This is a genomic window from Marinomonas sp. BSi20584 (genome assembly GCF_002792415.1).
Classification (GTDB): Bacteria; Pseudomonadota; Gammaproteobacteria; order Pseudomonadales; family Marinomonadaceae; genus Marinomonas; species Marinomonas polaris.
Window position 1 is genome coordinate 1 of the sequence record NZ_KZ454874.1, and the last position, 111,946, is coordinate 111,946.

The 111,946-nt window shown below is 43.2% G+C and carries 118 protein-coding genes and 2 tRNA genes (1 of these 120 cut by a window edge); 71 read left to right on the top strand and 49 right to left on the bottom strand.

The window, feature by feature from the left end; genetic code table 11:
- Nucleotides 1-113: 113 nt before the first annotated feature.
- A complete protein-coding gene (locus TY87_RS06945; protein WP_100186518.1) occupies nt 114-794 on the bottom strand; it encodes a DsbA family oxidoreductase in 681 nt (226 codons plus the stop codon).
- 289 nt (nt 795-1,083) lie between these two features.
- Here TY87_RS06945 and TY87_RS06950 point away from each other — a divergent pair, with 289 nt between their 5' ends.
- On the top strand, nt 1,084-2,025 hold the full coding sequence (locus tag TY87_RS06950; protein ID WP_100186519.1) for an AEC family transporter: 942 nt from the start codon (nt 1,084-1,086) through the stop codon (nt 2,023-2,025).
- Between the two features lie 77 nt (nt 2,026-2,102).
- Here TY87_RS06950 and TY87_RS06955 read toward each other — a convergent pair whose 3' ends face one another.
- Together TY87_RS06955 and TY87_RS22440 are read right to left on the bottom strand one after the other, a co-directional pair.
- The gene (locus tag TY87_RS06955; protein WP_100186520.1) at nt 2,103-2,948 is read right to left on the bottom strand and encodes a 2OG-Fe(II) oxygenase family protein; all 846 of its coding nucleotides are present in this window, start codon (nt 2,946-2,948) and stop codon (nt 2,103-2,105) included.
- Between the two features lie 89 nt (nt 2,949-3,037).
- Nucleotides 3,038-3,193, bottom strand: a complete 156-nt coding sequence (locus TY87_RS22440; protein WP_157789875.1) for a hypothetical protein — start codon at nt 3,191-3,193, stop codon at nt 3,038-3,040.
- Between the two features lie 298 nt (nt 3,194-3,491).
- Here TY87_RS22440 and TY87_RS06960 point away from each other — a divergent pair, with 298 nt between their 5' ends.
- The 12 genes from TY87_RS06960 to TY87_RS07015 all read left to right on the top strand — a co-directional run bounded on the left by TY87_RS06960 (nt 3,492) and on the right by TY87_RS07015 (nt 13,956).
- Entirely contained in the window at nt 3,492-4,064 is a 573-nt protein-coding gene (locus TY87_RS06960; RefSeq protein WP_072838822.1) for a YqgE/AlgH family protein, read from the top strand.
- Nucleotides 4,064-4,534 (top strand): Holliday junction resolvase RuvX, encoded by a 471-nt coding sequence (gene ruvX / locus TY87_RS06965; RefSeq protein WP_011978371.1) that lies wholly within the window; start codon nt 4,064-4,066, stop codon nt 4,532-4,534. Before TY87_RS06960 ends, ruvX begins: the two co-directional genes overlap by 1 nt.
- A gap of 57 nt (nt 4,535-4,591) precedes the next feature.
- On the top strand, nt 4,592-5,089 hold the full coding sequence (gene pyrR, locus TY87_RS06970; protein WP_072838823.1) for a bifunctional pyr operon transcriptional regulator/uracil phosphoribosyltransferase PyrR: 498 nt from the start codon (nt 4,592-4,594) through the stop codon (nt 5,087-5,089).
- Nucleotides 5,090-5,327: 238 nt separating this feature from the next.
- Nucleotides 5,328-6,332: an aspartate carbamoyltransferase catalytic subunit gene (locus TY87_RS06975; RefSeq protein ID WP_072838824.1), complete on the top strand. Its 1,005-nt coding sequence runs from the start codon at nt 5,328-5,330 to the stop codon at nt 6,330-6,332.
- A gap of 1 nt (nt 6,333) precedes the next feature.
- A complete protein-coding gene (locus TY87_RS06980; RefSeq protein ID WP_100186521.1) occupies nt 6,334-7,611 on the top strand; it encodes a dihydroorotase in 1,278 nt (425 codons plus the stop codon).
- Nucleotides 7,612-7,728: 117 nt separating this feature from the next.
- A complete protein-coding gene (locus TY87_RS06985; RefSeq protein WP_232617086.1) occupies nt 7,729-8,835 on the top strand; it encodes a diguanylate cyclase domain-containing protein in 1,107 nt (368 codons plus the stop codon).
- A gap of 182 nt (nt 8,836-9,017) precedes the next feature.
- The gene (locus TY87_RS06990) at nt 9,018-9,746 is read left to right on the top strand and encodes a YggS family pyridoxal phosphate-dependent enzyme (protein ID WP_072838996.1); all 729 of its coding nucleotides are present in this window, start codon (nt 9,018-9,020) and stop codon (nt 9,744-9,746) included.
- A 96-nt stretch (nt 9,747-9,842) separates the two neighbouring features.
- On the top strand, nt 9,843-10,670 hold the full coding sequence (proC, locus tag TY87_RS06995) for a pyrroline-5-carboxylate reductase (protein WP_100186522.1): 828 nt from the start codon (nt 9,843-9,845) through the stop codon (nt 10,668-10,670).
- 16 nt (nt 10,671-10,686) lie between these two features.
- On the top strand, nt 10,687-11,229 hold the full coding sequence (locus tag TY87_RS07000) for a YggT family protein (protein WP_100186523.1): 543 nt from the start codon (nt 10,687-10,689) through the stop codon (nt 11,227-11,229).
- A gap of 167 nt (nt 11,230-11,396) precedes the next feature.
- Nucleotides 11,397-11,882: a pantetheine-phosphate adenylyltransferase gene (coaD, locus tag TY87_RS07005; RefSeq protein WP_048813883.1), complete on the top strand. Its 486-nt coding sequence runs from the start codon at nt 11,397-11,399 to the stop codon at nt 11,880-11,882.
- 66 nt (nt 11,883-11,948) lie between these two features.
- A complete protein-coding gene (locus TY87_RS07010; RefSeq protein ID WP_011978380.1) occupies nt 11,949-12,200 on the top strand; it encodes a YfhL family 4Fe-4S dicluster ferredoxin in 252 nt (83 codons plus the stop codon).
- 19 nt (nt 12,201-12,219) lie between these two features.
- Nucleotides 12,220-13,956 (top strand): potassium/proton antiporter, encoded by a 1,737-nt coding sequence (locus TY87_RS07015; protein WP_100186524.1) that lies wholly within the window; start codon nt 12,220-12,222, stop codon nt 13,954-13,956.
- A gap of 68 nt (nt 13,957-14,024) precedes the next feature.
- Here the strand turns inward: TY87_RS07015 and TY87_RS07020 are convergent, their stop codons facing one another.
- Nucleotides 14,025-15,128 (bottom strand): potassium channel family protein, encoded by a 1,104-nt coding sequence (locus TY87_RS07020; RefSeq protein WP_100186525.1) that lies wholly within the window; start codon nt 15,126-15,128, stop codon nt 14,025-14,027.
- A 14-nt stretch (nt 15,129-15,142) separates the two neighbouring features.
- Nucleotides 15,143-15,616, bottom strand: coding sequence for a tRNA (uridine(34)/cytosine(34)/5-carboxymethylaminomethyluridine(34)-2'-O)-methyltransferase TrmL (gene trmL, locus TY87_RS07025; protein ID WP_072838830.1), 474 nt, complete (start codon nt 15,614-15,616; stop codon nt 15,143-15,145).
- A gap of 119 nt (nt 15,617-15,735) precedes the next feature.
- Here trmL and TY87_RS07030 point away from each other — a divergent pair.
- The 3 genes from TY87_RS07030 (at nt 15,736) to TY87_RS07040 (ending at nt 16,848) form a co-directional block, all read left to right on the top strand.
- Nucleotides 15,736-15,811 (top strand) — tRNA-Phe (locus TY87_RS07030).
- Between the two features lie 84 nt (nt 15,812-15,895).
- A tRNA-Phe gene (locus tag TY87_RS07035) sits at nt 15,896-15,971 on the top strand.
- 190 nt (nt 15,972-16,161) lie between these two features.
- The gene (locus tag TY87_RS07040; RefSeq protein WP_100186526.1) at nt 16,162-16,848 is read left to right on the top strand and encodes an ion transporter; all 687 of its coding nucleotides are present in this window, start codon (nt 16,162-16,164) and stop codon (nt 16,846-16,848) included.
- Between the two features lie 33 nt (nt 16,849-16,881).
- On the opposite strand, the gene TY87_RS07045 is transcribed toward TY87_RS07040, so the two are convergent.
- Together TY87_RS07045 and TY87_RS07050 are read right to left on the bottom strand one after the other, a co-directional pair.
- A complete protein-coding gene (locus TY87_RS07045; RefSeq protein WP_198432052.1) occupies nt 16,882-17,649 on the bottom strand; it encodes an HNH endonuclease in 768 nt (255 codons plus the stop codon).
- Nucleotides 17,650-17,673: 24 nt separating this feature from the next.
- A complete protein-coding gene (locus TY87_RS07050; RefSeq protein WP_048813895.1) occupies nt 17,674-18,042 on the bottom strand; it encodes a hypothetical protein in 369 nt (122 codons plus the stop codon).
- A 246-nt stretch (nt 18,043-18,288) separates the two neighbouring features.
- On the opposite strand from TY87_RS07050, the gene TY87_RS07055 reads away from it, so the two are divergent.
- The 9 genes from TY87_RS07055 (at nt 18,289) to TY87_RS07095 (ending at nt 28,746) form a co-directional block, all read left to right on the top strand.
- On the top strand, nt 18,289-21,495 hold the full coding sequence (locus TY87_RS07055) for an ATP-binding protein (RefSeq protein ID WP_232617087.1): 3,207 nt from the start codon (nt 18,289-18,291) through the stop codon (nt 21,493-21,495).
- A 30-nt stretch (nt 21,496-21,525) separates the two neighbouring features.
- A complete protein-coding gene (locus TY87_RS07060) occupies nt 21,526-21,873 on the top strand; it encodes an Hpt domain-containing protein (RefSeq protein ID WP_100186528.1) in 348 nt (115 codons plus the stop codon).
- A gap of 229 nt (nt 21,874-22,102) precedes the next feature.
- Nucleotides 22,103-23,404, top strand: a complete 1,302-nt coding sequence (ugpB, locus tag TY87_RS07065) for a sn-glycerol-3-phosphate ABC transporter substrate-binding protein UgpB (RefSeq protein ID WP_072838833.1) — start codon at nt 22,103-22,105, stop codon at nt 23,402-23,404.
- Nucleotides 23,405-23,506: 102 nt separating this feature from the next.
- Complete coding sequence (ugpA, locus tag TY87_RS07070) at nt 23,507-24,385, top strand: sn-glycerol-3-phosphate ABC transporter permease UgpA (RefSeq protein ID WP_100186529.1); 879 nt, start codon at nt 23,507-23,509, stop codon at nt 24,383-24,385.
- On the top strand, nt 24,382-25,230 hold the full coding sequence (gene ugpE, locus TY87_RS07075) for a sn-glycerol-3-phosphate ABC transporter permease UgpE (protein ID WP_100186530.1): 849 nt from the start codon (nt 24,382-24,384) through the stop codon (nt 25,228-25,230). The genes ugpA and ugpE overlap by 4 nt, the downstream gene beginning before the upstream one ends.
- A 2-nt stretch (nt 25,231-25,232) precedes the next feature.
- On the top strand, nt 25,233-26,300 hold the full coding sequence (locus TY87_RS07080) for a sn-glycerol-3-phosphate import ATP-binding protein UgpC (RefSeq protein ID WP_100186531.1): 1,068 nt from the start codon (nt 25,233-25,235) through the stop codon (nt 26,298-26,300).
- Nucleotides 26,301-26,307: 7 nt separating this feature from the next.
- The gene (locus TY87_RS07085; RefSeq protein ID WP_100186532.1) at nt 26,308-27,081 is read left to right on the top strand and encodes a glycerophosphoryl diester phosphodiesterase; all 774 of its coding nucleotides are present in this window, start codon (nt 26,308-26,310) and stop codon (nt 27,079-27,081) included.
- Nucleotides 27,082-27,131: 50 nt separating this feature from the next.
- Complete coding sequence (locus tag TY87_RS07090; protein ID WP_100186533.1) at nt 27,132-27,890, top strand: DeoR/GlpR family DNA-binding transcription regulator; 759 nt, start codon at nt 27,132-27,134, stop codon at nt 27,888-27,890.
- A gap of 7 nt (nt 27,891-27,897) precedes the next feature.
- Nucleotides 27,898-28,746 (top strand): HAD family hydrolase, encoded by an 849-nt coding sequence (locus tag TY87_RS07095; protein WP_100186534.1) that lies wholly within the window; start codon nt 27,898-27,900, stop codon nt 28,744-28,746.
- A 23-nt stretch (nt 28,747-28,769) separates the two neighbouring features.
- On the opposite strand, the gene TY87_RS07100 is transcribed toward TY87_RS07095, so the two are convergent.
- The gene (locus TY87_RS07100) at nt 28,770-29,693 is read right to left on the bottom strand and encodes a DUF808 domain-containing protein (RefSeq protein ID WP_100186535.1); all 924 of its coding nucleotides are present in this window, start codon (nt 29,691-29,693) and stop codon (nt 28,770-28,772) included.
- A 37-nt stretch (nt 29,694-29,730) separates the two neighbouring features.
- A complete protein-coding gene (locus TY87_RS07105; protein ID WP_072838839.1) occupies nt 29,731-30,498 on the bottom strand; it encodes an IclR family transcriptional regulator in 768 nt (255 codons plus the stop codon).
- 173 nt (nt 30,499-30,671) lie between these two features.
- Between TY87_RS07105 and TY87_RS07110 the strand changes: the two genes are divergently transcribed.
- From TY87_RS07110 to TY87_RS07120, 3 genes are all read left to right on the top strand, one after another.
- On the top strand, nt 30,672-31,856 hold the full coding sequence (locus tag TY87_RS07110) for a GAK system CofD-like protein (RefSeq protein ID WP_100186536.1): 1,185 nt from the start codon (nt 30,672-30,674) through the stop codon (nt 31,854-31,856).
- A gap of 168 nt (nt 31,857-32,024) precedes the next feature.
- Nucleotides 32,025-33,044, top strand: a complete 1,020-nt coding sequence (locus TY87_RS07115; RefSeq protein WP_198432053.1) for a response regulator — start codon at nt 32,025-32,027, stop codon at nt 33,042-33,044.
- A gap of 4 nt (nt 33,045-33,048) precedes the next feature.
- Nucleotides 33,049-34,011: a GGDEF domain-containing protein gene (locus tag TY87_RS07120; protein WP_100186538.1), complete on the top strand. Its 963-nt coding sequence runs from the start codon at nt 33,049-33,051 to the stop codon at nt 34,009-34,011.
- 21 nt (nt 34,012-34,032) lie between these two features.
- Here the strand turns inward: TY87_RS07120 and TY87_RS07125 are convergent, their stop codons facing one another.
- Entirely contained in the window at nt 34,033-34,515 is a 483-nt protein-coding gene (locus TY87_RS07125; RefSeq protein ID WP_100186539.1) for an ATP-dependent zinc protease family protein, read from the bottom strand.
- 225 nt (nt 34,516-34,740) lie between these two features.
- On the opposite strand from TY87_RS07125, the gene TY87_RS07130 reads away from it, so the two are divergent.
- The gene (locus tag TY87_RS07130; protein WP_100186540.1) at nt 34,741-35,661 is read left to right on the top strand and encodes a D-hexose-6-phosphate mutarotase; all 921 of its coding nucleotides are present in this window, start codon (nt 34,741-34,743) and stop codon (nt 35,659-35,661) included.
- Between the two features lie 157 nt (nt 35,662-35,818).
- On the opposite strand, the gene TY87_RS07135 is transcribed toward TY87_RS07130, so the two are convergent.
- Nucleotides 35,819-36,595 carry an exodeoxyribonuclease III gene (locus TY87_RS07135; RefSeq protein ID WP_072838845.1) on the bottom strand — a complete coding sequence of 259 codons (777 nt, stop codon included), beginning with the start codon at nt 36,593-36,595 and terminating at the stop codon, nt 35,819-35,821.
- Between the two features lie 119 nt (nt 36,596-36,714).
- Here TY87_RS07135 and pyrE point away from each other — a divergent pair, with 119 nt between their 5' ends.
- Nucleotides 36,715-37,362, top strand: coding sequence for an orotate phosphoribosyltransferase (pyrE, locus tag TY87_RS07140; protein ID WP_011978448.1), 648 nt, complete (start codon nt 36,715-36,717; stop codon nt 37,360-37,362).
- Nucleotides 37,363-37,402: 40 nt separating this feature from the next.
- Here the strand turns inward: pyrE and slmA are convergent, their stop codons facing one another.
- From slmA to coaBC, 4 genes are all read right to left on the bottom strand, one after another.
- Nucleotides 37,403-37,996, bottom strand: a complete 594-nt coding sequence (gene slmA, locus TY87_RS07145; RefSeq protein WP_011978449.1) for a nucleoid occlusion factor SlmA — start codon at nt 37,994-37,996, stop codon at nt 37,403-37,405.
- A gap of 77 nt (nt 37,997-38,073) precedes the next feature.
- A complete protein-coding gene (gene argB / locus TY87_RS07150) occupies nt 38,074-38,982 on the bottom strand; it encodes an acetylglutamate kinase (protein WP_072838846.1) in 909 nt (302 codons plus the stop codon).
- 322 nt (nt 38,983-39,304) lie between these two features.
- Complete coding sequence (gene dut, locus TY87_RS07155) at nt 39,305-39,763, bottom strand: dUTP diphosphatase (RefSeq protein ID WP_011978451.1); 459 nt, start codon at nt 39,761-39,763, stop codon at nt 39,305-39,307.
- Nucleotides 39,764-39,800: 37 nt separating this feature from the next.
- Nucleotides 39,801-41,024, bottom strand: a complete 1,224-nt coding sequence (coaBC, locus tag TY87_RS07160) for a bifunctional phosphopantothenoylcysteine decarboxylase/phosphopantothenate--cysteine ligase CoaBC (RefSeq protein ID WP_100186541.1) — start codon at nt 41,022-41,024, stop codon at nt 39,801-39,803.
- Between the two features lie 136 nt (nt 41,025-41,160).
- On the opposite strand from coaBC, the gene radC reads away from it, so the two are divergent.
- The 11 genes from radC to cdd all read left to right on the top strand — a co-directional run bounded on the left by radC (nt 41,161) and on the right by cdd (nt 50,836).
- On the top strand, nt 41,161-41,835 hold the full coding sequence (gene radC / locus TY87_RS07165; protein ID WP_072838848.1) for a RadC family protein: 675 nt from the start codon (nt 41,161-41,163) through the stop codon (nt 41,833-41,835).
- 228 nt (nt 41,836-42,063) lie between these two features.
- Nucleotides 42,064-42,390 carry a helix-turn-helix transcriptional regulator gene (locus tag TY87_RS07170; RefSeq protein WP_100186542.1) on the top strand — a complete coding sequence of 109 codons (327 nt, stop codon included), beginning with the start codon at nt 42,064-42,066 and terminating at the stop codon, nt 42,388-42,390.
- A complete protein-coding gene (locus TY87_RS07175) occupies nt 42,384-43,700 on the top strand; it encodes a type II toxin-antitoxin system HipA family toxin (protein WP_100186543.1) in 1,317 nt (438 codons plus the stop codon). Before TY87_RS07170 ends, TY87_RS07175 begins: the two co-directional genes overlap by 7 nt.
- Before the next feature lie 349 nt (nt 43,701-44,049).
- Nucleotides 44,050-44,286 carry a 50S ribosomal protein L28 gene (rpmB, locus tag TY87_RS07180; RefSeq protein ID WP_072838851.1) on the top strand — a complete coding sequence of 79 codons (237 nt, stop codon included), beginning with the start codon at nt 44,050-44,052 and terminating at the stop codon, nt 44,284-44,286.
- 11 nt (nt 44,287-44,297) lie between these two features.
- Nucleotides 44,298-44,468, top strand: coding sequence for a 50S ribosomal protein L33 (gene rpmG, locus TY87_RS07185; RefSeq protein WP_011978459.1), 171 nt, complete (start codon nt 44,298-44,300; stop codon nt 44,466-44,468).
- 164 nt (nt 44,469-44,632) lie between these two features.
- On the top strand, nt 44,633-45,451 hold the full coding sequence (gene mutM / locus TY87_RS07190) for a bifunctional DNA-formamidopyrimidine glycosylase/DNA-(apurinic or apyrimidinic site) lyase (RefSeq protein ID WP_100186544.1): 819 nt from the start codon (nt 44,633-44,635) through the stop codon (nt 45,449-45,451).
- Nucleotides 45,452-45,670: 219 nt separating this feature from the next.
- Nucleotides 45,671-46,663 carry a BMP family lipoprotein gene (locus TY87_RS07195; protein WP_072838853.1) on the top strand — a complete coding sequence of 331 codons (993 nt, stop codon included), beginning with the start codon at nt 45,671-45,673 and terminating at the stop codon, nt 46,661-46,663.
- A 92-nt stretch (nt 46,664-46,755) separates the two neighbouring features.
- Nucleotides 46,756-48,327: an ABC transporter ATP-binding protein gene (locus TY87_RS07200; protein ID WP_100186545.1), complete on the top strand. Its 1,572-nt coding sequence runs from the start codon at nt 46,756-46,758 to the stop codon at nt 48,325-48,327.
- On the top strand, nt 48,324-49,421 hold the full coding sequence (locus tag TY87_RS07205) for an ABC transporter permease (RefSeq protein ID WP_100186546.1): 1,098 nt from the start codon (nt 48,324-48,326) through the stop codon (nt 49,419-49,421). The genes TY87_RS07200 and TY87_RS07205 overlap by 4 nt, the downstream gene beginning before the upstream one ends.
- Before the next feature lie 9 nt (nt 49,422-49,430).
- Complete coding sequence (locus TY87_RS07210) at nt 49,431-50,399, top strand: ABC transporter permease (RefSeq protein ID WP_100186547.1); 969 nt, start codon at nt 49,431-49,433, stop codon at nt 50,397-50,399.
- Between the two features lie 17 nt (nt 50,400-50,416).
- Nucleotides 50,417-50,836 carry a cytidine deaminase gene (gene cdd, locus TY87_RS07215; RefSeq protein WP_100186548.1) on the top strand — a complete coding sequence of 140 codons (420 nt, stop codon included), beginning with the start codon at nt 50,417-50,419 and terminating at the stop codon, nt 50,834-50,836.
- Between the two features lie 92 nt (nt 50,837-50,928).
- Here cdd and TY87_RS07220 read toward each other — a convergent pair whose 3' ends face one another.
- Complete coding sequence (locus TY87_RS07220) at nt 50,929-52,008, bottom strand: AbrB family transcriptional regulator (protein ID WP_100186650.1); 1,080 nt, start codon at nt 52,006-52,008, stop codon at nt 50,929-50,931.
- A 295-nt stretch (nt 52,009-52,303) separates the two neighbouring features.
- Between TY87_RS07220 and TY87_RS07225 the strand changes: the two genes are divergently transcribed.
- Entirely contained in the window at nt 52,304-52,687 is a 384-nt protein-coding gene (locus TY87_RS07225) for a septal ring lytic transglycosylase RlpA family protein (RefSeq protein WP_100186549.1), read from the top strand.
- Here the strand turns inward: TY87_RS07225 and TY87_RS07230 are convergent, their stop codons facing one another.
- Complete coding sequence (locus TY87_RS07230; RefSeq protein WP_100186550.1) at nt 52,688-55,117, bottom strand: bifunctional acetate--CoA ligase family protein/GNAT family N-acetyltransferase; 2,430 nt, start codon at nt 55,115-55,117, stop codon at nt 52,688-52,690. It abuts the gene before it with no gap.
- 309 nt (nt 55,118-55,426) lie between these two features.
- Here TY87_RS07230 and TY87_RS07235 point away from each other — a divergent pair, with 309 nt between their 5' ends.
- Complete coding sequence (locus TY87_RS07235; RefSeq protein ID WP_100186551.1) at nt 55,427-56,350, top strand: histone deacetylase family protein; 924 nt, start codon at nt 55,427-55,429, stop codon at nt 56,348-56,350.
- Between the two features lie 44 nt (nt 56,351-56,394).
- On the opposite strand, the gene hxpB is transcribed toward TY87_RS07235, so the two are convergent.
- From hxpB to TY87_RS07285, 10 genes are all read right to left on the bottom strand, one after another.
- Nucleotides 56,395-57,057, bottom strand: a complete 663-nt coding sequence (gene hxpB / locus TY87_RS07240; protein WP_100186552.1) for a hexitol phosphatase HxpB — start codon at nt 57,055-57,057, stop codon at nt 56,395-56,397.
- A gap of 53 nt (nt 57,058-57,110) precedes the next feature.
- The gene (locus tag TY87_RS07245) at nt 57,111-58,415 is read right to left on the bottom strand and encodes a TRAP transporter large permease (RefSeq protein ID WP_100186553.1); all 1,305 of its coding nucleotides are present in this window, start codon (nt 58,413-58,415) and stop codon (nt 57,111-57,113) included.
- A gap of 1 nt (nt 58,416) precedes the next feature.
- Complete coding sequence (locus tag TY87_RS07250; protein ID WP_100186554.1) at nt 58,417-58,929, bottom strand: TRAP transporter small permease; 513 nt, start codon at nt 58,927-58,929, stop codon at nt 58,417-58,419.
- Complete coding sequence (locus TY87_RS07255; protein WP_072838865.1) at nt 58,926-59,906, bottom strand: TRAP transporter substrate-binding protein; 981 nt, start codon at nt 59,904-59,906, stop codon at nt 58,926-58,928. Before TY87_RS07255 ends, TY87_RS07250 begins: the two co-directional genes overlap by 4 nt.
- A gap of 263 nt (nt 59,907-60,169) precedes the next feature.
- Nucleotides 60,170-61,231 carry a GlxA family transcriptional regulator gene (locus TY87_RS07260; RefSeq protein ID WP_100186555.1) on the bottom strand — a complete coding sequence of 354 codons (1,062 nt, stop codon included), beginning with the start codon at nt 61,229-61,231 and terminating at the stop codon, nt 60,170-60,172.
- 194 nt (nt 61,232-61,425) lie between these two features.
- Complete coding sequence (locus TY87_RS07265; protein ID WP_100186556.1) at nt 61,426-62,547, bottom strand: sulfate/molybdate ABC transporter ATP-binding protein; 1,122 nt, start codon at nt 62,545-62,547, stop codon at nt 61,426-61,428.
- Nucleotides 62,544-63,434 (bottom strand): sulfate ABC transporter permease subunit CysW, encoded by an 891-nt coding sequence (gene cysW, locus TY87_RS07270; RefSeq protein ID WP_072838868.1) that lies wholly within the window; start codon nt 63,432-63,434, stop codon nt 62,544-62,546. The genes TY87_RS07265 and cysW overlap by 4 nt, the downstream gene beginning before the upstream one ends.
- Nucleotides 63,435-63,443: 9 nt before the next feature.
- Nucleotides 63,444-64,304, bottom strand: coding sequence for a sulfate/thiosulfate ABC transporter permease CysT (gene cysT, locus TY87_RS07275; protein ID WP_072838869.1), 861 nt, complete (start codon nt 64,302-64,304; stop codon nt 63,444-63,446).
- Nucleotides 64,305-64,417: 113 nt separating this feature from the next.
- Nucleotides 64,418-65,431 (bottom strand): thiosulfate ABC transporter substrate-binding protein CysP, encoded by a 1,014-nt coding sequence (cysP, locus tag TY87_RS07280; protein WP_100186557.1) that lies wholly within the window; start codon nt 65,429-65,431, stop codon nt 64,418-64,420.
- Nucleotides 65,432-65,591: 160 nt separating this feature from the next.
- On the bottom strand, nt 65,592-66,485 hold the full coding sequence (locus tag TY87_RS07285; RefSeq protein ID WP_100186558.1) for a LysR family transcriptional regulator: 894 nt from the start codon (nt 66,483-66,485) through the stop codon (nt 65,592-65,594).
- A 125-nt stretch (nt 66,486-66,610) separates the two neighbouring features.
- Here TY87_RS07285 and TY87_RS07290 point away from each other — a divergent pair, with 125 nt between their 5' ends.
- The 4 genes from TY87_RS07290 (at nt 66,611) to feoB (ending at nt 70,328) form a co-directional block, all read left to right on the top strand.
- Nucleotides 66,611-67,366, top strand: coding sequence for an SDR family NAD(P)-dependent oxidoreductase (locus tag TY87_RS07290; protein ID WP_100186559.1), 756 nt, complete (start codon nt 66,611-66,613; stop codon nt 67,364-67,366).
- 131 nt (nt 67,367-67,497) lie between these two features.
- Nucleotides 67,498-67,794, top strand: coding sequence for a Dabb family protein (locus tag TY87_RS07295; protein WP_100186560.1), 297 nt, complete (start codon nt 67,498-67,500; stop codon nt 67,792-67,794).
- 196 nt (nt 67,795-67,990) lie between these two features.
- Nucleotides 67,991-68,215 carry a FeoA family protein gene (locus TY87_RS07300; protein ID WP_072838872.1) on the top strand — a complete coding sequence of 75 codons (225 nt, stop codon included), beginning with the start codon at nt 67,991-67,993 and terminating at the stop codon, nt 68,213-68,215.
- Between the two features lie 31 nt (nt 68,216-68,246).
- Nucleotides 68,247-70,328: a ferrous iron transport protein B gene (gene feoB, locus TY87_RS07305; RefSeq protein ID WP_100186561.1), complete on the top strand. Its 2,082-nt coding sequence runs from the start codon at nt 68,247-68,249 to the stop codon at nt 70,326-70,328.
- Between the two features lie 48 nt (nt 70,329-70,376).
- Here the strand turns inward: feoB and TY87_RS07310 are convergent, their stop codons facing one another.
- The 4 genes from TY87_RS07310 to TY87_RS07325 form a co-directional block, all read right to left on the bottom strand.
- Nucleotides 70,377-71,168 carry a GGDEF domain-containing protein gene (locus TY87_RS07310; protein ID WP_100186562.1) on the bottom strand — a complete coding sequence of 264 codons (792 nt, stop codon included), beginning with the start codon at nt 71,166-71,168 and terminating at the stop codon, nt 70,377-70,379.
- Between the two features lie 123 nt (nt 71,169-71,291).
- Nucleotides 71,292-71,603 carry a cupin domain-containing protein gene (locus TY87_RS07315; protein ID WP_100186563.1) on the bottom strand — a complete coding sequence of 104 codons (312 nt, stop codon included), beginning with the start codon at nt 71,601-71,603 and terminating at the stop codon, nt 71,292-71,294.
- A gap of 252 nt (nt 71,604-71,855) precedes the next feature.
- Nucleotides 71,856-72,143 carry a type II toxin-antitoxin system RelE/ParE family toxin gene (locus tag TY87_RS07320; protein ID WP_100186564.1) on the bottom strand — a complete coding sequence of 96 codons (288 nt, stop codon included), beginning with the start codon at nt 72,141-72,143 and terminating at the stop codon, nt 71,856-71,858.
- Nucleotides 72,140-72,421 carry a type II toxin-antitoxin system Phd/YefM family antitoxin gene (locus TY87_RS07325; protein ID WP_198432054.1) on the bottom strand — a complete coding sequence of 94 codons (282 nt, stop codon included), beginning with the start codon at nt 72,419-72,421 and terminating at the stop codon, nt 72,140-72,142. Before TY87_RS07325 ends, TY87_RS07320 begins: the two co-directional genes overlap by 4 nt.
- Before the next feature lie 177 nt (nt 72,422-72,598).
- On the opposite strand from TY87_RS07325, the gene TY87_RS07330 reads away from it, so the two are divergent.
- From TY87_RS07330 to dhiA, 5 genes are all read left to right on the top strand, one after another.
- Entirely contained in the window at nt 72,599-72,829 is a 231-nt protein-coding gene (locus TY87_RS07330) for a Trp family transcriptional regulator (protein ID WP_100186566.1), read from the top strand.
- The gene (locus TY87_RS07335; RefSeq protein ID WP_100186567.1) at nt 72,826-74,241 is read left to right on the top strand and encodes an anthranilate synthase component I family protein; all 1,416 of its coding nucleotides are present in this window, start codon (nt 72,826-72,828) and stop codon (nt 74,239-74,241) included. The genes TY87_RS07330 and TY87_RS07335 overlap by 4 nt, the downstream gene beginning before the upstream one ends.
- Before the next feature lie 7 nt (nt 74,242-74,248).
- Nucleotides 74,249-74,911, top strand: a complete 663-nt coding sequence (locus TY87_RS07340; RefSeq protein ID WP_100186568.1) for an anthranilate synthase component II — start codon at nt 74,249-74,251, stop codon at nt 74,909-74,911.
- A 139-nt stretch (nt 74,912-75,050) separates the two neighbouring features.
- On the top strand, nt 75,051-75,320 hold the full coding sequence (gene dhiT, locus TY87_RS07345; protein ID WP_100186569.1) for a type II toxin-antitoxin system toxin DhiT: 270 nt from the start codon (nt 75,051-75,053) through the stop codon (nt 75,318-75,320).
- Entirely contained in the window at nt 75,314-75,847 is a 534-nt protein-coding gene (gene dhiA, locus TY87_RS07350; protein ID WP_100186570.1) for a type II toxin-antitoxin system antitoxin DhiA, read from the top strand. Before dhiT ends, dhiA begins: the two co-directional genes overlap by 7 nt.
- Nucleotides 75,848-75,923: 76 nt before the next feature.
- Here the strand turns inward: dhiA and TY87_RS07355 are convergent, their stop codons facing one another.
- Nucleotides 75,924-76,118, bottom strand: coding sequence for a hypothetical protein (locus tag TY87_RS07355; RefSeq protein WP_100186571.1), 195 nt, complete (start codon nt 76,116-76,118; stop codon nt 75,924-75,926).
- Between the two features lie 218 nt (nt 76,119-76,336).
- Here TY87_RS07355 and TY87_RS22445 point away from each other — a divergent pair, with 218 nt between their 5' ends.
- Both TY87_RS22445 and TY87_RS07360 read left to right on the top strand, forming a co-directional pair.
- Nucleotides 76,337-76,495 carry a hypothetical protein gene (locus TY87_RS22445; RefSeq protein ID WP_157789876.1) on the top strand — a complete coding sequence of 53 codons (159 nt, stop codon included), beginning with the start codon at nt 76,337-76,339 and terminating at the stop codon, nt 76,493-76,495.
- A gap of 33 nt (nt 76,496-76,528) precedes the next feature.
- Nucleotides 76,529-76,849, top strand: a complete 321-nt coding sequence (locus TY87_RS07360; RefSeq protein WP_100186572.1) for a ferritin-like domain-containing protein — start codon at nt 76,529-76,531, stop codon at nt 76,847-76,849.
- On the opposite strand, the gene TY87_RS07365 is transcribed toward TY87_RS07360, so the two are convergent.
- Nucleotides 76,846-77,586: an ElyC/SanA/YdcF family protein gene (locus TY87_RS07365; protein ID WP_232617088.1), complete on the bottom strand. Its 741-nt coding sequence runs from the start codon at nt 77,584-77,586 to the stop codon at nt 76,846-76,848. The genes TY87_RS07360 and TY87_RS07365 overlap by 4 nt on opposite strands.
- 157 nt (nt 77,587-77,743) lie before the next feature.
- On the opposite strand from TY87_RS07365, the gene TY87_RS07370 reads away from it, so the two are divergent.
- From TY87_RS07370 to TY87_RS07420, 11 genes are all read left to right on the top strand, one after another.
- A complete protein-coding gene (locus tag TY87_RS07370) occupies nt 77,744-78,208 on the top strand; it encodes a GNAT family N-acetyltransferase (RefSeq protein ID WP_100186574.1) in 465 nt (154 codons plus the stop codon).
- Entirely contained in the window at nt 78,208-78,888 is a 681-nt protein-coding gene (locus TY87_RS07375) for a GDSL-type esterase/lipase family protein (protein WP_072838888.1), read from the top strand. Before TY87_RS07370 ends, TY87_RS07375 begins: the two co-directional genes overlap by 1 nt.
- A gap of 173 nt (nt 78,889-79,061) precedes the next feature.
- Nucleotides 79,062-80,147, top strand: coding sequence for a TRAP transporter substrate-binding protein (locus TY87_RS07380; RefSeq protein ID WP_100186651.1), 1,086 nt, complete (start codon nt 79,062-79,064; stop codon nt 80,145-80,147).
- A gap of 65 nt (nt 80,148-80,212) precedes the next feature.
- Nucleotides 80,213-80,752 carry a TRAP transporter small permease subunit gene (locus TY87_RS07385; protein ID WP_011978501.1) on the top strand — a complete coding sequence of 180 codons (540 nt, stop codon included), beginning with the start codon at nt 80,213-80,215 and terminating at the stop codon, nt 80,750-80,752.
- Nucleotides 80,753-80,785: 33 nt separating this feature from the next.
- Entirely contained in the window at nt 80,786-82,075 is a 1,290-nt protein-coding gene (locus TY87_RS07390; protein ID WP_072838891.1) for a TRAP transporter large permease, read from the top strand.
- A gap of 126 nt (nt 82,076-82,201) precedes the next feature.
- Nucleotides 82,202-83,557 carry a cache domain-containing protein gene (locus tag TY87_RS07395; RefSeq protein WP_100186575.1) on the top strand — a complete coding sequence of 452 codons (1,356 nt, stop codon included), beginning with the start codon at nt 82,202-82,204 and terminating at the stop codon, nt 83,555-83,557.
- A gap of 19 nt (nt 83,558-83,576) precedes the next feature.
- Nucleotides 83,577-84,209, top strand: coding sequence for a response regulator transcription factor (locus TY87_RS07400; RefSeq protein WP_100186576.1), 633 nt, complete (start codon nt 83,577-83,579; stop codon nt 84,207-84,209).
- 16 nt (nt 84,210-84,225) lie between these two features.
- Nucleotides 84,226-85,074: a diaminopimelate epimerase gene (dapF, locus tag TY87_RS07405; protein WP_100186577.1), complete on the top strand. Its 849-nt coding sequence runs from the start codon at nt 84,226-84,228 to the stop codon at nt 85,072-85,074.
- A gap of 109 nt (nt 85,075-85,183) precedes the next feature.
- Complete coding sequence (locus TY87_RS07410) at nt 85,184-85,990, top strand: endo alpha-1,4 polygalactosaminidase (RefSeq protein ID WP_100186578.1); 807 nt, start codon at nt 85,184-85,186, stop codon at nt 85,988-85,990.
- 26 nt (nt 85,991-86,016) lie between these two features.
- A complete protein-coding gene (locus TY87_RS07415; RefSeq protein ID WP_100186579.1) occupies nt 86,017-86,850 on the top strand; it encodes an AraC family transcriptional regulator in 834 nt (277 codons plus the stop codon).
- 36 nt (nt 86,851-86,886) lie between these two features.
- Nucleotides 86,887-87,291: a hypothetical protein gene (locus tag TY87_RS07420; RefSeq protein ID WP_100186580.1), complete on the top strand. Its 405-nt coding sequence runs from the start codon at nt 86,887-86,889 to the stop codon at nt 87,289-87,291.
- 28 nt (nt 87,292-87,319) lie between these two features.
- Here the strand turns inward: TY87_RS07420 and TY87_RS07425 are convergent, their stop codons facing one another.
- A complete protein-coding gene (locus TY87_RS07425; protein ID WP_100186581.1) occupies nt 87,320-87,910 on the bottom strand; it encodes a LysE family translocator in 591 nt (196 codons plus the stop codon).
- 165 nt (nt 87,911-88,075) lie between these two features.
- On the opposite strand from TY87_RS07425, the gene TY87_RS07430 reads away from it, so the two are divergent.
- Nucleotides 88,076-88,372, top strand: coding sequence for a Dabb family protein (locus TY87_RS07430; protein WP_100186582.1), 297 nt, complete (start codon nt 88,076-88,078; stop codon nt 88,370-88,372).
- Between the two features lie 101 nt (nt 88,373-88,473).
- Here TY87_RS07430 and TY87_RS07435 read toward each other — a convergent pair whose 3' ends face one another.
- Nucleotides 88,474-89,175, bottom strand: coding sequence for a type 1 glutamine amidotransferase domain-containing protein (locus TY87_RS07435; protein ID WP_232617089.1), 702 nt, complete (start codon nt 89,173-89,175; stop codon nt 88,474-88,476).
- A gap of 159 nt (nt 89,176-89,334) precedes the next feature.
- Between TY87_RS07435 and TY87_RS07440 the strand changes: the two genes are divergently transcribed.
- Nucleotides 89,335-90,228 (top strand): LysR family transcriptional regulator, encoded by an 894-nt coding sequence (locus TY87_RS07440; protein ID WP_100186583.1) that lies wholly within the window; start codon nt 89,335-89,337, stop codon nt 90,226-90,228.
- 173 nt (nt 90,229-90,401) lie between these two features.
- Nucleotides 90,402-92,264 carry a methyl-accepting chemotaxis protein gene (locus TY87_RS07445; protein ID WP_100186584.1) on the top strand — a complete coding sequence of 621 codons (1,863 nt, stop codon included), beginning with the start codon at nt 90,402-90,404 and terminating at the stop codon, nt 92,262-92,264.
- Between the two features lie 136 nt (nt 92,265-92,400).
- Here the strand turns inward: TY87_RS07445 and TY87_RS07450 are convergent, their stop codons facing one another.
- Nucleotides 92,401-94,056 carry a methyl-accepting chemotaxis protein gene (locus TY87_RS07450; RefSeq protein WP_072838901.1) on the bottom strand — a complete coding sequence of 552 codons (1,656 nt, stop codon included), beginning with the start codon at nt 94,054-94,056 and terminating at the stop codon, nt 92,401-92,403.
- Nucleotides 94,057-94,291: 235 nt separating this feature from the next.
- Between TY87_RS07450 and TY87_RS07455 the strand changes: the two genes are divergently transcribed.
- Together TY87_RS07455 and TY87_RS07460 are read left to right on the top strand one after the other, a co-directional pair.
- Nucleotides 94,292-94,651: a hypothetical protein gene (locus tag TY87_RS07455; protein ID WP_100186585.1), complete on the top strand. Its 360-nt coding sequence runs from the start codon at nt 94,292-94,294 to the stop codon at nt 94,649-94,651.
- A 30-nt stretch (nt 94,652-94,681) separates the two neighbouring features.
- Nucleotides 94,682-95,236, top strand: a complete 555-nt coding sequence (locus TY87_RS07460) for a cysteine hydrolase family protein (protein ID WP_100186586.1) — start codon at nt 94,682-94,684, stop codon at nt 95,234-95,236.
- 119 nt (nt 95,237-95,355) lie between these two features.
- Here TY87_RS07460 and TY87_RS07465 read toward each other — a convergent pair whose 3' ends face one another.
- From TY87_RS07465 to TY87_RS07525, 13 genes are all read right to left on the bottom strand, one after another.
- Nucleotides 95,356-96,690, bottom strand: a complete 1,335-nt coding sequence (locus TY87_RS07465) for a pyridoxal phosphate-dependent aminotransferase (protein ID WP_100186587.1) — start codon at nt 96,688-96,690, stop codon at nt 95,356-95,358.
- Nucleotides 96,691-96,904: 214 nt separating this feature from the next.
- The gene (locus tag TY87_RS07470; RefSeq protein WP_100186588.1) at nt 96,905-99,400 is read right to left on the bottom strand and encodes a TonB-dependent receptor; all 2,496 of its coding nucleotides are present in this window, start codon (nt 99,398-99,400) and stop codon (nt 96,905-96,907) included.
- Nucleotides 99,401-99,539: 139 nt separating this feature from the next.
- The gene (locus TY87_RS07475; protein ID WP_100186589.1) at nt 99,540-100,511 is read right to left on the bottom strand and encodes a FecR domain-containing protein; all 972 of its coding nucleotides are present in this window, start codon (nt 100,509-100,511) and stop codon (nt 99,540-99,542) included.
- Entirely contained in the window at nt 100,504-101,031 is a 528-nt protein-coding gene (locus tag TY87_RS07480) for a sigma-70 family RNA polymerase sigma factor (protein ID WP_072838907.1), read from the bottom strand. Before TY87_RS07480 ends, TY87_RS07475 begins: the two co-directional genes overlap by 8 nt.
- Nucleotides 101,032-101,138: 107 nt before the next feature.
- Nucleotides 101,139-101,906, bottom strand: coding sequence for a Fe(3+) dicitrate ABC transporter ATP-binding protein FecE (gene fecE / locus TY87_RS07485; RefSeq protein ID WP_072838908.1), 768 nt, complete (start codon nt 101,904-101,906; stop codon nt 101,139-101,141).
- A 3-nt stretch (nt 101,907-101,909) separates the two neighbouring features.
- A complete protein-coding gene (fecD, locus tag TY87_RS07490) occupies nt 101,910-102,866 on the bottom strand; it encodes a Fe(3+) dicitrate ABC transporter permease subunit FecD (protein ID WP_100186590.1) in 957 nt (318 codons plus the stop codon).
- Nucleotides 102,866-103,867, bottom strand: coding sequence for an iron chelate uptake ABC transporter family permease subunit (locus tag TY87_RS07495; RefSeq protein WP_100186591.1), 1,002 nt, complete (start codon nt 103,865-103,867; stop codon nt 102,866-102,868). Before TY87_RS07495 ends, fecD begins: the two co-directional genes overlap by 1 nt.
- A complete protein-coding gene (locus TY87_RS07500) occupies nt 103,864-104,784 on the bottom strand; it encodes a Fe(3+) dicitrate ABC transporter substrate-binding protein (protein ID WP_100186592.1) in 921 nt (306 codons plus the stop codon). Before TY87_RS07500 ends, TY87_RS07495 begins: the two co-directional genes overlap by 4 nt.
- Before the next feature lie 120 nt (nt 104,785-104,904).
- Nucleotides 104,905-105,915 (bottom strand): gluconate operon transcriptional repressor GntR, encoded by a 1,011-nt coding sequence (gene gntR / locus TY87_RS07505; protein ID WP_232617090.1) that lies wholly within the window; start codon nt 105,913-105,915, stop codon nt 104,905-104,907.
- Nucleotides 105,916-106,096: 181 nt separating this feature from the next.
- Nucleotides 106,097-106,588 (bottom strand): gluconokinase, encoded by a 492-nt coding sequence (locus TY87_RS07510; protein WP_011978524.1) that lies wholly within the window; start codon nt 106,586-106,588, stop codon nt 106,097-106,099.
- An 86-nt stretch (nt 106,589-106,674) separates the two neighbouring features.
- Nucleotides 106,675-107,991 carry a TRAP transporter large permease gene (locus tag TY87_RS07515; RefSeq protein ID WP_100186594.1) on the bottom strand — a complete coding sequence of 439 codons (1,317 nt, stop codon included), beginning with the start codon at nt 107,989-107,991 and terminating at the stop codon, nt 106,675-106,677.
- Entirely contained in the window at nt 107,984-108,541 is a 558-nt protein-coding gene (locus TY87_RS07520) for a TRAP transporter small permease subunit (protein WP_048813902.1), read from the bottom strand. Before TY87_RS07520 ends, TY87_RS07515 begins: the two co-directional genes overlap by 8 nt.
- A gap of 141 nt (nt 108,542-108,682) precedes the next feature.
- Nucleotides 108,683-109,699 (bottom strand): TRAP transporter substrate-binding protein, encoded by a 1,017-nt coding sequence (locus TY87_RS07525; RefSeq protein ID WP_100186595.1) that lies wholly within the window; start codon nt 109,697-109,699, stop codon nt 108,683-108,685.
- A 393-nt stretch (nt 109,700-110,092) separates the two neighbouring features.
- On the opposite strand from TY87_RS07525, the gene TY87_RS07530 reads away from it, so the two are divergent.
- Nucleotides 110,093-111,946, top strand: partial view of a DUF294 nucleotidyltransferase-like domain-containing protein gene (locus TY87_RS07530; RefSeq protein WP_100186596.1) — the 5' portion only. 24 nt of this gene lie beyond the right edge of the window; only the first 1,854 of its 1,878 coding nucleotides appear in the window; the start codon lies at nt 110,093-110,095; its stop codon lies off the right edge, out of view.

Here is a 111,946-nt window from a genome sequence, read left to right on the forward strand (position 1 = left end):
TGGAATGTCCAACTATTGGGGGTCAGTTCATCATTGGAAAACAACATGGGGCTTTTCGGTTTTTATAATCCGTTAAATGTTTGCGTGAATAGTTGGAGTGAAGTGACAGTGAATTAAACTAGTTGTTCCGCTTTTTGTTTTTCTGCTTTTTGTTTCTCTAGTACCTCTTCAATCGCACTTTTGAAGACTTCTGCTGGCTGTCCGCCTGAGATAGCGTATGCGTTGTTGATGATGACAGTAGGAACAGAAGTGATGCCATTTTGTTGCCAAATTTGTTCTTGCTGGCGGACTTCATCGGCAAAGTGGTTATTCTCCAAAATGCCTTTAGCTGCGGCTGGATCAAGATTAACGCTGGCAGCAAGATTGGCGAGCGTTTGGTAATCGCTTATATCTTGATTATGCGTGAAGTGAGCTTTAAATAGTGCCATTTTTAGCTCAGCTTGTTTGCCTTCTAACTGCGCCCAATGCAACAAGCGATGGGCATCGAACGAATTTCGCATACGGCTTTCTGGTGTGAAGTTGAAATCGAAATCGACTTCTTTTCCGCGAGCTTGAATCATGACTCTGTTTTGGTCTGATTGCTCTTTGTTGATGCCGTACTTTTCTGTGATGTGCTCGTTTAGGTTTTGGCCTTCTGCTGGCATTTTCGGATTAAGCTCAAACGGCTGAAACGTCAGCGTGGTGTCGACTGTATCGCTTAGTTGTTCAAGGGCTTTATTGAGATTGCCTAAACCGACCACGCACCAAGGGCACATAACATCGGAAATGAATTGAATGTCTAAGGAGTCTTTCATGATGTTTTCCATCTTTAATGTTAAAAAATTATATTAGGAAAGTAGATTGGGGCGTGGCAAAGGATTAAAAGAGCATTGTTTGAACAGTGATTATGGTTGCTCATAATTTACACAATACTGAAAGGTTTTCGCAGAGTAACAAATAGCTTTGTGTCTTTTGCCAAAATAAAAACCCCTTGAATATTCCTCAATTAGTGAATGGAGAATTGGTGTAAAGTAAGCTTTTTAATTTATTGATGGAGCATTCTATTAATCAAGGTGGTTTTTAGAGTGTTTTTTGAGGGAGTCTATGCTGTTAGAAACGCAAAGCGTGATTTTGGATGTAGCCGCGCCAGTGCTGTTGATGATTGCGATGGGGGCATTTTTGCGCCGTATCCAGCTAATAAATGATGGTTTTATTCTTATTAGTTCGCGATTTGTTTTTCAGGTTTCTATGCCTGCCATGTTCTTCTTCGGCATGCTGGGAAATAATCTAAATGGGCTTATTAGTGTTGATTTAGCTGCCTATTTTATTGTTTCCATTGTTCTAACCTTTCTATTGTCGTGGTTGTTGGCGGTAAAGCTTGATGTTCCTGAGCGGCAGCGAGGCGTCTTTGTTCAAATTGCTTTTCGTGGTAATTGTGGGATTTTTAGTGTCGCGTTAGTGGTTAACATGTTCGGCCAAGATGGGGTTGCGCTGGGTGGCGTGATGTCAGGCTTGAGTGTTTTATTGTTTAATATTCTCGCTGAAGTCATTTTAACCCGTTACAGCCACGGTAAATTACATCTGGTTCCCGTCTTAAAAAGTTTGCTGAAGAACCCGCTTATACTGGGCATTGTGTTTGGTGTGGTCGCGAACTTGATTGGTTTGAAGCTCCCCGCTTTTGTTGTGAAAACCGGTTCTTTAATTGGTGGATTGTCTTTGCCCTTGGCATTGGTTTGTATTGGTGGCTCGCTAGTGACCAGCGGATTTACTTTGCCTAAGCACTTTCCTATGGCGATTTTAAGTAAAGTCGCATTAAGCCCAATTGTGTTTACGGCTTTGGCTTATGTGTTTGGTTTTAGCCAAAAGGAATTGTTGTTCTTGTTTATTTTTCTTGCTGCGCCAACGGCTGCATCGGCTTATGTTACAGCGGTGGCAAAAGGTGATGATGGAAAGTCAACGGCAAATGCCATTGCCACAACGACGTTAGTGTCTTCTGTCGTGATTGTGGTGTGTATTCCGGTGATTATTTGGGCAAAAGGCGGTTAAATCTTACATCTAAGCAAAAAGCCGCTGTTCATCTCGATGTGAATAGCGGCTTTTTTTGTATTTTGCCTTTATCTGGATTAGGCCGGTATAACGCCTAATTCCACTAAACGCTCATGCAAGTAACTTTTTGCTGTATGACGTTCTGACAAGACTACTTCAGGTTTTGGATGAAGGAACAAAGGCAAAGAAATACGTGATTTGGTTTTGTCAGCGCCTTCTGGATTAATTACGCGATGAGAAGTCGACGGGAAATAGCCGCCAGATGCTTCCTGTAGCATGTCGCCAATGTTTACTATCAAAGTACCGAAATCACAAGGTACGTCCATCCAAGAGCCATCTTTGGCTTTCACCTGTAAGCCAGGTTCGTTGGCCGAAGGTAGTATCGTCAATAGATTAATGTCTTCGTGTGCGCCAGCACGAATAGCCCCCAGCTCTTCGTCACCTTTAAGTGGCGGGTAGTGTAAGACACGCAGCAATGTCTGATCGCTGTCTTCTACCATGCTGGAAAGGGATTGTGAATAATGCAGAGCTACTTCAGCTGGCGAGTGTTTTTCGACCCATGCCAGTAGTTCTAATGCAAGCGTGTTTGCTTCTTTATAATATTGTGCTAAAAGCGCTTTTTTATCTTCTGGGCATTGCCCCCATGGATAATAGTGAAAGTACTCTTTAATGTCTTTTTTAGTGTGCCCTTTGGCGGTTTCTGAAACATCAGGTGGGAAAAAACCGTCTTGTGTTCCGACATTGTAGCGATAGTCGTATTTAGACTTGCTATCAAAGAAGGTTTGCCATTCTTTATAAATAGCAGACACTAAATCTTTTTGAATAGGGTGGTTTTTAAGAACGCCAAATCCTGTTTCGCGAAGAGATTTTACAAAGTCTTCTGCGGCGGTTGGGCTGGTGTAATCGATCGCTTGTAGTTGCATGATAGTTTCCTGTATTCCCAATTATTTTATTGAAACGCGGCTTTCGTTGAATCGAAAGGTAGTTGGTTGGTTTGGGCAATATGGAAAGTCTAAGAAGACCAGCCGCTATGGAAAAAGTAGCGTAAATCGACGGTTTCTGCTTGGTAGTGCTGAATCCATGCTGCCAAACTCATCGCATGTAAACGATCAAACATCTCAGCATAAGCTGATTGTATTTGGACGTTTTGTGATGATAGTAAGGACATAACATGCCTCCAAAGCTCGAAAAGGTGTTCTTAACCTTGTACTAAGGATTAAGAGTGCTAGTTTACTGCTTGAAATGTGAGTTTTGAAGGGATTCGGTAATAATTTGTAGTTTGGGGGTAGGCAAACGCTCTGTTTGTCCTATACTGCAGGAGTCGGCTATTTTTATTTGCCGTCTTCTTTTGCTCTTCTCTATGTATATATCACGTCTTAATTGGCGAGTTTTGTCTTAAGTTCAGGTACTTCTTAGGTTTTAGTAAATAGCGCTATCCTTGCGCTGTCATCAATTAAAGAGGGCTCATGACTATGAATGCATTTTTCGATTCGTTTAAAAATCACTTTTTAATTTCTATGCCACACCTAGACGACCCACATTTTGAACATACAGTTATTTATCTTTGTGAACACACCAAAGCGGGCGCCATGGGGATTATTATTAATCGTCCCTCAAATGTTGATTTTACAGAATTGGCGGATCACCTTGGAATTCAAATTCACAACCCACGTTTAAGCTCTGAACCAATTTACACAGGTGGCCCAGTGGAAGCTGAGCGCGGATTTATTTTGCACACAACGGATAAAGTCTGGAGTAATACCTTGCGAGTGACTGATGAGGTCTCTCTGTCGGCTTCTTTGGAAGCATTGGAAGATATTGCACAAGGCAATGGACCTGATGCCTTTCGTATAACATTAGGTTGTGCTGGCTGGGATGCTGGACAGCTTGAAGCTGAAATCGCAAATAATGATTGGCTGGTATGTGAGGCGGATTTAGACGTATTATTCCACACACCAAGTGATATGCAATTTACCGCCGCAACGCGCGTGTTGGGAATTGATATGACAAGACTTTCACCGGATATAGGACATGGTTAATGACAGGGTCAATCTCTACGGGAACATCGTTAGATGATAACCAGAAGCCCAATACTGTTCGCTCAGTATTGGGCTTTGACTTTGGTACCACGCGTATTGGCGTTGCTATTGGTCAGAGCATTACTGGCACCGCTCAGCCGCTTGACCCACTAAAAGCCAAAGAAGGTATTCCTAATTGGGATGAAATCACGCGTATCGTTGAAGAATGGAAGCCAGACGCCTTTGTGGTTGGCTTGCCACTTGATATGGATGGTTCAGAAAATGAGATGTGTCAACGTGCACGTAAATTTGCCAAACGATTGCATGGACGTTTTAACCTTCCTTACCATATGATGGACGAACGGTTATCTTCTTATGAAGCCAAGGGTCAAGTTATTGCTCGCGGAGGCAATCGTAATTTTAAAGAGAATTCGGTAGATGGTTTGGCCGCTCAAATGATTTTAGAGACTTGGTTTGCAGAGTCTTACTAAGGAACTGCTTGTTGAACGGTGTTTTATTATGAATTTAAGAGCAAGGTTTGAAAGACAATGAAGTTAGATTTAGAGCATTCTCTGGCGTCGATGAAAACGCAATTGGCAGCGTATTGTGAAAAGAACAACATCGAGGATGCCATTGTCGTGGGGATTCATACGGGTGGTGTTTGGGTTGCTGAGCGCTTGATGGAAGCTGTGCCAACGACAGAACCTTTGGCGACGTTAGACATCACTTTTTATCGTGATGATTTTACCAAAGCTGGCTTGAACCCAAAGGTAAATCAAACTTTATTGCCAGCGATTGAAGATCGCCACGTGATCTTAGTGGATGATGTCTTGATGTCTGGCCGTACGATTCGAGCGGCAATGAATGAAATATTTGATTTCGGTCGACCTGCCAGTATCACCTTGGCAATCCTTTATGATTTAGGTCAGCACGAGCTACCGATAGCAGCAGATATCGTCGGTGAGCACTTGACGCTTAATCCTGATCAAAGGGTTAAGTTGGTTGGGCCGAGCCCATTGAGTGTTTCTGTGATTGATACCCATTAATATGCATAACAAAGCTTTATTTTTTGTCGAACACGTACGACAATTAACGCATGGATAAGATTGACGATACAGCGGTTAGAAGAATGAAATCTCACCAAAAAAATACGGTGGGACAACCGTTTAGTGTCATTAATGCCCGGTTGCAGTTTTTCTGTACCGGGCATTTTCCTATCTGAATATCCTATTTTAAATAGAGAAAGACGACACCATCGTCTTTGCAGTTTGAGGAAAGCAAACCATGATGCGATCCGAGCCTCGGGCATTACAGTTAAATGAACACGGGCAGCTTAAGCACTTTTTAACGCTGGATGGATTGGACAAAACTATTTTGACGGAGATTCTTGATCGAGCGGATTCTTTCCTATCAATGGGAGAGCAGTCGGTTAAGAAGGTACCTCTGTTACGCGGTAAAACCGTGGTGAATTTGTTTTTTGAAAATTCAACTCGAACTCGTACGACGTTCGAATTAGCCGCAAAGCGTTTGTCGGCAGATGTCATTAACCTCAACATTGAAACATCAGCGACCTCGAAAGGGGAATCCTTACTGGATACCTTAAAAAACTTGGAAGCGATGCAAAGCGATATGTTTATCGTCCGTCATTCTGACAGTGGCGCCGCTCACTTTATTGCCGAACACTGCACGCCTAACGTCGCTATTATCAATGCTGGTGATGGCCGTCACGCTCACCCAACTCAAGCAATGTTAGACATGCTGACGATTCGTCGTCACAAAGGCAGCTTCGATGGCCTTAAGATCGCTATTGTTGGCGATATTCTTCATTCTCGTGTGGCACGCTCACAGCTTCAAGCACTGACAACATTAGGCGTTAGTGATGTTCGCTTAGTTGGCCCGAAAACTTTAGTGCCGAGCTTCTTTGCGGAGATGGGTGCGACCATTTGCCATGATTTAGAAGCCGGATTAAAAGACGTTGACGTGATCGTGATGTTGCGTTTGCAAAAAGAACGCATGAAAGGCGCTTTGCTGCCTAGTGAAAGTGAATTCTACCGCTTGTATGGTTTGACGGAAGAAACCCTTGCTTGGGCGAAACCTGATGCGATAGTTATGCACCCAGGCCCAATTAACCGTGGTGTGGAAATATCCTCAGAAGTTGCAGATGGCAAACACTCAGTCATTTTGAACCAAGTCACTAATGGTATCGCAGTGCGAATGGCTGTCATGTCTATGGCAATGAGCGGTCAGTTGCAAAGTGATGAAACGCCAGCAGCGAAGGATGAAAAATAACATGAAATTACGTATTCAAAATGGCCGTTTAATCGATCCGAGTCAAGACATTGATGCCGTAACGGATCTGTTTGTTGATAATCAAAAAATCGTTGCGATTGGTGAAGCACCAGAAGGCTTTGAAGACGCTGAAGTGGTAGATGCATCTGGTCAATGGATATTGCCAGGCTTGGTGGATCTTGCGGTTTCTCTTCGTGAGCCAGGTCTGACGCAGAAAGGTAACATTGCCACCGAAGGTCGTGCTGCGGTGTCTGGTGGTGTAACCACTTTGGTTTGTCCTCCTGATACACGCCCGATTGTTGATACGGCTGCCGTAGCTGCGCTTATTCAAGATAAAGCCGATGATGCAGGTATGGCTAATGTATTTCCTCTAGGTGCATTGACGCAAGGCTTAGAAGGCGCTCAGCTTAGTAACATGGTTGCCTTAACCGATGCTGGCTGCATCGCCTTATCGAATCACCGTCACCCAATGGCGAGCACCAAGGTGCTGTCTCGCGCGCTTGAATATGCTGCGACACATGATTTGTTGGTGGTTTTTCATCCTGATGAGTCGAGCCTTTCCGAAGGCGGTTGTGCCCACGAAGGCTTGATGTCAACCATGCATGGTTTAGCCGGTATTCCTGAAGAAGCAGAAACCATTGCTCTGATGCGTGATTTGTTGTTGGTTGAAAAAACCGGTGTTCGCGCGCACTTTGCTCGATTGTCTTGTGCTAAGTCTGTTGAGATGATTGCTGATGCAAAAGCATCTGGATTGGATGTGACGGCCGATGTGGCAGTTCATAATTTATTGCTTAATGATCAGGTTCTGAGTCGTTTCGATGGCCATTATCATGTGCTGCCACCGCTACGCAGTGATGAAGATCGTTTGACCTTAATCGAAGGTATTAAGGCCGGTGTTATTTCTGCCATTTGCTCAGATCATCAGCCTCACGAAAAAATGGCGAAAATTGCGCCATTTGCGGCAACAGAGCCGGGTATGGCGAACGTCGAGATATTATTACCTTTGGCTATGCAACTGATGGATGAAGGCGATTTAGACTTTTCTACCGTTTTGACGTGTCTAACATCTGGTCCAGCAGCTTGCTTTGGTTTAGAGGCAGGCTCTTTGTCAGTTGGTAGTTTTGCAGACTTTATTTTGTTCGACAGTACCGCACGTTGGGTCTGGTCATATGAAGGTCGCAAGACAAAAGGGCATAACTCACCTTACTTCGGTGATGAATTTGTTGGGCGTGTGATGTCGACTTATATTTCTGGACAACGCGTCTATCAGGCTGTTTAAGCCAATTAGTAAGGCTGATTGAGAGTTTTTCTTTCACTTGGCCTTACTATTCCTTTACTTTTTATATCAGCCAGTTAATCTAGTTTGAATTACAGATTATTATGGTTTTAGTATTTTATGTCGATCGACTCTTCAAATTCATTGCTCAAGGAACAGCAGGTCTTGCGGTCTCGTGTTGCATATCTTGAAAAAGAGCGAGATTTTGTAAAGAACTTGTACTGTGATATGCCGCAGATGCTTCAGGTTATCTCCAAGGGATCCTTGTTAAGTACCTCGCTCAATCGTTTTAAAAATAAAATGCAAAGCCAGTTGCCCAATGCGTATTGTCTTTTTATTGTTTGTGATAAAGAGTGTTTGCAGTGGCGCTTGCAATATACTGATTCTATAAATGATCGTTTACTGAACTCTAACGGTCAATTGAGCGTTGTACCTCAAGCTTTAATTACCTTTGCGGCAAGCCCGTCTTGTCCGAAACGTCACGACATTGATATTCAGAGTGCATCAGGTTGGAAGCATTGGTTGCCGTTTTTAAAGGATCATACGTTTTCTGATGTTTCTATGGTCAGTGTGTCTGATTGTCAAGGTTCGATTTATCTTATGTTGGTGTTTCAGCGTGAAGAGGTTCGGCTTGAAGGTGAGCTGATGGCGCTTGCGCTAGACAGTTATGCCGCTTGGTTAAGTGCCGTATTTGAACGAGAACAAGCGGATTATTTATTGTTAGAAGATAGCCATCGAGATCCTACGACGGGCTTACTAAGGCGCTACAGTTTTGAAAACAGTTTTGGTATTGTTTTAAAGGATTCTCGTCGCCATTTTCAGCGCGCAGCATTATTTTCTCTTCGCTTGCTGTCTTCTTCAAAGGTTAATGATACAGACTTGAAGCTACTGGCTGAGGTAATGAGCGACACCGTGCGAGATAATGATCTTATCGCGCATTATGATGAACGTGAGTTAGTCATGGGAATTCGCATTCAGCATTTGGAAGACGCTGAAATAGTTGCCGCAAAATTATTGAAATCTCTTAATTCTCCCAAGTTTTCAGACAACCGTTTAATACGCGAAGGCTTGTCTATTGGTATTGCTTTTTATCCTGAGCATTCATCGTTGGAATCACTTCATCAAGCGGCTTTATTCGCTGCTAACTCTCTGAAAAACATATCCGGATATCGCCTTGAATTTCATGGTGAATGCTATGGTTCTAGCGCGGACTTTTATTCTTTGTAATAACGCCTTATAAGCATTCTTTTTAAGTCTTCCTTGTAAGCTTTTTTCTGCCTTTTAAAAAGATGCTATTATGCGTCCCCTGTGCTTTCCTGAGGTGCTATTCAGGTATTTATTATGGGGAATGCAACCACAGTCACAGGATTAACTCGTTACATCTTGATAAGAGCGGAGCGTGGCGCGAAATGGCAATTAAAGTCGAAAGCAACGAAGCACTAGAAATTAAAACAAATTTAACGCGGGTTTCTCAGCAAGTAGATCAGCTTGTGCAGCAGTATCAGAGAGAGACTGGTAGTGTACGTTTGTTAGCAGTCAGTAAGACCAAGCCGTTATCTGCGCTTGAAGCTGCTTATGCGGCAGGTCAGAGAGCCTTTGGTGAGAACTATGTGCAAGAAGCGGTGGATAAATTTCATGCTTTAGCACACTTAGCAGATATTGAATGGCACTTTATTGGACCAATTCAGTCGAACAAATCTCGTCTTATCGCAGAAACCATGCACTGGGTGCACTCTATTGACCGTGAGAAAATTGCTCGCCGTCTTAGTGAGCAGCGCCCTAAAGATTTGCCGCCGCTCAATGTTTGTATTCAAGTGAATATTAGCGGTGAAGAAAGTAAGGCTGGAGTGGCTTTGTCTGAGTTAAATGACATGGTTGCTTTAATTACAGAGCTACCTAATTTACGTCTTCGAGGTTTGATGGCGATTCCTGCCCCTCAGGAAAGTCATGAAGCACAATGTTTGGTTTATGAACCTTTGAGGCAAGCTTTTGTTGAATTATCCAAATCCGATAGCATGATAGATACCTTATCTATTGGCATGTCTGGAGATTTGCCAGCGGCGATTCAATCTGGCAGTACCATGGTGCGTGTTGGGACGGCGATTTTTGGTGAACGAGACTATTCCGCTAAAGCGTAATTCAGTTAAAGTATGAGCGATTTTGCATACCAGAGCATTTTTTGAATAAGTAGATGGATTATTATCTGCTTAAATAACGAAAGAGTAGGATATAAAATGACACCAAGTATTGCCTTTATCGGCGTGGGAAATATGGCAAGATCGATTTTTAGTGGCATGTTGGCGAGTGGCTATCCTGCTGAGAAAATTATCGGTACGTCTAGAACACCAGAAAAACGTGAGTACTATCACGAGCAATATGGTATCGCCATGTTGGCAGATAATGATTCGGCTGTAAGTCAGGCTGATGTCGTGGTGTTGTGTGTTAAACCAGCACAAATGCAAGCCGTGGTGGAAGACTTTTCATCTCATGTACGCGAAGACCAATTGTTTATTTCAGTGGCTGCGGGAATTGAGTTAGATTCGTTGGCTCATTGGTTAGGTAAACCGGTTGCTGTGGTTCGTAGTATGCCAAATACACCGTCACAAATTGGTGCTGGCATGACAGGCTTAATTGCCAATGAACACACAAATGGCGAGCAAAAGAACTGGGTGAGTGAACTATTTTCTAGCATTGGTAACTCTGTTTGGGTTGAAAATGAAGTTCACATGCACACGGTAACGAGTTTGTCTGGCAGTGCGCCTGCGTATTTCTTTCGTTTTATTGAAGCCATGGTTAAAAATGCAAAAGAACAAGGCTTAGATGAGGCAACAAGTCGTGTACTAGCCAGCAATGCTATGTTTGGCGCAGCACGAATGGTAATGGAACTAGACGAGCCTATTGCTCAACTGCGTAAGAATATTACTTCGCCAAAGGGAACAACAGAGCAAGCTTTGTTGTCTTTTGAGGCTGCTGATATTGATAAAATAGTCGCAGATGCAATGATGGCCTGCGTTAACCGATCAAAAGAAATGGCAGCTGACTTTGCTGCTAAGAAAGACTAATTAAGGACTATACACGATGTATTCAGATCCATTTGTTATGCTCGTAAAGGTTATCTGTAATCTTTACTTATTTATTGTATTACTACGTTTAGTGCTTCAATTGACGCGTGCGGATTTTTATAATCCAATTAGCCAAGGCATTGTGAAGGCGACAAGTCCTCTGGTTTTACCTTTGCGGAAAGTCATTCCAGCCATTGGTCGGTTGGATACCGCATCTCTTGTGTTGGCGCTTGCAGTTCAGTTATTGACAGTATTCTTTATTGTGATGATTAAAGGTGTGGCGATATCACCTATCAGCTATGCTATTTATACGTTTGCTGGCACCTTGTATCATTTGTTAGATCTGTATTTTTGGGCGATGCTTATTTCGGTTATTTTAAGTTGGGTGGCGCCCGGTGCAAATCACCCAGGAGCTATGTTAGTAGGGCAAATTACTGCTCCTTTATATCGTGCTTGCCAGCGAGTTATTCCAACTTTAGGTGGACTAGATTTATCACCAATTTTTATATTTCTTGCGATTTCTTTTTTGAAACAAGTACTAGCACCTTATAGTATTTAATATAATAAACATACTTAACCTTCGACGGGAGTATTCTCGTCGTGACTCGGTGAATTGAGAACAGAGGCGTATTCCTATATGATGCGACCCCTAAACGGGAACTAGAGCGGACAAAAAGTCGTCGCTGCCCGACTCCTTCTCCCTTATTAATTTGTTGGATGAAAGCTATGAGTACGATTGCGGTTTATCCGGGGACATTTGACCCTATTACTAACGGCCATACGGATTTGGTTGAACGCGCATCAAAGCTATTTGAAAAAGTTATCGTAGCCGTCGCTGCGAGCCCTAAAAAGCGCCCAGCACTGTCCCATGAGTTGCGTATATCATTGGCAAAAGAAGTACTGGGTCATTTGACGAATGTTGAAGTGGTTGGCTTTGATAACTTGCTAACTGAGTTTACACGCTCTGTCAGTGGCAAAGTGGTGATTCGTGGCTTGCGTGCTGTTTCTGATTTTGAGTACGAGTTCCAACTAGCCAATATGAACCGTGCGATTGCGCCAGATGTAGAAAGTATTTTTTTGACGCCTTCTGAGAAGCACTCTTATATTTCATCAACATTAGTACGTGAGATTGCGTCTTTGAATGGTGATTTTGGACAGTTTGTTAATCCAGAAGTGAAGCGTGTTCTGCAAGAACATTATCAAACGATTTAGTTTCTGTTTTTTAAGCCCCGTTACGTGATGATTTCATAGATTCTGTAGCGGTTTTAGGAGAGAAGAATGTCTCTTATTATTACCGATGAATGCATCAATTGTGATGTATGTGAACCTGAGTGCCCGAATGAGGCTATTTCTCAGGGTGATGAGATCTATATTATTGATCCATCAAAATGTACTGAATGTGTAGGGCATTTTGACGAACCTCAATGTCAGCAAGTGTGCCCTGTTGATTGCATCCCATTGGATCCAAATCGTAAAGAAACAGAAGAGCAGTTAATGGAAAAGTACTTAACGCTTACAGGTCAATTATAACGAATAGGTTGTTACCGCTATCGACACAAATAGTTTTATATTTTTAGCCGGAATACTGCTATTAGTCAGTATTCTAGCAAGCTCTTTTACCGTTCGTGTCGGCTTACCTTTATTGCTGGTTTTTCTCGGGATGGGGATGCTTGCTGGTGAAGAGGGATTAGGCCGACTGGACTTCGATAATCCAAGTCTTGCCTTTTTTGTTGGTAATCTTGCTTTAGCCGTCATTCTTTTGGATGGTGGTATGCAGACCAAGACCAGCACCTTCCGAGTTGCCCTTTGGCCGTCTTTATCGCTTGCTACTTTAGGTGTTGTGATTACGACCGCATCTGTTGGTGCTTTTGCCGCTTGGTTGTTAGACGTTAAGCTGATCTATGGCTTATTACTTGGCGCCATCGTCGGTTCGACTGATGCTGCAGCGGTCTTTAGCTTATTACGCAATAGCGGTGTTAAGCTGAATGAGCGAGTTGGCGGTACATTGGAAATAGAGTCTGGTGCCAACGACCCAATGGCTATTTTGTTAGTCGTCATGCTAACTGGGCTATTGCAAAGTACTGATCAGTTAAGTGTTTTGGCTTTCTTAGGGCAAATGATTCAACAGTTTGCCATAGGTGGCGTGTTAGGTTTACTCGGTGGCAAACTATTGTTAATGATTCTGCGCCGTGTTCCTTTGATCGAAGGTTTGTACGCACTTCTTATTATCTCATTTGGTTTGGCCATATTTTCTGGCGTCAATATGATTGGCGGCAGTGGTTTTCTTGCGGTTTATTTGGTTGGTTTGAGCGTTGGTAACGGGCGAATTAAGCAACAAGAAGCTATTTCACAAGTGATGGATGGCTTGGCTTGGTTAGCACAAGCTGGCATGTTCTTGTTATTGGGATTGTTGGTTACGCCATCGAGTCTTTTGACTCATGGTTGGCAAGCTGTTGCGATTGCCGCTTTTCTGATTTTCGTGGCTCGTCCTGTGGCGGTGATGATCTGTTTATTGCCGTTTGACTTCCGCTGGCCCGAGCGCATTTATATTAGTTGGGTTGGTTTGCGTGGTGCAGTGCCGATTGTCTTGGCGCTTTACCCTGTAATTGCTGGTCTTTCCAATTCTGAGTTGTTGTTCGAAATTACCTTTACTGTAGTGCTGATTTCTTTATTGCTACAGGGTTCGACTGTTCCACAAGTGGCGCGATGGTTAAAGATTGTCGTTCCTCCTGCACCTGCGCCAACGACGCGTTTCTCCTTGATCAACGATTCAGATTCGAATCATTCTCTAGAGTTATATGAGTTTTTGGTTCAGGCGGAAGGTGTTCGAATTCCAGCGGCTATCGTGCAAAATGTGCCGAGTGCAACGGTATCTACGCCTCAGCTGGTATCGCTTGTTCGCGATCAAAAGCCAATTGTGGTCAATGCCGACACCGAGCTGAAATCGGGCGATAGAATTTGGATGTTACTGCATCCTGGTGATGTAAATGATGTTGCGCAGATTTTCTCTCATAAAGCGTCTACGTCTTTCTTGTTGCAGAATTTCTTTGGTGAATTCGCTATTCGTGGTGATGCCTCTTTGATCGATTTAGCGAAAGTGTACGGTGTGCCGGTTGATGGTATTGATGAAGCTGACACTGCCGCTGAATTGTTGCAGCGTCAGCTTGGTAAACATCTAGTTGTCGGTGACCGAGTACGTTTTGGTAATATTCGCCTTACCATTAGGCAGATGGATGGCAACCAGGTAGAAATTATTGGGCTTAAATTGCAAGATAAGCAAGTCTGAGGCCTTTGCACGACTACTGTGCTCGTTACATCGTGAAAAGGTCTCTTGAACACCCATTTCTAAGTTTTCTATTCGTTAAAAAACAGACCAATTTCAGCTAATGACGGAATCTCTTGGTCGTCGTTGATGAGGACAATCAGTCCTTGTGCATCGATGAGTGAATAGGTTTGCGGATGGGTGATAATATCCCCGTCTTTATTGACATACCCGAGTGCAGTGCCAACATCCTTTTGGATTAAGGTCGTGACGATTTTTGCCCACGTCACGCCGGTTATTTCCACATCAAGGCGAATCGTATGATCTCCTTGGTGGCGAAATAAATCCTCCAGCACTTGCTCTGTTCCCGGAGCAATCAATGACCGTACCAGCATTTCAGGATAGGCTCTCACAGGGCGTATGACCGCGTTTGCGCCAGCTGCCTTGAATCGTGGTCGATTAGAGTCATTAATCGCCTCAGCCATCACGAAGGCCGATGTATTTAACGCTTGAACGCGATGCAAGGCATCAAAGGTTAAACTGTCTGAGTGGCTGTCCTGAGCGTCTTGGCAAAGTACAATAATGTATTTCGCTTTGTGAGTCCCAGCTGACTCCAACATACCATCTTCTAGTGCATCGCCAGTGTGATGAACTACGCCTTGTGATCTTAGATTAAGCGGTAAGCCTTCAGGAAACGCCTTCGTTAGGATTTGAATGGGAATATCTACTAACTCAGGTGTTTGGCTGATCTGATTAATCAGCAAGCCTAAATAACGTTCTGCGTCGTATTTTGGTGTATTGATGATAAGTATATGATTTTGCATGTCGTCCCACTTCATACGGCCTTTGATACGCATTTCTTTACGCATTAGCCTGATTTCAACATAGTCACTGGCGATTTGTGCTAGCAGGGTAATACCCATGCCATAAATTAATACGACAGTAGAAAACTGTCCCCAAAAGGTGGCTGCAGAGATATCGCCATAACCCGTGGTGCTGGCCGATGTCATGGTCAGCCAGAAGGCTTGCCACCAATTTAAATCTTCAAAGAACACCATCGCCAAACTGTGAATCGCAATCACACCCGCTAACAGCATCAGACGTTTATTCAAATCGTCCGTTTCATGCAGGTGTACTTTTTTCCGAAATTGGCGACGGCTATTTTTTTTCTTTAAGAGCAGTGAAAGAGAATTCATCGTACCTCGGTTGGTTATTCGCTATCAGCTGGCATGGCATAACCTAGCTGACGCCAAGATTCGTAAACCATCACAGCAACGGTATTGGATAGGTTCAAGCTGCGAGAATTAGCTTGCATCGGCAAACGTAAGCGCTGAGCGGGTGGCAAGGCCTCGATAAACTCCGCAGGCAATCCACGAGTCTCAGGGCCAAAAACCAACACATCATTTTCAGCAAAGCTTGCTTCACTGTGCGTATGGCTGCCCTTTGTTGTCAACGCGTAGATAGTGCCAATCTCATTTTGATCAACAAATGCCTGAAAGTCTGGATAGCGTTTTAGCCGCGTGAACTCATGATAATCTAACCCGGCTCGACGCAATTTTTTATCTTCAAGCTCAAAGCCAAGCGGCTCGATAAGATGAAGATGATAGCCAGTGTTAGCGCATAATCGAATAACATTGCCTGTATTAGGCGGAATCTCAGGTTGGTAAAGTACGATGTGAAGCATTGGTTTATCTCCTTGATATAGGAAGATAATACCAGACGAGCAGAAGAAACTAAGTTTTTAATTTTTTTTCAAAAAAACTATTGACCAAAAAAAAGGTTTCTCTATAATACGCCCCACTTGCCCAGATAGCTCAGTCGGTAGAGCAGAGGATTGAAAATCCTCGTGTCGGCGGTTCGATTCCGTCTCTGGGCACCATGATTAAGAAAAAAGCCTGCTATTTTTAGCAGGCTTTTTTTTGGTCGAAATGGCTAGCACATCTCCATAGTCATTTTTCTATATGCCCAGATAGCTCAGTCGGTAGAGCAGAGGATTGAAAATCCTCGTGTCGGCGGTTCGATTCCGTCTCTGGGCACCACTTTCTAATAGTCTCCAGACTTTCTTCAAAGCGCTTCAAATTCTAGTTTCATTTGAAAGCTATTTCTTAATTCCATTTTTAAAATTTGCCCAATCCACAAACTAGCAGGATAGGGAATATTAAAAAAAGACAAAAAGCAAAAAATCTAACATAATTAAGGCGCGCTTACTTATATGGAACAGATAACGACATGGAAGAGAAGAGTGTTTTAGATAAACCTGTATTCACTTGGTGCATCTCGTTACTTATTTTTTATTCTTTATTTTGTTTCTCCTTTGGCACACTTCCTGATCTAAGTCCTGATGAAAAGAAATTTCTCCGTTACTCTGAAGTAATTGTCACTATCATTTTTACGCTTGAGTATATTGCTCGAATAGTTTCTACAAAGAAGCGTCTCAAATTCATTTTCAGTTTCTATGGCTTGGTTGATTTGATTGCGATACTTCCTTTCTATCTTGCATTTGCTGTAGATCTAAGAACTCTTCGAATAATTAGGCTTCTTCGCTTAGCTCGTATACTTAAGCTAGTTCGATACAATGAAGCTTCTTTTAGGTTTGCTAAAGCTTTGTATTCAGTAAAAGAGGAGCTCGTAATATTTTTATTAACAAGCATGATGCTTATCTATATTGCAGGGCTGGGTATTTATTACTTTGAGCATGAAGCTCAGCCTGATGCGTTCCGATCGATTTTTGATTGTCTGTGGTGGGCAATAATTACACTGACAACAGTCGGATACGGAGATATTTACCCAATAACTGTTGGAGGGCGTATCTTTACTTTTGTTCTGCTTATAATAGGGCTGGGCTTGATTGCTATTCCTACAGGGATTATATCTTCAGCCTTGACCTCAATTAGAGGGCAAGACAACAATAAATGAAAAATATTGTCCGAAGGGAAGTTGTGCGAGAATTCATCCGAAGTGGAGTTCTCTGTGGCAATTCGGACAAAGTGCTTTAGTGTTTTCTAAAGTATCTGGACCATTATCTGCTAACCTTTGGATATGATGTACTTCTAAATAAGGTGATCCGTCTTTAGAGCGAATAAACGGTGCCCCTTTTCCGCAACGTTCACAAACCCCTGCAGCGCGTTCTAGGGTTTCAGCGATTACATCAGGGTTACGTTGGTAGACAGTGGCACTAACGGTTATTGTATTAGGAATTTTTGGGGCGTTATTAATACGTTCCAGCCTCTCTGGGCTCCCTCGTTTTAATGATGCTTCGACTTCTTGACTTAATTGATAGTAATACGACTCTGCTGTGTTGTTCTGTTCGATGAATGCCCTGTACTTGTTGGCAATTTTCTTCATTGATATTACTTTGGTTTTGTAGTGCTTTTCCCAATAATCAATGTGCATATCTAAAGCATTAATGGCGTTTTTTAAATGATTGGATGAAAAGTCCAAAGTGATACTTTTAAGAAAGTGTTCCATAGCGAGACAGCTCATTGCTCTATGGAAAACCTGCCCACCTAGCATGCATTTGAGGCAATTTATAAAGTCACCAGCACTTGATTTATTTACTTCATATTCAGATGAAAGCAAAGCAACTCCATCACTTCGCTTTAATTTATCCAAATAAACTTTTTTGCTTACATCGTATGCAGCGCTAATCTGCTCTTGTGTGACTTTACCCATTGGCTTCACTGTCTTGAATGTTGTTTGAAGTACATCGGTCATCATTAGTTGCTTATGAATATTCTATCTTTATTTGAACACCTTTAGGCTTAGACTCAAATGATTTTTGTGAAAGTATTCGACTTTTTCAATACCAAAAGTCTTATTTCGACAGGACCTTATGCCATTTTTTATGAATAATTTTGATAGTTCAGTTTTTGCATTTAAAAGAGGGTTTTTATCAAGAATAAAATATATTTCAGATGCAGAATCAATAAATTCATTAGAGTAAGTTGTTGCCCAACTCCCTGGCCCATGAGACGAATCCCGATACTCCCCTTGAGACTCCTTACATATGAGTAGAAGCTCATTTATTCTATCTCTAAAATTTTCTTCAAATTGCTGAGTAATGTTTTGAAATTTTTTCTGAAGTAATTCGATTTTTTCGCTTTGTGACATAGCATGATTACTCCCTTAAGCACGTATATTGCTTTAATTTTTGACTGCCTATCTTCTTCATCTTTAATCTCGCAACGAAGGTTGACCTGTTTTGTCAGACTAGCAAGCTCAAGTATTGCTTGTCAGTATTTAGTTGATAAACTTTGTATAAAAGCCATAAGTTCGTAGTCCACTTTCCCCCCACCAAGTTGCTTTTTATTACATAACGTAACCAATATTAAATCTTAAAAACTCGTTGTTTTAGCTATGCTTAAACCATCTTTGATGGAGCAAGTGGATATGATGAGAGTGATTACGGTAGTCGCTTTAACTGCGTTGGGGTATTTTATCCTTGGCGTTGTAGGGTTGGCTGTTGCTATTTCACCGGGATACTCAACGATTATTTGGCCAGCTTCTGGTTTTGCGGTTGTGGCTTCTATCTTTTTTTCTAAGCAAGCGCCGTTCGGTATTTTCCTAGGTTCTTTGTTACTAAACATTGGTGCGACTTGGGTTAATCATCATGTTTTTGCTTGGTCTCTTCCTGCTCTTATTGCTTTTGGCTCGACGTTGCAGTCTTTTGTTGGCGGCTATTTGGTTCGCCGCTTTGTAGGTATACCTTTTCAATTTCATCGTACTAGTTTAGTGGTTAGGTTTATCTTTTTAGCCGGTGTCTTATCCACCTTGATTAGTGCTAGTGTTGGTTCAACGTCGCTGCTTTCTTTTGGCATCATTGGTAAAGAGGAGTTTCTAACCAATTGGCTGGTTTGGTGGGGCGGTGACATGATCGGGGTACTGGTTATGGTGCCTTGGTTAGCCGTGTGTTTCCCCAAATATTTTGGTAATAAATTTGATCATCCGCTGCGATTAATCGGCGGTTTTTTAACTGTGTTGGTTATTACGATTGTTCTGTCTTGGGGAAGCAGTTACTCGGAATGGAACAAGCAATCGAGAGAGTTTCGTTCTAATGCTGAATTGTTAGAAGTGCTGCTTAATAATCGAATTAAAAACAGTGTGGATATGCTGCATAGCTTTGTTGGTTTGATAAACGGTAGTGAGCAGATTGAGGCGAATGAGTTTGAGCTTTTTGCTGACAGTGTAATGCGACGAGATGATTCTATTCTTGGGGTGTCATTAAACTTTGCTGTAGCCGGAAAGGATATTGCTAGCTTTGAACAGATGATTCAAAAAAGCTACCCAGACCATACCTTTCAAGTGAAAAAAAGAGACAGCGAGGGCAAACTTATACCTGTTGCGCCAAGAACTCGACATATTGTAGTGACCTTTATTAGTCCCTTAAAGGGTAATGACGCAGCGTTGGGCTACGATGTTTATTCGCAAGCCGATCGACGTTTTGCCCTAGATAATGCGATTTTTCTTCGTGAAGCTTATCCAACAGCGCCACTTAAGTTGGTTCAAAATTCAAATGGAATATTGCTCTTTCTGCCTTTTTTTGATCGAAAAACAGATGCTTTTTTAGGTGTTGCTACAGCGGTTATTGAATTGGATGTGTTAACCGAAACGATTGTTAAGCAAGGCCTTCTCCCCAATACTGAGCTCTACTTGGTCGATACTGACAATGGAACATCCAAGCCTATTATCGTGACAAAAAATACGGCAGCTCATTTGTCTGCAGAAGAATTGGTTGCTCGTTACTACGCCGGTGAATTTCATCATGCGGTTAATTTCGTTATTAATGTCGGTGGCAAAAACTGGCAGTTGTATCAAGTTAGTGACAACTATTTTTTCAAACAGCCTTGGATCGTAAAATTCGTTTTAGCTTGTGGTTTTTTATTCACTGGTTTATTTGGTTGGTTTTTATTGATTGTTAGTAGTCACACTGCGGAAGTTGAAAATCGAGTGAGACTAAGAACCCGCGATTTACAGTTAGTTAATGAGCATTTAAAAGCGTCTGAACTAGAGCAGAGTAAAGCCAAAGAAGAAGCGCAAGAAGCCAACCGCGCTAAGAGTGAGTTTTTGGCAAATATGAGCCATGAAATTCGTACGCCATTAAATGGCGTTATTGGTTGTTTGTCTTTGTTGATGAATACGAAACTGCAGCCTGACCAGTCGAATTTAGCAAAAATATCTCAGCAGAGTGCGGAATCCTTGCTGGATATTATTAATGATATTTTAGATTTGTCTAAGATTGAAATGGGAACTTTAGTGTTAGATAAACAGGATTTTGAGTTACGTGCGTTAATTGAAGAAGTGACCAATATTTTTGTTTTAAAAGCCGAAGAAAAGGGCATTGTATTAAATTCGCCAACGACACCTATTCCTAATGTTACGTTGTTTGGAGACAGATTACGCATCAAGCAAGTATTGGTTAATTTGATGGGTAATGCGGTTAAATTTACTCAAGAGGGTGAAGTGGCGTTGCGATTTGCGATTGAGCCGCTAGCAGATGATAGTGTTATTTTGCGTATTGTTATTGAAGACTCTGGAATTGGTATTTCTAAAGAGAATCAAGGCCATTTATTCCAGCGTTTTAAACAAGCCGATGGTTCGACAACACGCAAGTTTGGTGGCACTGGATTGGGTTTAGCAATCAGTAAAGAAATCATCCAAGCCATGGATGGTGAAATAGGTTTAAACTCGGTAGAAGGTCAAGGTTCATCTTTTTGGTTTCGTATACCACTCACGCTTGTGTCTGCTATGGAGCATACTTCTGTGGCCGGTTATGCTTCAGAATCGGCGGTTAGAGTGACGTTAATTTATCGTAATAAAACTGGTCGCGAGTATGTTGCTGCATTGCTCGATTCATTTGGTGTCATTTACAATGCTTACGACAGTGTTAACGGTGCGCTTGCTGATAGTGAATGGATAGGAAATTGTATATTACTGGACTCAGATGTCGTTTCGGCTGTTTCTGAAGTTTCTGAATTAGAAGTGTTCTGTAAGAAGAATGCGATTAAGCAAGTATTACTACAAGGACGTTCAAGTATGGATTTTGATAAAGAGAAGTACGATGCTTCTTTAACGAAACCCGTATTTCAGCAGCCGTTACTGGACGTTCTTGAAAATCTAAAACAGTTAGTTGAAGGAGAGCCTGTGATGGCGGCGAAAGACGTAGAAAAAACACCAGATGGACGGCCAATATTTACAGCCAAAGTTCTATTGGCGGAAGACAATTTAACTAACCAGATTGTTGCTCGTGGTTTATTAAATTTATATGGCGTAGAAGTTGTGGTGGCGGAAAACGGTCAGAAAGCTGTTGAGCAAGCCCAATCAACTCAATTTGATATGATCTTCATGGATTGCCAGATGCCGGTAATGGATGGTTATGAAGCGACTCGAACCATTCGCCAGTTTACCGATGCTCAAACGCCTTCTGATGTAGCGATTGTTGCTCTTAGTGCTAATGCCATGAAAGGCGATGAAGACGAATGTTTTGCAGCTGGCATGAATGATCATATTGCTAAACCGATTTCACAAGATAAATTGATCGCAATACTCACAAAATGGCTTCCTTAGGGAATAGTATTGAGATGGAGATTCTTTGTCATGTTTGAGCCTGAGGTATTTGATAATACAGATTACGAGAGTCGTCTGGCCTACAACCACGAATTAATGACATTGGTTGCTGTGGAGTTTGTTAAAGAAGCGACGACTTTGTTAGGAGTGCTGCAGGCTCATATGGCTGATGAGGATTGGGATAATTTTGCTCTTGTGGCGCATCGTTTAAAAGGTGCTGCGTTGGAAGTGTCTGGTTATCGTTTTTGTCGATTAATTGCGGAGATGGAAAAACTTTCAATAAAGCGTGAAAGTGGTCTGCTTCCGACTAGCTATGTGACTTTGAATGATGAGTTTAAGGCCTTAGTGCTTGCCCTTAATCAAGAAGTTTTGCGTTAAATTTTATCTAATAGATCTTTTAATAACCTTTCATAGTGCTTTCGTTTTTACTTATTTTTCTTTCATTTCTGCTGTTTTTGCCTATCTTTCTTCTGTTTATTCGTTAAAAAAGTTTCATTTGAATTACAATTGTATTTCAAATGAAACCTAACTATCATCAAAGTGAAACATTTTCTTTCTATAGTCGTTCTTTCTTTTCTAATAAAAACTCATTGTGAGGAACACGGAAATGCATAATTTGAAGTTAGCGTCAGTTGTTGTTGGTTTATCTATTGCGAGTTCAGGCTTTGCCGCCACTGAAATAGAATGGTGGCATGCAATGGGTGGTGCAAATGGCGAAAAAGTAAATGAAATCGCTAAAGCGTTTAATGATTCGCAAGACGCTTATGAAGTGAAGCCAGTTTATAAAGGCAATTATACCGAGACAATGACGTCAGCTATTGCCGCGTTTCGTGCGAAACAACAACCTGCTATCGTTCAAGTCTTTGAAGTGGGTACCGCCAGTATGATGGCGGCAAAAGGCGCTATCTATCCAGTATATAAACTGATGAAAGATTCAGGTCAGGCGTTTGATGAAAGTGCTTACTTGAGTGCAGTTACGGGTTATTACTCGAACAGCGATGGTCAAATGCTTTCTATGCCTTTCAACAGTTCAACTCCTGTACTTTATTACAACAAAGATTTGTTCAAAAAAGCGGGTATTAGCCAAGCGCCAAAAACATGGCAAGATGTAGAAAGTGTTTCTAATAAATTGCTGGCGTCTGGCGTGACTTGCGGTTTCACCACGGCTTGGCAGTCTTGGATTCAATTGGAAAACCTAAGTGCTCGTCACAATGTGCCATTTGCTTCTTTGGATAACGGCTTTGGTGGTTTGAAAACAGAATTGAAATTTAATGGGCCATTGCAAGTTGCTCACGTACAGAAAATGGGCGAGTGGCAGAAGAGCGGTATTTTTAGCTATTCTGGCCGTACCAACGACGGCGCAGCGAAATTCTACAGCCAAGAATGTGCCATGTTTACCGAGTCTTCTGCAGGTTACGCAGGCATAAAACGTAATGCGAAATTCGACTTTGGTGTGGCTGAGCTTCCTTATTGGGAAGGTAAGGTAAAACAGCCTTCTAACACTATTATCGGTGGTGCATCTTTATGGGTGTTGCAAGGCCATTCTAAAGAAGAGTACAAAGGCGTAGCTTCTTTCCTAAGTTACTTGTCGAAAGCTTCTGTACAAGCGGATTGGCACCAATTTTCTGGTTACTTGCCAATTACTAAAGCGGCATACGATTTGACAAAAGAGCAAGGTTTCTACAAGGCAAATCCTGGTACAGAAACGGGTGTTATTCAAATGACAACGGGCACACCAACGGCAAACACCAAAGGTTTGCGTTTGGGTAACTTTGTACAAATTCGTGGTGTGATCGACGAAGCATTAGAATCTGTATGGAGCGGCGATGTAGATGCTCAAACAGCACTGAATACAGCGGTTGAGCGTGGTAATGCGCAGCTTCGTAAATTCGAAAAAGCGAACGATTAAATAAAATCTACGCCCTTATGTTTTAACGCATAAGGGCGTTTTTTTACTTACATAAATTGTTTTTCTTTTTTATTTGTCGTTCTCTTTTGTTTGGATTGTCCGATGACGGTTACCTTCCCCCAAAAAGGCCTGCCTTGGCTGTTGTTATTACCACAGTTGTTGGTGACGGCGATTTTCTTTCTTTGGCCTGCTGAGCAAGCTTTAGAACAAGCGTTTTACCAAGAAGACGCATTCGGTTTGAGTCGTGAATTTATTGGCTTAGAAAACTTTGCAGCCTTATTTACTGATCCTTTGTATTACCAGTCAATGTTGACTACTTTGGTATTCAGTTTTTCTGTTGCCATTGTGGGTATGTCTTTGGCGCTGTTGTTGGCCGTGATGGCGGATCGAGTGATCCGCTGCAAACTGGCGTATCAGACATTATTAATCTGGCCGTATGCCGTTGCGCCTGCTTTAGCTGGTGTATTGTGGTGGATTTTATTTGATCCGAGCATGGGGCCGATTGCCCTATGGTTGAAGTCTGCTGGTGTCGATTGGAACCATTACCTTAATGGTAACCAAGCCATGATATTGGTGGTGATAGCTTCTACTTGGAAGCAAATTAGCTACAACTTTTTATTCTTCCTCGCTGGTTTACAAGCCGTGCCACGTTCGCTTATTGAAGCGGCGGCGATTGATGGTGCAAGTCCCTTCAAGCGCTTTTGGACAATTGTCTTTCCTTTATTGTCGCCAACAACGTTTTTCTTGTTAGTGGTGAATCTTGTGTATGCCTTCTTCGAAACCTTCGGGGTGATCGATGCGACCACCAAAGGTGGTCCTGGTCAAAGTACGACTACCTTGGTTTATAAAGTGTTTAATGACGGTTTTGTCGGCTTAGATCTTGGTGGATCTGCGGCGCAATCTGTTGTGCTAATGGCGATTGTCGGTTTGATGACGGTCATTCAGTTTCGTTTTATTGAGCGTAAGGTGCAGTACTCATGATCGAAAATCGACCTTGGTTAACCTTTGCTAGTCATGCAACGTTATTAACGGGTATTGCTTTAGTGGCGTTGCCTGTTTGGATGGCGCTGGTGGCATCGACTCATCCTGCATCAGCTTTTGGTGCTGGGCATATTCCTTTGTGGTTCGGCGATGCTGGTGCGGAAACTTGGGGCACTGTATTGTTTGAAAAAGCCGGTAACGGCGTGGATACGCCAGTCTGGTTTATGATGCTGAACTCTTTGATCATGGCGCTGGGGATTACCTTCGGCAAAATCGCCATTTCGTTGTTGTCGGCTTATGCGATTGTGTTCTTTCGCTTCCCGTTTCGTAACCTGTGTTTTTGGGTCATTTTCATGACCTTAATGCTGCCTGTTGAGGTACGAATTGTACCTACTTACGAGGTGGTGGCGAATCTGGATCTGCTTAACAGCTACACGGGGTTAACCTTGCCACTGATTGCCAGTGCGACGGCGACTTTCTTGTTTCGTCAGTGCTTTTTAAGTATTCCGGGCGAGCTGGTGGAAGCTGCTCGAATGGATGGTGCTGGGCCGTGGCGTTTCTTTTTTGACATTTTGTTGCCGCTGTCTAGAACCAATATCGCGGCCTTGTTTGTGATCTTGTTTATTTACGGTTGGAATCAATATCTATGGCCTTTGTTGATCACCACAGACGACGCTTATTACACCTTGGTAATGAGTATAAAGCGCATGTTGTCGGTGACCGATGGTGATATCGCATGGAACCAAATTATGGCAACCACCTTATTAGCGATGTTGCCACCGGTTGCGGTGGTGATTGGCATGCAGAAGCTGTTTGTTAAAGGCTTAGTGGATTCGGAGAAGTAGTAATGACGGACGTTATTTTAGAAAAAGTTGGTAAGACCTATCCTAATGGTTATCACGCGATTCCAAGCGTAGATTTATCGATTGAAGAAGGTGAGTTTATTGTTTTAGTTGGTCCATCAGGCTGTGGCAAATCTACCTTGTTACGCATGGTGGCGGGGTTAGAAAGCATTTCGACTGGCGAGCTACGCATTCGTGGCGAGCGCATGAATGAAAAAGAACCAGCTGAACGTGACATCGCCATGGTGTTTCAGAACTACGCCTTGTACCCGCATATGTCTGTGTACGACAACATGGCTTATGGCCTGAAAAACCGCGGTATGCCAAAGGACCAAATTGCAGAGAAAGTCAGTGATGTAGCAAAAATGCTGGGTTTAACCGAATTGCTACAGCGTAAGCCGCGTCAGTTGTCTGGCGGGCAGCGTCAGCGTGTTGCCATGGGGCGCGCTATGGTGCGTGATCCGAAAGTGTTTTTGTTTGATGAGCCTTTGTCTAACCTAGATGCTAAGTTGCGAGTGCAGATGCGTGTTGAGATTCGTCAGTTACAGCGCAAGTTAGGCACTACGACCTTGTATGTTACCCACGATCAGGTGGAAGCCATGACCTTGGCGGATCGCTTGGTGGTGTTAAACAAAGGGAAGGCAGAGCAAATTGGTACGCCAATGGATTTATACAATAAACCTGCAACACCTTTTGTCGCAGCGTTTATTGGCTCGCCGTCGATGAACTTGATCAATGCAAATCTTACAGAGCAAGGTATTAAAATCTCTGAAGCCTTAACGTTGCCGCTTTCTCATCAACATCGAGGGGGTATTGTTTGGGGGATTCGTCCCGAGCATTTAGAAGTGAGCGATGAGCATAACGCCGATTTCGCTTTGCGTATACTGGCAGTAGAATCCTTGGGAGCAGAGACTCTAATTCACGGCAAAATAGAGACTGAATTAGGTAATGGCGAGCCGATGGTGGTACGTTTATCAGGGCCACATTTACCGGAGGTGAATAGCCTTATGTGGTTAACGGCGCCAGTGTCGCATTGGCACTTATTTGACGCAAAAACTCAACAACGATTGTGAGGTCGATATGGAAAACGGCAGTGTTTCAACAGGTTATATTGTTAAAGATAAGGTACTAAATACCAAAGTAATGGGGCATCGTGGTGCTGCATTATTGGCGCCAGAAAATACCTTGGCGTCTATTCGAGCGGCAGCCGAAGTCGGCGCGACTTGGGTAGAAATTGATGTGTATTTAATTGCCGAAGGTGGTCTGGTTATTTTTCATGATGACACACTGGATCGCTGCACCAATGGGACTGGCTTAACTCGCGATGCTCGTCCTACTGAAGTGGCTGAATTGGATGCTGGTGCTTGGTTCTCAGAAAAATTCGCTGGAGAGAAAGTGCCAACTCTATTGGACGCACTGGAATGTATTCAATCGTTGGGCCTTGGTTTGAACCTTGAGATTAAACACGATAGCGCAGACGTGGAAAATATTGTGCCTGCGGTCATGGCGATGTTGCGTGATCACTGGGAAGACAACAATAAGTTGATGATTTCTAGTTTTAACTTAGCGGCGTTAGAGCTTTGTTATGAGATTGATGCCCAGCGACATCTTGCTCCTTTGTATGAATACATCCCAGATGACTGGCAAGAGCAGCTTGCATCTATTAAAGCCTATAGCTTGAATTGTGATTACTCACGATTGACCGAAACTCAGGCGCGAGCGGTAAAAGCGGCTGGATATAAATTGCTGTGTTATACCGCTAATGATCCTAAAAAAGTGGAAGCGCATTGGGAATGGGGAATGGATGCGGTAATTACCGATGACCCAACGAAGTTTGCTTTTTTATCGGCTTAGCCTTTTCTGTGGCTGAGTTGTTTTTTTAATAATTTCACTAGGGCTATTTTGTGGGTTTGAATGAGCGACAAAACCAGATCTTAAACTGGGTACAGCAAGAAGACGCATTATTGGTGGAAGACATGGTGGCACGTTTTAACGTGTCATCACAGACCATTCGTAAAGACATTAATCAGCTTGCTGAGCGTCATCTTGTTCGTCGTACTCATGGCGGTATTGCTCCGGTTTCTAGTACGGAAAATTTGCCTTTTGATCATCGTCAATTTTTGAACAGTGATGCGAAAGAAGTGATTGCTGCTCAGGTTGCACAGATTATTCCTGACGGCGCCTCGGTGTTTTTAGGTATCGGTACAACGGTCGAATACGTGGCGAAAGCTTTGGTGTCGCATAATAATTTGCAAGTCTTTACCAACAACTTAACCGTGGCGAGCATCTTGGGTGATTACCCTGATGTTCGAGTGCGTGTGCTGGCAGGAAAATTACGCCATCGTCATCATGATTTAGTTGGTGAAGAGACCTTATCTGGATTGCGCCAATACTATTTCGACTACGGCGTATTAGGCTGTGGAGGCATGGATGAAGATCAAGGGATATTGGATTTTGACCCTGAGGAAGCGGCGGTAAGTCGAGTGTTGGTTGAACAAAGTCGTCACAGTTTGTTGGTCGCCGATCAACATAAGTGGGGACGCAAAGCAATGGCGCGGGTACAGCCTTTTTCGGCGATAGATTGGCTTTTTAGTGATGTGCTAACCGAATCGCAAACCCATTTACTCACCTCTCATGGTGTTCAAATTCAACTCTGTTCTTAGGACGAATATGTCGATATCTGTTTCTTCTTCGTTAGGCTCTTCTGGTTTAGAGCTTTCTGCTTTAGAACTTTCCTCTATAGATAAAAGTGCATGTCAAGGTTTGCGTTTTATCTTAACCGACTTCGATGACACGCTGACATGGGAAGGTCAGTTGCCTGTTGAGACATTGCGGGCTCTGGCGCAACTGGAAGCGGATGGCATTAAGGTGATTCCAGTAACAGGCGGTTGTGCTGGTTGGTCTGATATGATTGCCAGAGCACTTCCTGTTGATGGGGTGATTACAGAAGGTGGCGCATGTTTTATTGGTAGAACTGCAGACCGTCATCTGACGTACTCTTTCTGGCGTGATGAGTCAGAAATGCGTGCAGAGCAAGCGCATATATTGACTCAAGTGAATCAGGTTCTAACCCAATTCCCGCGTTTACGTTTGGCAAGAGACCAAGCTTATCGACTCACTGACGTGGCAATTGATTACGCTCAAGACGTTAAACCCGCTGCAGTAGCCGACAAAGAGACTTGTTTGGCAGCTCTGATTGCTATGGGCTTAAACGCTAAGGCTAGTTCGATACACATTAATGTGTGTTCGCAAGGTTACGATAAGTTTTCCATGGCGCAGCGCGTGTTAGGTGATGTGTATGGATTAAGTGAAGTGCAGCAGCAAGAGCAAGTGCTTTACGTTGGTGATGCGCCTAACGATGAAAGTATGTTTGCTCGTTTTCCACTGAGTGTCGGTGTGGCAAATATCGCCGAGCACTTGTCGATTATGCGTCACCATCCTCGTTATCAGACGACGCAACCGGGCGGCTTGGGTTTTGCCGAACTAGCTGAGTTTATTCTTTCTGCACGACAAGCTTAAATTATTGCTTGTCGTGTGGTTTCTTAGGTTTTTTTCTTGTTATCTTTTATCTTATTGAGAAGTGAAGCAATGCCAACGGCAACGCCACCTAGAATTAAGCCAACTGAGAAGCTAATGCCTGTGTTTATTAAGCCTGTAACAAGTGGGATTTGGGCGATTTCACCAGACACTGCCATGTCAGCAAGATGGTGCAAAGTTGGCAAGCCATGAACAAAAATACCGCCGCCAACTAAGAACATAGCAATGGTGCCGACGATGGTCAAAAGGCGGATCAGCATTGGCGCGCCTTTCAATATGACTAAACCAAGTTGTTTGACGAATACTGTGTTTGATTGGTTTAGGTGTAAGCCAATATCATCAAGACGCACGATTAACCCAACCAAGAAATATACACCGACGGTGACAATAACGGCGATCAGGCTAACGACAATGGCTTGTGTTAATAAGCTTTGTCCCGCCACGGTGCCAAGGGCAATAACGATAATCTCGGCCGATAAAACGAAATCGGTACGAATAGCGCCTTTCACTTTGCTTTTTTCTAGGGCTAATAGCTCTTTCGCTGAGTTCGCTTGCTTGACGTTTTTTCTTAGTATTTCTTTTTCTTCATGGTTGTCTTTAAAAGTGTGAAGGACTTTTTCCACGCCTTCAAAACACAGATACAAGCCGCCGGCCATTAATAAAGGCTGAATCAGCCAAGGTATAAACGCGCTGATGGCTAGCGCTAACGGCACAAGAATTAGTTTGTTAAGAAAGGAGCCTTTGGCCACCGCCCAGACGACAGGCAATTCACGATCTGCTTTGACACCTGAAACTTGTTCGGCGTTTAACGCAAGATCATCACCTAGTACGCCGGCGGTTTTTTTGGCCGCGACTTTGGAGAAAACAGCAACATCGTCCAGCAATGTAGTGATGTCATCAAGAAGTGCTAGTAAGCCTGTCATTGCCATGATCGTTTTCCCTGTGAAAATAAAGTGTCTTTATTACTTATTCGCAGGCGCCTAATCGTTTTGAAATGGTATCTGCTGCTTGTTTGACTTGTACTTTCATTTCTTCATAAACGTCATCGTTGGTACGAAAAGCGGGAGCTGTCACACTAATGGCTGCCACGGCTTCATTGCGTGAATTGAAAATCGGTGCCGCTGCACACTTTATACCTATTTCATGTTCTTCTAAGTCGAGAGAAATACCCGTTGTTCGAATAAGTTCTAGATTGGCTTTTAGGGCTTCAGAAGAGGTCAATGTATGTTCTGTGTGGCGAAAAAATGCTTGAGTGTCGATGACTGCTTGTTGTTTATCGTCTGGTAAAAAAGCTAGCATGGCTTTACCAACACCTGTGCAATAGACAGGACCTTTTTTGCCAACTGCAGAGTACAGCCGCAGACTTTTTGGGCTTTCTAGCTTATCAATATAAATCACATCAGAGCCATCTAGGACAGCAAGGTGAATGGTTTCTTGTGTGCTTGACCATAAGTCTCGCATCGGCTCAGCGGCAATATCTCGAATATCTAAATTAGCCCAAGTGCGATGAGCAAGAGCAAGTAATCCATACCCTGGATAATAGGCTTGTTTGTGTTCGTCGAAGCGGACTAGACCATGTTCGAGTAAGGTGTTTAATTGCCGATGAGCGGTAGCTTTAGGGAGTTCTGAAAGATCAACTAATTCAGCAAAACGTAAGGGTACCGGAGACGTGCAAACATGGTTGAGCATGTTTAACGCTTTGCTAAGTGATGACCCCGAGGTTTTGGTTTCCATGACGTTTCCTGTTGGTAATACGTGCTATTGTTTATTTCTCATTAGACATTTTAGCACCCTGTAGGATGGGAAGATAATACTCACCCATTTAAATATATTGTCACAACGCTTTGTTTTTTGATTTGCTATTATAACGTTGTTTCTATTTTGGTTTTATATAGATGAGGATTTGTATGACAAGCTCTATGCGTATTTGGCGTCGTATGATTATGCCTGATCTCGTCCGTGTTCATCGTTATCAGAGCTTGCCTGAGCAAGGCCCAAAGGTATTGTTTTTTAGTGGTGGCTCGGCTTTGAATAAAATTAGTCGAGTGTTTAAAGAATACACTCATCATTCAGTACACTTAGTGACACCTTTTGATTCGGGTGGCAGTTCTGCACGATTGCGTGCTGAATTTGATATTCCTGCGGTCGGAGATTTGCGCAGTCGCTTAATGGCGTTAGCAGATGAAACCGTAATGGGTCAGCCAGAAGTATATGATTTATTTACGCATCGTCTTCCTCAGCAAGCGGAAGCGTTAGCATTAAGAGAGCAGTTGCAGTTGTTGGTGTTGGGTGAGCATCCGTTAATTGAGTGTATTCCTAACCCGATGAAAGCCTTGATTCAAACGCATTTAGCGGTGACTCAAGCACGTATTCATGCTGATTTTGATTTGCGCGGTGCCAGTATTGGTAATCTGATAATGGCTGGTGGATATTTAAATAATCAGCAGCAGTTGGATCCGATCGTTTTTTTGTTTTCGCGATTAGTTAAAGCTTTAGGCGAAGTGAAAACGACACTGGATGCTAGCTTGCATTTGGGTGTCGAACTTGATAGCGGCGAAATTGTCTTAGGGCAGCATAGGATTACGGGAAAAGAAACTGATGAACTGTCTAGCCCGATAAAGCGAATGTGGTTAAACAAAGGTTTACGTAATATTGTGCCGACGAATTGTCATATCGCGGATGATCGTAAAGACGCCATCGAAAGTGCTGACTTGATTTGTTATCCACCAGGTAGCTTTTATAGCAGTTTACTTGCCAATCTTTTGCCCGAGGGTGTTGGTAGATCGATTTGCCAAAACCCTAACCCTAAAGTGTATTTGCCCAATTTGGGTACTGACCCAGAGCAACATGGCTTGTCATTAATGGAGCGAGTAAAACGTTTAGTTTCTACGGTTATGGCCGATACAGAGGTTACTGGTTTGTACTCAGCATTGGATTATCTGTTACTTGATGATTCATATAATTATGGCGAGCTAGACAGCCAATTATTGAATGGTCTAAATGTTGTTGTTATAAGAACGCCATTGATTACTGAAAAGCAGCATAAGTACGATGAGCGTTTAGTTGCTAGAGCTTTGTTGTCTTTTGTTTAAATTCACAGACTTAAGTGACAAAAAAAGTTTGTGCTATCTTTAAATAAGATAATTAAATGCGGTTTGGATTAATTCTGGTTACGTGACGTAACATTTTTGTGTTTTTAAAAACAAGGTCTTAAGTGTCATAGTATGTAGTATATGGTACTGATCAAAAAGAGAGTGGTAATGAGTACACGAGTACTGATTTGTGACGATTCAAAAATTGCGCGTAAGCAATTAGCAAGAATATTACCGATAGACTGGGATGTCGAAGTCGAGTTTGCTGAAGACGGTCAAGAAGCACTGGATATATTATCGTCTTCTGCTTTTGATATTTTATTCTTAGATTTAAATATGCCGGTGAAAGACGGCTATGAAACCCTTGAAGTCTTGCGGTCTTTTAATCCGTCACCTGCTGTCATCGTTGTGTCTGGTGATGTTCAACCAAAGGCCATTCAGCGGGTAAAGGATATGGGAGCAATTGCCTTTCATAAAAAGCCAGCATCCGCAGAAGAACTACGTAGCTTACTAATTTCTTTGGGACTTTTTTCAACTGATAATGATGATAAGCAAAATAAGGTTGTTGTCGATCAGCCTACAGCTGCAGAGCAGTTTACGCTTAATGAATGCTTGCAAGAAATTTCGAATATTGCCATGGGGCGTGCTGCTAGTGTTTTAGCAGAGATGCTGAATGTATTTATTAAATTGCCGGTTCCGAGAGTTAATATTTTGGAGGTTGGCGAACTGCAAATGGCACTTGATTACAGTGTTAAAGATGACAGCTGTTCAGCGGTTTCACAAGGTTTTGTTGGTTCTGGTATTGCATTTGAAACACTGCTTATTTTCAGTGATTCTAGTTTTCCTGACATGGCAAAACTTCTTAATGTGACGGAAGCGATCGATAGTATTGTTGAAGTGGAACTTCTAATGGACGTATCGTCCGTATTGGTTGGACCATTTATTGATGCATTTGGTAAGCAGCTAAATATCGATTTTAGCCATAGTCACCCGGCCTTACTTGCGCAGCATGTCAAAGTATCCGATTTGGTTAACGCAAAAAGAGCCAAATGGAAGCGTACGTTATCCGTTGAAATTGTTTATGAAGTTGAAAACTACCAAATTAGTTGTGATTTGATGATGTTGTTTACAGAAGACTCTGTATCCGTATTAGAAAACTTACTGTCCTATTTGGTTGAGGAAGAGTAAATACATGAGCAGTAGCGCAGAAGACATGATGGAACTGCATTGGCTATTCGATATGCTGCAGCATATTGACGTAGGCCTAGTGGTATTGAACGACAAATACGAAATTAAACTGTGGAACAGCTTTATGGAAAACCACAGTGGTGTCAGTTCTTCTATCGCCAAAGAGCAATCTTTATTAAGAGTTTTTCCAGGCATTAATAGCAATTGGCTTGAGCAAAAATTAGATAATGTGATTGCCTTGCGGACTTCAATTTTTATTTCCTGGGAACAGCGTCCCCATCTTTTCCCATTTAAAAGTTATCGTCCTATTACTGGTATGGCTGACAAGATGTATCAGAACGTCGCCTTACGTCCCATTACTAACGCAGATGGCACGGTAAAGTTCGTTTGTATGGTTGTTTATGACGTGACAGATGTAGCGACTAATAAAGAGTCATTATCGAATGCTAACCAAAAATTGGACTTCCTCAGTAAGATGGATCCGCTGACTCATTTGTTTAACCGTGGCAGTGTGGATAAAAAGCTGAATAGTGTTTTTGATATGTTTTTGAGTGGTGCTGGGTCCCATTCTTTAGTCATGACGGACATTGATTTCTTTAAAAAAGTAAATGATCAATATGGTCATCCTGCTGGCGATTTAGTATTGCAAGCTGTATCTAAAGTGTTGGGCAGCAGTATTCGAAAAACAGATTTTGTTGGGCGCTATGGTGGTGAGGAGTTTGTGATTTTGTTGCCAAATACCGATGCTGCCGGGGCTCTATTTTTCTGTGAGTCGGTGCGAAAGAAAATCGCCGATCTGAAAATTAAAACTGCAAATCATGAAATATCTGTGACTATGAGTTTTGGTATTTCTGAAGCAAGTCGTTCAGATAAGGTTCCATGTGACTGGCTTGGTCGATCTGATGAGGCCTTGTATAAAGCGAAAGAAAACGGCCGCAATCAGTCTGTTGTGTATTCAAAAGAGTAATTACAGCCTTTTGTCGTTGCTTTATTTACTTGAAGGATAAAGCTCTTTTAAAGCTTCTTTTGTTCTATCACCCTTTAGGCATAGCCCTTCAGGGTCGATTAGAACGCGACCATTCATTGCTTCTCGTCCTAGTAGCATTCTATATCCCATGCTGTCTCGATTGGTTAGGGTGACTTCTGCTTCCCATGATATACCGCCAAGAGAAAGGGGTATGCGAATGACTGGGCGGCTTTCTTTGTCTCCGCTAGAGCTTTTAATGACTCTTTGATCAACAAGCTGGGCTTCACAATGTACGGTTACTTTACGATTTTTTTGTAGAGGATGAACTTCAAAGCTTACCCAGCTCTCACCATCACGAGAAAAACGTACGATATTGATTGCATGCATTGATGACGTTTTTGCGCCCGAATCTACTCGTGCTTTAATCGCTGGGATATTAAGGGAAGGAAATGCGCACCATTCGTCGCAGCCAATGACCATTTTGGGTTCGTTCTGTTGATTCATAAAAAATATGACACCTTTTAAAATGAAAGCAGCATACGTTAACGATAATGAAAACGTGCCCTAAGTTGCTGTGTTTTATAGCGTAAAAGTGCGATCAGGTTAAGTCTTTATTGATACACAACAAGGTTATCCGTTTTGTTATATTGTCAGTATAAGCTCAAACTATTGTAATCATGGCATCTAAAGTTAATATGGGCGTACGAAATTACTTTAATGGAGTTGTTGATGAATGGCCGACTGATGCAAGAGTTGGAAGAATTGGGTGGTGAAATACGCCCAGCAAGCTTAAGAAAGTGCGACGAGATCGTCATTGAGCAACCAGGCTTTAGTGCGGTCATTGCCTTATGGGGCGGGCATTTGGAGAGTTTTATTCCTGCGGGTCAAGAGGATCTGTTATTTCAATCGACAAATCCTGGTGGTGAAGGCCGTTTTGGGCGTCGTCACTTTGGTGTTCCTGTTTGTTGGCCTTGGTTTGGTGCTAATGAGACGCATGCGGATTTCCCTGCACACGGTCTTGCTCGTTATTTTCGCTGGGAATTCATTGAGGCAGGGCGTTTTAAAAATGGTGATGTGAAAATCGTCATTCGTTTGGCTTCAGAAGATCATCCTTTGATCGAAGAGATGTGGCCATTTGCCTTTGAGTTACGACAAGTCTTTCGTTTCTCTAATAAGGGTTTTCGAGTGAATTTCTCGGCGGCGAATCTATCCGATAAGCCGATGCTAATTAGCGAAGCTTTGCACACCTATTTTAATGTTTCAGATAACCAAACGGCTGAAGTGCATGGCTTAGATCAAGTAAGTTATGTCGATAAGTTTGATAATAGCAGTCAGAAGTTGCAACAAGGTGCAGTGACACCATGTGATCACATGGACAGGGTGTATACTTCTGCTCCAGAAAAATGTGAAATCCTAGATGCTGGGTTGCAAAGAAGATTGGTGATTAGCACAGAAGGTAGTAACAGTACTGTGTTGTGGAACCCAGGTGCAGAAATTGCTAAGCAGCGCACTGATATGGAAGATGATGACTATCGTCGTTTCGTCTGTGTCGAGGCTGGTAACGCGCTTAGCGATGCTTATAGCATTCCAGTCGGTGGAATTCATCAGCTTAAGTTAAAAGTGAAGAGCAAGTCACTGGTGGACGAATAACTTTCTACAAAGACTCCATAGACAGTTTAATACATAAAAAAAAGCCCGCTGGTGTTGACTGTTTAAATATTAAAAGTCACACCTAGCGGGCTTTTTAGTTTTTGATTTTCAATTCCAATGAAAAAACTGTGCTCTTTCATTGGAATTGATGCAGCGCTTAATCAATATTATATTCCATGATTAATGGCGCGTGATCTGAAAATCGTTGGCCTTTATAAATCGTGCCGCCTTGGATCAGATTTTTGATGCCTGGAGTGGTGATTTGGTAATCTAAACGACCACCTTCATCTAATTTCCATGCACGTTCATAATCTGGCCACCAAGTATATTGCTTGTCTTGCTTGTTTACTTGGCGGAAAGCGTCGATGTATTCCAGCTCATTGAAAATTTCATTTATCCACTTACGTTCTTCTGGTAAGAAGCCAGAGTTACGTTGATTGACGAACCAGCTGCTCACATCGATCGGTGAACGAGCAACATTGGCTGTACCGCAGAAAATAAATTCACGACGCTTGCGACGAGTTTTAATGAGATGGTTTTTAAAACCTTCCATAAAACGATACTTATGTTCTTGCAGCGTTTCCTCGTGGTTTGAACCGTGAGGTGTCAAGAAAGCTCCAATGCTGACTTTATCGAAATCCGCTTGAATAAAACGACCTTCAAAGTCGCATTCAGGGAATCCCATGCCAGTCATAATGGCTTTAGGCATGGTTTTGCAATAGATAGCCACACCTGCTTGCTCTGGATTTTCCATCGAGTCAAAGAAGTATGTGTTATACCCAGGTGGGAAAAACACACTGTCATTTAGTGTGCGTTCATCTGCCTGTATGTCTTGCAGACACACAACATCTGGGTCCTGACGAACCATCCATTCAAAAAAGCCGCGTTCTGCTGCTTGTCTTATACCGTTTACATTAAGGCTGATGACCTTCATTTCTGGTCCCTACAATTCCTAGCCGTGTGTTATATTAGCGCCTATCCAATGTTGGCATGGCTTCGCTCGTTCTTGGCGGCGCTTTGTTGTGTACTATTTATTATCTTTCTGGAGTTGGCATGAAACCTTACCAAAGAGACTTTATCGAATTCGCTATTGAACAAAACGTGCTGCGCTTTGGCGAATTTACGCTTAAATCAGGTCGCGTAAGTCCTTACTTTTTTAATGCAGGCCTATTTAGTTCTGGGCAAGCATTAGCTAAATTAGGGCGCTTTTACGCAACCTCATTAATGGAAGCAAATGTTCCATTTGATGTTCTATTTGGCCCTGCCTATAAAGGCATTCCATTGGCAACGACCACAGCTGTTGCTCTCTATGATCATCATAATGTAGACACACCATACGTTTTCAACCGTAAAGAAGCAAAAACTCACGGTGAAGGCGGTTCTCTAGTCGGTGCTCCGTTAGCTGGTAACGTCATGATTATCGATGACGTTATTACTGCAGGAACTGCCATTCGAGAAGTGATGGCTATTATTCAACAAGCCAATGCCCTTCCGGCTGGTGTTCTTATCGCCTTGGATCGTCAAGAACGAGGCCAAGGTGAATTGTCTGCTATCCAAGAAGTCGAACGTGACTTCGGTATGCCTGTTATTAGTATCGTATCTTTAAATGACATCATGACGTATTTGGCAGAACAGGATTCTCCTGAATTTGCTAAACATCTTGATGCCGTTAAAGCATATCGCCTTCAATACGGCATTTAATGCTAATACAAATACTAAGGTTTGAGGTTTTCCTCAAGCCTTAGCGATTTAGCATCAAGTTCTGTGCCAATACTGTCCATTGTTCGGGCCAAATTTCCATTGGCTTAACTTTGAACTCGCTACGAACGTAATGGCGTATTTTTCCTTCGATAATAGCTATCAGGAAATTTGCACAAGGCGCAACGCCCATCGCAGGTCGTAAACCCTGTTTCAAGTCTGCTTCACGAATAACTTGTTTTAGCTGGGTTTCAATGCGATCAAATACTTGGGTAATACGAACACGTAAACGCTCAGTTTCGCCTGCTAACGCATCGGCTGTTAGCAAACGACACATACCAGGGTTTTGTTCAGCAAATCCTAGTACTAGTGTGACTATCATCTCTATTCGAGCAATCACGTTACTTTCTTCTTGTACGATACGGTTGATGCGCGTGAAGAGACTTTCCTCAATAAACTCGATCAAACCTTCAAACATCTTAGCTTTACTGGGAAAATGACGATACAACGCCGCTTCTGACACACCAACTTGCTTTGCTAAAGCGGCCGTAGTGATACGTGCTCCTGGGCTGCTTTCTAGCATTTGAGCGAGCGCTTGCAATATCTGTGTGCGACGATCGTTTTTCTTGTTGCTCATTTTTCGTGTCCAGTTTCTAACCAGTGTTGTTAATTGCTAGTATCGTTAAGTGATAGTATCAACAAAAGCGAAAAATCTTATTCGCCAACTTTGGTGTTTGATATTAGTGTACCAACGCCAGTGTCGGTGAATATTTCCAATAAAGTCGCGTGTGGAACTCGTCCATCAATAATATGAGCACTTGTTACGCCAGCATTAACTGCTGATAGCGCGCAGCTGATCTTAGGTAACATGCCGCCATAAATCGTGCCGTCAGCAATCAAGGCATCGACTTGCGCTGTGCTCAATCCAGTTAACACATTACCTTGTTTGTCCTGTACGCCTGAAATATTGGTCAGTAGCATAAGCTTTTCTGCGCCAACCGCTTCGGCTACTTTACCGGCAACAAGATCCGCATTGATGTTATAAGAGTTACCCTCGTCATCCACACCAATTGGTGCAATAACTGGAATCAGGTCGCTGTTTTCAAAGAACTTTAAGAAGCTGGTGTCGACACTGGCGACTTCGCCAACGTGGCCAATATCCACTTGTTCTGGTGCTGTCATGCCTTCCGCTTGGTGTTTCACAAAAAGCTTCTTCGCTTTAATGAAGCGGCTGTCTTTACCTGTGATGCCGATGGCTTTACCGCCAGCTTCACAAATTAAGTTAACGATTTCTTTGTTTACTTGACCGCCTAGTACCATCTCAACTACATCCATGGTTGCGGTATCGGTTACTCGCATGCCATTGATGAATTTTGATTCGATGTTCAGTTTAGCAAGCATTTCACCAATTTGTGGGCCGCCACCGTGAACCACGATAGGGTTAATACCAATGGCTTTCATTAAAACGATATCTCGCGCAAAACCTGCTTGTAGGTTTTCATCTGTCATGGCATTGCCGCCGTATTTAATAACCAGCGTTTTACCAGCAAAGCGTTGAATGTAAGGAAGCGATTCGCTTAAAACCTTAGCAACATCTAAAGCAGACTCACGAGAAAAAGCCACGGATTACGTACTCCTGTAAACAAAAATGGGTCGCACAAAAAAATATACAAACTCGATAGGTGTATTGTTCTATCAACGACAAAATATACTCACTAAGTATGGCAAAACGGTGACAGCCAAGGCTGACAACGAGTGTAAGCAACCACTTAGGTTTGAAATAATAGCGTGATCTTGAAGGATTAACTATAGAAATTTGTATGAAACTTACGAAGTTTGGACTTATGAAAGTTAATTTCGTTTGTGTGAAGAAAGATGAGTGAATGAATGTGGTGACGAACACGAAAAGGGTGAATTAATCTCACTCTTTTCGTGTGTTTTTTGCTTATTTTGTGCCTGTGTGGCCAAAGCCGCCTTCGCCACGCTCAGTACTTTCAAATTCAGTAACAATATTAAATTCAGCTTGAACGACAGGTAGTAGAACTAATTGCGCAACACGCTCACCTGGTTCGATAGTGAATGTCGTATTACCACGATTCCAACAGGAAACCATTAGCTCGCCTTGGTAATCCGAGTCGATTAAACCAACCAAGTTACCCAAAACGATACCATGTTTATGACCTAATCCAGAGCGTGGCAAAATTGTCGCAGCCAGATTTGGGTCTTGGATATAAATAGACAAACCAGTTGGTAGTAGTGTCGTTTCACCCGGAGCAAGATCAATCGCTTGATCAAGGCAAGCGCGCAAATCTAAACCAGCAGAACCCTCAGTTGCGTAGGTTGGCAGCGGAATCTCTTTGCCGATTTTGTCGCTAAGGATTTTTAATTGAATAGCTTGTTTCATGGTTATCTTCTCTTTTTTTCTTAATTCATGATGGGTGTTAAGACGAGGACTTAATATGTTGTTGAATAAATTCAACGAGTTGATTTGCTAGCTCGCTTTTTGCAGCTTTATCTGGAGACCAAGTTTTGTCTTGAGTAATAACAGTGACTTGGTTTTCATCTTGATTGAAGCCAATGTCGGCACGAGAAACGTCATTGGCGATGATAATATCCAGACCTTTTCGTTCCAGTTTGCTTTTCGCGTATTCGATCACATTCTGTGTTTCAGCCGCAAAGCCAACCATGGTTTTTGCGCGTTTTTGTTGAGCAAGTGTCGCGATGATGTCTGGATTTTTTACTAATGTCAGGGTGATTTCATCGGTATCGGATTGCTTTTTCATCTTCTGGTCGCTAGCGGCTTTCATTTTAAAGTCTGCAACCGCAGCGGCACCAATGAACACATCGGCTTGTGTGTTCATGCTTCGCTCACAAGCCGCCAGCATGTCATCGGCACTTTTTACAGCAATGATGTTTGCACCAGCAGGCGTTGCTATTTGCACTGGGCCACTTATTAATGTGACCCTTGCGCCACGAGCAATCGCAGCAGATGCCAGAGCATACCCCATTTTTCCTGAGCTGTGATTACTGATGTAACGAACAGGATCGATGGCTTCCATCGTTGGGCCTGCAGTAATCACCCAATGTTGTCCCGCCAAATCTTGTTTGATCGATGAACCTTGGAAATGCGTGATAACTGCAGTGAAAATATCACTCGGCTCGCTCATGCGCCCAGGCCCAATGTCACCGCAAGCTTGAGCACCATCAGCAGGTCCGATGTTTAATACGCCTCGTTCGGCCAGTAGTTTTGCATTGGCTTGTGTTGCAGAATGACGCCACATGGCTTGGTTCATCGCAGGAGCAAGCAAAACAGGGGATTCGGTGGCTAAACATAGGGTGCTTAATAAGTCGTTTGCCATGCCTTGAGCATAACGAGCCATGAAGTCAGCAGAAGCGGGTGCTATTACAATTAAGTCCGCCCATTTCGCCAGTTCTATATGTCCCATTCCAGCTTCGGCATTTGGGTCTAATAAGGTACTGCGTACTGGATGGCCAGAAATCGCTTGTAGGGTCATTTCCGTGACAAAAGCCTTTGCGCCTTCTGTTAAAACGACTTGCACCTCAGCGCCAGCCTTAGTTAGTAAACGAATTAACTCGATGCTTTTATAAGCTGCGATGCCGCCAGTAATACCTAATAAAATGCGTTTTTGAACGAGATTTGACATAAAAAACTTCTCAATTCGATCTGTGATAGATAAGGTTAACAAATAAGGCAGGAAGCCTTTTGCGGTTATGTATACGCCGCCGCTATATTTGTTTGTCTAAATAAGAGCAAGATTATCATGTATCAAGGAGTAGATCATGAGTATTAAACATTGGCCTGAGCAAGAAAGGCCGCGCGAGAAGTTAATCCAGCAAGGCGCAGGCGCGTTAAGTGACTCTGAGCTTTTGGCTATTTTTCTTCGTACTGGAACGCAAGGTATCAGTGCGGTAGAACTTGCTCGACAACTACTTACTCAGTTTGGTGGGTTGCGTTCGTTAATGTCGGCCAGTCGAGAAGAGTTTTGCCAAGGCTTTGGCCTTGGTGATGCTAAATATACCCAGCTACAAGCTGTACTTGAGATGTCCAAGCGTCATTTACAAGAACAGCTGATGCGCGAAACAGTGTTCGCTAGTGCAGAACATGTTCGAACCTATCTTTCTTCCCAGTTGCGTCATTCTCCACGAGAAGTCTTCGCGGTGCTTTTCTTAGACACCCAACACAGATTGATCCGCTATCAAGAACTCTTCATGGGAACCATAGATGCCGCGGCAGTATATCCGCGTGAAGTTGTTAAAGCCGCGCTGCAATATAACGCCGCCGCGGTCATTCTGGCTCATAACCATCCAAGCGGTATCGCAGAACCCAGTCAGGCTGATATCAGTATTACCGATAAAATTAAACGTGCGCTAGACCTCGTTGATGTGCGATTGCTCGATCACTTTGTCGTCGGTGATGGCTCGCCTGTGTCGTTAGCGGAGAGGGGATTGGTGTAGGCACTGCTTTTAAGTCTGATGATAGAAAAATGAGAAGTAGTTTGTATGTTATTTAATTTTACAATTTCGTTTAAAGTTCCTATTTGGTTACTTTATATAGATTTTTAGGTGTCAAAGTAACTGTTTTAGGACTTAGTATTGTTTTTCTTGATGATCTGTTCGGAAAGTTCTAAATTTAGGACATAAAAGTTATTTTAATCTTACAATGTCACTATATTGGAACCTTGTATGGCTATCGAAAAATCTGCGGCCGCTCTTTCTGAGGAGCTTGGTGAACGTTTAAAGCAGGCTAGGTTGAATCTTAACCTGACTCAGTCTGAGGTCGCGGCACTTGCTGGCGTTGCCCGGAAAACGGTTTTAAATGCCGAAAAAGGGAAAGTGCAATTAGAAGTGTTTGTGGCAATTATGATTGCACTGAATTTAACGGATCAATTGAATTTATTCCTGCCAAAACAAGAAATATCACCATTGCAGCTGGCTAAGCTAGAGGGCAAAAAACGGCAGCGAGCGTCAGGAGTGCATCGAGAAAATAATAAAGGGATATTAGAATGGTAATGGAAGTTATTAAGGTCTCTTATCAAGGTCATGATGTTGGGGCTGTAAGCTTTGATGTCGAAAAAGGCATAGGAGCTTTTGAATATACAGCAAGTTTTATAAAAAAAGGGATAGAGCTTTCTCCTCTTAAAATGCCGTTATCCAGACGGATTTTTAGTTTTCCTGAACTTGATTTTAATACCTTTAAAGGCTTGCCAGGCTTAATAGCAGATTCTCTCCCCGATAACTTTGGTAACTCAGTTCTTAATGCTTGGGTGGCAAGTCAAGGTAAGTCTCCTAATGACATTTCTCCTCTACAACGGCTTCAATACACTGGGAAAAGAGGTATGGGAGCTCTGGAGTATTCACCCGCTACAAAACTTCGTAGCCTAAATGCATCGCAACAAGTTGAAATTCAATCTCTTGTTTCAATCGCGCAAGAAATTTTAGATTCTCGTGGTGTATTTGAGGTAGAGCTTAATAAGGATGGACGAGAAGAAAGAGAAGCAATGCTGTCGTTACTCTCTGTTGGTATGAGTGCTGGCGGAGCAAGACCTAAGGCTGTACTGGCATTTAATAAAGACTTTACTCAAGTTCGCTCTGGGCAAACGACCGTTCCTGAAGGTTTTACTCATTACCTAATGAAATTTGATGGTGTAAATGAACACAATCAAAACCAAGAGACATTTGGGGATCCCTTAGGTTACGGAGCTATGGAATTTGTTTATTATTTGATGGCCAAAAGTTGTGGTATTAAAATGATGCCCTGTAGGTTGCTTGAAGAAGGTGGCAGGCGGCACTTTATAACGCAGCGTTTTGATCGCGTAAGTAATACCAAAGTCCATGTCCAGACGCTCAATGGGTTGGCCCATGTTGACTACAATAAACCAGGCTCATTCTCCTATGCAGAAATATTCAGTGTGGCTCGGCAATTAAAGCTGCCTGCAACTGATGCCCTGCAGATATTAAAGCGTATGGTATTTAATATTATTGCTCGGAATCATGATGATCATGCCAAAAACTTTGCTTTCATTCTGAAAAATGAGGGTTGGTCTTTAGCCCCTGCCTATGATTTGGCCTATAGCTACAAGCCTGGAAGTAAGTGGGTTAATAGTCATTGGATGAGTTTAAATGGAAAGAGAGATGGTTTTACGCGAGCGGATTTTTATAGTCTAGAGAAACTCAGCCCCTTATTTGGCAAGAGCAAAATTGACAGTATCGTCGATGAAACGATCGAATGTGTCTCTAGGTGGCCGACCTTAGCCCAAGAGTGGGGTGTTCCTAAGTTACTAATAGAAGAAATTTATTCTAATTTAAGGCTTAATCTTTAGATCAACGACAGAAAGCTAAAACTCGTTAGTGTCCTTGGTTTAGTGGGGGAGGTGTTAGCTACGTTGTCTTTTTAGAAAAACATAGTATTAGAAGAACATAGTTGGGCTCTGCAGAGGTAGACGTTGGATTCGATAAGGAGCGCCATTATGTTTTTCTTTGATGCTTTTTGTTCGACAGAGTCAATTGATCATTTTTTAACAAAAGAATTGCTCAATTGGTTGGCTTATGGGAAAATGCGCGCCGCTATATCCTCGGTATGGGATTTTTTTGATTCATAAGGAATCATGCTCCGCCTGAGGAAGTGAAACACTTCCAATAATCTTTCTGGATAGCAAAAGGTATTTAATTATGTCTCGCGTATGTCAAGTTACTGGGAAGCGTCCTGTTACAGGTAACAACGTTTCTCACTCAAAACGCCGTACTAAACGTCGTTTTCTTCCTAACCTTCATTGGCACCGTTTTTGGGTCGAAGGTGAAAACCGTTACATCCGTTTACGTGTATCTTCTAAAGGTATGCGTATTATCGATAAAAAGGGCATTGAAACAGTTCTTGTTGAAATGCGCGCTAACGGCGAAAAAGTATAAGGATCTGAATCATGGCTTCTAAAGGCGCTCGCGATCTAATTCGCATGGTATCTTCTGCTGGTACTGGTCACTTTTACACAACTGACAAGAACAAGCGAAATACTCCGGACAAACTTGAAATGAAAAAGTTTGATCCAGTTGTACGTAAGCACGTTATGTACAAAGAAGCGAAAATTAAATAATTTTTGCTTCTTGTCAAAAGGAACCGACTCATTGAGTCGGTTTTTTTGTATCTAGTAACAACACCTTGTTCATTTGGTCAATATTTTTTCTGTGGCAATTAGTAGCTGCACTTTATTTGTTTACTCAGTATTGTCTGTGTGTCTAGTCATCATTGAGGTTAACTATGCCTGAGTTACCAGAAGTAGAAACCACCTTACGTGGCATCGAACCCAAATTAGTTGGGCGCTCTCTCGTTAGGGTCGATATTCGCCAGCCAAAGCTGCGCTGGTTAATCACGCCTGAGCTAAGCTCAGAAATGATAGGTGAAGAAATTACTCATCTTTCTCGTCGTGGTAAATACATCGGCATTCATACGTCAAAAGGCACCTTGATTGTTCATCTTGGTATGTCTGGCAGCTTATATTTTGTGCCAGCTGACACGCCACCGTTATTTCATGATCATGTAGATTTTTGCTTTACCGATGATGATGTGTGGCTAAGATACACTGACCCTCGTCGCTTTGGTGCTATCTTGTGGACAACTGAAGATTGGAACGAGCATGAGCTAATAAAGCACTTAGGCCCAGAACCGCTGTCTGATCTTTTTAATGCTGATATGCTTTACGCGCGAGCGAAAGGTCGCAAGGTTCCAATTAAGACCTTTATTATGGACAGCAAGGTAGTTGTGGGTGTTGGTAATATTTATGCCAATGAAGCGCTATTTAAAGCGGGCATTCGTCCTGATCGTTTGGCCGGTAAGATAAGTAAGGTGCGTTTGGCCCGTTTGGTTGAGTGCATTAAAGTGGTGCTAGCAGCTGCCATTAAACAGGGCGGAACGACATTAAAAGACTTTGTTGGCGGTGATGGCAAGCCTGGTTATTTTAAGCAGGAGTTGGCTGTTTATGGTCGGGCTAATAAAGCTTGTATCATATGTAGTGCGCCACTTAAAGAAATCCGGCAAGCTCAGCGTAGTACAGTTTTTTGCATCAACTGCCAATCTTGACCAATTGTTTAGGTTAGGCACAAGAATTGCTACCTAGTCTGTTGACTAAGTAGATGCTCAGAAAAAGATTATTTTTGAGTGGGCTTTTTGTAAATACGTAAAAATGTTGCTTAAAATGTGCAGATTACATTGCGGTATTCTGCTAATCGGTTTATTTTTGACCAGTTAGGCAGGGTTTATAGTTGCCTAGACTAAATTACATATATAAGAGGAATTGGAATGAAAGCTGTCTTTCTTGCGTCCGTTACAGCGCTTGCTATCTCATCAACCATGGCTCACGCTGCGACAGAACCAGCGGTTGTGTATGACCAAGCAGGTAAATTTGATAAGTCTTTTAACGAAGGCGTTTACAATGGCGTGAAAGAATACACGGCTGAGACGGGCATTCAGGTTCGAGAATTTGAACCTAAGAACGAAGCTCAGGTAGAGCAAGGTCTACGCCGCCTTGCTAAACGTGGTTATTCTCCTATCGTTACCGTTGGTTTTAACATGACTTCTGCGGTTGAGAAAGTCGCTAAAGATTTCCCTGAAATCAACTTCACTATTATTGATGGTGTCATCGATCTTCCAAACGTTCAGTCTGTTGTTTTCAAAGAGTACGAAGGCTCCTTCCTTGTTGGTGCTTTGGCGGCGATGGCATCTAAAACCAATACTGTAAGCTTTGTCGGGGGCATGGATATTCCTCTGATTCGTAAGTTTGCTTGTGGTTATGAGCAAGGCGTTAAATACCAGTCCTCTAATGCCACTGTTTTGCAAAATATGACAGGCTCTACTGGTGCGGCGTTTAATGATCCAACAAAAGGTTCTGAATTGGCAAAGAGCCAATTCTCTAAAGGTTCAGATGTTGTGTTTGCGGCTGCAGGTGGTACAGGTATCGGTGTATACCAAGCTGCAAAAGACGAAGGTAAATTGGCGATTGGTGTAGATTCAAACCAAAACCATGTTCAGCCAGGCACAATGCTAACCTCTATGGTTAAACGTGTAGACCAAGCGGCTTACAAAACGTACAAAGATGCCGCAGCAGGCACTTGGAAACCTGGTTTGGTTGTTTTAGGTTTGTCTGATGGTGGTGTTGATTGGGCGCTAGATGACAACAATGCCAGCCTAATTACTGCAGATATGAAAGCGAAAATGAAAGACATTCGCGCCAAAATCATCAGTGGTGAAATTAAAGTTCACGATTACATGTCAGATAACACTTGTAACTACTAAGTTGCATCAAAAAACAGTTACTTACATAGAGTAGGTAACTGTTTTTTTTGTTCTAGTGTGTTCCATTTTAAGCAGATGAATTACTTTTAGATATGACGAATAAAACAATGCCATACGCAATTGAATTGCGAGACATCAGTAAACGTTTTGGTGCGGTTCAGGCCAATAAAGACATTTGCTTACAAGTTCCGGCTGGCACGATTCACGGTATTATCGGTGAAAACGGCGCGGGCAAATCCACTTTGATGAGTATCATTTATGGCTTTTATGAAGCCGATACGGGTCATATTGAAGTTGATGGTAAGCGCGTTGATATTCGTAGCTCTCAGGATGCTATTAATGCTGGCATAGGTATGGTGCATCAGCATTTTATGCTGGTAGAAAATTTTAGTGTTCTTGAAAACGTTATTTTAGGCGCTGAAGGCGGAGCGGTACTAAAAAATGGTATCGGTGCAGCTCGCATAGAATTGCAACGCTTGGCTCACGAATACAGTTTGGATATTGATGTAGATGCAATCGTAGAGGAACTTCCGGTTGGTTTACAGCAACGAGTTGAGATCTTAAAAGCGCTATATCGTGGCGCACGCATCCTTATATTGGATGAGCCCACAGGCGTATTGACACCACAAGAAGCAGATCACCTGTTTCGCATTCTAAAAGCCCTAAAAGATCAGGGCGTTACCGTATTGTTAATCACCCACAAATTACGTGAAATAATGGCTTCCACCGACAATGTGTCGGTGATGCGCCAAGGTGAAATGGTTGCTCATCGAGAAACAGCTCACACCAGTAAGGAAGATCTTGCCGAATTGATGGTGGGCAAAAAAGTTCGTTTAACAGTCGATAAAGATGAAGCTCAGCCAAGTGAAGTGCTGTTGTCTGCGCAAAACTTGTCGCAGTTTGACAGCCAAGGCGTTAAACGCTTAAAGAATGTAAGTTTAGAGCTGCGTGCTGGTGAAATTCTGGGTATTGCTGGCGTATCTGGCAATGGGCAGAGTGAATTATTGAATGTCCTATCTGGTATCACACCTATGGACGAGGGCGAGATTCACTTTGCTGGTCAAGTTATCACTGCGAAAGCGCCAAAAGATGCGGCACAAATGCGTGATTTGAAGATGGCTCATGTGCCTGAAGATCGCCATAAAATGGGTTTGGTAACGGGCTTTGAAGCGTATGAAGCGGCTGTCTTGGGCTATCATAATTCGCCTGTTTATAACGGCAAAATTCTAATGAATCGCAAGGTAATGCTCGATGAATGCAATGAGCGCATGGCAGCTTGGGATGTGCGTCCACCGAATCCTCATTTGAAAACGGCGAATTTTTCCGGTGGTAACCAGCAAAAAATAGTTATTGCCCGTGAAGTTGAGCAAAACCCTGAAGTATTATTGATTGGCCAGCCAACTCGTGGCGTTGATATTGGTGCAATTGAAAATATTCACGAACAAATCGTTAAATTAAGAGACTCAGGTAAAGCCATTTTACTTGTGTCCGTTGAATTGGATGAAATTATGGCACTAAGTGATCGCATCATTGTGATGTTTGATGGTGCGGTAGTCGGTGAGCTAGATGCAAAAGATGCCGATGAACGAACCCTTGGTCTGATGATGGCTAATGCCTATAACGAAGAGCAAGAAGGCGAAGAGCAAGCAGAGGTGTCCGCATGAGTCAGGCGAAAGTCCCTACTTGGGTAAATATTGCCCTTATTCCTGTGCTAAATATTATGTTGGCTTTCTTGGTTTCTGGATTGGTGATTCTTGCCATTGGTGAAAACCCAATTGAAGCTGCTGGATATCTTATTTATGGCGCTTTTGGTTACGACGAAGGTATTGGTTACACGCTTTACTACGCAACAAACCTTATTTTTACTGGCTTAGCTGTGTCTGTAGCCTTTAAAGGTGGTTTGTTCAATATCGGTGGTGAAGGGCAAGCTTATATTGGTGGTCTAGGTGTTGGTTTGATCTGTTTGTCACTGGATCACACCATGCCATTATATGTGATTGCGCCTTTGGCCGTAATTGGTGCAGCAGTTTTTGGTGCAGCATGGGCATACATTCCAGCTTATTTACAAGCTCGTCGCGGTAGCCACATTGTTATCACTACCATCATGTTTAACTTTATTGCCTCTTCGTTGATGGTTTACTTGATCGTAAACTGGTTAAAAGAAGATGGCCGTATGGCACCAAACAGCCGAACGTTTGAAGAAAGCGCTTGGTTGCCTTATCTACATGAATTGCTTTCTCCAATAGGTATCGAAATTGGTGACTCACCATTGAACCTTGCTTTCATTTGGGCTTTGTTGTGCTGTGTGTTTGTTTGGGGATTAATTTGGCATACACGTTGGGGTTATCAGCTACGGACGCTAGGAACCAATCCTACGGCGGCTCGTTACGCTGGTATTGATACTGCGAAAGTGACCATTTGGGCAATGTTGATTTCTGGAGGCTTGGCAGGTTTTGTTGGCCTTAATGAAATCATGGGTGTGAATCATAACTTGTTGCTCAACTTTACGGCGGGTTACGGTTTTGCCGGTATCGCAGTGGCCTTGATGGGACGTAATCATCCGATTGGTATTATTCTAGCAGCTATTTTATTTGGTGCCTTGTATCAAGGTGGTGCCGAATTAGCATTTGAAATTCCAACTATTACGCCTGAAATTGTCGTTGTTATTCAAGGTTTAGTGATTCTATTCTCTGGTGCGCTTGAGCATATGTTCAAGGATCGTATCGAAGGCTTTTTTATTCGCAGAGCGGTCGCGTAGGGGAAAACTATGTTTGAAACATTAATACTCATGTTAGACGCGACAATGCGCGTATCTACTCCGCTTATCTTTGCTGCGTTAGCTGGCTTGTATTCTGAACGTGCGGGTATTGTTGATATCGGTTTAGAAGGTAAGATTTTAGGCAGTGCCTTTGCAGCGGCAGCAGCAGCAGCTGTTTTTGGTTCGGCTTGGATAGGTTTGTGCTTTGGCATATTGGCCTCTGTTAGCTTAGCTATGATTCACGGCTTCGCTTGTATTACTCACCGCGGCGATCACATCGTTTCTGGTGTGGCGATTAATACTATTGTGGCTGGTTTGACGGTTACTTTGTCTATGCACTGGTTTGGTATGGGCGGACAAACACCGGCATTGGTTGGTGATGCGCGCTTTTTAGACATTACTTTCCCATTTGCCGATGCAATGGAAAGTGTGCCTATAATCGGACAAATTTATTCGAACTTGCTTAGCGGCCACAATATTTTGGTTTACTTGGCCTTTATTATGGTACCAGTGACCTATTGGGTTATTTATAAAACTCGCTTTGGCTTGCGCCTTCGTGCGGTGGGTGAGAACCCTCATGCGGTTGATACTGCTGGCATTTCAGTGTCTTTCATTCGTTACCGCGCTTTGATTATTTGTGGCATTTTATGTGGCCTTGCTGGCGCGTATTTGTCTACTGCTCATAACGCAGGTTTCTTGAAAGATATGAGCGCGGGTAAAGGCTACATGGCATTGGCTGCGCTTATCTTTGGTAAATGGCGTCCAGTTCCAGTATTGCTTGCTTGTTTGTTGTTTGGTTTCTTAGACGCTGTTGCGGTTCGTATGCAGGGCGTTGTGATTCCAGGTATTGGCGAAGTACCAGTACAAGCAATCGAAGTATTGCCGTATGTATTAACCGTCTTGTTATTAGCAGGTTTCATCGGCAAAGCTGTTGGGCCAAAAGCTATCGGTCGCCCTTACGTGAAAGAGCGAGCTTAATATGTTGGATTTAAACCATGTCTGATGTGAAACAGAGCTCTGAGCTTTTTGAACTAGCTAAAGACGCGATGAATAAAGCCTATGTGCCTTATTCTCGCTTCCATGTGGGCGCGGCGATTTTAACGGCTGGTGGCAAGATTTATTCTGGTTGTAACGTGGAAAACGCGGCTTATCCAGAAGGAACGTGTGCTGAAGCGGGCGCTATCGCTTCCATGGTGCTTGGTGGCGATACGTTGATTAAAGATATTTACGTTATTGGGAAAGGTGAGGAATTGGTAACACCTTGTGGTGGTTGCCGTCAGAAGATTCGTGAGTTTTCTTCTGTGGATACCATGATTCATATTTGTGGCGCAGAAGGCGTGAGAAAATCCCTCACAATGAACGAGCTATTACCCTTCTCGTTTGGCCCAGAAAATCTTGACCAGCAAGCCAGTTAGACGTCAGAGCTAAATCCTGATAAAAAACCATCTTCGGGTGGTTTTTTCGTTTATATGGTTTTTATTTAGATATTCTTTGATATAGAAAGCTTTTAGGCGGTCTTATTCGTTGAGAGCCAACGAGCAAGCATCGGCCCAGCAATCAGTACCAATAGAAAGCGAGCAACCTGCATGGCCATCACAAAAGACACATCAGCATTGGTTGACGCGGCGATTATGGCAACAGAGTCAGCACCGCCAGGGCTGGTGGCAAGGAAGGCCGTGAGCGGGTCGATATCGGCAAAAGTAATCAAAAGCATGGCCAAGCAGGCATTAATCGCAATTAAGGCTAGAATCGCGGCTAATACATGCGGAAAGACATGCCAAGCGTGCTGCAACACTTGTCGAGTGAAGCGAAAGCCAATCCCCCAACCCAGCATTGCAAAGCTAATCGCCAAGCACCAATGGGGCAGAATAATTGGTAAAATACCGGAGAACTTGATCACCAACCCTACTGCAAGAGAAAGCAGCAAAGGCCCGCTTGGTAGACGAAGTTTTATACCAACAATGCTCGCTACCAAGATGACTGCTAGCGTAATAGCAAAACCAGACCATGACGACACGCCAAGCCAATCAATCGGTTCAGCAGAAACACCATCGACGTGAAATACCGCCGCAACAATCGTTGCCGCGATAGCACAGCAAGCCACACGTAAATACTGCATAAAGGCGACCAGCCGCATGTCCGCTCCGTAAGACTCAGACATAATAGTCATTGCGGATGCCGCGCCAGGAGAAGAACCCCAAATGGCAGTAGTGCCGGGCAATAATCCGCTACGACTAAGCAACCAGCCCAAAAAGCTAGACGCGACAATCGTCGAGACAGTGCCAATTAGAAACAACGGCCATTCCATGGAGATTTTCGCAAAGACCGTCAGCGGAAGACTGTTGGCTATCATCATGCCCAAAATACCTTGAGCCATTAAAAACATTGGCTTTGGCAGTGTCATACCTGCGCCACTGGTGGCTAAAATAATTGCTGTAATCATAGGACCAAGCAGAAGCGCCGCTGGCAAATTAGCGTATTCAAAACAAACCACTAAAACAAAAGATACGGCTAATAAGACGGTTAATCGCCAGGTTGTTGGCCAACGAGAAGGGGTTTTGCAAAGTGATAAAAAGCGAGAAGTCATGTCTATCTGTCGAAAAAAAAGCAGTGGGTTTAATGGCGCCAAGCATACCTTAAATAAGCTGGTATTATTGGCGCCTCTGGTGATGTTAACCATACTCGCAACTTATGTTAGTGCATTGTCATGTTGGGAATTGCTATGAGCATTAAGGCAAAGAATAGGAAGATACACCAAAAAACTGACAAGAAGCTGACTGATGTTTCGTTAGGTTGAGTTTGCTAGGCGGACGTATCTGTTACTATGAGACTAAGAGCATAGCATCTGAAAATCAAAGCGACTTAAAGGAAAAGAAAAAACAATGCGAAAAATTAGCACCTTATGTGTGGCAATCTTGTCTCTTGCTCTAACCGCATGCGCAAGTGGTCCAATCAGTCGTTCCGATTCAGTAGGGTTCGAAGAAAGCGGCGGAGCCAGTTATTACGCCATGAAGTATCAAGGACGCAAAACGGCCAGCGGAGAATTGTTTGATCAAAAAGCCATGACTGCCGCTCATAAACGATTGCCTTTTGGCTCAAAAGTAAAAGTCACCAACGTCGCCAATGGCAAGAGTGTTGTGGTGCGAGTTAATGACCGTGGGCCGTTCGTAAGTGGCCGCATTATTGACCTTAGCAAAGCCGCTTTTCAGCGCATCGGTAATACTCGCTCTGGTGTTATAGAAGTTGAGATTGAGGTATTGAACTAGTTAGGAAGCATCCCGACACTTTTCCAGCAAGCTCGGTGTCAGTTTAATACTGGCGACCATTTGACCGAAATCATCTGGATCGCGTTGAATGGAAAAGCCTAAATGTCGGCAGAATTCGATCATGCGTTTGTTTTCGGCCAATACAATACCTTTCATCACACGAATGCCTTTGTCTGCGGCGACTTGCATAAGTCGTCGCATTAGATAAGACGCTAAGCCTAAACCTTGGAATTCATCGCCAAGTACCACGGCAAATTCACAACTTTGATCGTCGAAGTTATCTATGTATCGTGCGGTGCCGATCAATAAATCTTGGTCATCCCGCTGAATCACCGCGAGTAAGGCCATTTCTCGGTCGTAGTCGATGTGGGACATGCTGGCGAGCATGCGCGGTGTCAGTTCTTCGATATTGGAAATAAAACGAAAATAGCGAGTCTCATGAGACATGCTGCGAACAAAATCCGCCAAAATGCCTGAATCTCTCGGTAAAACAGGTCTAACGGTGGCGATCTCGTCATTTTTCAATACTCGCTCCGATACCCATTGTCTTGGGTAAGGATGAATGGCGAGATGTTCATAACGACGCCAATTTTTGCAAAGACGAAGGTTGGCCGTGACGTCAGCGTAAACACTACCACTGTCATGAAGCCTCACATCGGCCATTTCTAGGCTTTCAATTTCAGGTAATTCGCAAACCATAGAGGATAAGTTGCGCAGTAAACTTTCTAGCTCAAATGACTCTTCACCGGGAAAGGCGCGTTGAATTAAATCTTTCGCCAAAATGGTATTGAGAGGTGGCAAAGCAACGGCTTCAGCTTGTTTATGTTGCTGAGCACCTTCCAACGACAAACCAATGGCTGGGCCAAATACTTTATCCTGAAATACTCTAAGATGGATCGGTGCAGATAACTGATTTGAGGCCTGACGGCGAGTAATTAAGCGAATATGAAACAGCTCAAAAATATCTCGTAACGAATCCGTATGAGGCGTTTTTTCAACCTGTTTGAGCTCTTGTCTGCGTTCTTGTTTAAAAAGGCGATTAAGCGTTTTTGTTGCTTCTGAAACATCAATTTTAAAACGAAACGCATGACTGTCTGGTGATTGTTTGGCGAGTAATTGGTTACGCTGGAATTGCACCAAGAACTGAAATCCTTCAATAGCCGTCTCTGGGGTACGGAAGGTTGGAATGCCAGCTTCGTTAATACGCGTACGCATGTTAGTCATGTTGCCACCACCAAGCAAACATACCATAACGAGCTTTTTCTGTGTTCGATGCAACTTGACGATGAGATCGTAAAGGGAATCTATGTCTATTAGCGCAGTTGGGCTTAGCGTTAGTAACACCGCACCACAATCATCACTCTGCAAAGCATTAGCGGCAAGATCAATAAAGAGATCTGTGGCGCAACTTGCCCAAACCGTTGTCACCGGGCCAATGCCACCGCGACCCGCCATGGTGGATTCCAATCTATTGTGTAACTCGCCTTCTGGCGTGAGTAGGTCAATGCCTAATTCCATAGCGCGTTGTGCCGCGAGTTCGCCCGGCCCTGCGCCGTTACCTATAATTAACAACGAGCCATCTTTTACCCGACGGGCATTTGTCATTACCGAGGCTGCCGCGATTAAATCATTCAAGCGTCGTCCACGTACTGCACCAGTTCGGCTGAGTGCGGCGTCGAGTACTCGCTCATCGGCACCGACGGAATGTTCGGTGACAACGGCAACGGGTTTGCTTCGCCCTGTAGCGCGTAAGCTGCTAAGGAAGCGTGTCGGACGACCTATTTTTTGCAGATACATCAAAATGGCCTGACTGTCGAAATCATTGGATAAGTAATCCAATACTTGCGATGGCATCACATCGACAGGTGACCCCATAGAAACTACTTGAGAAAAGCCGATGCCTTGCCAAGTCGCCCAATCTACAAGCGCACTGGCGACCGTGCCAGATTGCGACATTAATGCTAAGCGTCCCGGTAAAGGCTGAGTTAAACCAAGCCAAGCAAAGACGCCTTGTTTAGGTCGACAAATACCAAAACTGTTCGGGCCAAGTAATCGAACATTGTGTTTGCGCAGCGCTTCAGCCAGTGATTCTTGGCTGTCGCCTGTCCAAGACAACATTAGTAATGAGCCAATGCCCGCAGCGCCACAGGCGGCAATAATGTCTTCCATGGAAGGTTGGCTTTCTTTGGAAGAATAAGAGCCAACTAACACGGCAAGATCAGGGCTTGTGGTTAATTCGCCGAGCGTTGAAAAAAGCGGGAAGGAGAACTCTGTCGCAGGCTGAACACCAACAAGACTAACTGGACAGGACTTTTTTGTATGAGATAAGGACGTTAACAGCGCCAGCATGAGAGGGTCGTGCGCATCATCGCCAGTGAGCACCACCATAGACTTTGGGGCGAGTAGAGATTGTAATGCGTGTTGGCTCACTTAATTTTCTCCTGAAACTCACTTTATGCTTTGTGACTGTAGCTCTGTCTTGGGACTGTATCACAGTCCTCTATAATACGAATTGTAGACCATGGTAGGGTAGACTGTCTTTTTCATTCGTGGCTTGATATAAGAAGATCGTTTCATGCTTACTGCGCTTGTAAATACTGTGTTAAAAACGGACTCGAAATGCTCATTTATAACCCATAAACTCTGCTTTCTCGTCCGTTTTTGCCTTGTCTTTACTTTGCTCATGACAGCCTGAAAGGACTTCTACAGTTTTTAAAAATAAAAAACACTGGAATAAAGATGACAACGGCTTACATCACACACACTTATTGCGACAAGCATGATATGGGAGAAGATCATCCTGAGTCTCCGTTGCGCCTTGGTGCGATTCAAAATCGTTTGATCATGGGGCAGTTGATGGATTTTCTACGTCGATTGGAATCCGATCCAGCAACGCGAGAGCAATTGCTTCTGGCTCATGATGAAGCGTACGTGGATTCTATTTTTGCGCGCGCGCCAGAAGAAGGCCATGTGGAACTAGAGCCAGAAACCTTGATGATGCCGCACACGCTAGACGCTGCTTTGTATGCAGCAGGTTCGGTGATTAAAGCGGTAGACTTAGTGATGACAGGGGAAATGGACAATGCATTTTGCGCGATTCGTCCACCGGGTCATCATGCGGAATACGACAAAGCCATGGGCTTTTGCTTGTTTAATAACATCGCCGTCGGAACACGTTATGCCATTGAACAATATGGTTTAGAGCGTGTGGCGATCGTAGATTTTGATGTTCATCACGGTAACGGTACGGAAGACATTTTTAAAGCTGATCCGAAAGTGCTTTATGCCTCCAGTTACCAACATCCGTTTTATCCCTACAGCGATCCAGGTGCTTCTCACGATAATATTCTACACATGCCGCTGGAAGCAGGATCTGGCAGCGAAGCCTTTCAAACCATTATTACCGAACAGTTGCTGCCAGCGCTGGACACATTCAAGCCTCAGCTGATTATGATTTCAGCAGGCTTTGACGCTCACAAAGAAGATCCAATGGGGCAACTAAGGTTAAGCGAGTCTGACTTTACGTGGATTACCGACCTTTTAATGGACGTGGCAGATCGTCATTGCGGTGGGAAAATTGTGTCGGTGTTAGAAGGCGGTTACAACATAGACGCGCTAGGTCGCGCTGCCTTTTGTCATATCAAAAGCTTAATGAGGCTTTGAAGCTAGATTTTTAATTTAAGCTTTTGGTTTTATTTTTTTTAGCTTTAGGCGCTAGCCAAAAGCCTTTTGCCAAGCTGGTGGTTGAACTCAGATAAATTCTTGAGTTTGTGTGGTGCTAGATCAAATTTATCATGATTAAATTCGTCAGGGTGCGGTATGGCAATCGCTTTAATGCCAGCAGCTAATGCCGCTTTTATACCGCCGAGTGAATCCTCAAAAGCAATGCATTGATGAGCTTCAATACCAAGTTTTTCCAGTGTTAGCTGGTAAACATCAGGAGCGGGTTTACCTTGGCTTACTTCATCCGCTGAGCTGTAAGCCATAAAATAGTCGGCAATATTAAGGCGTTGTAACACGCTAGGAATAATGTTTTTTGGTGAGTTGGTAGCAAGGCCGATTTTCACTTTGGCTTGTTGTAGCGAGTCGAGTAAATCATGAACGCCATGCATGGCTTGCCCTTGAGTCTCGATCAGATATTTGACTCGCTCAACAACACGATTCTCGACTTCCTCAAGAGAGGCATTTTGCCAAGGCTGTTTTGCAAACCAGAACTCAGTGACTTCTCTCGTCGTCATTGCCGCAGTTAGTGTCGCTAACTCGGCCGTAACTTCAACACCAACCGATGAAAACACATCGTATTCCGCTTGCTTCCAGAAGGGTTCGGAATCAATCAGTAATCCATCCATGTCAAAAATGACTGCTTGCATAATTGTTTATCACTTTGCTTTTTTCTTGGTGCTTTATTAGACATGGATAAGACCTAATTTGAAAGTGCATTAGGCAGCCATAAAGCGATTTCAGGAACTAGGCAAAGTATAAATGCAGCTAAGCACATCAGAAGAAAGAATGGGAAAGCGGCTTTTGCGACTTGGCCTATTTTTTCTCCGGTAAGACCTTGTAGGACAAAGAGGTTAAAACCAACTGGTGGTGTGATTTGCCCAAGTTCTATGAGTATGACAAGAAAGACGCCAAACCAAATGGGATCAAAGCCAGCTTGAATCACGATGGGTAAGGTTATGGGCAAACTCATTACCGTGATGGAAATACCGTCTAGAAATAAGCCAAGTATTATGTAAAAAATTGCCAGCGCTAAAAGTAAAAAAGCAGGCGTAAGATCCAAGCTTGCGATGTAGCCAGCTAGTTCGGAAGGCAGGTGAAGGAAGCCCATTGCGGTAGATAAAAGCGCAGCAGAAACTAATATGCTGCATACCATGGTTGAGCTCAACAAGGTGGCAATCATTGCTTCTTGTATCATTTTAAATGATAGCTGACGTTCTTTTATTAAAATAATGACGGTTGCAAATACGCCGACAGCGGCGGCTTCTGATGGTGTGGCAATACCTGTATAAATTGCTCCCATTACGATAACGATCAGTGAAATTACGGGTAAAAGCAGAACCAAGCTTTCCAGTTTACTGGCGGTATGGGATTGTTCTGGTGGACATAATGAAGGGTTTAATATTGCTCGACATATGATGTATCCAGAATAAAGTGCGGCAATTAAAACTCCAGGCAATACGCCAGCCATAAAAAGTTTACTGATTGAGACTTCTGACTGAATGCCGTATACGATCATCACAAGCGATGGCGGGATTAATAGCCCTAGGCTGCCTGCTCCAGCCAAGGAGCCGACGGATAAACTTCTATCATAACCACGTTTTTTAAGTTCAGTCGTGGTGATTTTTCCTACCGTTGCTGTGGTTGCCGCACTTGAGCCACTTACCGCTGCAAAAAGAGCGCAGCCGAACACATTCGTGTGGAGTATGCTGCCAGGGATCTTTTTCGTCCAAGGTTCTAGTCCTCTGAACAGTCGATCTGAAATATCTGATCGGAAGATAAGTTCCCCCATCAGAATAAAGAGCGGGATGGCGGATAATTCCCAAGAGTTTGCTGATCTAAAAAGGATACGGCTTAGTATGGCTCCGGCACGATCTAAGCTGACATCTCCAATTAAAATAAGAGACAACAAAGCAACGATTGCCAGACCAGAAAATACCCAAACCCCAACTCCTAGAACCAAGAGAATTAAAGTAATAACACCAACGGCTGATAATACTATTTCCATCTTATTTGTTTGTCTCAATATTGGGGATTTGGCGGGTAGATACGAGGACGAGCATTCTGACAAATAGCGTTAGGCACAAAAGACTCAAGCCAAGTAACACCATGCCTTCGGGAATCCACAAAGGCGTTTCTGCTATAGATTCACTGGTGATATTGCGTTTAAAGCTTCTGGCAACATTGATGTACCAGTAGTATAAAATCCAAGAAAAAAGGGCGAAAGAAACGAAAGAAATAACAAACTCTAGCAGCCAATGATGCCGCTCTGGGAGACGGTCATTTAATATATTAACCTTTATAAGCCCATTTCTTTCTAAACTATAACCTAGGCCGAGAAAGGTTGTAGTGGCGATAGCGTAGCCAACAAATTCATCCAAAACATACGTTGATGTTCCAAATAGACGTAAGACAATCTCTAACAGTATGTGGCACAGTAGATAGGCTATTAGCAACATTGCCAATGCACCAGACAGCTGGTTAAGCCGTCTGGATACACTGGCTAATAGACGGATGATCATTTGCTTTTCTCAAAATCCGCCATGATATCGCTACCCGATTTTCCTGTGTCTTTTAGCCATTCTTTTAAAGATGGCTTAGCTGATTCTTGCAGCCAGTTAATGAAGGGTTTTGGTAGATCTTGATGGATGACAACCTTATGTTCAGCCAGTTCTTTGTAATTACCAGCGACTCGAGTTCTCACTGTTTGCCAGTTATGTTCATCAGTTAAAGCAGCAGCTTTGAGAATAGCGCTTTGTTCTTCATTGGATAAATCGTCAAACGCTTCTTTGTTCATGTGTACCATGTTGAGAGGAATGGCGTATTGAATAGCGCTGTAATTATCAAGATGTTCCCAAAATTTACCGCTCGCACCCGCATCAGCTGAGGTAAGCACCGCTTTAATGCCACCAGTGGACAGTTGAGGAACGACATCTCCCCACGAAAGGCTAATTGGTTCTGCGCCAGCTTCACGTAATGTCAAAGTGCCATTTTTGTCATAGGTACGAATTTTTAAATTGGCGAGTTCTTCTTTTGTCGTGACGGGTTTTTGAGACCAAATACCACTGGCTGGCCAAGGAGAAGCGTAAAGTAAGATTTGTCCATTATTAGCAAATACTTTTTGATAATAAGGTTTGGCGATTTGATAAAGCTGTTCTGCTTGGTCTTCATTCTCTACGAGAAAAGGCAGTGAAGATAATAGGAATATAGGATCTATTCCAGCCATACTGCCTGCTAAAGTATCTGCAATTTGAATGGCATTGTCAGCAACAGCATAAAAATTGTCAGTAGATTTAAACCCGAGAGAGCCACCTGTGTGGAGTGTAATATCTATGTCGCCATTGCTAAGTTTTGTTACTTGATCAATGAAATATTTATCACCTTCAGCATGAATTGACGTCGCGTTGTATTCATTAGAGAAATCAAACTTTGCGGCAGATAATGCCAAAGGAGCTTGGGACAAGGCGACAGAAACTAACAATAAACTTGGATAGCGCATACGACTTTTTCCTTCGGGAGTTGGTATCTACCGACTCTAGGATGCTTATCTTTTAGTCGTATTTCTTATTGCGGCGAAAGGTTGACGGAAAGCGACAAAGGGTTTTAAAAAAGTAAGCAAGGGATTTGTAAGTAAATAGCTCACTTCATAAATTCTCCCTGAAGTATTCATCTATCGTTTCTACCTAATCATACACATAGAAGTTCTGGATGTTCGTTGCTGTTACCCAATGCATTGAACTGATGAACTGATGAAGTGTAAGTTTAGCTTGCTTGAGATGTCCGACGAGAATCGATTGGCGATTGGCCAAAGAATCTATGGTAAGTACGACTAAAGTGAGCTGAGCTTACGAAACCGCAAGCAACGGATACTTCAAAAATACTAAGGTTGGACTGTTGTATTAATTGGCGTGCATGAGTTAATCGGTACTCCATGTAGTAGCGTGCAGGAGTCACCCCGACATTAGTTTTAAATAGTCTTTCTATTTGACGTCTGGAAATACCGACAAGTTTCGTCAGTTCGTCTATGGTTAATGGGTCCTCAACATTATTTTCCATTAGTTGTATCGACTCTTTTATGCAATCAGGAGTGTGTGATTCAGCAAGTAAAAAGCGATTAATGATTTTTGAATCTTTTTTATTGGATCGATCAGACCCAATTACTTCTGCAACAGCTTGTGAGTAATCTGTTCCATGTGAGCCTTTAATGAAATGGAGCATCATGTCTAGTGTGCTGTTGGGTCCTGAGCAGGTTAATAAAGTGCCTTCCTCAGTAAAAGTGGATGTTGATAAATTTAACTCGGGAAAACGCTCTTCCATTATTGCTTTGTTGTCTTGGTGAATAGAGATAGTGGTTCCTGTTTTTATTTTGCTATCAGCAATATAAAAACTTCCGTTCCATATACCTATTATGGTTGCATTTGACTGGGCTGCTTTGGCTAATTTTTTATTAAGCAATGGTTCTGGTTTGAGAGAATTACGAAAGCCGCCACAAATCACCAAAATAGAGTCTTTGCTTATTTCAATATCTTGTATATTGCCGTCAGTTGCTATTTCGATAGAGATATCTGATAGCGCTTTGTTATTGTTTACGCTGTACGTTTTACATTCGTAAATAGGGTTGTCATGTACTAGATTAAGGGTCACTAGAGTATCTAAAGCAACGGAAAAAGAAGACATAGAAAAATGATCTAGCAGTACAAAGTTTGCTCTTTTTGGCTGTGTTGAAGAGTTCTTAGAAGGGGTGGGGTGAGTAAAAGCAAGATTAGAGCGCTTCAAATGGCTTTGAAAATAGGATGTATTTGCCTTGTTGCTTGTTTCTAACATACTTTGATCCCCTCATAAGTATTTTTTACGAACACAATATCTTATTTTTTATGCAAATAAAATGCCGTAATTTTCGAGGGGAATTGTTAGGTTCTAGTCATGAATCTAGATGCAATATAGTGACGGATTATTATTTTCTGTGCGGTTGATGTAAAAGAGCGACACCATATATGCCGCTCTTTTGGTTGTTTAAATTATGCTTTATCAGCCGTTTTGGCTTTCTCTGTTTCCCAATTCAATAGCTCAGGTTTTTGTGCGTCGTGGGCGAAGAAGTAACCTGCTTTCGGGGTAACGTATAAGGTTTGGCCTTTCTCAAAGCAGTTTTTGTCGAACGCTTTGTGAGGCAGGTCGATTTCCCAGACGTCGTTACTTTGCCAATCAATTGGGGTAAGTTCTAGCCGAACTTCAGCGCCAATCGGGTTGATGGCAATAACGCGTAACGGCAAGTTTGCATGAGCTGTTGGTTCTTTCGATACAAAGAACTCATGGGAACGAATGTATAGCTGACCGTCTTTCTGTTCTGCGCCATCAGGTAAAATGATGCTCGCTTGTTGGTTATGCCATTTGCCGTTTTCCACTTTGCCTTCAAATACATTGGCGTTGCCAAGGAAATCGAATACAAATCGGCTGTTAGGTGAGGCGTAAAGCGCACCGGGTTGGTCGATTTGCTCAATGTGTCCGTTGCTCATGACGACAACACGATCCGACAATTCCAAGGCTTCTTCTTGGTCATGGGTCACAAATACGCTAGTAAAGCCAAGTTCATCGTGTAAGCCGCGCAACCAGCGACGTAGCTCTTTTCGTACTTTTGCATCCAAGGCGCCGAAGGGTTCGTCTAGCAGTAATACTTCCGGTTGCGTTGCCAAAGCACGCGCTAAAGCAATACGCTGTTTTTGACCGCCAGAAAGCTGTGACGGGAAACGGTTAGCAAGATGTTCAAGCTGTACCATTTCTAATAAATGCATCACGCGGGTTTTGATTTCTGTCGGGCTTGGGCGTTCTTTGCGTGGTAAGACTTCTAAGCCAAAGGCTACGTTATCAGCCACTGTCATGTGACGGAACAAGGCATAGTTTTGGAATACGAAGCCCACGCGACGATCACGGACATGTAAGTTGGTCACGTCTCGGTCGCCAAATTGAATGCGGCCAGTGTCTGCGCCTTCGAGACCGGCGATAATACGTAACAGGGTGGTTTTCCCTGAACCGGATGGTCCAAGCAAGCCAATCATTTCGCCTTCGTTAATATCTAGTGACAAAGGTGACAAGGCTTGAAAATGCCCAAAGTGTTTGGAAATGTTTTCAATCAAAATGCTCATTGTGTCACCTGTCTTTCTTTTTCAGCTTCAATTTTTAAACTACGTTCCTGACGCCATTCGATGAAGGCTTTCAACAACAAGGTAAGTAGGGCAATCATCGCCAATAGCGAGGCGCTGGCAAAGGCGGCAGCGGCTTGGTAATCCTCATATTGCAACTGAACATGCAGTGGCAAGGTATTGGTTTCACCGCGAATGTTGCCAGACACCACAGATACCGCGCCAAATTCACCCACAGCACGAGCATTGGTAAGGATGACACCATAAATCAGCGCCCATTTGATATTCGGCAAAGTCACTCGGCGGAACAATTGCCAGCCTGAAGCCCCCAAAATGACAGCAGCTTCTTCGTCTTCTCGTCCTTGTTGTTGCATCAAAGGAATCAATTCACGCGCCACAAACGGACAAGTTACAAAAACTGTCACCATGACGATGCCGGGCCATGCGAACATCAATTGGATGTCTTGGTCATACAGCCAAGAGCCAATCCAGCCGTTATTGCCATACAACAAAAGATATAACAGGCCCGCCACCACAGGAGATACCGCGAAGGGAATGTCCATCAAGGTCATCAATAGTTTGCGGCCGGGGAATTCAAAACGCGTTACGGCCCATGCGAGCATCACGCCGAACACCAAGTTAATCGGCACAGTTAACGCCGCAACCACCAGAGTCAAACCAATGGCGTGCAAGGTATCGGCTTCAATCAAACTGTTGAAGTAATGCGCTGCGCCTTCGACAAAAGCCTGTTGGAAAATGGCAATGAGTGGCACAACTAATAATATTGCGGTCAAAAATAAAGTAATGCCGATGAGCAGTCCTTTTACCCAAGGACTGTCGCCAACTCTTAGCTGGTGGCGTTGCCCAGATGATGTTTTAGAAGATGACATAATATTTTCCTAACTGCGTCCATGAAGGCGACGTAAATAACGCGCCTGCCAGATATTGATGGCGAACAAGAGGATCAGCGACGCCATCAGCACAACAGACGCAATGGCGCTGGCGGCAGGGAAATCGAACTCTTGTAAGCTAACGAATATCATCAAGGACGTAATTTCGCTGACGTAAGGCATGTTACCCGCGATAAAGATCACCGCGCCGAATTCGCCTAAACTACGAGTGAATGATAAGGCAATGCCCGTCATCAATGCTGGCCACAAGGCAGGAAAAATGACGCGACGAAATACCGACCAATCGGAAGCGCCTAATGTCATACCGGCTTCTTCCTCCTCTGGAGATAACTCTTCCAATACTGGTTGAACGGTTCTGACCACAAAAGGAATACTGGTAAATGCCATGGCAAGCACGATACCCCAAGGTGTGTAAGCAACCTTGAGTCCTAGGCTTTCGAGTATTTCACCGTACCAACCATTTTGAGCATATAAAGTCGCCAAGGTGATACCTGCAACCGCGGTTGGCAACGCAAAGGGCAAATCCACTAACGCGTCTAAAATACGGCGTCCAGGGAATTCATAACGCACTAATACCCAAGCGAGTAAAAGACCAAAAAAGCCATTAAAGATAGAAGCTATTAAAGCTGCCCACAGAGTCACTTTGTAACTGGCAACCACACGTTCATCGCTGATTACCTGCCAATATCTGTCCCAACCCATGTCGACCGATTGCATGACCAATCCGCTCATTGGGAGTAACAGAATCAAGCTGATAAACAGCAGGGAGGTTCCCAAGCTTAAACTGAGTCCGGGCAAGACTCGCTTATGGCGAGGTCTGGTATCGGCCGCGCTTAAATGTGTTGCCATGTATTTGCCTATTATGGTCTTAACAAAAGTATTTCAATGAAAATGCTAGTAGTTATAGAGACAGAAAAGCCGGACACGCAAGCGTATCCGGCTAGTTGTTATCTATTCTGATATTAGCGACGCTGAAGTTGGTCTAGTTTACCACCATTTGTGAATATTTCTTTAGTCGCTTGTGGCCATCCGCCTGCAATATTTTCTACTGTTAATAAGTCTACTTCTGGGAACTTATCAGCGAATTCTTTTTTCACAACATCGTTGTGTACGCGGTAGTTAAAACCTGCCAATAAACGCTGAGATTCTTCGCTGTACAAGTAGCTTAGGTATTCACGAGAAACTTCCTCTGTACCGTTTTTCTTCGCGTTTTTCTCAACTACGGCTACTGGGAATTCCGCCAATATAGAGGTTTTTGGGACAACTACTTCGTAGTTGTCTGCGCCGTACTGGTTACGGATATTGTTTACTTCGGATTCGAAAGTAATCAATACATCACCAATGCCACGTTCAACGAAAGTTGTTGTCGCGCCACGGCCACCAGTATCAAATACAGAAACGTTTTTAAGGAAGGTACCTAGGAAATCGTCGATCTTAGTTTCGTTGTCTTTACCAAAGGTTTTTTGTGCATAACCGTAAGCTGCTAGGAAGGTGTAACGACCGTTGCCTGATGTTTTAGGGTTTGGGAACACTAATGCCACATCATTACCCGCTAGGTCGCCCCAGCTTTTAATGTTTTTTGGATTGCCTTTACGGACTAAGAAGGCAATCGTTGAGTAATAAGGAGAGCTGGCATTTGGAAACTCGTTTTTCCAATCTGCTGGGATCATCTTGCCTTTGTCATGCAAAACTTGAACATCGGTTACTTGGTTAAAAGTTACAACGTCCGCTGACAAGCCGTTCATGATGGCATTGGCTTGCTTTGAAGAACCAGCGTGAGACTGTTTAATCTCAATGGTTTTGCCCGTTTTTTCTAACCAATGTTTTTCAAATGTTGGGTTGTAAGTGGCGAACAACTCACGAGCGATATCGTAAGATGTGTTAAGGATAGTTTGATCTGCTGCAGACGCTTGAACGGCTCCGCTCAACAATAATGTGCCAATAATAGATTTCAAAAAATGCTGTTTAGATTTCATAGTGCCCTCGTGTGGGAAGCAGTGAATTATATTGAGAGCGAGATTACTTAAAAGATTTAGTTATTACAATGGCTGCAAATAAACTTTTTTGGAATATACATAAGGTTTTTTTCAAACCAGATGTTTTTCAATAACTTGACCAAAATCGCTGTGACTTTTATTACGTTGCTTGAGTTATTGATTGCAGCCAATCCATAAATACAGTCAGGCGTTTGGTTGGTTGTCTGCGTGATGGATAGAGCAAGGATACCGGCATTGGCTCTGCTTCGAATTGAGGTAATACTGGAATAAGTAAGCCTTTTTCAATAAAGTTTTCAGCACCAATAACGGGTATTTGAGCAATCCCAAGCCCTGATAAACAGGCGTTCAAATAAGCGTCTGTACCATTCACAGCTAGGCTGCTTGGCATGGATTGCTGTTTTACCTTGTCGCCTTCTAGGTATTCAAATTGTGCGTCGAGATTACCTAGCGAATGGGAATACTCGATCAGCTTATGATTCGCTAGCTCTTCGATTGTTTGCGGAATGCCAAATTGTTCCGCATAACTGGGTGAGACGCAGTTGAGGCTTCGGTATTGCGTTAAAGGTCGAGCGATAAGGCTGCTATCGTCGAGGTTACCGACTCGAATCACGCAATCAATGCCTTCTTTAATCATATCTACTCGATAATCCGCGCTGCTGATCTTTAGGCGTATGTTCGGGTATTTTTCGAGAAAGTCGGATAAATGCGGAATGACAACCGTAGTGGCAAAACGGCTTGGCATGTCGACTCTGAGTACACCGCGAACATCATCAGGGTTGCGTTGGAACTGGCTTCCCAAAGCGTCTAGCTCGGCGAGCAGTACTTGGCACTGTGGTAAGTAAGTCTCGCCGTCTTGAGTTAAGGTGATGCTGCGCGTGCTGCGATGAAAAAGCCGCGTGCCTAATTCACTTTCAAGCCCTTGTATAGCACTGGATATGCTTGATTTTGGTAGGCCAAGGGCGTCTGCCGCCTTGGTGAAGCTACCGAATTGAGCAACCAATACAAAGCGCTGCATGGCTTCAAACTTGTCCATCACCTCTACCTTTGTTCGTTTAATACGAACAATTTTATCACTTTTGGTGTGTATATCCAGACTAATAAAATCTCTATTCTGCACTTGTGTTTCGACATCGAACAAATAAACAAGAGGGATAGACTATGAAAAAGTTAGCGATCATCACAGGTGGTAGCCGCGGTTTAGGAAAAAGCAGTGCCTTAGCGTTAGCGGATAAAGGTGTAGACGTTATTTTTACTTATCACAATAATGTCCACGCAGCACAAGATGTGATTGACGAGATTAAACAAAAAGGACAAAAAGCCTTTTCTTTACAATTAGATACGAGAAATGTTGTCACTATTTCTGAGTTCGTGGGCCAAATTCAAACTGTGTTAACTAATGAGTTTTCACGAAGCGACTTTGACTATTTATTAAATAACGCTGGTACGGGGTTACATGCGAGCCTTGAAGACACGACTTATGACGAGTTGGAAGATATGTTGGCGATTCATGTCAAAGGACCCTTCTTTTTGACTCAGTCGCTTTTACCATTGCTTAAAGATGGTGGACATATTCTTAATGTTTCTTCTGGTTTGGCACGTTTTAGTTTGCCTGGCTCTGGTGCTTATGCAATGGCCAAAGGCGCGGTTGAAGTGATGACGCGTTATATGGCAAAAGAGCTTGCAAACCGCCAGATCCGTGTGAACACATTGGCGCCAGGAGCAATCGCTACGGATTTCCGCGATGGTAATGTCCGAGACAACCCACAAATGAATCAAATGGTAGCTTCTGTTACTGCCTTGGGCCGTGTTGGCGAAGCAGGCGACATTGGTAAAGCCGTTGCTATGTTGTTGAGTGAAGACAGTGGTTGGATAACTGGACAGCGTATTGAAGCGTCAGGAGGAATGTTTCTTTAGTCTGTACGTCGCATGATTGGGTAGCGGCAAAGACTGTAAGGAAACCTGATCATGCGGCATTGTTATTAACACAGTTGAACGCCTTGTATGTTTTTAAACGGCAGGAAAACTGTATTTTGGAGACAGGTATTATGATTCGTCATATTTTACTTATTCAGTTTAATGAACTTGCAGCGGCCTCAAATATCTCACTATTTTTTGAAACGCTCGATAGCATCACCGAGAGAGTAGAGGGAATTGCGTCAATAGAATGGGGAGTAAATAATAGTAAGGAAGGAGCTAATAAAGGGTTTACACATTGTGTGACGATGACCTTTATTAATGAAGCGGCACGCGATCATTATTTGCCGCATGAAGCGCATGACGAGATAAAAAAACTACTAGGACCGTTGCTCAGTGATATGATTATTATTGATTACAGTATTTAAAAGCCTCCTTTACACCTTCCAAAGCCCTCTTCGCGAGGGCTTTTTCATCTTTTTTATGCCTTTCTGATTTTAGAATTTTTTGTTTATGTTTACCGAATCGTTACATTTTTGTTCTGGTGACTCTCTACCTGTGTGAGCGATAATAACCGTACAATTTGATTTGATAATTATTATTACGTTTGTTCTTGGAGAGATAATGCTTCTATCACAGTTACCGAAAGGTACGGTTGCTGAAATCCATTCTGTTGCTCATCCACAAGAAGACATGCAACGCCAACTTTTAGCATTAGGTTTTGACCCCGGTGAAACTGTGCAGTTGATGACGAAAGCGCCATTTGGTCATTCTTTGCAAATAAAGGTCGGCTCTACTTTGGTCGCCATTCATTCTGAAGACGCAAGCTATATTCACCTCTGCGATTAGTATTTAGCTTCAACAAGAGATCACCACAAGCATGACATTCCACATCACTTTAGTCGGTAATCCAAATACAGGGAAAACGACTTTATTTAATAAGCTGGCAGGAACTCGGCAAAAAGTAGGCAATTGGGCTGGCGTTACAGTGGATTGTAAGACTGGATTTTTCACTAGTTCGGATCAACGTGTTGACATGACCGACTTGCCGGGCATTTACAGTTTGAATAACCAGACTGGCGGCATGGATGAAGTAATCGCGCGACATTTTTTAACCGAGAGCGATTACGATGTTATCGTTAATGTAGTAGATGCCACCAACTTAAAACGTAACCTCAAATTGACACAAGAACTGGTCGCCTTGGGTCGACCTATGGTGATTGTGCTTACCATGACCGATTTGGCCCGCAAGCTGAATATCATGCCGAATCTAGAGATATTATCGAAGAATATAGGCGTGCCAGTCGTTGATGGTCATCAGTTGTCAGTAACTGATTTACAACGCCAACTACTAGTACATTTTCATGCTTTGCCAACGGATCGTGAATTGGCCCTGCAACGAAGCCTCAGTGATGAGTATTCCGATTCTTTAAGCGTTCCGAGTGTGGCAGTTTGGTTGTCTAACGTGACCAAAGGACGTACGCAGGCGAAAAATTTTACTGACAGAATAGATCAAATCGTGCTGCATCCTTGGTTTGGTATTCCGATCTTTTTGTTTGCGATGTACGCCATGTTTGCAGTGGCTATTGGTGTTGGCACCTTATTTATCGATCCTATCGATATGTTTGCAGGCTATTGGTTTGTGAGCTTTCCAAGCTACTGGCTAACGCAGTTAGGCATTCCTCAGTGGACCATTGTCATACTTGCCAATGGTTTAGGCGGTGGTATTCAGCTGGTGGCGAGTTTTATCCCTGTTATTGGCTTCCTCTATATATGTTTAAGTATCTTGGAAGACAGCGGATATATGGCGCGAGCGGCGTTTATTGTTGATCGTATTATGTCGTCGATTGGTCTGCCCGGTCAGGCGTTTATTCCGTTGTTGCTAGGTTTTGGCTGTAATGTGCCATCTATTATGGCGACGCGAAGTTTGACCAATGTTCGACAACGCATGCTGACCATGGCGATGGCGCCTTTTATGTCTTGTGGTGCGCGTTTGGCCGTTTACGTGATGTTTGTGTCGGTATTCTTCCGCGAGTACGGCGGGCTTCTGGTGTTCGGTTTATACCTGTTTGGCATCATCATGGCGGTTGGTACAGCGTGGATTTTCAGAAAGCAATTATTTCGTAATGTACGAGTGAGTGTTTTGATGGAAATGCCCCATTATCATCGTCCACGTTGGAGCAATGTCGGTTTGTCGAGTTGGCATAAAGTGCGCAGCTTTATTTTGCGTGCCGGCAAAACCATAGTGCTTGTTTCAGCGATTCTAACTATTTTGAATTCAGTGCCATCTTGGCGCGCCGCAGACGAAGGTGGCAAGCCTTCCGCCTTGGCTGAAATAGGCCAAGTCATCACGCCTGTGTTTTCACCGATTGGGATGGGCGATGACAATTGGCCAGCGGCCGTTGGTGTGTTTACTGGCATCTTAGCGAAAGAAGCCGTGGTCGGCACCATGGATGCCTTGTATTCCAATGCCGCCAATGAACCGACCAACATTGAGTACGAATCCCCAATAAGCAATATCGTCGGTGCTGTGACCTTATTAGGCAGTAACCTTGCGGGCATTGTAACGACATTAACCGATCCGTTAGGTTTGACCAGTGTCAGCGAAGCCAAAAGCCAAGTTATGACGCCTGGACATCGTAACATGGTGTCTTTATTTGAAGGTTGGAAAGGCGCGTTTTCGTATCTGGTCTTTGTACTGCTTTATACACCTTGTGCCGCGACCATTGGCGCCTTAGTAAAAGAAGGTGGAATGCTTTGGTCTAGCGTGGTTGTGGCTTGGAGTACGACGGTGGCTTATGTCGCTGCGGTATTCAGTTTTCAGCTATTAACTTTTGGCGATCATCCGATTCGTTCGTTGGTTACCATTGGCACTGCGGCCGCTTTTTTAATTCTCTTTATTATCGGATTAAAAGTCTGGGTGAAACCGAGGATAGAAAGCAACATCATTGCTGTTGGATGATTTGATTACTGCTTAAGATAGAGCTTGAGAAAGAGCCCAATAAAGAGCTTAGGTATTAGTTAGGTTGGGTGTGAAGACAACCGCGCAGCTTTTACCTGCTTGCTTGGCAAAGTACATGGCTGTGTCGGCGTCTTTAATAGCCGTTTCTGTATCTAGTTTTTCAAACCCTAATATGCGGATACCAATGCTCGCGCCCACATTTAGATGTTTGTCTTCAAACTCTATGGGTTGCTTGATGATGTGACAAAGTTTGTTGGCGACCTGCATAGCAGAGGCGCGTGAAATTTGTTCCTGATTGTCTAAATTGGTTAGCAGAACCATAAACTCATCGCCACCTAAACGCCCAGCGCTGTCTTCAGTACGAACATTATCATTTAAGCGCTGTGCGATTTCGATAAGTACCGCGTCTCCTGCCGCATGTCCTTCAATATCATTAATGACCTTAAAGCCATCTAAGTCAATAATTAACACTGCACCTGATGCGCCATGACGCTGTGTCTGTGCGATTAACTTTTCTAAAAATAAAGACAAACCACGGCGATTGACTAATTGCGTGAGGGGATCGGTATGAGCAAGGTGATGGATCTGCGTAATAGCTTGATCGCGAGCTAGAGTAAAAGGGCGTATTACCCAGAAATAAATACACGGTGTAGACAGTATAGACAAAAACAAGATATCCAAAGCCGCCAACCAATAAAGGCCAATATCTACTTTTAATATGCCCAGCGCCAGCATGATGACAAATTCCCACAGCATAATAATCGCAGTAATACGAACGATAACCTGAGTGGTGCTAAGGGAATGGTAGGCACTGTAATCAGAAGGCTGTGGAAGATTCATAGGCTAACATCATATAAATTTTATTTATCCACAGTAATGGAATCTATTGTCTAAATCAGTGGATCTTCTGTAAGAAAATGTGAAAATAAACAACAAGATAGTGAAGTAAATAAACGCCTGACTTTAAACGCTGCCTTCTTTTTCAATCACCAAAATACGGGCTTCCCCAACAGGATCTGCTACGTGTTCAGTGCCAATCGCCGCGTAGAAAATATCGCCGACAGACATTAATTGAACAAGCTCTTTCCCATCGACTCGATAGTGCATGTTCACCTCGCCATCTAACACCACAAACACTTCTTCACCATCGTTGATGTGCCATTTATACGGCTGATCTGTCCAGTGCAAGCGTGCCGTCACGCCATTCATATTGGCAATGTCCAACGCGCCCCAAGCGCGATCGGCAGTGAAGTCTTTGGCTTTGATGAATGTCATGAGTAGGCCTTTTGGACGTTGATAAATTGTTTGATAAATCAAAAGTACAAGCTAGTTAATCGTTAGACAATCGAGAAAGCGATAAAACGTCACTTTGACGGCGAAAGCGACGTTTTATCTGAGATGGAAGGAATAGTTACACCTGACAAACTTTATTGCTGTGATTAAAGAAACTCTATTTCGAAGACCACCACAACAAGGCTAAGTTAAAAGAAGAGTTAGATCAGATTTCTAAGCTCTAGTCGACTAGGGCTATAAATCCTTTTCTGTGAGCATCTGTCGGCAGTTACGCACCGTTAATATTCGGATTTCGGTACTGATCATGTAGATGATTCGATAGTTACCAAAAATGAGTTTACGGAGATTTGCTTTTTGGAGTTCTGGAACGAGTCGTCCCATTTCTGGTTGACCAGTTAGTAACTCTGTTTTATCGAATAGATCGTTTACCCATTTCTCAGCTGCATTAGAATTATCTAGAGTAATAAAATCGGCAGTATGCCCAAGCTTTTCCATAGCGAGAGGTGACCAACTTACTTTCATTTTTTCAAGCGCCCTAAGATTTGCTTTCTTGCTTCCTGATTCGAAATGCCTAATCCTTCGGCAAACTGAGCTTCAGCGGTGCGTATTTCTTCGAGTAATTCTATTTTTTCTTGCATGGCTTCGTATTCAGCCACATCAAGCATGACAGCGACACCTTTGCCACGTTGTGTAATGAGCAAAGGGCGACGAGTTTCGTTAATTTGTTTAATAAATGAAGTCACACCAGAACGAAATTCTGATAATGGTTGTATGTCTTGATCTAAATTTATGCGGCTCATATATAATCTCATTTGTACGTTTATTTGTACAAACTATAGGTCAATAGTTGCCTATTAACAATATGAAGTGTTTTTTGATTTGCCTAAACAATAATTCATTTCTATCTTGCTTCTCTTCTTTCAAATCTATATTGTACTAGTACATGAATACAAACCTTCTTGTGAGAGTTGAATCCTATGAAGGACTTGGTCCAGTTTTTAACCGAAGTAGATGATAAGTCTGTGTTGGAGAAGCGCTTAAAAGTGCTGCTAACGCCGAATGAAATTAATGAAATGGTGAGCCGTTTGAAGATCATTGCCTTGTTAGACGAAGGCGTGCCGCAGCGAGATATTGCGAAACAGTTGGGTGTGGGTATTGCCACTGTGACCCGTGGTTCCCGTGCATTGAAGGAATTAAAAGAGATATGAGTTCATATAATAAAAAGCCGCAGCGCATCACGCTGCCGCGTAAACCTAAGTATGTCACTATCAGTTCCGATTGCGATTTTTTCGATTTGTTTAAAAAAGTCGAGAAGCGTTTTGATAACTGTTTTATGTTGGAGTCCCTTGGTGAAGAGAGTTTTATTTCCCGCCATTCGATCATTGGTTTTGATCCTGAGAAATTGATCTGGGCGGAAGGCAAGCAGTTGTTTATCCAAGAGCGTGATGGCAGCACTGAGTCTTATGAGTCGGATAATCCTTATTACTTGTTGCGCGAGATAGTGCCGCAAAATATTTTGTCCCGTGGTTTTGCTGGTGGTTTAACGGGTTATATCGGTTACGACAGCATGAATTACTTTGAGCCAACCTTGGATCTGCAGTCGAGTGAGATGTTCGATGCGTTTCGTTTTGGTTTGTACAAAGATGGTTTGATTTTGGACAAGATGACCGGTGAGGTTTTTTACTTCTATTACGACGACCATTCCACGGGTAATCGTTTGGAATTAGTGAACGCCATGATGGCCGAGCCGACGCCAGAAAACGGCCCATTTGAGGTTCGTCCTGCTGGCGAATCGATGAGCAAAACTGATCATGCGGATGCGGTTGCCAAGGTGAAGCAAGATATCATCGAAGGTAAAATCTTCCAGTGTGAAGTCGGCTTCAAAAAATGGTTCGATATGGAAGGCGACACCATCAATTTGTACGAGCAATTGCGTGAAGTGAATCCATCCCCGCAAATGTATTACATCAAGTTTGGTGAGCAAAAAGTTATCGGCGCGAGCCCAGAATTATTGTTCCGTGTTCGCCAAGGGGAAATGGAAACCTTCCCATTAGCCGGAACGGCAAAACGTGGTAAAGACGCCGCAGAAGACACCGCCTTTGCGCGTGCTCTGTTGAATGATCCAAAAGAAATCGCCGAGCACAATATGATTGTCGATCTTCATCGTAACGACATTGGCCGAGTGGCGCGTTTTGGTACAGTGAAAGTGCGTAGTTTGATGGACATTAAACGTTTCAGTCACGTTCAGCACATTTCCAGTGAGATTGTCGGCATCATGGCCGAAGATCACGACATGTTCTCAGCGTTGGCGAGCAATTTTCCTGCGGGAACTTTGACTGGCGCACCGAAAATAGAAGCGATGAAGATCATCGATGACTTGGAAAACGACGGTCGTGGTCCTTACGGCGGCGCGGTAGGTCAGTTCTCTTTCAATGGCGATTGTATGTTTGCGATTCCGATTCGTACCGTGTTTGCCAATGGTAACAAAGCCTATGTGCAAACCTGTGGCGGCAATGTGTATGACTCCAATGCCGAAGACGAATACGAAGAAATCCAACGCAAATTTGCCGGCACTAAACGCGTGCTAGACAGTTTCGCACCAAAAGCGAATAAGGAGTAAGGGAAGCATGAAAGTTTATATTATCGACAATTACGATTCCTTCACTTACAACCTGTATCAGTTTATTGGTGAAGTGTTAGAAACTGAGAAAAGCCGTGGTGAAATCGACGCGTTTGAAGTGATTGTAAAACGTAACGACGAAGTAACATTAGACGACATCCGTGCCGCCGCGCCAGATCGCATCATCATTTCTCCAGGACCAGGTTCCCCAGACGACAAAGCTTACTTCGGTGTGTGTGCCGACGTCATTCTAGAGTTCGGTAAAACCATTCCATTAATGGGCGTTTGCTTGGGAATGCAGGGGATTTGTCATGTATTTGGTGGCAAAGTAGTCAAAGCACCCTTGCCAATGCATGGTAAAACCAGCCCGATTACCCACAACGGCGAAGGCATCTTCCACGACATTCCTGATCAACTAGAAGTCATGCGTTACCACTCGCTAATCGCCGAAGCAGAAAGCTTTCCTGACGTGTTGGAAGTCACAGCCTCAGTTGGTGATTTAAAAGACGCTGACTTCAAGGATATCGCGAAGATCCACCAAGGTGGGAAATTTGAATTGATGGGCGTTCGTCATAAAGAATACCCAATCCAAGGCATTCAATTTCACCCAGAATCCTTCGCAACAGAAGGCGGAAAAGACCTGATCAAAAACTTCTTGTTTCAGGTTTGATTAATTAAAAATTAAGTGCCTTTGAAATATTAAAAAGCAGCGCCCAGCAATGGTCGCTGCTTTTTTGTTTGTAAAATAATGTTGTCTCTTTTGAGAGACTGATCTATAGTTTTATCTATATAAATATCGAGGGGTAAGGATGCCTGAAATCGATGCGTTATTAGGATTATCGTTTTGCTTATACTTTTTTGATAATCAACAGCACAAGTTACCTCACTTACATGTGAAATATGGTGATTATGAATTGATTATTGCGATTGAAACCAGTGAATGCTTAGAAGATTATTTGCCCAGTAAGCAGCGTAAACGTGCCGAAGCTCATATAACCATGTATAGGTATCAACTCATGCAGATGTGGAATAAAGCTGTGAAAGGTGAGAACCCGGGGAAGTTGGAGGATTTATGTTAAAAATTATTGATGTAGATTGGGTTAAAGATCACACCTTGGCTTTAATCTTTAGCGATGGTTTTGAAGGCGAAGCAGACTTGTCTGATTACTTTTCAAGACAGCCATTTGCTAACGTGAAAGATTTTAAACGCTTCGCTTTAACCTCTGACGGAGCATTGAATTGGAATGGCAATGAACTTACTGCGAGCATATTACGAGGCATCACAAAAGGTGTTTATCAGACATCAAACGTACGGTTTGATGTTGAACAAATGGAAGAAGTGATTAAACAGGCTTCATGGGACTCTATGAAAGAAGGTCGCCCAGACATTTTGCAAGCCGCTATTCGTTCCTATGTTGAGTTATTCGGACACAGTGTCGTGATTGCAAGAGCGGGGATTAAAAGCCGAACCAGTGCTTATCGATCTCTTAAACCTGAAACTAAGCCTAACTTTGCGACCTTGGTACAGCTTGCCCATGCGGTAATTGAAATTGCCAAAGAGAGAGTTGGGGAATCGTTGCCAAACTCGACCATTGTTTTGCATTAGAGGGTTTAGTTCGAGACAAATACAGCAATGTCGTCTTTCACGTTGTTAAAAGCGACGATCAGCAGTTCAGATTGAGTCAGTACAGCTTATTTTTAGCTCGAATTTTCCTTTTAAACTCAGTCATCTGAGCATTAGCTTCTTCGTTCGACACAAATACAGCAAGGCCGTTTTCCATATTCTCGAAAGCGGCGTTTACTTGCTGTGTTAACCAAGCATCATGAGATATTTGGTTATCTTTTTCATCAACTTCGTATGTAATTATAGAGTTCATTCTTTAGCCTTATAAGGTCCTTTGTCGTATAAATGCTAGTAGGAGACATGACGTATAACAACCAACTCTACTGAGTCATTTTTCCATCCATTTAACGATCTATATCAATAAATTCTCTTCTATTGCTGGAGTAACTGATTATCTGTGCTTTAATTTATATATTAGTATTTTCTAATGTTTGTTTTTGCACTGGTATTATTGCTTGATAGGAGAGCGAAATGAAGAGCGTTAAATTATGGTTGAGTGGTGTACTTGTCTCTTGGGTGATTGTTTGTTTTCCGTCTATTGCTGCGGCTGAAGGCTATGGTGCTGCTGGCGCACAGAATGAAGTAGATAAAGTGCTGACGTTGGAGTCCATGCTGAGCTATGCCTTGTAAGATGAATATTTAGCGCGAGGAGAATATCAAGAGGTGATTCGTACTTTTTGTGGACAGAAACCTTTTACTAATATCATTAAGACCGAAGAAAGACACATTTCTTGGTTAGAGCCTTTGTTTGAGCGTTATGATTTCGCCTTGCCAGTGGATCGTGGCGTGGAAAGCGCGGTGATGCCTGCGAGCTATGCCGAGACATTTGCTGTTGGTGTTGCAGCTGAAATCGCGAATATCGAGATGTATGAACGCTTTTTAAAACAAGATTTACCAAGTGATGTGAGAGACGTGTTTATTCGCTTACATGATGCTTCAGAGAATCACTTAGCGGCTTTCCAAAAGTGGCAAAATAAGTTTTAGCCTTTAATCCACTGCCAAGTACGTCCAAGCCATTCGTAGAAGGCGCGTTGGCTTTTGTAGGCGGCGGTGGCGTCGATTTGCCAATCGCTCTTTTCCGAACCAAGGTACATGGCTGGAGCCGGAATAATCTTGAAGCCTGCTTTTTCGAAGAAGATAGACGCACGTTTTAGATGTGAGGCTTCCGTTACCAAGGCGACATTTTTCCCTTCTAAGTAAGGTTTCATGCTGTAGGCTTCCTCTTCTGTGTCTTTGGCGAGGGGGAAGGCTTTGATCCTGTCTGGTTGTATTCCTAATTCAATGGCGGCTCGGCGCATGACTTCTGCGTGGGGTTCTGTCATTTCACCAGAATAACCAGAAACAAATAATTGCGCGTTTGGGTTGGCTTTTAGAATACGCAAACCTTCTTCGAGTCGAAACAGTGCGCTGTTGCCTAGCGCCATGATCGTTGGTGTATTGCTAAGATCTTTATGGCCACTACCGAGGACGATAACGACATCAACAGGTTGCTTAGTATCAAATACTGGGAAGTCGTGTTCTACCGTCGCAATCAATGTATTTGCGACAGGGTTCCAGCTGGTTAATCCCAACATTAATATGCCGCATAACAAGAAAAATCGGGCGATTTTCGGCCATTTCTTCATCAGTAAAAACGCAAGGCACATAGCTACTAAGGTTAGAGGAATTGGCATCAGCATATAGCCGATGATTTTCTTGATGTAAAAAAGAACAATGCCCAAGGTGTTATATCTCTTTAATCGTGTCAGTTTAGAATGCAGCGATGATAAAGGAGTATGGTTTTGCCTTAAAGCTTAAAAGGACTCTATTAAGTTTTGTTTTTCAGGTTGTTTTGTCGGTATTATTTTGCTTATCAAGTTTTCAACGTAAGGACACTACATGTTTTCCATTCGCCCTGCCGATTTCCCACATGACAATGACAGTGTGTTAGCTATTTTTCGTGAATATATCGCGTCGGCGCCAGTAAGCTTGGACTATCAGCAGAATGAACAAGAGTTTGTTGCTTTAGATGGTAAATACTCGCTTCCTAATGGTGTGGTTTTACTTATCTGGAAAGATAACGAGGTCGTCGGCTGCGCGGCTTTTCGTCGAGTTGATGCGAAAGTTTGCGAAATGAAGCGAGTCTATATTCGTCCAACAGAACGCGGTCATCATTTGGGCGAGAACTTAGTCACTGCGCTTATGTCTTGTGCCAAGGAAAATGGCTATCAGCGCATGTGTCTTGATGTATTGGCAGATTTTGAAACCGCAAGACGCTTGTATGTTCGTTTGGGTTTTGAGCCTTGTGATCCGGTGAGTTACAACCCAATTCCGGGAACGCATTTTCTAGGGTGTGATTTGTGATGAAAGCATCAAAAAAGTTACCTACAGAACCTTTATCTATCAAGGCAATGCCACAAGAAACCATTTGGTGGTTGCCTCGTCATGAGGAAAAGCTCGCCGAAAAAAATGCCATGGAGCGAGTGGATTTGGTGTTCCTTGGGGATTCCATTACACAAGCTTGGGAGAAAGAAGGCGCGGATGTTTGGCAGGCTTTTTATCAACCAAGGCATGCACTGAATTTAGGATTCAATGGTGATAAAACAGAGAACGTTTTATGGCGACTTGCCCATGGGGAAGTCGATAATATTCAGCCTAAGTTATTGGTTTTATTAGTTGGTACGAATAACGCAGGTCATCGCATGGACAAAGCTGAAGATACAGCGTTGGGTATTAAGCAGATTTTGTCTGTATTGGCAGAAAAGTTACCGCAGACAAAAATTCTGCTCTTGGCTATTTTCCCTCGTAGTGCGAAACCAACGCAGAAACTGCGTATGTTGAACAACGAAGTGAATCAGATTATTTGCAGCTATGCAGATGATAAAAAGATATTTTTCCAAGACATTAATCACGTTTTTCTGGATGAAAAAGGTCGCCTAACCAGTAATATCATGAGTGATTTTTTACACCCCAACGCTAGCCAATATCAAATTTTTGCTGATGCCATAGAGCCTTATATAGTTGAGTTAATGGCAGAAAATTAATTTTATGGTGAAGGTTTTTCGTTTAATTCTACGTATTAATACTGAGTCTAGTACGTAGTTTCCGCTTTATAAAGTCGGTATTCGTACGAATTGTTTGCACTTTCTGTACGCGCGATTATTAATCCTGCTCGATCTTAAATTATAAAAAATAAGACTACAGGATGATAAAAACAATGAAATCCTTAAAACTCACAACTCTTGTTGCTGCAACCGCAGTGGCATTAAGCGCTTTCTCTTTACCTGCTCTCGCAGCAGAAAAAGTTTACAAATTGAAAATGGCCGAGACTTGGGCAACTAACTTTCCTATCTTTGGTGATGCACCAAGAAACATGGTTCGTATTGCAGAAGAAATGTCTGGTGGCCGTCTTAAAATCACCATCGACTCAGCCAACAAACACAAAGCGCCTTTGGGTGTGTTTGATATGGTGCGTTCTGGTCAGTATGACTTAGGTCACTCCGCGTCTTATTACTGGAAAGGTAAAGTACCTAATACTGTTTATTTCACCACTATGCCTTTTGGTATGACTGCGCCAGAGCAATACGGCTGGTTCTATTATGGTGATGGCATGAAGTTGATGGAAAAAGTGTATCAACCATTCGGTTTGCTTTCTTTCCCAGGTGGTAATACTGGCGTACAGATGGGCGGTTGGTTCAGAAAAGAGATCAATTCCGTTGAGGACCTACAAGGTCTGAAAATGCGTATTCCAGGTTTTGCCGGTGAAGTGTTAGCAAAACTAGGCGCAAAACCAACGAATATCCCACCGGGCGAGTTATACACAGCGCTTGAGCGTAACACGATTGATGCGCTTGAATGGGTTGGGCCGTCACTTGATTTGCGTATGGGCTTCCACAAAATTGCGCCTTACTACTACACAGGTTGGCATGAGCCTGCAACGGAACTTCAGTTCCTTGTGAACGAACGGACGTGGAAAAAACTGCCAGACGATCTTCGTGAAATATTGCGCGTAGCGATGAAGGTGTCAGCTTATGATATGTATATTCAGAGCTACCATGAAAGTGGTGTGAACTGGGCGACGATGAAATCTGAATACCCAGATATTCAAGTTAAAACCTTTCCTCAACCTGTTTTGAATGCGATGAAAAAAGCCAACGACGAACTTTTGACGGAAGAAGCCGCGAAAGATCCATTGGCGAAAGAAATTATCGATTCTCAGGCCGCGTACATGAAAACAGCACGTGTTTGGTCGAATATCTCCGATCGCGCTTATCTTGAAAGCGTTGACCGTCTAGATCAATAAAACCTCTGACAGGGTGAGTGAGTACTTAGTATGACCTCGCCCTTTGTCTTTTCTAGGAGTTTGTTATGTGGTTAATCGGCCTAGAACGGGGTATCACTCGTTTTTCGAATCTACTGGGTATTATTTCTACCATCTTATTTATTGGCTTGTTGTTTAACGTTTTTTACGACGTTTTGATGCGTTATGCCTTTAACGATGTGTCGATTGGTATGCAGGAGTTGGAGTGGCATTTATACGCTGCGATTTTCTTATTAGGCATTCCTTACGGTATTCAGCATGGTGGTCATGTACGTGTGGATTTGATCTATGAAAATCTATCGATTCGCGGAAAAGCTTGGATCGATTTGTTTGGTTGTGTTGTGTTTCTAATGCCTTTCACCATATTGGTTGGTTATTACGGTGTAGGCTTTTCTTACGAGGCTTTTTCCCTTGGTGAAACCAGTGGCGATCCTGGTGGTTTGCCTTATCGTTGGATCATTAAAGCGGTTATTCCTGTTGCTTTTTTCTCTATGGCAATCAGTGGATTAGGAATGATTATTCGCTGCATCAATGTGCTGCGCGGCGTAAGTGAAGAAGGTTTTTCACATCCGCCTATTCAACATTAATTCTTGTCTCCATTTTAAGCTTATAGGTTATTTATGATTGGAATAATCATGTTCTTTGTTGCCCTAGTGTTGCTTTTACTGGGGTTCCCTGTGGCCTTTACCTTTGGTGGTGTGGCCTTGATCTTCGGTGTTTTTGCCGAAGGTTTTGATATGTTCGCTTTTATGCCGTTCCGCATTCAAAGCTACATGGAAAATACCGTTATGATGGCGGTGCCTTTGTTTGTGTTTATGGGCATCGTGTTGCAAAAGACGAGGCTAGCAGAGCAGTTATTAGAGGCCATGGGCAAACTGTTTGGTGGCGTTCGCGGTGGCTTGGCAATTTCTACTATTCTAGTGGGCGCGTTATTGGCTGCATCGACCGGTGTGGTTGGTGCGAGTGTCGTGGCAATGGGGCTAATATCTTTGCCTGTGATGCTGAAATATAACTACAACAAATCTTTAGCCTGCGGAACGATTTGTGCTTCTGGTACCTTGGGGCAAATCATTCCACCGTCGATTATTTTGATCATTTTGGGGGATGTTTTGGGCATTCCTGTAGGCGATCTTTTTCATGCTGCTTTGTTTCCCGGCATGATTTTAATTGTTTGTTACATTGTTTATATCTTGATCCTTACTTTTTTAAAACCTGAGCTAGCGCCAGCTATGCCGCAGGATTTAGATAATGAAACACGCGCACAACAAATCCGCAGCGCACTAAAAGCGATTATCCCGCCTTTGGCTTTGGTGTTGATTGTGTTGGGCTCGATCTTTACAGGGATTGCCACACCAACCGAGTCTTCTGCGTTAGGTGGCATGGGCGCGATAGTATTGGCTCTTATTTATCGTCAATTTAGCTGGAAAATGCTCTACGACAGTGGATTGGAAACAGTAAAAGTTACGGCCATGGTATTTGCTATTCTGATGGGAGCAACCGCCTTCTCTATGGCGTTTAGTTACACGGGTGGCGATGCGATTGTCGAAGAAGTCTTACTGAATCTTCCTGGTGAGAAATGGGGCTTTATTATCTTAGCCATGATTGCCATTTTGATCTTGGGCTTCTTTATCGACTTTGTTGAAATCGCATTTATCATTGTGCCTATCTTGGCTCCTGTTGCCGAAGCATTGGGTATAAATATGGTGTGGTTCGCGATTTTGATTGCGATGAATCTACAGACATCCTTTTTAACCCCGCCGTTTGGTTTTAGTCTATTCTATTTAAAAGGTGTGGCGCCTAGTTCGATTAGAACAATGGATATTTATAAAGGCGTCATGCCGTTTATATTGATCCAGATCCTCGTTTTGGTCAGTATTATGGTTTTTCCTGAGTTATATGGAATGGACTGATTCTAAGATGGTTTAGACTCTAGTTTAAAAGCGGGTATTGCCCGCTTTTTTGCTATTTTAGGAATACTAAGAATGAGTTAAATGTATGATCTTGACAGTATAAAATAATAAAAAAGGTCTTTATCCGTGGGATTAAAAAGTAAAATCATTCTCCTTGCCGTTGCGCCTTTAATTGTCGCGACAGCCATCATTACCTATCTGGGCTTTCAATCTGCTCGCGAGTTGGCTTCGCAAGAACTGTCTATTTATGAATTCAATTTAGTAAATGCTAAAAAGTTAGCGTTGAAGAATCACGTTAATATTGCTATGTCAGCTATTCGTCCAATATTGGAGGATGATCAGTTAGGTGATGCTGAAGCACAAAGTCGAGTGAAAAAAATTCTGGAAGGATTAAGTTACGAAGATGACGGTTATTTCTTCGCCTATGAAATGTCTGGGATAAATTTAGTCCATCCAACTCAGCCGGATTTTGTCGGTAAAAATTTATGGAACTTTCAGGATCGCACTGGAAACTATTTAATCCAAGGCTTAATTCGTGCGGCTCAGGCTGGTGGCGGTTATCACAGATACATTTGGGAAAAGCCGCCACTAATGAAGCAAGAAGATAAGTTGGGCTATGTAGTCGCCATTGATCGGTGGCATTGGATAATGGGCACCGGACTGTATCTTGATGATATTTACGCAGAGCTAGCCAAAACCAAAGCCACCATGAATGACAATATTCAGCGTAGTTTTTTTACCGTGATTGCCGTGGTTGTAGTAACCGTAGTTTTGGTTATTTTGTTAGGTTTGGCGATTAATCTTCATGAGCACAAATTGGCGGACTCAAGACTAAAAGAACTGGCTCAACGTTTTATGCGTCTGCAAGTTAATGAAAGACGAGGCTTTTCTCGTGAACTTCACGATGGCATTAATCAATTATTGGTAAGTTGTAAGTTTCGTATTGAGTTAGCGGAAAATAAATTAAAGCGTGGTCATGAAAAAGAAGTGATTCATCAAGAATTGGCGAAAGCGGGTGATCTGATTAATCAGACCATCAGTGAGGTGCGGCAGATTTCCCATAATTTACGACCAACCTTATTGGATGATTTAGGTTTGGATACGGCGCTTAAAGCCTTGATTGACCAATTTATGGAACGCACTGAAATTCAGGTCACGTATCGTTTTGATGTGTCTACTAAGTTACCTGATGAAATAGAGATTACAGTTTACCGTCTAACTCAAGAGTCGTTAACCAATATTGAAAAGCACGCTCAAGCCAAAAATATCTCACTGCAAGTTTTGCAATCTCATCGACATGTGATGTTTGAGTGTTTTGATGACGGCAAAGGCATCTCGAAAAAATCAGATCTGTTTTCAGGGATTGGTTTGATCAATATGCGCGAACGAATCGAATTAATTGGTGGTGATTTTATGTTGGAATCACAACGTGGCAAGGGCACAAAAGTGCATGCTTTGTTGCCTCTTGAGCAACGCTTTTAGTACATAGAGAAGATTAATAATGATAAAAAATATTCGAGTTCTCTTAGTTGATGACCACATGTTAGTTTTGGATGGACTGCAAGCTCGTTTGGAACTAGAGGGCAATATCGACATTATTGCAACGGCATCTAATGGCTTGGATGCGTTAGAAAAAGCCAAAGAAGCCCAACCCGATCTGGTTCTGATGGATGTTTCTATGCCGATATTAAATGGACTAGAAGCCACTAAACGGTTTAAAGCAGAGCAGCCCAATGTCAAAATTTTGATGCTTAGTATGCATAATGACAAAGAGTATATCTTGTCATTAATTCAGTCAGGTGCGAATGGCTATGTTTTAAAAGATGTGTCATCAGAAGAGTTAGTCCAAGCCATTAATACCGTGTGCCAAGGTGGCACGTATTTTAGCTCAGGAGCGTCCGATTCGCTGTTTTCATTGGCAGCTTCTCCCAAACAGTCTGATGACTTAACCAAGCGAGAAGTGGCTGTGTTGAAAGCGCTAGCGGCAGGATTATCTAATAAAGAAATTGGTCAATCCTTGAATATCAGTGTGAGAACTGTCGAAACACATCGACAGAATATTAAAAACAAGTTGGATATTCATACATCTGCAGGCTTGATAAAATACGCTTTAGCCAATCAGTTAATTGAATAACCAGAGGAATAAGGCAATGGATTTTCGTAAGTATCATGCGCTAGGTAATGTGTATTTAGTCGTATCGCCAGATGAGTTTCCTGATGAGCCTGCCGCCTTGATCATTAAAAACATTTGCCACAAACATTATGGCGTGGCGTCAGATGGTGTGTTGATTGGTCCATTTTCTTCTAATGTCGCAGACTTTGGTTTACGTATATTTAATCCCGATGCCAGCGAAGCGGAGAAAAGCGGTAACGGCTTGCGGATATTTTGTCGTTCTCTATGGGATCAAGGTTTGGTGAAAGATAAACCTTTTACCATTGAAACCAAAGGTGGTGTGGTCAAAGCACAAGTGTCTGACAATGGACTGCGAGTGGATGTGGAAATGGGTAAGGTGTCTTTTCTTAGCCAAGACATTCCAGTTTGGGGTGAACCTCGCGAAGTCTTGTTAGAAAATCTTAATGTAATGAGCCTGAATCATATTTACAGCGCGGTCACTATTGGCAATCCTCATTGCGTGATTTTGGTCGAGTCGCCAACCGAAATCATGGCAAAAGAATTTGGCCCCTTGATTGAAACACATCCCAACTTTCCTAATCGAACCAATGTGCAATTTATGCAAGTCATTGATCGTAATCATATTGTAATCGAAATCTGGGAGCGAGGAGCAGGTTATACCTTGGCATCAGGCAGTAGCAGTTGCGCCGCTGCCGCAGTGGCGTATAAGTTAGGTTTATGTGACTCGTCTATCAAGGTGATGATGCCGGGCGGCCAGATCGATATTGAAATTAACGATGATTTTCGTGTCAGCATGAGCGGCGGTGTCACATCCATCTGTCATGGCAGTATTTCCACAGAATGCCTGTCTCAGCTGTTCCACTAGAATCTAAGCCATTAGATTGAGAGCCTTTCACGTCATAACAGAGTAGAGTGGGGGCTTGCGGCAAGACCTGTCGCGGGCTTTTTAGCCTTTTGAGCATATGGAGTCCACTATGCGCGTTCTACTTTTTCCAGTCAGTGTGTTGTATATGCTGCTGTCGTCTCTTTTTTCCCCTCTTTATGCGGCGGATGATTGGTATCGCCCACCGGTTTCTGTGACTTGGCAGTGGCAACTTGACGGCGTTGTTAATGAAGATTACGACGTGGATTTATACGACATCGATTTATTTGATTCTTCTGTTGAGCTGATCCAACGTCTACAAGCGTCCGGTAAAAAAGTCATTTGTTATTTTTCAGCCGGTTCATACGAAGATTGGCGGCCTGACGCAGTCGATTTTGCTGCCAAAGATTTGGGTAAAACCTTAAGTGGTTGGGATAATGAGAGCTGGTTAGAGATTCGTTCTAGCCAAGTGCGTGATGTCATGATTCGTCGTCTTGATCTAGCCGTCTCAAAAGGATGTGATGGTGTAGAGCCAGATAACGTCGACAGTTACCGAACTAATACCGGTTTTTCATTCCGAGCCAATGACCAATTAGATTACAATCGCTTTTTAGCCGCGCAAGCCCACGCCAGAGGTTTGGCAATTGGTTTGAAAAATGACCCTGATCAGGCTCGGGCGTTGAGTAGTGACTTTGATTTTGCAATCACAGAGCAATGCTTTGAATTTTCCGAATGCCGTTCTTATTCAAGTTTTATTAAAGCTGGTAAGCCTGTATTGAATGCGGAATATCGTCGAATTTATGTGGATGATGAAGCACAACGAAATGCTATGTGTAAGCAGTCGTTGGCGTTAGAATTTAGTACTTTGGTTTTGCCTGTCACTTTAGATGACAAGTTTCGCCTAAGTTGTTTACCATAACCTACCTGATTGAATAGGACGACAAGATGACACCTTCTACCCATCCTCTTTTTTGGCGAGATCAGGCTTTGCCTTATGTGGAGCTTCGCCAAGTATTGGATGGTAGAAACGTGAGCTACGCACCGCATTCCCATCAAGAATGGTCGATTGGTGCCATTCTAAAAGGTCAGAGTGAATTCCTCTGTGCGGACCGTTTACACGCTGTTGAACATGGTGCTTTGGTAATGATGAACCCTAGTGTCGTTCATGCTTGTAATCCTCGTCAAGATTCTCCATGGGCTTATTACATGATGCATTTAGACAAGGATTGGTTAGCGTCCTTATTGTTCGCCAATGGCTCTAGAGAAACTCAGATCTGGCAAGATACCTTGGGTGATACTTTAATGTCAGTTCAGGCTTATCAGGCATTTGTAGAAGTATGTGAGTGTTTAATGTCGGGTGTTCTTTCGTCTTTAGAAAAAGGCCAAAGGCTAGAAGCGGTGCTGGTGGACTTGTTCACGGAGTTGGATGCGAATAACATCGAATCTTCCACAGCTTTGCCTGTGAATAACTTATATCAAGTGGCGGACTATTTGAATCAATACTGTTTGCACGATACCTCGATTGAGCAAATCAGTACTGAATTTGGTTTCAGTACTGGCTATTTAGTACGTGCGTTTAAGCGCCACTTTAATATGACGCCACACGCTTATCGTTTGAATCGTCGTATTCAACTGGGCCAGCAAGCGTTGAAGCAAGGACAAGCCATTGTTGATGTGGCACAGACCATTGGCTTTAGTGATCAGGCGCACTTTCAGCGTGTGTTTAAACAGCGAGTAGCGGCAACGCCAGATCAGTATCGCCGCTCGGTTTCTTCTTAAATTTTGAATCTCTAGTTATAAGGATGGTAACTAAAAATGATGTTTCTGGTTGAATTTGGACCTAGGATTATAGGCTATGGAACGATTTTGTTCGCTTTGGTTGTTAGCTATCGCATGCGAGCGTGGGATCATTTTTTGCTAAGAACCTTTGCCGTCGCTGCATGTGTATATATTGCCTCGGTTTTTCTCACGTTTTTATACGAAGGTATGTTGGATGTTCTTGCTTCGACCTATGATACTAATGGCGATGGAATATTTAGTAAAAGTGAATCTACCCACGAGCTAAGCATTATTTACCAGAAAATTGTTCAAGATACGGGAAGAACGTTTTACCCAATTACTGGAATATTCGTCTCTCTTTTTTTAAGTGTTATTTTCTTAACTTTTTTTTCAACGTGTCTATATCTGAAATCGCTCATCATGAAGGCTGGAAAGCTATAACTGATTCGCTCAGGTGGTTTTTTGTATATCAGACAAGGATTAGCACACAACTGCCTGCCAATAATGTCGCCAAGGTTTTATTCATCAAGCGCATCTTGGCGGGGCTTTGAAAATATTGCCCGAGTATTTTTCCTATCCACACCCAAATACCTAAAGACAACCAACAAATTGGCAAATATAAGCTCGCAAAAATTAACACCTCTGTCGCTTCCGCATTGGGAGTATAGGCCGCAATTCCAGACAACGATGCCAGCCAAGCTTTTGGATTGAGCCATTGCATAATTGCACCCGTCATAAAGGTTGGCGCATTGTTGTTTTTGTCCGAATTTAGCTCGCCATTGTCGGTGAATATCTGATAACTCAAGTACAGTAGAAAAGCGATGCCTAACCATTGCAGCACTTTGGTGATCCAGCTTAATTGATCAATTAAATAATGTAGCCCAAAGCCAATCAGCAAAAACAGCACAATAAAACCAAGCGTCGCTCCCGTTACAAAAATAAGCCCCGTTTTGATTCCATAACGAGCGCTGCCACTTAGCGATACAAGGTTCACCGGTCCGGGAGACAGCGATGCAACCAAGGCAAACAAAGACATAGAAATGATTAACGAGAGAGTCATCAGGTATTCCTAGAAAAATAATCAACAGGCACTCACTATCGTTTTTTAGGAACCTTGCGTATTGAACAAAATTGACCTTTTAAGGAATGTTTACCATCCGCATGTTTTTAGTGGGAAGAGCAGAGTATGATTTTGCTAAATCATTTTATTTAAACAGGAGTCTTTATGATTCGTCATGTGTTGTTTATTCAGTATAAAGAACAAGCCAGCGAAGCGGATATTGCAACGTCTTTGGCTAATTTCGATGCGATTAAAAGCAAAATCGATGGGATTGAGTCGGTTGAATGGGGACTAAATAACAGTCCAGAAGGGCGTAATAAAGAGTACACACATTGTGTGTTTATGACCTTTGTGGACGAAGCCGCGCGTGATGCCTACATTCCTCACCCAGAACACGAAGTATTAAAAGCACAACTAGGGCCGATTTTAGAAGACATTATCGTTTTCGATTACGCCATATAACATCTTGTTAATAATATTTAGTCACTTTTTAGTGATGCAAAATAGAAACCCCGCCTCAAGTTTCCTTGAGGCGGGTTTTTTGTGCTTATGGTGATTGGCGCTTATTTAGCCAATTGAGCCAATAGTTTTTCAGCCACTAATTCAGAGCTTGCAGGGTTTTGACCTGTGATCATCAAACCGTCTTGAACTGCAAATGGTGTCCAGTCCGCCGTGTTTTTGTAATCTGCACCGCGTTTTTTCATTTCATCTTCTAACAAGAAAGGCACAACTTCTGTTAATTGCACGGCTGCTTCTTCGCTGTTAGTGAAACCTGTCACGGTTTTACCCTTGATGAAGAACTCTCCGTCAGCATCTTTAATGTTCAAGAAAGCGCTTGGTGCGTGGCAAACAGAAGAGATTGGCTTATTCGCTGCGATGAAGCTTTCGATCAAGGCAATGGATTCTTCGTTTTCAGTTAGATCCCAAAGTGGACCGTGGCCGCCTGGATAGAAGATGGCATCGAAGTCATCTTGTTTCACATCGCTAAGCTTTTGCGTGTTAGTAATAACATCTTGTGCGGCCTGATCTTTGTAGAAGCGTTCAGTTGCTTCGGTTTGCGCATCTGGCGCTGTGCTGTTTGGATCGATTGGTGCTTGGCCACCTTTTGGTGTAACGACAGTTACTTCTGCGCCAGCATCAAGAAACGCGTAATAAGGTGCGGCGAATTCTTCTACCCAAAAACCTGTTTTGTGACCTGTGTCGCCCAAATCTGAATGTGATGTTAGAACGACTAGAATTTTTTTGCTGCTCATAAGACTGTTCATAAGTGAATCCTAAATGTTTGAATGAGTTGTTTTATTAACTTGTGATTAGTCTATCTAATTAATCGAATGAGCATAATGGGGTGAATTTTGACTTCATTAGTCAAATAATTGATACAATAAAAATCTATTACTATTCATCTTAAAAAAAGAGTCGTCACTATGGAAGTCTCCTTTGAGCAGTTAAAAAGTATGGTGGTGTTTGCCCAAGTGGTGGAGCAAGGCAGTTTGACGGCCGCCGCTAAGTTCATGGGGATTTCCCGAGGCGTGGTGAGTTATCACCTGAAAAAATTAGAAGAGCAGCTTGGGGTAAAACTACTGAATCGTACTACTCGATCTTTGTCATTGACCGAAACAGGCGAAGCTTATTATCAGCGTTGCCGAGCCATTGCTTTTCAAGCTCATGAAGCGAACCTACAGATAGAAAAAGCCAAGCAAGAGCCAGAAGGAAAATTGAAGATCTCTTGTCCGGTGAATTTGGGCTTGCAGGTGATTGTGCCGGCGCTGAATGAATTTCGACGACTCTATCCTTTAATCGAACTGAATGTTTCCCTAAGTGATGAAGTGGTCAATATCATCAAAGACGGTGTTGATCTCGCGATTCGTGGTGCTCCCTTATTAGACTCTGGGTTGCAAGCCAGTAAGTTAAAGACCTTTGAGACGTGCTTGTGCGGTTCGCCAGAATATTTTCGTCGTCGCGGCAGGCCGACTAAGCCCGAAGAACTTTATGACCATGATTGGGTGGTGTATACGCCCGCAGCAAATACGGTACATCTTAGCCAAGGCGATAAGTCGTTTAGTTTGTCTGTTCATGGTGGTGTTAGTACCAACAACGCAGCAGCGAGGACGATCTTTTTAGAAGGCGGTAATGGTATAGGACGAATTCCTATGTACGACGCGCTACCGCGTATCGCCAATGGCAGTCTAGAAAGAATTTTGCCGGATTATAAATGCACAGGAATTGATGTTTACGCCGTCTTTCCGCCAGGAACAGCGGAGTCTAAAAAGTTACGCTTATTGCTGGATTTTCTAAAAGCATCCTTTGCTCGGTTTTGATGCGCGATGTTTTTCTGTAACAAACCTTAGTTAGCTTTGTTATTTCCTGTGACGTTTATTATGGAATTGTGCGAATCGAGGATCTTCTGTTTTTTATGAATTATCATATAGATAGATGGAATTATTTTAGTGTAAGTAAGGGATCGTTTTTTTTTGAATGACAGGAGCCAATTGTGCTCATTAAACATAAATTAATTTTAAATACCGTATTATTGGTTGTGGCGCTCGTTGCCATGTTAGGGCTTTTTTATAGTACGCAGAGCAATCTAGAAAAGCTGAACTATGCCAAGAATCTTGTAGTACACCAACAAGTTAATATGCTTACCTTGCGCCGTAATGAGAAAGATTTTCTTGCTCGTCTCGACCTTTCTTATGAAACAAAATTCAACGAGACAATGACTTCTCTTTTTGCGGATCAAACATTACTTGAAAACGTGATGAGTGACTTTGCCATCGATACTGATACTTTGCTGGAGCTCACCGACGATTTTAAAGAATATCAGACAGATTTTACCTCTGTTGTAACGGCATCTAAAGTATTGGGCCTAACACCAGAGACAGGATTACAGGGGGAGCTTCGTGGAGCGGTACATAATATTGAAAGCGAGTTATCAGCCCTGAACCAAGATGCGTTACTTGTGACTATGTTGCAGCTTCGTCGACATGAAAAAGACTTTATGCTGCGCAGTAACCCTAAATATATTGCCTCTTTTAATAAAACCTTAGACCAGTTAGAAAGCAACTTACGCAATGCTTCATTGCCAGCGGGTAAGGTTCAGTTATTAGTGTCTCTTTCTGACCAATATAGAAAAGGTTTTAACCAATATGCGGATGGAAAAAAAGCCTTAGGTTTGAGCAGTAAGGAAGGAAAACTACTGGCCATGCGTGAGTCTATTCATAAAACCGAAACTGCGCTCGATTCATTAGAAGCTCAGCTAACGTCGGTTATTCAAGCTAAAACATCTTTCGCCATGATGATGACAACTATTCTTTGTGGCGTCATCATTGTTGTTGGAGTATTTGTGGCGTGGATTATTAATCGTACGATCAATTCGGCATTGAATACTATCCAAGCGACGATGCGAGACATTCAAACGACTCACAATATAGGTTTACGCGTCGATTTGCCGGCGAAAGATGAGATTGGTTTTGTTGCTTCCAGTATTAACGACATGTTGACGGATTTTAGTCGTGTCATTGCGAATGCAAATCTTACTGTACAAGAGATGAATACCACCACAATGCAGTTGTCACAGAACGCAGCAAGAACCTCAGACGATGCACAGAAACAGCGAGCAGAGACAGATATGGTTGCTGTATCGGTCACCGAAATGGTGGGCACAGTGGAAGATATTTCCCGTAGCATGGAAATGGCTGCGGCGAAGGCTCATTCAACGCAAGAAAATGCACGACAAGGGCAGTCTAAAGTGAACTCTGCGATTGATCGTATTCGTCAGCTTTCAGACAGACTTGAAGGCTCTGTCGAAACCGTCAGTGCATTAGCAAAAGAAAGCGAAAGCATTGGAACTGTTTTGAACGTTATCCAAGGTATTGCCGAACAGACTAACTTGCTAGCGCTTAATGCCGCTATTGAAGCCGCAAGAGCAGGTGAGCAAGGCCGAGGCTTTGCTGTTGTTGCCGATGAAGTACGTGCCTTGGCAAGTCGAACTCATTCCGCGACGGAAGAGATTTCTGACATTATTGTTACCTTGCAAGAACGCACCAAAGGTATTGTAGCTCTGATGGAAAATTGCCGTCAGGATGGTGCGTTAAGTCGCGATGAAGCGGCGACGACCGGAACCGTACTTGAGCAGATTATTCTTGATGTAGAAGAAATTTCAGATATGGCGGGTTCTGTATCAACCGCGATTGAACAGCAGACTATCGCTGCAAACGAAATTAGTAAGAACGTCGACACAATACGTGAAATCACCGAAGACACGTCAGAATCTGTGGCGTTGAACTCTAAGGCGAGCCAGGCTATTGCAGATCAGGCCGAATCGTTAAACCGTAGCATTTCGATTTTTAAAGTGTGATATAGGTTGCGATAGAAATAGCCAAAAAAATAACTAGAAGACTTAGATTAAAGTCCTTAGGTTAAGGAACTTAGAGATAGATGAAGCCAAACATTCAACTAAAAGAGCTTGGTTAGAATGTTTGGCTGATTGCATGTTAAATCGAGAATCTCTGTACGCTGATTATTAGGCTTTGCGCAATATCCTTAAGGTGATGGGCCGCAGTAGAAACCTCATTGACCGCTTCACTATTTGATTTATTAAGCTGAGCACTTTCCTCGACACTTTGTGCCACTTCGTTACTCGCTTTGCTCTGTTCTGCTAGTATCATTGTTATTTGGTCTAGCGAGTCTAGAACTTGTCTCGTGCCATTTTCTATTTCACGCATGGCAATGCCAGTTGCATCGACACCGTCTATGACGGGTTGCATTTGGCTTGCGCTACTTTCCATAACGCCAATCGCAATTTTGGTATCTCTTTGGATCATGTTGATAGTGTCAGAAATCTCTGCGGTGGATTTGCCGGTTTTTTCAGCAAGTGTTCGCACCTCATCTGCAACGACTGCGAAACCTCGTCCTGTTTCTCCAGCTCTTGCTGCTTCTATGGCAGCATTTAATGCTAGTAAATTGGTTTGATCTGCTATTTCTTGGATGACGCCGATGACACTGTAGATTTTTTCCGATTGAGATCCCAGTTTATGCATGGACTGAGTGGCTTCTTGAATGGATTGAGCAATGTTTTTGATGTCGGTGATGTTTTTTTGCATCTGTATAGCACCACTTGATGAAGCATCACGAGCATTACTCGATAACTGATGAGCTTCATCTGCGCTGCCTGAGACTTGGCTGATACCGTAAGTGAGCTCTTCTACTGACGCGGCAATAGTAGCTGAAGTATCACTTTGTAGAGTGCTGCTAACCGCAACTTGATGGGATGAGGCCGCTAATTGTTGAGATGAACTGACAAGGGAGTGACTAGCATCTCGGATTTGTTCTATGACGCCCCTGAGGGCTATTTGCATGGTGTGCATTTGAGCGAGCAAGCTAGTTTTATCGTCTGATTTTAGAGTGATTGCAGTGGTCAGGTTACCTTCTGAAATACTTTTAACAATGCCTGCAGCATAGGCCGGATCGCCACCAAGCTGGCTCATTACATTACGATTAATCCAAAGTGCCATTACAATAATCAGTAAAACGATGGTAAAGCAAATGACTAGTGATTGGCTTAACGCGCTTTGGCTTGTCTCATCAAGAAAGCCTATTTGCTCTGTAATTAAGGTGCCGTATTCTTTTTCGGATGTTTCTACAAGTGTATCCATGGCTGCTAAAGCTGGGCGATCAATTCCTTTCACCATTAAGTCTATTTTTTGACCAGAATTACTATCTTTTGTATCGAATTTATCTAATGCCGATTGATATCTATCACTCAGTTGATTGTGAAGTAATGCCAGTTCATCGATCTTTTCTGATCCTATATTAAGTTCCTTCATTAATGCTTTGGCCTCAACCAGATCTTCATGAACTGCTTCACGATGTTGTTTGAATTCTGCGTTATATTTCGTATAGTTTTGCGGGTCGTTTCCTCTTATTAAGGCATCTTTAAAGGCTTTTACTTGCAAAAGTAAGTTCATTTTTGCATTTTCAATCGCAAGCAAGTTATTGCTTTTAAGCTGAATAGTCTCAAGGTTGTTGTGGGTGGTTTTACCACTAGAGGAAATAGTTAATACTCCGTTTATTCCTATCGAGGCAGCTCCAAGGATAGCAATAATAGCAAAAAGCCAAAGTCGGTTAGCGGTCGTTAGATTTGTGCGCATGGAGTTACATCCTTATGTTTGAGTTGTGTTCTTATTATGTCGATGCAAAATAAAAGTGTAGTTCAGGGATTTTTGTTTGTTTTGTTATTTGCTTTGAGTAATGTACTTTGTCGTAAATAGATATTTTTATTTATAGGATGAAGGCAGCATTAAGTCGAAGAAGCAGATAGAGTACGTATACCAAGTGACTAATTTATAATTCATGCTTTTGTGCGTGTTATACAGAGGGAATGTTATGTTATATCGATTGTTGTTGTGTTTGCTTCTTGGAAGCTTTGTATCGGTTTCTATGGCCGCCAATAATGTTTCTGAAGACCAGCAGAAGCTAACTCAAACTGTCTTTGAGTTAGAGCGAAGCGTGGCTATTTTGCAATTGTCCACTGCGTCTTTAGGTGATTACCAATCGCTTGCTACAAAAATGGCCCACGTTAAATCATTAGAATATCGCGTGAATTTTCTTGGCAACCTAACCTTTCTGTTATGCATGGCGTTAGTGGTTTTCTTTTTTAAATTGCGCAATCAGCAAAAGCGATTGTTAGCGCTTGAAAGTCGAGAAGATGAAAAAAACAGTGAGCAGCAAAAGAAAGACATCTAAATACAAATACTAAAATCAAAGGGAAGGGTAATGTCTAAATCGATTGTTTTGGTGATCATTGATATGCAGCAAGGCATGTCTTGGCCACAAGCTGGTGAACGTAATAATCCAAATGCTGAGCAAGAAATTGCTGAGTTATTAGCGCATTGGCGAGCCAGTCATGCACCGATTGTTCATGTACGTCATTTGTCGACAGAGCCCGAATCTTTGTTTTGGCCAGAGCAAGAGGGTGTGTTGTTTCAAGACGCCTTTCAGCCATTAGCCGATGAAAAAGTCATTGAAAAATCGGTTCCAGACGCTTTTACCTATTCTGATTTGAATGTTTGGCTACGGGAACAAGATGCGCAAGCCTTGGTCGTCGTTGGCGTCAGCACGAATAATTCTGTGGAATCAACTGTGAGAAGTGCTGGTAATTTAGGCTTTAAGACCTATGTGGTTAGCAGTGCTTGTTTTGCTTTTGAAAAAGACGATTTTTTTGGTCAATCGCGCAGTGCCGATGAAGTACATGCTATGTCACTTGCCAACCTACATGGCGAATACGCTACCGTAATAAGCCAAGATGAAGCGTTTGCTCTGCTTTCTTGAATTAAGCAGATAATTAAAGGCGTTGTTGTAAAAAAGAACGCGATAGTGTCGATTGAAGGGGATTTAAGTTGATTAATTCCGTTTCAATCGAAAAAATCGCGAGCAATGGGAGTAACGCGTTAAGCAGGATTAAAACGCGCTTGAAAGGCATTTAATCGTGTTTCAAGATCCGCTAGTTGTTCATCTTTTACCTGAGAAACACAAGCGCGTGCGCCTTCTACTCTTTCGGAACCTGTATTTAGCAGGGATATGGCGCTAATTCCATGGTAGAGCAGAGCTTCCAGTAAGCTATCACTATCCATTCCTGGATAAGAGAAAGTAAAATAGAAACCATCGCTCAGGGCCTTGCCGTTATCTTCGGCATACACTATTTCAAAACCATGGTCGACGAATAGCTTTTTCATGATGGCTGCGCGTTTCTCATAAACCTTAGTTAGGTTTAAAAAAGGCAATTCCCCATCATTGGCGGCTTTCAACATGGCGGCTAAACCATATTGTGCCGAATGCGTAACGCCAGCGGATAATCCTCCCATAGCACCGAAGGTGATGGCTTTGCCGAACTGTGTTTGCCCAAAATTAGTTTTTAAGGTTGCAAACTCTTGTTGGTAAAGCGCATCTGAAATGACCAAACTTGCCACTCGTTGACCTGCATAGCTAAACACTTTAGAGCTTGAAATCAATAAAATGTATCGATCGGTATAATGCGCAACACTAGGCTGATAAGGAGCTTGGCCGGGTGTTGCATAGTCTTCGCGGTAATCCATACCAAAATAGGCTAGGTCTTCAATGACAATGACATCGTAGCGTCTAGCTACATCGGCAATGATCTGTAACTCTTCTTCGTTGAAACAAATCCAGGCAGGATTATTTGGATTTGAATACAGTAAAGTGGCGTATTTTCCTGAGGACAGATGTTTTTCGAGCTCTGGTTTCAGTGCTACGCCACGATGATTGTACACATCAAAGCTGCCCCAAGATTGACCTATCATATCGAGCTGACGTTTTTGATTTGGAAAGCCTGGGTCAATAAATAATGTAGCGCCTTGCTCTTTCGTGCGGTTGCCGACTAAAAAAGCCGCCGAGGCTCCTTGAGCTGAACCGACTGTTGGAAAGCAACCTGTTGGGCTGACGTTGATATTCATAAACAAAGAACAGAAACGGCTGATTTCCTGTTTCAGCTGAGGAATACCTTCTAGCATTGGGTATTTAGAAGCTACGCCTTGATGCAGCGCTGCGATCTCTGCTTCTATGCCGACACTGGGTGCAGGCAGGCCAGGAACCCCCATTTCCATGCGGATGAATTGCTCACCTGTTGCGGATTCAATACGATTAACCAGCGCAACAAGCTCACGGATAGAGGCTCGTGCCAAAGAGGGAATTCCGGCTTCTTTTAACGTGTGAGTTACCTTGTCAAAATCAATTGGTGTTGCTGTATCTGTAAAGGATAGGGTCATTATTCTGCTCGGCTTTTAAAGGAGGTGAACTTCTCTAGTGAGAATATGTTACCTCATAAAAAACTGAGTTTTTGGACATTCAATGCGAGGAATTTTCGTCTAGTCATTTCAAAAAATAATGCGAGTTTTACGACTTTTTCTTGTGAAGAGTGATGTTAATCGCCAATGGAATGAATTTTATCGGCGATTAACATCACGAGATTACTAGCGTGATTTAGAACTCGGTGGAGACAGATAACTTGATTTCGCGTGGGTTACCTTGTGTTAGGTAACCGCCAGCTGCCGATGCCCAGTAACCTTCATTCATCAAGTTGGTGATGTTTAAACGCCAAGTAATATCTTGTTGAGCAATTTTAGAGACATAACGTGCGTTTACGTCGAATCGTGTCCAAGGATCCAATTCAAGTGTATTGTTCGCATTCAAGTATTGTGGACCGCTGCGAATGACTTTTCCGCCTAGCGTTAGACCTTGTAACGAGCGAATGTCATATTCGCCTCCCAGCACTATTCGATACTTAGCAACACCAACCGCGTCGTTGCCATCATTAGTGCCGTTTTGAGTGTCTTTTAGTTTAGGGTCTAACCATGTCGCCGAGGTATTAATACGCAGACCTGTTAGTGGTTCACCGTATAAACTTAGCTCAAGGCCTCGGTTACGTTGTTCTCCGTAGTAACCATAAGCTTTGCCGGCTTCACCGTAGGCTTCGGGTTTGGTTATTTCGAAAAGAGCAGCACCAGCACCCAATGTTCCATCTTCGAATTTAATTCCCACCTCATTTTGCTCAGAGGTATAAGGTTTTAAGCTTGCGCCTGCGTTTGAATAGTTATTGCTACTGCTGGTTGAGACATTTTCACCTTTTTGTAAGGCTTCTATGTGATTAGCGTACAAGGATACGGTGTCAGTCGGTTTGTAAACAATGCCGTAAATCGGCGATGTGGCTGAGTCATCGTAAGTCGTGTCGACAGAGCCATCGTAATTGTAGTTGTTGACGTTAATTTCTTGGTATCGCACACCAGCTGTAAGCAAAATACGATCATCCATAAAGCCTAAAGTATCTGCAAACGAAAGCCCTTTGGTATCGGTTTTAGAGCGAATATTTGGGTTGCCCATATTGCCATCAGCAAAAACAGTATCTGGATAAGCGATATCAACCGGATTATAAATGTTCGTGTCATAAGTTGGATTAGACATGGTATAAGCGGTATAGGTCTTATTAACAAAACCTGAATAAGCAAGGTTCAATTGGTGGGTCACCCTGCCTGTTGTTAGATCTCCTAATAGGCTGACAGAGGAGGAGAAAGTATTAGATTCATAAGGTACGGACAGTCGTCTGCCAGTGGCGTCACCATTTAGACTATTAACGGTGGGAGAAGAATAATCACCGAACTCTTTGTTCTTATTAGCGCCGAGTGCGCCGTTTAATGTCCAGTCTTGGTTTAATTTATAATTTGCTGAGACCATGCCATATAGTGTTTCTAGTTCAGAGTTTGCCCATGATGGTGCATAGTTGGTTTCAGCGTCAGGGACGGTTGGAACCTCTGTTAAACTGCTGTTTACATGAACAATTGAGCGTCCGCTATCGATAGTTTGTTTTTGGTAACCAACATCGGTAGAAACATTAAGTTTTTTTGATTGGTAATCTACGCCAACACTGATGGATGTTTCTTCACGGGTTTCGTTGTCGATGGCGCTGTCACCATCGCGGTGTAATGCGTTGACGCGAACTCCCCATTGATTGTTACTGCCGAAACGCCGCGCTACATCCGTGCTAATACCGAATTGGCCTTCTGCTGTTGTATCTAGTGTTAAGGCAGTAAGGTCATCATCAGCTCGTTTGGGTTCTAGATTAATCGCGCCACCAATACCAGATCCACCAGGAGTGACACCGTTTAAAAAAGCACTTGAGCCTTTTAATAGTTGCACGCTTTCTACAGCGTTAGTAGAAACGACTTGGCGAGGTAGGATGCCATAGAGTCCGCCGTAGGAAATAGCGTCGCTGTCGAGCTCAAAGCCACGAATCATGAATTTTTCTGAGTAGTTTCCATATCCATGCCCGGATTGAACAGAAGCGTCGTTGTCTAGGACTTCAGCAATGCTTTCTAACTGTTGGTCTTCGATGGCTTTGTTGGTATAGGACACTAAACTGAAAGGCACATTGGAGCTGTCTTGTTCGCCAAATACACCTAATCGACCACCGGATTCAATTTGTCCGCCCTTGTATTCGCTTAGTACGCTGTCGTTAATTTGTGAGGCTGAAACCGCCAAGCCGGACATGGTGTAATCGCTTTGATCCATCAGGCTGTATGTGCCGTCTTGGTTTGGTGTCATGATGAGATTAGTGTTTTGCAGCAAGACATCGATTAATTCAAGAGGAGAGAAGTTACCTGAAACAGCCTCATTTTTGAGCCCTTGAGTTAGAGCCGGATCAAAAGAGAGTGCGATATGATGACGTACCGCAATATCGGTGAGCGTTTTGCCAAGCTCTCCAGCTGGAATCATAATTTGTTGACGAGTTTCTTCCTGCGGAGCATTTTCCGCCATGGTAAATGAGCTGACACCAGCACTCATGATCAAGCTTGTGCCAATAATAGCGGCACTTATCGCACTGTGTAGCTTTGTTTTCAAGAACGGTGTTTTCAAGAAAGGTGTTTTCAAGAAAGGCGACTTCAGAAAATGGGTTTTCAAAAAATGTTCTCTTTGGGCAGCCACTGCTACCTCCTTTTTTAAAATCGTTGGATTATTTGTTTTCTATTTAATAAGCCACTTGAAAAGAAAAAAGGTATCAATCGAAATGAAAATAATTGTCATTAATTTTTGTGGTTTAATTTATTAGCTTGCTAATGTCGTATTAAGCTGGCTCAAGAGTGACCCAATAGCCGCCTAAATGATGCTTGGCTTTAATAGGGTAAGTGTGAGTCAGCATATTAATAATGGTGTCAGTGTTGGATGTTGGAAATGCACCTGACACCATAAGATTTTCGATGTCAGGCGAGATGCGTAAATAGCCCTTTCGATAACGGGAAACTTCCTCAGCAAATTGCTTTAGGGGCATATCATGGGCGGCTATCATTTGATTTAACCAAGCGGTTGTTGTGGGAGATATCAATTGGCTAGACAGCAACTTAAAGTTAGATATTTGGGCTTGATGGCCAGTCTTTATCGTCATCGTTTCGTTATTTTGAGCGAGCTTTGGAGCGACTTGTACTTGTCCGTTTAGTGCAGCAAGCTGAGTAAAACCATCGCATTGACGCACGGTTAATCTGTTGCCCAAAGGTGTTATTGTGCCTTCCTGTGTTTGAATGAGAAATGCGCCGAATTGTTGCGGATCTACTTGCGCTGTGCGTATTTCGATTTCACCTTCTCGCAGTGACAGTAGGCGAGAGCGAGAGTTGAATGTCATATCAAATGCGGTCGCAGTATTTAGTTTCACCAAGGATCCATCAGGCAAGGTTATTTCTTGAAACTCACCTTTTGCTGTCCGGTAATCGGCTGTCCATTGCTGAACTTCAATCGCTTTGTAGCCGCCCCATAAAGCAGGTCCAGCCGCCAGTAACAGCGCCAATTTCCCAATAGCGAAACGACGACTTTCGTCGTCAGGACGATTGAGCACTGCTGCCGCGACACCTTTGGGTAAGGTCTCAACATCTCCCATGAGTCGTTGTACTCGCAACCATGCTTTGCTGTTATCTGAGTTGGCTTCTTGCCATAGTTTAAATTGTGCCTTTTCTTCGTTGGTCAGCGGTGCTTCTTGTGAGCGTATAAGCCAGTCTGCGGCTTCTTCAAGACTCTGTTTTGCTATTAATGTGTTTGCCTTATTCAAAAAAATCCTCCTCCATAAGAGTCAAACACTGCACATAGGCTTGTTTCATATGGCGTTTTACACTGATAAGTGACATCCCCAGCTCGTTAGCAATAGTTTGATATTTCTTGCCTTCGATTTGCGACATTAAAAAAACGGTTTTGACGTGACGTGGTAACTCATTAAGGAGCGCATCAATTTGTTCTAATGTTTGTAAAATAATTTGCTGCTGTTCTTGGGAAGAGGTTACTGGATCTGGAAATAATGCGATGTATTCTAAGTACGTATCTTCCAACGATTTACGACGATAAAAATGACTGACAATTCCTTTTGCCACGGTCATTAAGTAGGCGCGTGGCTGAGTTATAGTATCGACGTCTTGACGAGCGTGAATTCTCAGAAAGGTATCTTGAGTTAAATCTGCCGCGTCAAAGTGGTTATCTAAGCGCTTACGTATCCATGTATACAGCCAATGATGGTTATCTGAATATAGCGCGTGCATAGCACTTTGCTGCACTCTTGGATCCGCATTGTGCGGCATGGAATCGCTCCTATGATTGAAATAAGCAATAAGTGTAAACGATAATTAGTCTCATTAAACTTGTTGGCTACTTTTTTGTCAATCAGCAAGGTTATTGCCAGGATTAATTACTCCACCACACACATTGGTGTTTTGGCGATTGGGTCTTGATGAATTTGCGCATCCAATGAAAAAACCTTTTTAAGTAGCTTCTGCGTGAGTACTGATTCTGGCGAGCCTTGGGTGATGATTTCCCCTTGTTTCATCACGATGAGATGGTCACAATATCGAGCGGCTTGGTTGATGTCATGTAGCACCGTGATGATGGTTTTGCCTTGCAAGTTTAACTTACGCAATAGGTGCATCAACTCTACTTGATGGCTTAAATCCATATAAGTGGTTGGCTCATCGAGCAGTAAATAAGGCGTATCTTGCGCTAAGGTCATGGCGAGCCAAACACGTTGGCGTTGGCCGCCGGAGAGTTCGCTGACCAATTGATCCGCAAGCTCGGTAATGCCCGTCTCTTCCATCATCTTATCTATTATTACTTGATCATCTTTGTTAATCCGTCCCCAAAATCCAGTATATGGGCTGCGTCCATAGGCGACCAAATCTTTGACTTTAATTCCTTCCGGAATAGGCTGAGTTTGCGGCAACAAGGCTAGCTGTTGAGCCAGTTTTTTGGACGCAATGCCGTGAAGGTTTTTACCTTGCCAGTGAACTTGGCCTTCCATCGGAGAAAGAATACGCGCCATGGCTTTTAACAAAGTGGATTTGCCGCAGCCGTTTGGGCCGAGTAACGCGATGATTTTTCCTTCAGGAATGGTTAGGTCGACCTGTTTTACAATGGCTTTATCGTGGTAGCCAACAGATAAATTATGAGTGCTAAGAGACATAAATCATTTCGTCCTAAGGAGTAGCCAAAGAAAATACGGCGCACCAATAATGGCAGTCATAATACCGGCGGGTAATTCAATAGGTGGATCAATGGTACGAGCCACAAGATCGGCAAGCAGCAACAAAATCGCGCCAACTAGCATGGTGGAAGGTAAAAGTATTTGATGGCGTCCACCGACCAATTTACGCGTTAAATGCGGAGCCACTAAGCCTAAAAATCCGATAGGACCACAAATCGCGACACAAGAAGCTGTCAGTCCAACGGCAATCGCTAAAGACGTTAAACGCAGTTTGTTGGCCTTGATACCAAGACTAATGGCACTGTCGTCGCCGAGGTGGATTAGGTTCAGAGGTTTGGCCAGCCAAAGCGCAAAAGGAATGAGCAGCAACCAAGGCAATAACATAGAAAGCTGATTCCAACCGCGCCCCCATAAACTACCCGTTAACCACAACAGAGCGTTGTTTATTTCCAGCGGTTTAACCAGCATCAGAAAGTCTATACAGCTGGCGTATAACGCCGCCAATGCCACGCCGGTAATCGCCAGTTTAATGGTGCTGCTATGTTGACCACACAGCCACCACAACATTAACGCAGCGATCAAACTCCCGATTAGCGCAACAGCTGGTAACCAGCGAATATCGGCATCAGGGAAAAATGTCATATAAAACACAGCCGCCAATCCAGCGCCATGACTGACGCCAAGCACATCGGGTGACGCTAATGGATTGCGAATCACACCCTGCACTAAGGCACCAGCAAGTGCCATCATAGCGCCAACTAACATGGCGAGAATGGTACGAGGAAAACGGTATTCATGAACGGTGAAGTAGTTGGCATTGCCGACCTGAAACCCTTCAAGAATACTTTTAAAGGGGATGGAAACGGCGCCAAACATCAGATTAGCGATCAACAATCCTAACAAGGCAAGTAATAAAATAGGCAGCGAGCGCTTGGCCATTATAAGGTTCTCTTGCGGACGAGATAGATGAAAAACGGCGCGCCGATCAAGGCTAAAATAGCGCCAGCGGGCGTTTCTGCCGGATAAATAATAGCTCGACTGACGGTATCGGATAGGACGACTAAGCAAGCGCCCAGCATCATAGCAATGGGTAAGAACTTACGATGATCTTGTCCTGCTAGCATTCTTGCCATATGAGGAACGAGTAGCCCGACAAAGCCAATCGCACCCACACTACTGATGGCGCTTCCAACCAACAGTAAAACTAAAAAGCTGCCGCCTAATTTTACCCACATGAGCGAGACACCAAGGTTTCGCGCATTGTCGTCACCAAGTTGCAATAGATTGAGCGTTGGGGCAATCAGCATAGCGCCCAATAAACCAATCACACAAACTGGCCAGAAGGAATCAAAGGTTTGCCATCTAGCATCAGTCAAACTGCCAGCTAGCCAAGTAAGTACGCCTGCGGCTTGATCTTCCGCGATGATAATGACGGCTTTGGTTAAGGCCGCGCACAGAGCAGAAATAGCGACGCCAGCCAACACCAATCGGCCGTGCTCATTGCCACCGCGCCATGCACTACCAAGCAACATAACGAAAGCCCACGCAATGCCGCCGCCAATGATGGCTGCGACCGAAGAACCAAGTAGACCAAACCAAGGTGCAATAGTGGAAACAGTCGCCATGCCAAGCGCAGCGCCCGCATTGATGCCTAAAACCGAAGGCGAGGCGAGAGGATTTTGCGTCAGTCCTTGCATGATGACGCCCGCAGCCGCGAGATTAGCACCCACCATAATCCCGATAAGGATTCTAGGTAGTCTTAAATCATGAACAATATGCTGAGCAATACTTTCCTCATCCATATTATATAAAGCGTGTAGAGCATCCATTGGTGTAATCGTGATCACGGACCAACTAAATAAGCTGGTCCATGAACATACCAATAAAAGCAGCAGCAATATTAGACATTGGCCGACAAAAGGCAGACGTATTGAGATCATTTGTTCGCGTTAAAGACCTTAATAAGATCTTGCCCCATGGTTTCAGCGGAAATAATGCCGCGGCAACGAGACCAAGTATTAGGGTTAACCGAATAAATATGATGATTTTTAGCGGCTTTTAAGACAGACCAAAGCGGTTCGTTTTTCCACTTGTCGACAATGCTTGGGGTGACGTAATTGCCGACAATAAAGTAGTCAGGATTCACTGCAAGAAACTGTTCTAAACTGGTTTGACGATAGGCATCGTCACTTCTGCCAGTGTTGGCATTCTTTAAACCTAAGGCGCGAATGACCCCGCCAGCATAGGAATCGGCGGTATGCAGAAACAGCGCGTCATCACGGGCAACACCAAATTGAACTTCTTTGCCTTCAGGTAATTGTTTAGCAAAATTAGCCATTATTTGAGCATGCTTCTTTAAGCGCGCTTGCATTTCTTTGTCTTTGCCAATGGCTTTGCCAATTATGGCTGTGGCGTGAAGGTTCTCTTCATAGGTAGCTCGGCGCGAAGGCAGGATTAATGTCGGTGCTATCTTTTGTAGGTCAGCATAAACCCCTTCATGACGAGAAATATCAGCAATGATGAGATCAGGTTTTAGCGCAGAAATAGTTTCAAGACTGGGTTGAGAGCGAGTGCCAACCGAAGTCCAATCGCCAATTTCTTTGCGAATCTCTTTTAGAATACGTTCTGGATCTTTGTCATCAGCAATACCAACAGGGCTGACGCCAACGGCCGCCAATGCATCTACAAAGGAAAGCTCCAAAACTACGATGCGTTTCGGAACGTAATCTATGCTAAACGTGCCTTTGCTGTCTTCTACACTATTTTTAATGCTGTCTTGTGTCGAAGAAACAGCTTGAACAGAAAGAGATGAACTGAGTAAGAGAGTGGAGAGGGCAATCGACAGCAAGCGCTTCATAAAACAGCCTTTGAGAGGTTAAGAAAACGCGATAATGATAACACTTCTCAGTGGTATTTGAAGTGTTTTCAACGGTTATTGCTGCTTTAAATAGCGCTCTTTATGCTGTGTTGCGGACTTTTAGACACTTTCTCCCGCTTCTATTTTGAACGGTAAATCAATGATTCTTTGTGAAACAGGATTCCCTTGTAAGCGAGATAGTAAATGTTCTGCTGCGAGTCGTCCCATTTCTTCACGAGGTGTGATCACGGTAGTGAGTAAGGGAACCATGGCGCGAGAAATATCATGGCCATGAAAACCGGCGATGCCGATGTCTTGTGGAACTTTAATTCCCGCTTTTTGGCAGGCATAGAGAGCACCGATTGCCAAGTCATCGTTGGTGCAAAAGATGCCATCGGTATCAGGTTGTTGCTGTAACGCGTCTTTTAGGAACGTCGCGCCAAGCGTGAAAGATGACGCGCTATTGGTTTTTAAGCACAAAGGGGTTAAGCCATTGTCGAGCATAGCAGTTTCGTAACCTTTGATTTTGAAGAGTGTTCGTTGGTCCATTCGCGCGGCAAAGTAGACAATCCTTTGTCGGCCTTTTTTGATCATAAACTCTGTCATTGCATAAGCGGCTGCTTCGTTGTCTATGCCAATGGCTTGTTCGATTGGTGGTGAGACAGAATCCATGATTTCGATAACGGGAATACCAGCAACGGCGAGCATCTTTCTTACGCGTTCTGTGTGATAGCTTTCTGAGATGATTAACCCATCGACACTGTAAGACAAAAGTGTGGCAATGCGAGCTTCTTCGGCTTCTTTGCTGTAACCATAGTGAGCTAGCATGGTTTGATAACCAGCGGGTTCTACTACGGACTCGATGCCGCGGATGACTTCGGCGAATACTTGGTTGGTCAAAGAGGGCAGCAAAACGCCAATCGCATGGCTCTTTGATTTGGATAAAATATCGGGTGCTCGGTTTGGTATGTAACCTAGGTCTTCTAATGCTTCGGCAATCTTAGTTTGTAGCGGCGCAGAGACTTGATCTGGATTTCTAAGAAAACGACTCACGGTCATTTTGGTCACGCCAACTAAGTCAGCAACATCTTGAAGAGTAGGGCGCTTGTTTTTCATGTTCGGACTTTTCATACCAGTGACGTATCCATGTTTTGTTACAAGTAACATTATCATAAGCCATTCATGGCTAGAAACAAAAAATTAGCTGTTAGCGGAGCAGGTGTTAATTAAAATAGGATTTATGTTGAAAGTGAGTATTTACTTATTTTTTATGAAAGAGGCACAACTTTATGGTTGTGCCTCTTGCTTGCATTTATTTATTCGCTAAAAGCGTAAGCGCTTCATTTAACACAGCGTCGGCATCTTGGGAAATGTCGATTACCAACGCTTCGTCTTCTGTTGGTTCAATCAAGGTAGCAAACTGACTTTCTAGCATTTCTCGACCATTAAAATAATGACCGTCGCGCTTTTGGTGGCGCTGCCAAATGGTATCGATATTACCTTTTAGGTAGATCATGGTGACATCATCTAGACCATGACGCAGCATGGCGCGATATTCTGGTTTTAATCCAGAGCAGGCAATTACTGCCGTAGGGTTGTCCGTCAATATGCTATTAAGTGTCGCCAACCAATCCTTGCGGTCTTCATCAGTGAGCGGCGTGCCTTGGCGCATCTTGTCTACATTGGCTTGACAGTGAAAGTCGTCACCATCAAAAAATTGATAGCCAAGCTTGTCCGCGATGCTTTTGCCTATTAAAGATTTACCTGACCCAGATACGCCTAATACTACAATTTTCTTTGTCATCTTCTTAAGTCCTTATCGCCTTGCTGTTGTCAGCAAGGCAGCAGTGTCGTTCAAAAAGCCGTGTTGAACGGCATGGTCTCAATGGGTTATTTCCACCAAAGGGCCAGCTCAGGGAAGAATATGACCAAGCCGAGAACAAACACCTGTAAGCCAATGAAAGGCATTAGAGAGCTAAATATTTCGCCAAGACTAATGTCTTTTGGTGCCACAGACTTAAGATAAAACGCCGCAGGACCAAACGGTGGTGATAGGAAAGACACCTGCATGTTCAAACAGAACACCACACCAAACCAGATAGGATCCAAACCAAGCCCGGTAATGATAGGTACGAAGATTGGCATGGTTAATAGCGCAACACCGACCCAATCCAAGAACATACCGAGTACAAGCAAGATGATCATCATGATCATGATGGTGCCCATCACACTTCCGCCGCTTAGGGCAAGAATGGTTTCTTCAACGAAGTCGATACCACCCATTAGGTTGTAAACGCCCACTAGAGCCGTTGCACCAATACCGATCCAGATGATCATGCCACATGTGCTCATGGTGGCTTTGGCGCTGTCTTTTAACATGGCGAAATTCAGTTCGCCACGAATCGCCGCACTGATGATGATGCCGACAACACCGAGTGCAGATGCTTCAGTAACAGAAGCCACACCGGTATAAATACTGCCGAGTACCATCATTACGGTAAGCAATGGGAACAACAGAGCTTTTAAGTAGTTGACGTCTTTGTCCGCTGCCAGCTCTTCTTCGCTAGGCAGTGGCGCGTATTCTGGGTGAAGACGACAGATGATCAACACGTAAGCCATGTAAGCGAAGGCAAGAATAAACGCAGGCAAGAAAGCCGCTTTAAACAAGTCGCCAATTGATACGCTGGCCGTTAAGCCGTAGATAATCAAAACGATACTTGGTGGTAGCATGGTGCCTAACGCACCGCCGGCACAAGTTACACCTATGGCCAGTTTGCGGTTATAGCCAAGACGCAACATTTGCGGTAAAGCCAATATGCCAAGTAGCACGGTTTCACCACCGATAACGCCAGACATAGAAGCTAAAACGATAGCAACCAATAACGTCTGTACAGCAACACCGCCACGTAGTTTGCGACCAAAGACCTTCATCGCATCAAACAGATCTCGGGCGATACCGGACCTATCTAATAAGGCGGCCATGAGAACAAACATCGGTACAGCAAGAAACACATAGCTGCCAACGAAGCTGTACAAACGGCTGGTGATCAGCGGCAAAGCGCCAACTCCAAACCAACCGATTGCAAAAATAAGCGCTACTAACGCGGTAACAAAGGCTAATTGCATGCCCGTTAGCAGTAATAAAATCATAGAACCGAGCATGAGTAGGCTGCCGTAGCCTATGCCCATAGCGGATAAATCAAACATCTTTGCGTTTCCTTAAACCATTTAATTCTTGTATTAGGTGCAAGAAAAACTGCACAAACATGATACATAAGGTGGCGAAAATCATGCCTTTAACTAAGGCAGGGAAAACGGGATCCCAAGCGGATCCAGATGTTTCTAAACGTAGATCACCAAAGGGTGTGAACCATGAGTCCTGAACCATCTGATAAGCAGCCCAGCTAAGTAAACTGGTAAACATAAGGCCCATAATGTGATGAAAAACATTCAACCAGCGACGAGTTGTGTCTGAAACAATGTCGTAGATCAGCACCACACGAACGTGTTTGTTGATGGCCAAGGCATAAATGCCGCCATAAACGAACAAACATCCACCTAGAAATGAGGCGGTTTCGTGAACCCAAATGGTTGGTGCGTTGAATATGTAACGCATCAAAACTTCGTAAAAAGAAATGCCAACGGTAAAGATAAACAGCAAACTGATGAGATTACCGAACCAGTAGATCAGACGATCTAGGGCGTTTCTCGGCTGTTCAGAACTGTCCAGTGTCTGTGGATGAATTTCGTCTTTCATGATCATTATCCAATGAAAAATAAGCGCTATAACAACTTGAGGTGTATAGCGCCTATCTTGCAGGTTTAAAAGCAACTATAAGCATTGGGTTTGTTTTGATGTCATGTGTTTCGACTCAGCGAACACATGACATCAAAAAGCTTATAGAAGGCCGTTTGCTTCTAGGTACGTTGTAATAGAGTCATAGACTTTCTGCGCATTGGCAGAACCTTTCGCGAACTCTTTCCATTGTGTACGAGCAATAGCACGGAATTTTTTACGTTCCTCTTCAGACCAGTCATGAATAGTGATGTTTGGATCTGCCTTCGCAGCTTTTACTGCCGCTTGGTCAGCAATACGTAGTTGCGTGGTCATGTCTTCTGCGAAGTCACGAACCGAAACGGTTAGGATTGCTTGAATGTCAGCTGGCAATTTGTCCCATTTTTTCTTGTTCATTGAGATATCAATCAATGGCAAAGAATGGAAACCAGGTTGAACTGGGTGTGTCGCAATGTCGTTCATGCCTGCTTTCTGGTTAGTCGAGAAAACAGTGTAGTCAGCTGCATCGATAACGCCTTTGCTTAGACCTGTGAACACTTCAGAACCTGGTAGGTTTACTGGTGCTGCGCCCGCTGCTGCGAATACGCGTTGTACTAAACCTTCAGGTGCACGGATCTTCAGACCTTTTAAATCTGCAACGCTGTCTAGTGGAACGCGAGAAACCAAAGATTCAACGCCTGTCGTAGAACCACCAATGAATTTCACGCCGTAAGGTGCGTAAAGCTCATTCATTAGTTCGTAACCACCACCGTAGTTAACGTATTGCAGAAGTTGCTGAGTGTTTGACCAAGCGCCTACAGTATTACCAATCAAGCCAAAAGCCGGATCTTTTCCAGAGAAGAATTCAGTCGCGGTAATTTGGCCATCCAAGATGCCCATTTTAATACCGTCTAGTGTTTCTGTGTGTTTGAAGATACTGCCAACAGGAAGCAAGTCGATATGAACTCGGCCACCAGTCATTGTTTCGACGCGTTGAGTCCATTCTTTTTGAACTTGGAAGTTTTTGTCGCCAGCTGGGTCAGAAGATTGGAACTTAAAGTTGTAATCCGCTGCAATCGCTGAAGTCGATAGAATACCGGCCGTAGCGGCAGTCAATAACGTGGTAGTGAACTTATTCATGGTATTGCTTCCCATTATTTTTTTTTGAAAGAACCGCTTTGTTAGTAGCAGTTTTTAGGAATAGTGCTTTTAGTTACGATGAATGTTACCGGTAACTAAGATGTGATGTTACCGATAACATTTTAGGTTAGTCAAGCCTTTGTCGACAAAATTTTATTGAGAAATGATAGATGATTGATATGCAAAGAAATCTTATTCAAGACGGGTGGAGACCTTTCCTAGACATTCAATATAGATATAGGCTTTATATAAGTTCTAGGTTTATGTCCTAGACATTGGTCTAAGAAACGTTTTGTTGTGTAAGATAAAAGTGCACACTCTTGATAGCTAACTTCGTCTGTAAAAAAACTTCGTCTGCAAAAAACTTCGGCTGCAAAAAAAGAGAATAATAAAATGGCTGCGATAGATATTCCTGAAGTTCATAAGTTCATTGAAACAATTCCTCCCTTTTCGAGTTTAAATCTGCTTGAGCGCAGGCAATTACTGATGGGCGTCTCTATGCTGTACGTTCGCCAGGGGCAGACTTTGACCTTAAAAAATGAAGCGGCGACCGTGCATTTGATTCGTCGTGGTGCTTGTGAAATCCGCACTCCCAAAGGTGGGTTGGTGGATCAAATTGCCGACGGTGAATGCTTTGGCATATCTAGCCTTATGGCGCAAAATCCAGATGGATTGCAAGTGGTCGCCATGGAAGACAGCTTGGTGTATCGCTTCGACAAAATTCGTTTCAAGGAAACGCTGGAAAAGAGCGAAGCTTTTGAACTCTTCTTTGAACACACGAGGCACAATCGGTTACGCAAACTTTCTCGTAGTCAAAGTAACGAATTAGCCTCTCCCGCATTGCAATTATCGACACCCGTTGCACACATAATGACGCGACAATTGATCCAAGCTTCCCCAGAAGAAAGTGTCCAAACTATTGCCATGCGCATGACCGAAGCGCGAGTCAGTTCGATTCTGGTGGTGGAAGATGAAAAGCTGTCTGGCATAGTCACGGATCGAGATTTACGTTCGCGTATTTTGGCTTTGGGCGGCTCGGCTGATTCTTTGGTAAAAGATGTGATGACTCGGGATCCTGTTAGCCTGAGACCCGACGCATTGGTGATGCAGGCGCAAACCTTAATGAGTGAAAGCAATATTCACCATTTGCCCATCGTTGATGAAGAGCAAAGAGCCGTCGGCATGTTAACCGCCGCAGATTTACTTCGACATCAAGAACTCAGTCCTTTGTTATTGATCAATCAGATTCATCGTCAACAATCCATCGAAGATTTAGCCCGTGTTTGCAAACAATGGCCGACCTTGATTATGAATCTGATTGTGACCGATATGAAACCCGCCGACGTGGGCAAAGTGCTAGCGACCGTGAGTGATAACCTGACGCGCCGTGTCATTGAACTGGCGCTGGATAAATTCGGCCCAGCCCCGATGGCATTTCAGTTTTTAGTGTTTGGTTCGCAAGCAAGGCGAGATCAATCTTTGGGCAGCGACCAAGATAACGGCTTGATGCTAGAACGCGAACCTACGGCAGAAGAAAGCCAGTATTTTGCTGAACTATCTGAATTCATCTGCCAAGGTTTGGGGCTTTGTGGTATTCGTCTTTGCCCCGGCAATATTATGGCGAGTAATCCTGAATGGCGCAGAACGACAGTCGGTTGGCAGCAAGTCTTTTCCACTTGGATAAAAAGCAGTGCGCCCAGTGCCTTGCTTCACGCTAGCATTTTTTTCGACATTCGTTGTGTGTATGACACGGGGACTAGGCAAGGTGATGCGGTTAACAATTTGATCACAGCCATGCAGTTAGAGGTGAGCAAAAACAGCGTATTTTTGGCGACTTTAACGCGCACTGCTTTAGCAAGCAAACCACCATTGGGCTTCTTCCGTCATTTTGTATTGGAATCATCTGGTGAGCACAAAAATCAATTGGATTTGAAGCACCAAGGTTTGGCCTTGATCAATGATTTAGCTCGCTTGTATGGCTTGTCATGCAAGACCTATCGAGCTGGTACCTTGGATAGAATCGAGCAAGCCATTCGAGAAAAGCTCATTAGTGTCGATACCGCTCGAAACCTCATGGACGCATGGGACAAACTCAATGGCTTGCGATTAGAAGCTCAAGGACGTCACTGGCAAGCAACCGGAAAAGCCAGCGCTTACTTGGATCCGAAAGACTTGAGTTCGTTAGAGCGCAAACATCTGAAAACGACGTTTAGCATTATCAGCGATGTGCAAGACGTGGCGCAGCAG

What these genes read in the sequence shown, in the direction of transcription:
- cdd (WP_100186548.1), top strand. Translation starts at nt 50,417, where the DNA reads ATGTCTGATGTGAAACAGAGCTCTGAGCTTTTTGAACTAGCTAAAGAC.
- TY87_RS07245 (WP_100186553.1), bottom strand. Translation starts at nt 58,415, where the DNA reads ATGGAAATAGTATTATCAGCCGTTGGTGTTATTACTTTAATTCTCTTG.
- TY87_RS07495 (WP_100186591.1), bottom strand. Translation starts at nt 103,867, where the DNA reads ATGATCTCAATACGTCTGCCTTTTGTCGGCCAATGTCTAATATTGCTG.
- pyrE (WP_011978448.1), top strand. Translation starts at nt 36,715, where the DNA reads ATGAAACCTTACCAAAGAGACTTTATCGAATTCGCTATTGAACAAAAC.
- TY87_RS07000 (WP_100186523.1), top strand. Translation starts at nt 10,687, where the DNA reads ATGTATTCAGATCCATTTGTTATGCTCGTAAAGGTTATCTGTAATCTT.
- radC (WP_072838848.1), top strand. Translation starts at nt 41,161, where the DNA reads ATGAGTATTAAACATTGGCCTGAGCAAGAAAGGCCGCGCGAGAAGTTA.
- ruvX (WP_011978371.1), top strand. Translation starts at nt 4,064, where the DNA reads ATGACAGGGTCAATCTCTACGGGAACATCGTTAGATGATAACCAGAAG.
- slmA (WP_011978449.1), bottom strand. Translation starts at nt 37,996, where the DNA reads ATGAGCAACAAGAAAAACGATCGTCGCACACAGATATTGCAAGCGCTC.
- TY87_RS07510 (WP_011978524.1), bottom strand. Translation starts at nt 106,588, where the DNA reads ATGACAAAGAAAATTGTAGTATTAGGCGTATCTGGGTCAGGTAAATCT.
- TY87_RS07115 (WP_198432053.1), top strand. Translation starts at nt 32,025, where the DNA reads ATGAGTACACGAGTACTGATTTGTGACGATTCAAAAATTGCGCGTAAG.
- TY87_RS07450 (WP_072838901.1), bottom strand. Translation starts at nt 94,056, where the DNA reads ATGCGCACAAATCTAACGACCGCTAACCGACTTTGGCTTTTTGCTATT.
- TY87_RS06985 (WP_232617086.1), top strand. Translation starts at nt 7,729, where the DNA reads ATGTCGATCGACTCTTCAAATTCATTGCTCAAGGAACAGCAGGTCTTG.
- TY87_RS07080 (WP_100186531.1), top strand. Translation starts at nt 25,233, where the DNA reads ATGACGGACGTTATTTTAGAAAAAGTTGGTAAGACCTATCCTAATGGT.
- dhiA (WP_100186570.1), top strand. Translation starts at nt 75,314, where the DNA reads ATGTTAAAAATTATTGATGTAGATTGGGTTAAAGATCACACCTTGGCT.
- TY87_RS07225 (WP_100186549.1), top strand. Translation starts at nt 52,304, where the DNA reads ATGCGAAAAATTAGCACCTTATGTGTGGCAATCTTGTCTCTTGCTCTA.
- TY87_RS07100 (WP_100186535.1), bottom strand. Translation starts at nt 29,693, where the DNA reads ATGGCAATGACAGGCTTACTAGCACTTCTTGATGACATCACTACATTG.
- TY87_RS06975 (WP_072838824.1), top strand. Translation starts at nt 5,328, where the DNA reads ATGATGCGATCCGAGCCTCGGGCATTACAGTTAAATGAACACGGGCAG.
- TY87_RS07480 (WP_072838907.1), bottom strand. Translation starts at nt 101,031, where the DNA reads ATGCCGCACAATGCGGATCCAAGAGTGCAGCAAAGTGCTATGCACGCG.
- TY87_RS07260 (WP_100186555.1), bottom strand. Translation starts at nt 61,231, where the DNA reads ATGTTAGAAACAAGCAACAAGGCAAATACATCCTATTTTCAAAGCCAT.
- TY87_RS07110 (WP_100186536.1), top strand. Translation starts at nt 30,672, where the DNA reads ATGACAAGCTCTATGCGTATTTGGCGTCGTATGATTATGCCTGATCTC.
- TY87_RS22440 (WP_157789875.1), bottom strand. Translation starts at nt 3,193, where the DNA reads ATGTCCTTACTATCATCACAAAACGTCCAAATACAATCAGCTTATGCT.
- TY87_RS07385 (WP_011978501.1), top strand. Translation starts at nt 80,213, where the DNA reads ATGTGGTTAATCGGCCTAGAACGGGGTATCACTCGTTTTTCGAATCTA.
- TY87_RS07045 (WP_198432052.1), bottom strand. Translation starts at nt 17,649, where the DNA reads ATGATGACCGATGTACTTCAAACAACATTCAAGACAGTGAAGCCAATG.
- TY87_RS07285 (WP_100186558.1), bottom strand. Translation starts at nt 66,485, where the DNA reads ATGGACAAGTTTGAAGCCATGCAGCGCTTTGTATTGGTTGCTCAATTC.
- TY87_RS06955 (WP_100186520.1), bottom strand. Translation starts at nt 2,948, where the DNA reads ATGCAACTACAAGCGATCGATTACACCAGCCCAACCGCCGCAGAAGAC.
- TY87_RS07355 (WP_100186571.1), bottom strand. Translation starts at nt 76,118, where the DNA reads ATGAACTCTATAATTACATACGAAGTTGATGAAAAAGATAACCAAATA.
- TY87_RS07175 (WP_100186543.1), top strand. Translation starts at nt 42,384, where the DNA reads ATGGTAATGGAAGTTATTAAGGTCTCTTATCAAGGTCATGATGTTGGG.
- coaD (WP_048813883.1), top strand. Translation starts at nt 11,397, where the DNA reads ATGAGTACGATTGCGGTTTATCCGGGGACATTTGACCCTATTACTAAC.
- TY87_RS07170 (WP_100186542.1), top strand. Translation starts at nt 42,064, where the DNA reads ATGGCTATCGAAAAATCTGCGGCCGCTCTTTCTGAGGAGCTTGGTGAA.
- TY87_RS07300 (WP_072838872.1), top strand. Translation starts at nt 67,991, where the DNA reads ATGCTTCTATCACAGTTACCGAAAGGTACGGTTGCTGAAATCCATTCT.
- ugpB (WP_072838833.1), top strand. Translation starts at nt 22,103, where the DNA reads ATGCATAATTTGAAGTTAGCGTCAGTTGTTGTTGGTTTATCTATTGCG.
- TY87_RS06960 (WP_072838822.1), top strand. Translation starts at nt 3,492, where the DNA reads ATGACTATGAATGCATTTTTCGATTCGTTTAAAAATCACTTTTTAATT.
- TY87_RS07310 (WP_100186562.1), bottom strand. Translation starts at nt 71,168, where the DNA reads ATGAATCTTCCACAGCCTTCTGATTACAGTGCCTACCATTCCCTTAGC.
- TY87_RS07210 (WP_100186547.1), top strand. Translation starts at nt 49,431, where the DNA reads ATGTTTGAAACATTAATACTCATGTTAGACGCGACAATGCGCGTATCT.
- TY87_RS07335 (WP_100186567.1), top strand. Translation starts at nt 72,826, where the DNA reads ATGAGTTCATATAATAAAAAGCCGCAGCGCATCACGCTGCCGCGTAAA.
- TY87_RS07095 (WP_100186534.1), top strand. Translation starts at nt 27,898, where the DNA reads ATGTCGATATCTGTTTCTTCTTCGTTAGGCTCTTCTGGTTTAGAGCTT.
- TY87_RS07085 (WP_100186532.1), top strand. Translation starts at nt 26,308, where the DNA reads ATGGAAAACGGCAGTGTTTCAACAGGTTATATTGTTAAAGATAAGGTA.
- TY87_RS07220 (WP_100186650.1), bottom strand. Translation starts at nt 52,008, where the DNA reads ATGACTTCTCGCTTTTTATCACTTTGCAAAACCCCTTCTCGTTGGCCA.
- TY87_RS07500 (WP_100186592.1), bottom strand. Translation starts at nt 104,784, where the DNA reads ATGAAGCGCTTGCTGTCGATTGCCCTCTCCACTCTCTTACTCAGTTCA.
- cysP (WP_100186557.1), bottom strand. Translation starts at nt 65,431, where the DNA reads ATGAAATCTAAACAGCATTTTTTGAAATCTATTATTGGCACATTATTG.
- TY87_RS07340 (WP_100186568.1), top strand. Translation starts at nt 74,249, where the DNA reads ATGAAAGTTTATATTATCGACAATTACGATTCCTTCACTTACAACCTG.
- proC (WP_100186522.1), top strand. Translation starts at nt 9,843, where the DNA reads ATGACACCAAGTATTGCCTTTATCGGCGTGGGAAATATGGCAAGATCG.
- TY87_RS07290 (WP_100186559.1), top strand. Translation starts at nt 66,611, where the DNA reads ATGAAAAAGTTAGCGATCATCACAGGTGGTAGCCGCGGTTTAGGAAAA.
- TY87_RS07200 (WP_100186545.1), top strand. Translation starts at nt 46,756, where the DNA reads ATGACGAATAAAACAATGCCATACGCAATTGAATTGCGAGACATCAGT.
- TY87_RS07315 (WP_100186563.1), bottom strand. Translation starts at nt 71,603, where the DNA reads ATGACATTCATCAAAGCCAAAGACTTCACTGCCGATCGCGCTTGGGGC.
- TY87_RS07105 (WP_072838839.1), bottom strand. Translation starts at nt 30,498, where the DNA reads ATGGAAACCAAAACCTCGGGGTCATCACTTAGCAAAGCGTTAAACATG.
- TY87_RS07265 (WP_100186556.1), bottom strand. Translation starts at nt 62,547, where the DNA reads ATGAGCATTTTGATTGAAAACATTTCCAAACACTTTGGGCATTTTCAA.
- TY87_RS07205 (WP_100186546.1), top strand. Translation starts at nt 48,324, where the DNA reads ATGAGTCAGGCGAAAGTCCCTACTTGGGTAAATATTGCCCTTATTCCT.
- TY87_RS07410 (WP_100186578.1), top strand. Translation starts at nt 85,184, where the DNA reads ATGCGCGTTCTACTTTTTCCAGTCAGTGTGTTGTATATGCTGCTGTCG.
- TY87_RS07010 (WP_011978380.1), top strand. Translation starts at nt 11,949, where the DNA reads ATGTCTCTTATTATTACCGATGAATGCATCAATTGTGATGTATGTGAA.
- TY87_RS07515 (WP_100186594.1), bottom strand. Translation starts at nt 107,991, where the DNA reads ATGTTTGATTTATCCGCTATGGGCATAGGCTACGGCAGCCTACTCATG.
- TY87_RS07425 (WP_100186581.1), bottom strand. Translation starts at nt 87,910, where the DNA reads ATGACTCTCTCGTTAATCATTTCTATGTCTTTGTTTGCCTTGGTTGCA.
- dhiT (WP_100186569.1), top strand. Translation starts at nt 75,051, where the DNA reads ATGCCTGAAATCGATGCGTTATTAGGATTATCGTTTTGCTTATACTTT.
- cysW (WP_072838868.1), bottom strand. Translation starts at nt 63,434, where the DNA reads ATGTCATCTTCTAAAACATCATCTGGGCAACGCCACCAGCTAAGAGTT.
- TY87_RS07380 (WP_100186651.1), top strand. Translation starts at nt 79,062, where the DNA reads ATGAAATCCTTAAAACTCACAACTCTTGTTGCTGCAACCGCAGTGGCA.
- TY87_RS06980 (WP_100186521.1), top strand. Translation starts at nt 6,334, where the DNA reads ATGAAATTACGTATTCAAAATGGCCGTTTAATCGATCCGAGTCAAGAC.
- feoB (WP_100186561.1), top strand. Translation starts at nt 68,247, where the DNA reads ATGACATTCCACATCACTTTAGTCGGTAATCCAAATACAGGGAAAACG.
- TY87_RS07130 (WP_100186540.1), top strand. Translation starts at nt 34,741, where the DNA reads ATGAATGGCCGACTGATGCAAGAGTTGGAAGAATTGGGTGGTGAAATA.
- dut (WP_011978451.1), bottom strand. Translation starts at nt 39,763, where the DNA reads ATGAAACAAGCTATTCAATTAAAAATCCTTAGCGACAAAATCGGCAAA.
- TY87_RS07250 (WP_100186554.1), bottom strand. Translation starts at nt 58,929, where the DNA reads ATGATCATCCGTCTATTAGCCAGTGTATCCAGACGGCTTAACCAGCTG.
- TY87_RS07050 (WP_048813895.1), bottom strand. Translation starts at nt 18,042, where the DNA reads ATGTCACAAAGCGAAAAAATCGAATTACTTCAGAAAAAATTTCAAAAC.
- trmL (WP_072838830.1), bottom strand. Translation starts at nt 15,616, where the DNA reads ATGCTTCACATCGTACTTTACCAACCTGAGATTCCGCCTAATACAGGC.
- TY87_RS22445 (WP_157789876.1), top strand. Translation starts at nt 76,337, where the DNA reads ATGAAGAGCGTTAAATTATGGTTGAGTGGTGTACTTGTCTCTTGGGTG.
- TY87_RS07525 (WP_100186595.1), bottom strand. Translation starts at nt 109,699, where the DNA reads ATGAATAAGTTCACTACCACGTTATTGACTGCCGCTACGGCCGGTATT.
- fecE (WP_072838908.1), bottom strand. Translation starts at nt 101,906, where the DNA reads ATGTCTCTTAGCACTCATAATTTATCTGTTGGCTACCACGATAAAGCC.
- TY87_RS07255 (WP_072838865.1), bottom strand. Translation starts at nt 59,906, where the DNA reads ATGCGCTATCCAAGTTTATTGTTAGTTTCTGTCGCCTTGTCCCAAGCT.
- TY87_RS06950 (WP_100186519.1), top strand. Translation starts at nt 1,084, where the DNA reads ATGCTGTTAGAAACGCAAAGCGTGATTTTGGATGTAGCCGCGCCAGTG.
- TY87_RS07295 (WP_100186560.1), top strand. Translation starts at nt 67,498, where the DNA reads ATGATTCGTCATATTTTACTTATTCAGTTTAATGAACTTGCAGCGGCC.
- TY87_RS07060 (WP_100186528.1), top strand. Translation starts at nt 21,526, where the DNA reads ATGTTTGAGCCTGAGGTATTTGATAATACAGATTACGAGAGTCGTCTG.
- TY87_RS07435 (WP_232617089.1), bottom strand. Translation starts at nt 89,175, where the DNA reads ATGAACAGTCTTATGAGCAGCAAAAAAATTCTAGTCGTTCTAACATCA.
- TY87_RS06945 (WP_100186518.1), bottom strand. Translation starts at nt 794, where the DNA reads ATGAAAGACTCCTTAGACATTCAATTCATTTCCGATGTTATGTGCCCT.
- TY87_RS07465 (WP_100186587.1), bottom strand. Translation starts at nt 96,690, where the DNA reads ATGACCCTATCCTTTACAGATACAGCAACACCAATTGATTTTGACAAG.
- TY87_RS07460 (WP_100186586.1), top strand. Translation starts at nt 94,682, where the DNA reads ATGTCTAAATCGATTGTTTTGGTGATCATTGATATGCAGCAAGGCATG.
- TY87_RS07120 (WP_100186538.1), top strand. Translation starts at nt 33,049, where the DNA reads ATGAGCAGTAGCGCAGAAGACATGATGGAACTGCATTGGCTATTCGAT.
- TY87_RS07370 (WP_100186574.1), top strand. Translation starts at nt 77,744, where the DNA reads ATGTTTTCCATTCGCCCTGCCGATTTCCCACATGACAATGACAGTGTG.
- rpmB (WP_072838851.1), top strand. Translation starts at nt 44,050, where the DNA reads ATGTCTCGCGTATGTCAAGTTACTGGGAAGCGTCCTGTTACAGGTAAC.
- ugpE (WP_100186530.1), top strand. Translation starts at nt 24,382, where the DNA reads ATGATCGAAAATCGACCTTGGTTAACCTTTGCTAGTCATGCAACGTTA.
- TY87_RS07430 (WP_100186582.1), top strand. Translation starts at nt 88,076, where the DNA reads ATGATTCGTCATGTGTTGTTTATTCAGTATAAAGAACAAGCCAGCGAA.
- TY87_RS07375 (WP_072838888.1), top strand. Translation starts at nt 78,208, where the DNA reads ATGAAAGCATCAAAAAAGTTACCTACAGAACCTTTATCTATCAAGGCA.
- TY87_RS07195 (WP_072838853.1), top strand. Translation starts at nt 45,671, where the DNA reads ATGAAAGCTGTCTTTCTTGCGTCCGTTACAGCGCTTGCTATCTCATCA.
- coaBC (WP_100186541.1), bottom strand. Translation starts at nt 41,024, where the DNA reads ATGTCAAATCTCGTTCAAAAACGCATTTTATTAGGTATTACTGGCGGC.
- TY87_RS07235 (WP_100186551.1), top strand. Translation starts at nt 55,427, where the DNA reads ATGACAACGGCTTACATCACACACACTTATTGCGACAAGCATGATATG.
- dapF (WP_100186577.1), top strand. Translation starts at nt 84,226, where the DNA reads ATGGATTTTCGTAAGTATCATGCGCTAGGTAATGTGTATTTAGTCGTA.
- TY87_RS07390 (WP_072838891.1), top strand. Translation starts at nt 80,786, where the DNA reads ATGATTGGAATAATCATGTTCTTTGTTGCCCTAGTGTTGCTTTTACTG.
- TY87_RS07440 (WP_100186583.1), top strand. Translation starts at nt 89,335, where the DNA reads ATGGAAGTCTCCTTTGAGCAGTTAAAAAGTATGGTGGTGTTTGCCCAA.
- TY87_RS07055 (WP_232617087.1), top strand. Translation starts at nt 18,289, where the DNA reads ATGCTTAAACCATCTTTGATGGAGCAAGTGGATATGATGAGAGTGATT.
- TY87_RS07040 (WP_100186526.1), top strand. Translation starts at nt 16,162, where the DNA reads ATGGAAGAGAAGAGTGTTTTAGATAAACCTGTATTCACTTGGTGCATC.
- TY87_RS07020 (WP_100186525.1), bottom strand. Translation starts at nt 15,128, where the DNA reads ATGAATTCTCTTTCACTGCTCTTAAAGAAAAAAAATAGCCGTCGCCAA.
- TY87_RS07455 (WP_100186585.1), top strand. Translation starts at nt 94,292, where the DNA reads ATGTTATATCGATTGTTGTTGTGTTTGCTTCTTGGAAGCTTTGTATCG.
- cysT (WP_072838869.1), bottom strand. Translation starts at nt 64,304, where the DNA reads ATGGCAACACATTTAAGCGCGGCCGATACCAGACCTCGCCATAAGCGA.
- ugpA (WP_100186529.1), top strand. Translation starts at nt 23,507, where the DNA reads ATGACGGTTACCTTCCCCCAAAAAGGCCTGCCTTGGCTGTTGTTATTA.
- mutM (WP_100186544.1), top strand. Translation starts at nt 44,633, where the DNA reads ATGCCTGAGTTACCAGAAGTAGAAACCACCTTACGTGGCATCGAACCC.
- gntR (WP_232617090.1), bottom strand. Translation starts at nt 105,915, where the DNA reads ATGAAAAGTCCGAACATGAAAAACAAGCGCCCTACTCTTCAAGATGTT.
- TY87_RS06990 (WP_072838996.1), top strand. Translation starts at nt 9,018, where the DNA reads ATGGCAATTAAAGTCGAAAGCAACGAAGCACTAGAAATTAAAACAAAT.
- hxpB (WP_100186552.1), bottom strand. Translation starts at nt 57,057, where the DNA reads ATGCAAGCAGTCATTTTTGACATGGATGGATTACTGATTGATTCCGAA.
- TY87_RS07415 (WP_100186579.1), top strand. Translation starts at nt 86,017, where the DNA reads ATGACACCTTCTACCCATCCTCTTTTTTGGCGAGATCAGGCTTTGCCT.
- TY87_RS07125 (WP_100186539.1), bottom strand. Translation starts at nt 34,515, where the DNA reads ATGAATCAACAGAACGAACCCAAAATGGTCATTGGCTGCGACGAATGG.
- pyrR (WP_072838823.1), top strand. Translation starts at nt 4,592, where the DNA reads ATGAAGTTAGATTTAGAGCATTCTCTGGCGTCGATGAAAACGCAATTG.
- TY87_RS07320 (WP_100186564.1), bottom strand. Translation starts at nt 72,143, where the DNA reads ATGAAAGTAAGTTGGTCACCTCTCGCTATGGAAAAGCTTGGGCATACT.
- TY87_RS07400 (WP_100186576.1), top strand. Translation starts at nt 83,577, where the DNA reads ATGATAAAAAATATTCGAGTTCTCTTAGTTGATGACCACATGTTAGTT.
- TY87_RS07520 (WP_048813902.1), bottom strand. Translation starts at nt 108,541, where the DNA reads ATGAAAGACGAAATTCATCCACAGACACTGGACAGTTCTGAACAGCCG.
- TY87_RS07330 (WP_100186566.1), top strand. Translation starts at nt 72,599, where the DNA reads ATGAAGGACTTGGTCCAGTTTTTAACCGAAGTAGATGATAAGTCTGTG.
- rpmG (WP_011978459.1), top strand. Translation starts at nt 44,298, where the DNA reads ATGGCTTCTAAAGGCGCTCGCGATCTAATTCGCATGGTATCTTCTGCT.
- TY87_RS07420 (WP_100186580.1), top strand. Translation starts at nt 86,887, where the DNA reads ATGATGTTTCTGGTTGAATTTGGACCTAGGATTATAGGCTATGGAACG.
- TY87_RS07135 (WP_072838845.1), bottom strand. Translation starts at nt 36,595, where the DNA reads ATGAAGGTCATCAGCCTTAATGTAAACGGTATAAGACAAGCAGCAGAA.
- fecD (WP_100186590.1), bottom strand. Translation starts at nt 102,866, where the DNA reads ATGGCCAAGCGCTCGCTGCCTATTTTATTACTTGCCTTGTTAGGATTG.
- TY87_RS07325 (WP_198432054.1), bottom strand. Translation starts at nt 72,421, where the DNA reads ATGAGCCGCATAAATTTAGATCAAGACATACAACCATTATCAGAATTT.